At 62.5% G+C, this 112760-nt stretch carries 104 protein-coding genes, 1 tRNA gene and 3 pseudogenes (2 of these 108 running past the window's edge); 35 read left to right on the top strand and 73 right to left on the bottom strand.

Annotation, left to right across the window (positions count from 1 at the left end):
- The 4 genes from J2Z31_RS17730 to J2Z31_RS17715 form a co-directional block, all read right to left on the bottom strand.
- Positions 1-33, bottom strand: partial view of a hypothetical protein gene (locus J2Z31_RS17730; protein ID WP_209602879.1) — the 5' end (the start) only. The gene continues 147 nt to the left of window position 1, outside the view; 33 of the gene's 180 nt are visible here — the first part of the coding sequence; it begins with the start codon at positions 31-33; its stop codon lies beyond the left edge, outside the window.
- A 71-nt stretch (positions 34-104) separates the two neighbouring features.
- A complete protein-coding gene (locus J2Z31_RS17725) occupies positions 105-1100 on the bottom strand; it encodes a DUF5309 domain-containing protein (RefSeq protein WP_209602878.1) in 996 nt (331 codons plus the stop codon).
- 111 nt (positions 1101-1211) lie between these two features.
- Positions 1212-2168: a hypothetical protein gene (locus tag J2Z31_RS17720; protein WP_209602877.1), complete on the bottom strand. Its 957-nt coding sequence runs from the start codon at positions 2166-2168 to the stop codon at positions 1212-1214.
- A 161-nt stretch (positions 2169-2329) separates the two neighbouring features.
- Entirely contained in the window at positions 2330-2566 is a 237-nt protein-coding gene (locus J2Z31_RS17715) for a hypothetical protein (RefSeq protein ID WP_209602876.1), read from the bottom strand.
- Between the two features lie 201 nt (positions 2567-2767).
- On the opposite strand from J2Z31_RS17715, the gene J2Z31_RS17710 reads away from it, so the two are divergent.
- Positions 2768-4555: an ABC transporter ATP-binding protein gene (locus tag J2Z31_RS17710; protein ID WP_209602875.1), complete on the top strand. Its 1788-nt coding sequence runs from the start codon at positions 2768-2770 to the stop codon at positions 4553-4555.
- Positions 4556-5052: 497 nt separating this feature from the next.
- Here the strand turns inward: J2Z31_RS17710 and J2Z31_RS17705 are convergent, their stop codons facing one another.
- Together J2Z31_RS17705 and J2Z31_RS17700 are read right to left on the bottom strand one after the other, a co-directional pair.
- Positions 5053-7158 (bottom strand): portal protein, encoded by a 2106-nt coding sequence (locus J2Z31_RS17705; RefSeq protein ID WP_209602874.1) that lies wholly within the window; start codon positions 7156-7158, stop codon positions 5053-5055.
- The gene (locus tag J2Z31_RS17700; RefSeq protein ID WP_408022045.1) at positions 7158-8561 is read right to left on the bottom strand and encodes a terminase large subunit domain-containing protein; all 1404 of its coding nucleotides are present in this window, start codon (positions 8559-8561) and stop codon (positions 7158-7160) included. Before J2Z31_RS17700 ends, J2Z31_RS17705 begins: the two co-directional genes overlap by 1 nt.
- Positions 8562-8810: 249 nt before the next feature.
- Between J2Z31_RS17700 and J2Z31_RS17695 the strand changes: the two genes are divergently transcribed.
- Both J2Z31_RS17695 and J2Z31_RS17690 read left to right on the top strand, forming a co-directional pair.
- Positions 8811-9152 (top strand): GFA family protein, encoded by a 342-nt coding sequence (locus tag J2Z31_RS17695; protein WP_209602872.1) that lies wholly within the window; start codon positions 8811-8813, stop codon positions 9150-9152.
- 130 nt (positions 9153-9282) lie between these two features.
- Positions 9283-9684, top strand: a complete 402-nt coding sequence (locus J2Z31_RS17690; RefSeq protein WP_209602871.1) for a hypothetical protein — start codon at positions 9283-9285, stop codon at positions 9682-9684.
- Positions 9685-9728: 44 nt separating this feature from the next.
- Here J2Z31_RS17690 and J2Z31_RS17685 read toward each other — a convergent pair whose 3' ends face one another.
- Positions 9729-10127: a hypothetical protein gene (locus tag J2Z31_RS17685; RefSeq protein ID WP_209602870.1), complete on the bottom strand. Its 399-nt coding sequence runs from the start codon at positions 10125-10127 to the stop codon at positions 9729-9731.
- Between the two features lie 812 nt (positions 10128-10939).
- Here J2Z31_RS17685 and J2Z31_RS17680 point away from each other — a divergent pair.
- Entirely contained in the window at positions 10940-11134 is a 195-nt protein-coding gene (locus tag J2Z31_RS17680; protein WP_209602869.1) for a hypothetical protein, read from the top strand.
- A 44-nt stretch (positions 11135-11178) separates the two neighbouring features.
- On the opposite strand, the gene J2Z31_RS29370 is transcribed toward J2Z31_RS17680, so the two are convergent.
- From J2Z31_RS29370 to J2Z31_RS17660, 4 genes are all read right to left on the bottom strand, one after another.
- Complete coding sequence (locus tag J2Z31_RS29370) at positions 11179-11559, bottom strand: BA14K family protein (RefSeq protein ID WP_408022040.1); 381 nt, start codon at positions 11557-11559, stop codon at positions 11179-11181.
- A 265-nt stretch (positions 11560-11824) separates the two neighbouring features.
- Positions 11825-12355, bottom strand: a complete 531-nt coding sequence (locus J2Z31_RS17670; RefSeq protein ID WP_209602867.1) for a BA14K family protein — start codon at positions 12353-12355, stop codon at positions 11825-11827.
- Positions 12356-12650: 295 nt separating this feature from the next.
- Positions 12651-13271: a hypothetical protein gene (locus J2Z31_RS17665; protein WP_209602866.1), complete on the bottom strand. Its 621-nt coding sequence runs from the start codon at positions 13269-13271 to the stop codon at positions 12651-12653.
- A gap of 43 nt (positions 13272-13314) precedes the next feature.
- Positions 13315-13869 (bottom strand): helix-turn-helix domain-containing protein, encoded by a 555-nt coding sequence (locus tag J2Z31_RS17660; protein ID WP_209602865.1) that lies wholly within the window; start codon positions 13867-13869, stop codon positions 13315-13317.
- Positions 13870-14199: 330 nt separating this feature from the next.
- On the opposite strand from J2Z31_RS17660, the gene J2Z31_RS17655 reads away from it, so the two are divergent.
- The 4 genes from J2Z31_RS17655 (at position 14200) to J2Z31_RS17640 (ending at position 16203) form a co-directional block, all read left to right on the top strand.
- Positions 14200-14889: a LexA family transcriptional regulator gene (locus tag J2Z31_RS17655; protein WP_209602864.1), complete on the top strand. Its 690-nt coding sequence runs from the start codon at positions 14200-14202 to the stop codon at positions 14887-14889.
- A gap of 185 nt (positions 14890-15074) precedes the next feature.
- Positions 15075-15401, top strand: a complete 327-nt coding sequence (locus J2Z31_RS17650) for a hypothetical protein (protein WP_209602863.1) — start codon at positions 15075-15077, stop codon at positions 15399-15401.
- Positions 15398-15643, top strand: coding sequence for a hypothetical protein (locus J2Z31_RS17645; RefSeq protein ID WP_234939512.1), 246 nt, complete (start codon positions 15398-15400; stop codon positions 15641-15643). Before J2Z31_RS17650 ends, J2Z31_RS17645 begins: the two co-directional genes overlap by 4 nt.
- Positions 15644-15708: 65 nt before the next feature.
- Positions 15709-16203 carry a hypothetical protein gene (locus J2Z31_RS17640; protein ID WP_209602861.1) on the top strand — a complete coding sequence of 165 codons (495 nt, stop codon included), beginning with the start codon at positions 15709-15711 and terminating at the stop codon, positions 16201-16203.
- 3 nt (positions 16204-16206) lie between these two features.
- On the opposite strand, the gene J2Z31_RS17635 is transcribed toward J2Z31_RS17640, so the two are convergent.
- The 6 genes from J2Z31_RS17635 to J2Z31_RS17610 form a co-directional block, all read right to left on the bottom strand.
- The gene (locus J2Z31_RS17635) at positions 16207-16977 is read right to left on the bottom strand and encodes a pentapeptide repeat-containing protein (RefSeq protein WP_209602860.1); all 771 of its coding nucleotides are present in this window, start codon (positions 16975-16977) and stop codon (positions 16207-16209) included.
- A gap of 163 nt (positions 16978-17140) precedes the next feature.
- Positions 17141-18151, bottom strand: coding sequence for a Tim44 domain-containing protein (locus J2Z31_RS17630; protein WP_209602859.1), 1011 nt, complete (start codon positions 18149-18151; stop codon positions 17141-17143).
- Positions 18152-18341: 190 nt separating this feature from the next.
- Positions 18342-19313, bottom strand: coding sequence for a glycosyltransferase family 2 protein (locus J2Z31_RS17625; RefSeq protein ID WP_209603001.1), 972 nt, complete (start codon positions 19311-19313; stop codon positions 18342-18344).
- Positions 19314-19783: 470 nt separating this feature from the next.
- The gene (locus J2Z31_RS17620; protein WP_209603000.1) at positions 19784-20179 is read right to left on the bottom strand and encodes a YybH family protein; all 396 of its coding nucleotides are present in this window, start codon (positions 20177-20179) and stop codon (positions 19784-19786) included.
- A 200-nt stretch (positions 20180-20379) separates the two neighbouring features.
- Positions 20380-20532: a hypothetical protein gene (locus J2Z31_RS17615; protein WP_209602858.1), complete on the bottom strand. Its 153-nt coding sequence runs from the start codon at positions 20530-20532 to the stop codon at positions 20380-20382.
- Positions 20533-20548: 16 nt separating this feature from the next.
- Positions 20549-21058, bottom strand: coding sequence for a GNAT family N-acetyltransferase (locus J2Z31_RS17610; RefSeq protein WP_209602857.1), 510 nt, complete (start codon positions 21056-21058; stop codon positions 20549-20551).
- A gap of 240 nt (positions 21059-21298) precedes the next feature.
- Between J2Z31_RS17610 and J2Z31_RS17605 the strand changes: the two genes are divergently transcribed.
- Entirely contained in the window at positions 21299-21526 is a 228-nt protein-coding gene (locus J2Z31_RS17605) for a hypothetical protein (protein ID WP_209602856.1), read from the top strand.
- A gap of 266 nt (positions 21527-21792) precedes the next feature.
- On the opposite strand, the gene J2Z31_RS17600 is transcribed toward J2Z31_RS17605, so the two are convergent.
- The 10 genes from J2Z31_RS17600 to J2Z31_RS17555 form a co-directional block, all read right to left on the bottom strand.
- On the bottom strand, positions 21793-22686 hold the full coding sequence (locus tag J2Z31_RS17600) for an amidohydrolase family protein (protein ID WP_209602855.1): 894 nt from the start codon (positions 22684-22686) through the stop codon (positions 21793-21795).
- 65 nt (positions 22687-22751) lie between these two features.
- Entirely contained in the window at positions 22752-23723 is a 972-nt protein-coding gene (locus J2Z31_RS17595) for a substrate-binding domain-containing protein (RefSeq protein ID WP_209602854.1), read from the bottom strand.
- A 39-nt stretch (positions 23724-23762) separates the two neighbouring features.
- Positions 23763-24776, bottom strand: a complete 1014-nt coding sequence (locus J2Z31_RS17590) for an ABC transporter permease (RefSeq protein ID WP_209602853.1) — start codon at positions 24774-24776, stop codon at positions 23763-23765.
- Complete coding sequence (locus J2Z31_RS17585) at positions 24773-26266, bottom strand: sugar ABC transporter ATP-binding protein (RefSeq protein ID WP_209602852.1); 1494 nt, start codon at positions 26264-26266, stop codon at positions 24773-24775. The genes J2Z31_RS17590 and J2Z31_RS17585 overlap by 4 nt, the downstream gene beginning before the upstream one ends.
- A 13-nt stretch (positions 26267-26279) precedes the next feature.
- The gene (locus J2Z31_RS17580; RefSeq protein WP_209602851.1) at positions 26280-27539 is read right to left on the bottom strand and encodes a TRAP transporter large permease subunit; all 1260 of its coding nucleotides are present in this window, start codon (positions 27537-27539) and stop codon (positions 26280-26282) included.
- On the bottom strand, positions 27536-28066 hold the full coding sequence (locus tag J2Z31_RS17575) for a TRAP transporter small permease (RefSeq protein WP_209602850.1): 531 nt from the start codon (positions 28064-28066) through the stop codon (positions 27536-27538). Before J2Z31_RS17575 ends, J2Z31_RS17580 begins: the two co-directional genes overlap by 4 nt.
- Positions 28067-28090: 24 nt before the next feature.
- Entirely contained in the window at positions 28091-29095 is a 1005-nt protein-coding gene (locus J2Z31_RS17570) for a TRAP transporter substrate-binding protein (RefSeq protein ID WP_209602849.1), read from the bottom strand.
- A gap of 64 nt (positions 29096-29159) precedes the next feature.
- Entirely contained in the window at positions 29160-30197 is a 1038-nt protein-coding gene (locus J2Z31_RS17565) for a transketolase family protein (RefSeq protein ID WP_209602848.1), read from the bottom strand.
- Entirely contained in the window at positions 30194-31033 is an 840-nt protein-coding gene (locus tag J2Z31_RS17560) for a transketolase (RefSeq protein WP_209602847.1), read from the bottom strand. Before J2Z31_RS17560 ends, J2Z31_RS17565 begins: the two co-directional genes overlap by 4 nt.
- 44 nt (positions 31034-31077) lie before the next feature.
- The gene (locus J2Z31_RS17555) at positions 31078-31839 is read right to left on the bottom strand and encodes an SDR family NAD(P)-dependent oxidoreductase (protein ID WP_209602846.1); all 762 of its coding nucleotides are present in this window, start codon (positions 31837-31839) and stop codon (positions 31078-31080) included.
- 149 nt (positions 31840-31988) lie between these two features.
- Between J2Z31_RS17555 and J2Z31_RS17550 the strand changes: the two genes are divergently transcribed.
- Positions 31989-32867, top strand: coding sequence for a LysR substrate-binding domain-containing protein (locus tag J2Z31_RS17550; protein ID WP_209602845.1), 879 nt, complete (start codon positions 31989-31991; stop codon positions 32865-32867).
- A gap of 329 nt (positions 32868-33196) precedes the next feature.
- On the top strand, positions 33197-35023 hold the full coding sequence (locus tag J2Z31_RS17545; RefSeq protein WP_209602844.1) for an ABC transporter ATP-binding protein: 1827 nt from the start codon (positions 33197-33199) through the stop codon (positions 35021-35023).
- Positions 35024-35651: 628 nt separating this feature from the next.
- Here the strand turns inward: J2Z31_RS17545 and J2Z31_RS17540 are convergent.
- The 3 genes from J2Z31_RS17540 to J2Z31_RS17530 all read right to left on the bottom strand — a co-directional run bounded on the left by J2Z31_RS17540 (position 35652) and on the right by J2Z31_RS17530 (position 37671).
- Complete coding sequence (locus J2Z31_RS17540) at positions 35652-36089, bottom strand: hypothetical protein (RefSeq protein WP_209602843.1); 438 nt, start codon at positions 36087-36089, stop codon at positions 35652-35654.
- Positions 36090-36965 (bottom strand): hypothetical protein, encoded by an 876-nt coding sequence (locus tag J2Z31_RS17535; protein ID WP_209602842.1) that lies wholly within the window; start codon positions 36963-36965, stop codon positions 36090-36092.
- A gap of 163 nt (positions 36966-37128) precedes the next feature.
- Complete coding sequence (locus tag J2Z31_RS17530) at positions 37129-37671, bottom strand: hypothetical protein (RefSeq protein ID WP_209602841.1); 543 nt, start codon at positions 37669-37671, stop codon at positions 37129-37131.
- 849 nt (positions 37672-38520) lie between these two features.
- Between J2Z31_RS17530 and J2Z31_RS17525 the strand changes: the two genes are divergently transcribed.
- Complete coding sequence (locus tag J2Z31_RS17525) at positions 38521-38667, top strand: hypothetical protein (RefSeq protein WP_209602840.1); 147 nt, start codon at positions 38521-38523, stop codon at positions 38665-38667.
- A 278-nt stretch (positions 38668-38945) separates the two neighbouring features.
- Here the strand turns inward: J2Z31_RS17525 and J2Z31_RS17520 are convergent.
- The 8 genes and pseudogenes from J2Z31_RS17520 to J2Z31_RS17485 form a co-directional block, all read right to left on the bottom strand.
- Positions 38946-39021: transfer RNA gene (locus tag J2Z31_RS17520), tRNA-Lys, on the bottom strand.
- Between the two features lie 156 nt (positions 39022-39177).
- Complete coding sequence (locus J2Z31_RS17515; RefSeq protein WP_209602839.1) at positions 39178-40095, bottom strand: PhzF family phenazine biosynthesis protein; 918 nt, start codon at positions 40093-40095, stop codon at positions 39178-39180.
- 107 nt (positions 40096-40202) lie between these two features.
- Positions 40203-40658, bottom strand: a pseudogene (locus J2Z31_RS17510) (NUDIX hydrolase); the annotation flags it as partial.
- Between the two features lie 111 nt (positions 40659-40769).
- Positions 40770-41051, bottom strand: a pseudogene (locus tag J2Z31_RS17505) (NUDIX hydrolase); the annotation flags it as partial.
- Between the two features lie 2 nt (positions 41052-41053).
- Positions 41054-42160 (bottom strand): endonuclease/exonuclease/phosphatase family protein, encoded by a 1107-nt coding sequence (locus J2Z31_RS17500; RefSeq protein WP_209602838.1) that lies wholly within the window; start codon positions 42158-42160, stop codon positions 41054-41056.
- A gap of 166 nt (positions 42161-42326) precedes the next feature.
- Complete coding sequence (locus J2Z31_RS17495; RefSeq protein ID WP_209602837.1) at positions 42327-42770, bottom strand: TIGR02594 family protein; 444 nt, start codon at positions 42768-42770, stop codon at positions 42327-42329.
- Between the two features lie 588 nt (positions 42771-43358).
- Positions 43359-44696 carry a TadE/TadG family type IV pilus assembly protein gene (locus J2Z31_RS17490; RefSeq protein ID WP_209602836.1) on the bottom strand — a complete coding sequence of 446 codons (1338 nt, stop codon included), beginning with the start codon at positions 44694-44696 and terminating at the stop codon, positions 43359-43361.
- Positions 44697-44840: 144 nt separating this feature from the next.
- The gene (locus J2Z31_RS17485; RefSeq protein WP_209602835.1) at positions 44841-47795 is read right to left on the bottom strand and encodes a calcium-binding protein; all 2955 of its coding nucleotides are present in this window, start codon (positions 47793-47795) and stop codon (positions 44841-44843) included.
- Positions 47796-49310: 1515 nt separating this feature from the next.
- Here J2Z31_RS17485 and J2Z31_RS17480 point away from each other — a divergent pair.
- Positions 49311-51083 carry an adenylate/guanylate cyclase domain-containing protein gene (locus J2Z31_RS17480; RefSeq protein WP_209602834.1) on the top strand — a complete coding sequence of 591 codons (1773 nt, stop codon included), beginning with the start codon at positions 49311-49313 and terminating at the stop codon, positions 51081-51083.
- A gap of 33 nt (positions 51084-51116) precedes the next feature.
- On the opposite strand, the gene ftsZ is transcribed toward J2Z31_RS17480, so the two are convergent.
- Positions 51117-52151, bottom strand: a complete 1035-nt coding sequence (ftsZ, locus tag J2Z31_RS17475; protein ID WP_209602833.1) for a cell division protein FtsZ — start codon at positions 52149-52151, stop codon at positions 51117-51119.
- Positions 52152-52384: 233 nt separating this feature from the next.
- On the opposite strand from ftsZ, the gene J2Z31_RS17470 reads away from it, so the two are divergent.
- Positions 52385-52579 (top strand): hypothetical protein, encoded by a 195-nt coding sequence (locus J2Z31_RS17470; RefSeq protein ID WP_209602998.1) that lies wholly within the window; start codon positions 52385-52387, stop codon positions 52577-52579.
- A gap of 248 nt (positions 52580-52827) precedes the next feature.
- Here the strand turns inward: J2Z31_RS17470 and J2Z31_RS17465 are convergent, their stop codons facing one another.
- The 9 genes from J2Z31_RS17465 to J2Z31_RS17425 form a co-directional block, all read right to left on the bottom strand.
- Positions 52828-54540 carry an HAD family hydrolase gene (locus J2Z31_RS17465; protein ID WP_209602996.1) on the bottom strand — a complete coding sequence of 571 codons (1713 nt, stop codon included), beginning with the start codon at positions 54538-54540 and terminating at the stop codon, positions 52828-52830.
- Between the two features lie 109 nt (positions 54541-54649).
- Positions 54650-55690, bottom strand: a complete 1041-nt coding sequence (locus J2Z31_RS17460) for a fatty acid desaturase (RefSeq protein ID WP_209602832.1) — start codon at positions 55688-55690, stop codon at positions 54650-54652.
- A gap of 88 nt (positions 55691-55778) precedes the next feature.
- Entirely contained in the window at positions 55779-56117 is a 339-nt protein-coding gene (locus tag J2Z31_RS17455; RefSeq protein WP_209602831.1) for a DUF6481 family protein, read from the bottom strand.
- A 186-nt stretch (positions 56118-56303) separates the two neighbouring features.
- Positions 56304-56513: a cold-shock protein gene (locus J2Z31_RS17450; RefSeq protein ID WP_209602830.1), complete on the bottom strand. Its 210-nt coding sequence runs from the start codon at positions 56511-56513 to the stop codon at positions 56304-56306.
- 269 nt (positions 56514-56782) lie between these two features.
- Entirely contained in the window at positions 56783-57037 is a 255-nt protein-coding gene (locus tag J2Z31_RS17445) for a hypothetical protein (protein ID WP_209602829.1), read from the bottom strand.
- A 49-nt stretch (positions 57038-57086) separates the two neighbouring features.
- A complete protein-coding gene (locus J2Z31_RS17440) occupies positions 57087-57227 on the bottom strand; it encodes a hypothetical protein (protein WP_209602828.1) in 141 nt (46 codons plus the stop codon).
- 528 nt (positions 57228-57755) lie between these two features.
- Positions 57756-58646, bottom strand: coding sequence for a dihydrodipicolinate synthase family protein (locus J2Z31_RS17435; protein ID WP_209602827.1), 891 nt, complete (start codon positions 58644-58646; stop codon positions 57756-57758).
- A 12-nt stretch (positions 58647-58658) separates the two neighbouring features.
- Positions 58659-59297 carry a LysE family translocator gene (locus J2Z31_RS17430; RefSeq protein WP_209602826.1) on the bottom strand — a complete coding sequence of 213 codons (639 nt, stop codon included), beginning with the start codon at positions 59295-59297 and terminating at the stop codon, positions 58659-58661.
- A gap of 96 nt (positions 59298-59393) precedes the next feature.
- Positions 59394-60002, bottom strand: coding sequence for a LysE/ArgO family amino acid transporter (locus tag J2Z31_RS17425; RefSeq protein WP_209602825.1), 609 nt, complete (start codon positions 60000-60002; stop codon positions 59394-59396).
- A 104-nt stretch (positions 60003-60106) separates the two neighbouring features.
- Between J2Z31_RS17425 and J2Z31_RS17420 the strand changes: the two genes are divergently transcribed.
- Entirely contained in the window at positions 60107-61006 is a 900-nt protein-coding gene (locus J2Z31_RS17420; protein ID WP_209602824.1) for a LysR family transcriptional regulator ArgP, read from the top strand.
- A gap of 219 nt (positions 61007-61225) precedes the next feature.
- Here the strand turns inward: J2Z31_RS17420 and J2Z31_RS17415 are convergent, their stop codons facing one another.
- From J2Z31_RS17415 to J2Z31_RS17400, 4 genes are all read right to left on the bottom strand, one after another.
- On the bottom strand, positions 61226-61810 hold the full coding sequence (locus J2Z31_RS17415; protein WP_209602823.1) for a methyltransferase domain-containing protein: 585 nt from the start codon (positions 61808-61810) through the stop codon (positions 61226-61228).
- A 230-nt stretch (positions 61811-62040) separates the two neighbouring features.
- A complete protein-coding gene (locus J2Z31_RS17410; RefSeq protein ID WP_209602822.1) occupies positions 62041-65121 on the bottom strand; it encodes an efflux RND transporter permease subunit in 3081 nt (1026 codons plus the stop codon).
- Positions 65118-66188: an efflux RND transporter periplasmic adaptor subunit gene (locus J2Z31_RS17405; RefSeq protein WP_209602821.1), complete on the bottom strand. Its 1071-nt coding sequence runs from the start codon at positions 66186-66188 to the stop codon at positions 65118-65120. Before J2Z31_RS17405 ends, J2Z31_RS17410 begins: the two co-directional genes overlap by 4 nt.
- Before the next feature lie 37 nt (positions 66189-66225).
- The gene (locus J2Z31_RS17400; protein ID WP_209602820.1) at positions 66226-67707 is read right to left on the bottom strand and encodes an efflux transporter outer membrane subunit; all 1482 of its coding nucleotides are present in this window, start codon (positions 67705-67707) and stop codon (positions 66226-66228) included.
- A 146-nt stretch (positions 67708-67853) separates the two neighbouring features.
- On the opposite strand from J2Z31_RS17400, the gene J2Z31_RS17395 reads away from it, so the two are divergent.
- Positions 67854-68543, top strand: a complete 690-nt coding sequence (locus J2Z31_RS17395; protein WP_209602819.1) for a response regulator transcription factor — start codon at positions 67854-67856, stop codon at positions 68541-68543.
- Positions 68544-68563: 20 nt separating this feature from the next.
- Complete coding sequence (locus J2Z31_RS17390; RefSeq protein ID WP_234939479.1) at positions 68564-69862, top strand: HAMP domain-containing sensor histidine kinase; 1299 nt, start codon at positions 68564-68566, stop codon at positions 69860-69862.
- Positions 69863-70366: 504 nt separating this feature from the next.
- Here J2Z31_RS17390 and J2Z31_RS17385 read toward each other — a convergent pair.
- From J2Z31_RS17385 to J2Z31_RS17345, 9 genes are read right to left on the bottom strand one after another with little or no spacing between them, the layout of a single operon-like run.
- Complete coding sequence (locus J2Z31_RS17385) at positions 70367-71260, bottom strand: intradiol ring-cleavage dioxygenase (protein WP_209602817.1); 894 nt, start codon at positions 71258-71260, stop codon at positions 70367-70369.
- An 8-nt stretch (positions 71261-71268) separates the two neighbouring features.
- Positions 71269-73023: an FAD-dependent oxidoreductase gene (locus J2Z31_RS17380; RefSeq protein ID WP_209602816.1), complete on the bottom strand. Its 1755-nt coding sequence runs from the start codon at positions 73021-73023 to the stop codon at positions 71269-71271.
- Positions 73016-74101 carry a branched-chain amino acid ABC transporter permease gene (locus J2Z31_RS17375; protein ID WP_209602815.1) on the bottom strand — a complete coding sequence of 362 codons (1086 nt, stop codon included), beginning with the start codon at positions 74099-74101 and terminating at the stop codon, positions 73016-73018. Before J2Z31_RS17375 ends, J2Z31_RS17380 begins: the two co-directional genes overlap by 8 nt.
- Positions 74102-74110: 9 nt before the next feature.
- Complete coding sequence (locus tag J2Z31_RS17370) at positions 74111-74974, bottom strand: branched-chain amino acid ABC transporter permease (protein ID WP_209602814.1); 864 nt, start codon at positions 74972-74974, stop codon at positions 74111-74113.
- A complete protein-coding gene (locus J2Z31_RS17365) occupies positions 74961-75683 on the bottom strand; it encodes an ABC transporter ATP-binding protein (RefSeq protein ID WP_209602813.1) in 723 nt (240 codons plus the stop codon). Before J2Z31_RS17365 ends, J2Z31_RS17370 begins: the two co-directional genes overlap by 14 nt.
- Positions 75680-76399: an ABC transporter ATP-binding protein gene (locus J2Z31_RS17360; RefSeq protein ID WP_209602812.1), complete on the bottom strand. Its 720-nt coding sequence runs from the start codon at positions 76397-76399 to the stop codon at positions 75680-75682. Before J2Z31_RS17360 ends, J2Z31_RS17365 begins: the two co-directional genes overlap by 4 nt.
- A 55-nt stretch (positions 76400-76454) precedes the next feature.
- Positions 76455-77735 carry an ABC transporter substrate-binding protein gene (locus J2Z31_RS17355; protein ID WP_209602811.1) on the bottom strand — a complete coding sequence of 427 codons (1281 nt, stop codon included), beginning with the start codon at positions 77733-77735 and terminating at the stop codon, positions 76455-76457.
- Between the two features lie 36 nt (positions 77736-77771).
- A complete protein-coding gene (locus tag J2Z31_RS17350; RefSeq protein WP_209602810.1) occupies positions 77772-78833 on the bottom strand; it encodes a maleylacetate reductase in 1062 nt (353 codons plus the stop codon).
- Positions 78830-79696, bottom strand: a complete 867-nt coding sequence (locus tag J2Z31_RS17345) for a dioxygenase family protein (RefSeq protein WP_209602809.1) — start codon at positions 79694-79696, stop codon at positions 78830-78832. Before J2Z31_RS17345 ends, J2Z31_RS17350 begins: the two co-directional genes overlap by 4 nt.
- Positions 79697-79785: 89 nt before the next feature.
- Here J2Z31_RS17345 and J2Z31_RS17340 point away from each other — a divergent pair, with 89 nt between their 5' ends.
- A complete protein-coding gene (locus J2Z31_RS17340; RefSeq protein ID WP_209602808.1) occupies positions 79786-80736 on the top strand; it encodes a LysR family transcriptional regulator in 951 nt (316 codons plus the stop codon).
- 15 nt (positions 80737-80751) lie between these two features.
- On the opposite strand, the gene J2Z31_RS17335 is transcribed toward J2Z31_RS17340, so the two are convergent.
- On the bottom strand, positions 80752-81588 hold the full coding sequence (locus J2Z31_RS17335; protein WP_209602807.1) for a helix-turn-helix domain-containing protein: 837 nt from the start codon (positions 81586-81588) through the stop codon (positions 80752-80754).
- Positions 81589-82062: 474 nt separating this feature from the next.
- On the opposite strand from J2Z31_RS17335, the gene J2Z31_RS17330 reads away from it, so the two are divergent.
- The 3 genes and pseudogenes from J2Z31_RS17330 to J2Z31_RS29365 all read left to right on the top strand — a co-directional run.
- Complete coding sequence (locus J2Z31_RS17330) at positions 82063-83709, top strand: FAD-dependent oxidoreductase (protein ID WP_209602806.1); 1647 nt, start codon at positions 82063-82065, stop codon at positions 83707-83709.
- 32 nt (positions 83710-83741) lie between these two features.
- Positions 83742-84203, top strand: a complete 462-nt coding sequence (locus J2Z31_RS17325; protein WP_209602805.1) for a nuclear transport factor 2 family protein — start codon at positions 83742-83744, stop codon at positions 84201-84203.
- Positions 84204-84638: 435 nt separating this feature from the next.
- A pseudogene (locus tag J2Z31_RS29365) lies at positions 84639-84710 on the top strand (DUF1801 domain-containing protein); the annotation flags it as partial.
- 85 nt (positions 84711-84795) lie between these two features.
- On the opposite strand, the gene J2Z31_RS17320 reads toward J2Z31_RS29365, so the two are convergent.
- From J2Z31_RS17320 to hutC, 4 genes are all read right to left on the bottom strand, one after another.
- A complete protein-coding gene (locus J2Z31_RS17320; protein ID WP_209602804.1) occupies positions 84796-85827 on the bottom strand; it encodes an ABC transporter ATP-binding protein in 1032 nt (343 codons plus the stop codon).
- Entirely contained in the window at positions 85815-87509 is a 1695-nt protein-coding gene (locus J2Z31_RS17315) for an ABC transporter permease (RefSeq protein ID WP_209602993.1), read from the bottom strand. The genes J2Z31_RS17320 and J2Z31_RS17315 overlap by 13 nt, the downstream gene beginning before the upstream one ends.
- A 349-nt stretch (positions 87510-87858) precedes the next feature.
- A complete protein-coding gene (locus J2Z31_RS17310; RefSeq protein ID WP_209602803.1) occupies positions 87859-88839 on the bottom strand; it encodes an ABC transporter substrate-binding protein in 981 nt (326 codons plus the stop codon).
- A gap of 233 nt (positions 88840-89072) precedes the next feature.
- The gene (gene hutC, locus J2Z31_RS17305) at positions 89073-89813 is read right to left on the bottom strand and encodes a histidine utilization repressor (RefSeq protein ID WP_209602802.1); all 741 of its coding nucleotides are present in this window, start codon (positions 89811-89813) and stop codon (positions 89073-89075) included.
- 277 nt (positions 89814-90090) lie between these two features.
- Here hutC and J2Z31_RS17300 point away from each other — a divergent pair, with 277 nt between their 5' ends.
- The 5 genes from J2Z31_RS17300 (at position 90091) to J2Z31_RS17280 (ending at position 95381) form a co-directional block, all read left to right on the top strand.
- Entirely contained in the window at positions 90091-91125 is a 1035-nt protein-coding gene (locus J2Z31_RS17300) for an ABC transporter substrate-binding protein (RefSeq protein WP_209602801.1), read from the top strand.
- Between the two features lie 132 nt (positions 91126-91257).
- The gene (locus J2Z31_RS17295; protein WP_209602800.1) at positions 91258-92115 is read left to right on the top strand and encodes an ABC transporter permease; all 858 of its coding nucleotides are present in this window, start codon (positions 91258-91260) and stop codon (positions 92113-92115) included.
- On the top strand, positions 92108-92926 hold the full coding sequence (locus tag J2Z31_RS17290; RefSeq protein WP_209602799.1) for a quaternary amine ABC transporter ATP-binding protein: 819 nt from the start codon (positions 92108-92110) through the stop codon (positions 92924-92926). The genes J2Z31_RS17295 and J2Z31_RS17290 overlap by 8 nt, the downstream gene beginning before the upstream one ends.
- A complete protein-coding gene (locus J2Z31_RS17285; protein ID WP_209602798.1) occupies positions 92927-94420 on the top strand; it encodes an HAL/PAL/TAL family ammonia-lyase in 1494 nt (497 codons plus the stop codon).
- 463 nt (positions 94421-94883) lie between these two features.
- Positions 94884-95381: a BA14K family protein gene (locus tag J2Z31_RS17280; protein ID WP_209602797.1), complete on the top strand. Its 498-nt coding sequence runs from the start codon at positions 94884-94886 to the stop codon at positions 95379-95381.
- 93 nt (positions 95382-95474) lie between these two features.
- Here the strand turns inward: J2Z31_RS17280 and J2Z31_RS17275 are convergent, their stop codons facing one another.
- Entirely contained in the window at positions 95475-96662 is a 1188-nt protein-coding gene (locus J2Z31_RS17275) for a BCCT family transporter (protein WP_209602796.1), read from the bottom strand.
- 276 nt (positions 96663-96938) lie between these two features.
- Here J2Z31_RS17275 and J2Z31_RS17270 point away from each other — a divergent pair, with 276 nt between their 5' ends.
- From J2Z31_RS17270 to J2Z31_RS17255, 4 genes are all read left to right on the top strand, one after another.
- A complete protein-coding gene (locus J2Z31_RS17270) occupies positions 96939-97409 on the top strand; it encodes a DUF1801 domain-containing protein (RefSeq protein ID WP_209602795.1) in 471 nt (156 codons plus the stop codon).
- 29 nt (positions 97410-97438) lie between these two features.
- Entirely contained in the window at positions 97439-97864 is a 426-nt protein-coding gene (locus J2Z31_RS17265; protein WP_209602794.1) for a DUF1801 domain-containing protein, read from the top strand.
- A gap of 111 nt (positions 97865-97975) precedes the next feature.
- Positions 97976-98650 carry a glutathione S-transferase family protein gene (locus J2Z31_RS17260; RefSeq protein WP_209602793.1) on the top strand — a complete coding sequence of 225 codons (675 nt, stop codon included), beginning with the start codon at positions 97976-97978 and terminating at the stop codon, positions 98648-98650.
- 78 nt (positions 98651-98728) lie between these two features.
- The gene (locus tag J2Z31_RS17255) at positions 98729-99778 is read left to right on the top strand and encodes an aldo/keto reductase (protein ID WP_209602792.1); all 1050 of its coding nucleotides are present in this window, start codon (positions 98729-98731) and stop codon (positions 99776-99778) included.
- Positions 99779-100026: 248 nt separating this feature from the next.
- On the opposite strand, the gene J2Z31_RS17250 is transcribed toward J2Z31_RS17255, so the two are convergent.
- Positions 100027-102000, bottom strand: a complete 1974-nt coding sequence (locus tag J2Z31_RS17250; RefSeq protein ID WP_209602791.1) for an acyltransferase family protein — start codon at positions 101998-102000, stop codon at positions 100027-100029.
- A 576-nt stretch (positions 102001-102576) separates the two neighbouring features.
- Positions 102577-103803 (bottom strand): aminotransferase-like domain-containing protein, encoded by a 1227-nt coding sequence (locus J2Z31_RS17245; protein WP_209602790.1) that lies wholly within the window; start codon positions 103801-103803, stop codon positions 102577-102579.
- Positions 103804-104035: 232 nt separating this feature from the next.
- Here J2Z31_RS17245 and J2Z31_RS17240 point away from each other — a divergent pair, with 232 nt between their 5' ends.
- Positions 104036-104290: a hypothetical protein gene (locus J2Z31_RS17240; protein WP_209602789.1), complete on the top strand. Its 255-nt coding sequence runs from the start codon at positions 104036-104038 to the stop codon at positions 104288-104290.
- A 72-nt stretch (positions 104291-104362) separates the two neighbouring features.
- Here the strand turns inward: J2Z31_RS17240 and ilvC are convergent, their stop codons facing one another.
- Both ilvC and J2Z31_RS17230 read right to left on the bottom strand, forming a co-directional pair.
- A complete protein-coding gene (gene ilvC / locus J2Z31_RS17235; protein ID WP_209602788.1) occupies positions 104363-105382 on the bottom strand; it encodes a ketol-acid reductoisomerase in 1020 nt (339 codons plus the stop codon).
- 159 nt (positions 105383-105541) lie between these two features.
- A complete protein-coding gene (locus tag J2Z31_RS17230) occupies positions 105542-106162 on the bottom strand; it encodes a TetR/AcrR family transcriptional regulator C-terminal domain-containing protein (RefSeq protein WP_209602787.1) in 621 nt (206 codons plus the stop codon).
- A 241-nt stretch (positions 106163-106403) separates the two neighbouring features.
- On the opposite strand from J2Z31_RS17230, the gene J2Z31_RS17225 reads away from it, so the two are divergent.
- Both J2Z31_RS17225 and J2Z31_RS17220 read left to right on the top strand, forming a co-directional pair.
- Positions 106404-107669 (top strand): efflux RND transporter periplasmic adaptor subunit, encoded by a 1266-nt coding sequence (locus J2Z31_RS17225; protein ID WP_209602786.1) that lies wholly within the window; start codon positions 106404-106406, stop codon positions 107667-107669.
- Between the two features lie 8 nt (positions 107670-107677).
- Positions 107678-109621: a MacB family efflux pump subunit gene (locus J2Z31_RS17220; protein WP_209602785.1), complete on the top strand. Its 1944-nt coding sequence runs from the start codon at positions 107678-107680 to the stop codon at positions 109619-109621.
- Positions 109622-109648: 27 nt separating this feature from the next.
- On the opposite strand, the gene J2Z31_RS17215 is transcribed toward J2Z31_RS17220, so the two are convergent.
- Complete coding sequence (locus J2Z31_RS17215; protein ID WP_209602784.1) at positions 109649-110242, bottom strand: transglutaminase-like cysteine peptidase; 594 nt, start codon at positions 110240-110242, stop codon at positions 109649-109651.
- A gap of 195 nt (positions 110243-110437) precedes the next feature.
- Here J2Z31_RS17215 and J2Z31_RS30010 point away from each other — a divergent pair, with 195 nt between their 5' ends.
- Both J2Z31_RS30010 and J2Z31_RS17205 read left to right on the top strand, forming a co-directional pair.
- The gene (locus tag J2Z31_RS30010; RefSeq protein WP_408022039.1) at positions 110438-111652 is read left to right on the top strand and encodes a hypothetical protein; all 1215 of its coding nucleotides are present in this window, start codon (positions 110438-110440) and stop codon (positions 111650-111652) included.
- A 228-nt stretch (positions 111653-111880) separates the two neighbouring features.
- The gene (locus J2Z31_RS17205) at positions 111881-112579 is read left to right on the top strand and encodes a thermonuclease family protein (RefSeq protein ID WP_209602783.1); all 699 of its coding nucleotides are present in this window, start codon (positions 111881-111883) and stop codon (positions 112577-112579) included.
- A 25-nt stretch (positions 112580-112604) separates the two neighbouring features.
- On the opposite strand, the gene J2Z31_RS17200 is transcribed toward J2Z31_RS17205, so the two are convergent.
- Positions 112605-112760 carry the end of a mechanosensitive ion channel family protein gene (locus tag J2Z31_RS17200; RefSeq protein WP_209602782.1) on the bottom strand. It continues 1956 nt past the right edge of the window, so 156 of the gene's 2112 nt are visible here — the last part of the coding sequence; its start codon lies beyond the right edge, outside the window; it ends in the stop codon at positions 112605-112607.

Here is a 112760-nt window from a genome sequence, read left to right as displayed (position 1 = left end):
GAGCGGCACGGTCTTTATCTTCGCTTCTGTCATCGTGTCTTCCCCAAAAACAAAAGGGCGCCTGCAGGCGCCCGCATGAGCCGTCGATGGATCGGCACGAGTTACTAGCTGGCGGCGCTCAGCCCGAAGAGGTCCGCCGCAATGCCAAGCCCCTTCTCATTGTGCACCTTCAGTGTACCTTCGCCGATGATGACCCCTTTATCCGCGTCTCCCGTTTTGGCGATATCGCGGTCTTCCTGAATATTGCGGAGCCACAGGAAGGAGAGCATGTCCGTGTCTATAAAGAAGGCATTGCGGGCGAGCCCGGCGCCGACCGCCTGCACACGATTCGGGTGGATCATCACTGTGCCGAACGGCCCCTCGTAATAATCCGCCGTCGCAACGATCGTGTTTCGCTCTCCGCCCTGCGAGACTGCATAGCGGAAGGGCGCGACATTGCCGTCGGACATGAAGGTGACGAAGACGGATTTGACATAGGGCGAAACCGAGACATGCCGGAAATTCGCGCCGTTTTGGTAACCCTGCTGCATCACATCGTCCAGGATGGTCTTTGAGAATGCTCGTTGGGGGCCGTCGGTCGGTTCCGCCGTCAGGCCGGTGTTCGCATCGAAGCCGCCGTTGATGCCGCCGGGTGCGCGCGAGACATTGGTTTCGATCCAAGTCGGCAATGAGCCGAGCTCGCGCGTTGCGCCGGCCACGGAGGCGTTAGAATTGACGATCGCATATTCGACGTCCTTGCGGATCTCGACGCCCTTTTTCAGCTTCTGATACTTCCGCTTCTGCACGTTTCCGGCCTCGGAAACGACTTCCTGCGTCGCCGAGATGATCCAGTCCTTGCGCATGATCTGCGTATAGTTGCCAAGCCGCTGTGGCGGGGTTATCGCGCCAAACGCATATTCCTCACCCTCCTCGCGGATATTGGCGCCCGGGGCTGCGAGTTCGTCCGTCTCCCATTCCGGGTGGACCGTGACGCACTTGCCCTTTTCGATCAGCGAATAGATCGGAGTGTCTTCCGGTGTAATCCGCGAAACCACGTCGGAAAGCTCCTCGCGATTGCCGACGGCCTGGGTCGTCTGAAACGTGTTGGTGACAACTGCCATGTGTTCGTCCTTCTATGATTATGAATGGGGCCGTCCGCGCCCCCCCAGGCACTCGGAATGCCTTTGTCAATGAGTCGGGGTTGAAGAGGCGATCGATTGCCTCTTGGCGCGCTATTCGAAGTCGACCGCCATCGCGTCGCGGATCGATCCGCTCCGCGTAAGACGCCGCATTGCCTCGCGGCTCTCTCGGTTCTGCCGCTGCGCCTGGCTCTTCGCCTTCACGCGGGGTGTCGGGGCCGGCGCCTCAGTTACCTTCTGCAAGGCCTTTAAGCGCGCCCGCTCGGCATTGAGCCCAAGCCGGGCATAATGCGCGAGCTTGAAGAGGCGGTGGTCGATCACCTCGCGCATTTCCGGTTCGGAGAAGCCGAGTTCCCGGGCCGTCTCGAAAGCTTCGGCGAAGAAAGCCTGCCGCCCCTCGTCATCCCTCGTCTGCGGGAACGCTTCCAATAGTTTGGCGTTTTCCGCCGCGAGCCTCTCCTCGGCTGCTGCAGATTGAAGCTCCGCTACGACGCCTGCCGGTTCGTCGGCGAGTGCCATCATCCGCGCGAGTTGCTCCAGCCCCGCCTGACGCAGCGCCCGTTGACGCTGATAGGCTTCCGGATCGGAGAGCCGCAGCTCTTCCGACGGCTCATCCGGAATCTGCCCGGCGACCAGTTCCGCAACGGCTTTGGCGGTCGCAACCACACGGCTGCTCATACTTTCGAGCGCCCGCCCCCGATTGGCCAAATCCTGCTTCTTGTGGCGGTAGTCGCGCTCGCGCATATAGCCGAGCTTCAGCTCCTCGAGCGGAACCTGCTCGCCACCCTCGAGCGTCACGATCATGTCCTCGGCCTCGTTGGCCGCCTCCTCCTCGTCAGAAAGGGTCGGCTCGTCGCCATCGGCATCAATCCCGTTTGGCTCACCATCGTCGTGTCCGGTCTCTCCGCCGCTCCGCTTCTCCTCATCCTCATTCCGCGGGTTGGCCTCATGCGGCTCCCAGAAATTCAGCTCGTCGTAGCTTGCGGGCTCTGCCGAGCCGTCAACGGTTTTGCTCCCACCGAAAGGCAGGTCGGCACTATCGTTCATCATGGAAGAACCTTTTGGCTGGGCGGAGCGACGGCACGCGCCATCTCCGCATCGAAAAATGCGCTATTTCAATGCGCTGCAGCAGCTTGATGACTTGCTTTCGAAAAGCACGCCGCTTGAAAACGCCAGAACAAGGCGCCTGGCCTCGGCCCGACGCGCACGCTTTATGCAGGCGCGCCTGTTCCCTCGGACTTGGCTTGTTCCGTCAGGAACTTGAGCTTGCCGCGGAAGTTCCGGATCGCTCGCACCTCCGCAGCAAACGCCGCGCGGCTCTCGTGATCGGTAAGTTTGGCATTGACGCAGCCGTTGACCGCAGCAGCCTCCAAATCGTCCATCAGCCGCTCGAATAGCGGATTGTTGAGAAGCGCCCGTGCAGCCGTAATTCTTTCGTCCGAATTCATCCTATGAAACTTTCATTGCAGAGATGTGCCAAATCTACCGTGGGGTAGATGCCTGCCTTTGAGTTGCAACAGAGGGACGGCGCTGGAGAAGCTGACGTTAGGATGGTGGCCAAGACTCGCCAACGAGGCTTCAAACCACTATAGACCCCGACACAGGCGCCGGCATGCGGCAGCCATATCGAGCCAGGGAAGACGGGCTTATTGAACGCCAAGAATAGAAAAGAGCGCACAGTCGATTCCGAGAGCATCAGCGGAATTCTTCGGCGCACCATCGCCGAGAACGGCCGCGACCACATTGGCGGCTATGCTTTTGCGATTCTTTGCCTGGCGGTGGTGGCGACCACGACGGGCTTCACGGCCTGGATCATGGAGATCGTGGTCAACGAGGCCTTCGCCAATAAGCGCGCCGACATCGTCCTCTTGATCTGCGGCGCCATCTTCTTCGCGTTTCTGCTGCGCGGCCTCGCCACCTACGGCCAGGCCGTGGCGCTGTCGAAGATCGGCAACAACATCGTCGCACGCTATCAGCAGCGGCTCCATGATCATCTCATGGCGCTCAGCGTCGGCTATTTCCACGAGCATCGCTCGGCGCAGTTTGCCGCAAAGATCAGCCAGAACATCAGCGGCATCCGCAACCTCTTGAACATGACGGTGACGTCGGTCGCGCGCGATCTCCTGACCTTGATCGGTCTCGTCGGCGTGATGTTCAGCAAGGACTGGCTGCTTTCGCTCCTCGTATTCTTCGTTGCGCCGCCTTTGCTTCTCGGCCTCAGATATGTGTCCAAGCGGCTGCGCGCGGCGACGCGCGAGGCCGTCGAAGTCAACAGCCGCGTTCTCGGCGCGATGCAGGAAACCATCCAGGGCATTTCCATCGTCAAGGCCTTCACGATGGAACACGAGTTGCGCCGCAAGGTCGAGGCGATCATCGACCGGGCCGAGAACCGCGCCAATCGCATCGCGCGATTGAGCGAGCGCACGGCGCCGATGACCGAAACCTTCGCGGGACTGGCGATCTCGAGCGTGCTTGCCTATGCCGCCTTCCGCACGATCTACAGCAACATACCGCCGGGTGCCTTCTTCGCCTTCGTTGCCGCGCTGCTCATGGCCTATGATCCGGCACGGCGCCTGGCGCGCCTGCAGGTCTCTCTGGAGCGCGCCGCCGTCAACGCCCGAATGATCTACGAGATTCTCGATACGGTGCCGCACCAGCGCGATCGGCCGGATGCGACCGAACTGACGATTCACGAAGCCACTGTCGAGCTGCGCGAAGTACGTTTCGCCTACGGCAGTGGTGACGAGATCCTGAAAGGCGTCAGCTTCCGTGCCGAGGGCGGCAAGACGACCGCGCTCGTCGGCCCCTCCGGCGCCGGAAAATCGACCATCATCAGTCTCATTCCGCGCTTCTACGATCCTAAGTCGGGCCAGATCCTCATTGACGGCCAGGACATCGCCACCGTCACCAAGCAGTCTCTGCGCAACGGGCTCGCCTATGTTTCGCAGCAGCCATATCTCTTCGAGGGCTCGATCCGCGACAATATCCGCTACGGCCGACCCGACGCCACGGACGCGGAAATCGAGGAAGCGGCGCGGCTTGCCTATGCGCATGAATTCATCCTGGCCCAGCCGCAGGGCTATGACACGCCGGTCGGCGAGCATGGCGTGACGCTCTCCGGCGGTCAACGCCAGCGCCTGTCGATCGCCCGCGCGCTCGTGCGCAATGCGCCCATCCTTCTCCTCGACGAAGCCACCTCGGCGCTCGACACAGAATCGGAAACCGCGGTCCAGAAGGCGCTTGACCACGCCATGAGCGGCCGCACGGTTATCGTCATCGCCCACCGCCTCTCCACCATCGTCAACGCCGACAAGATCGTCGTCATGAGCGATGGGCGTGTCGCGGAGGAGGGCACGCATGGCGAGCTTGCGCGGCGTCCGGACGGGCTCTACGCTCGCTTGCACAATGACTGCGACGCGAAGTCCGACTTCAGTTGATGCTACGTCTTCACCCCGCCAGCGGTTCGGCCGAAATTATTTGTTTGGCAATCACGAGACCCAGCTGCCATCTCAAGCGTAAGCCTTACCGAGTTGAAGCGTTCGCGGCCTTATTTGGTCGTCACCCCAAGGTGGGGTGGTCCACCTTCATTTGACCAGCAAGAACAGGGCGCTCCAGCGGGGCCGACACCATACGGGCACACCTTCTTTGGTGTGGTGCATTGCCTCGGACCCTGCGAAGGGTGAATGGGCGGCGTAGTCGACCGGGATGCGGCGGAGGCGGACGCGGCCTGTGCGGGTAGGGCCGTCTCGCTGCACGAAGAAGAAAATAGCGTAAGTACAACGACCAAAGATAAACAAACACAATTACTTATGTGCATCAGAATATGCCTTTTTTACCCTGTGCGCCTCCCAGCCTCATTCATACAGCACAAAGAGAGTTAAGTTATGACTAAACAGGAATCAATGCCCTCACCTATTGAGGTGATGTAACCGCGTCAGCCGGCGCGACCTCCCACGTGCGCTGCCGTCAGCGGCCCGCCGCCCACCATCTCCGCGGCGTTCTGCTGCCGCTTCAGGTCCAGCTCCGCATCGATCTGGTAGCGCTTCAGCGCGCCCTTCTGCTGGATTTCGGCAAGCTTCAGCTCGCGGTCGATCTCCAGCTTCCGCCGCTCGTTTTCTGCCGAAAGCCGCGCCTTTTCCGCGTCGGCCTGGGCCCGCATCTGAAGCTTCTGCAACTCCGGGTTCGGCTGGCTGGCTGCCGCCTGCATGCGCCGCTCGATTTCCTCGGGCGTCGGCTTGGTGAAATAGAGCTCCGGCGATTTCAGCCCCGCCGCCTCCACAGATTTGGCAATGCCGTTATAGAGGTTGTCCGGCGAGACATAGGGGTTGTCCGGTCCCAGCGTCGCCAGCAGCTTCTCCTGAAGCCCGAGGATCATCTGGATCATCATCATGTCGCGCTCGCGCGTGCCGGCGCCGAGCCCCGTGTTCACCGTCGCGTCCATCTCGGCGTTCCAGTGGCGCGGGTCGAAAGTCACCCATTGGCCGCGCAGCCGCACGGCCCGCGGCCGGTCCTGGTGCTTGATGACGAGGCGCAGCAAGCCCTTGAAGACGCGCCTCAGGCCTTGCGCAAAGGTGCGGACCATCAGCTCCGTCTGGCCGATCCCCGCCTGCTCTATCAGCGCCGTCGCCCGCGCCGTCATGTTCGTGAGCGCATCCGGCGCAAGCCCGCTCGAGGCATCGGAAATGCCGGTGCGGTCCGTCGCCTCCTGGTCGAGATAGGAGAGCATCGCGAAGGATTCCTTGGCGACGAAGGGCACCATGGAATAGCCCACCGCCGCGCGCGCATCGATCCCCTGGCTCACCCTTATCGGCTGGCCGAATTTCGGGTTGAGCACGGCTTCGGGATTGGCGATCGCCCCTTCCTGGACGATCGGCTGCTGGTTGTTCTGCCAGTAGAGATTGTCCAGCGTCTGGCGCATCAGCACGGTTTTGACCCGCTGGATTTGCGCGAGATCGTCGGTCACCGAGCCGCCCTCCCGCTGATGCGGCCGCCGCTCGACGATCAGGTCGGCAAAGGGCACCTCGTCCCATTCCTCGTTCGAAAGCAGGTTCTCCTCGCCCGTGCCGCCGGCAAAGACGAGCCGGCGCAGTTCCGCGATCCCGTCGTCGTCCGCATCGATCGTCACGTAGAGCTCGTAATAGTCCACCTCCTCCAGCGCCTTCGGCACTTCGTCGCGTGCCTCGAAGGCGTCGCGCCTGCGCGCAAATTCCTCGTCGTCGCGGCCGCTGTCGCCGGTCGAAGCCGGCAGCCGCTCGATCAGGTCGCGGTCGTAACCCATCGCGATCAGGTCCGAGCGGCGCATGCGCATCGCAATGCCGGTGATCGGGCTGTCCTCGATCGAGATCGCATCGGGGTGGATGAGGAATTGTTCGAGCGGCACCGCTGCCAGCCGCGGCGTGCCGCGCTCCGTCAGCCGCCGGATCTTCACGCTGTAGCTCGGCTGCTCCACGACCGGAGCGGGATCAGGAAAAGAGTGAAGCGGTTCTCCGCCTGTAAAGGAATATGCCTCCGCCGTCTCGATCTTCTCGATCGTCTGCGATTGTTCCAGCACCTCGACATCGTCGTCGCCGACGAGCTGCACGAGCGCCGCCTCGTCGAGCCCCGTATGGGTCGAGACGGAAACCGCCTGCTTCTTCTCGTACCACCAGCGGATGACGCCGTTCCTCAGCGTCAACGCGTCATGCGCCGCATCCTGCACGGCGTCATAGCCGTTGCTTTCCGGGAAAACGACGTAATTGATGTAGTCGGTCGCCTGCTCCGCCGCCGCCTCGTCGCCATCGCCGACCGGCTCGTATTCCACCACCTTGTCATTGCCGAGAATGGTGCGGATCAGGGAAGGCAGCACCTTCTTGATCGCCGCGCGCACGTCCCGGGAAACCACCTTCGAGCGGTTGGCATCCGCCGGCACGTCCCGCATCGTGCCGTCATAATATTCCATCGCCTTGATGCGGTCGGTCGCGAGCTCGTCGCGATAGCTTTCGCAGTCCTTCACCAGCTGGCCGACGAGGGCGCACAGGCGTTGATCGGTCATTGCGGCCATCAGAGAACCTTTCGGGCAGTGAAATTCCAGTTTGCTTTGCCGTTGTTCGCCCGCGCATAGCGCTTCATCATCAGCGCGTAGCGCGAGGCCGAGATCAGGTCGTCGCGTTCCTTGACGATCCTGCCGTCCTTGCGGTGATAGAGGCGGAATTCCTCGAACCATTCCGCTGCGGTGGAAAACACCTTCCAGCGTCCGGTCTGCATCCGCTGGAGCATGTCGGAGAGTCCCGCCTCGACGCCGTTCGTGCCGTCGTCGAAGGTCGCGCGTTCGGGCAGCAGGGCCAGCCCCTGCGCGCGGTATTGCGCCGCAAGCTGGTTGCCGCTGCCCTTGTCGTGCTGCAGGCCGTCATGCGGCCAGGCAAAGGGGAGTGAGCCGCCCCAGGGCCTCAGGGCAGCCGCATGGATGATCGGCGTCGCCTCCCGCTCGCGATAGATCTTCGTCACGTAGAAGGTGTCCGCGTCGCGGTCCCAGGCGCAGGCCGCGGCAGCGAAGGGGTGATCCCAGCCGAAATCGAGACCGCCGATCTCAACCCAATGTTTCGGGATCTCGAACGGCTCGACGCGGATGCTCTCCTCGGCCACTGGGAAGATCCGGCCCGAGCCGAGCGACGGCACGCCTTTCGTCCGTGCCTCCCGCTCATGCGCGGGATAGCTGGCGATGATCCTTTGGCGCTCCTCCGGCGTGTAATGCGCCGCATCCTCGATCGTCATGGTGATGATCTCGCGGTCCGGCGATTTCTCCATGAGAAAGCGCGCCACCACGCCGCTCAAGCCCTTGAGCGGCGTGAAGGTCACGGCGATCGAGCCGCCGGTCGCGTTGGTGCGGGTGATGCCCTCGAAATAGACGTCCTCCGGCGGCTCCTCGTCGAACCAGACGTAATCCACCGTGTTCGCCTGCCATTTGCCGCGCCCCTGCTCGTAAGCCTTGAAGAGCAGCGTCGACGTGCCGCCCGAGCCATGCCGCACGGTGACGCTGTCGAGCACGCCGGAAGCGCCGGCGCGCCTGGTCGTCGCCATGATCGCCGCCTTGGGAATGAACCCGGTTCCCCAGTCCTCCTCGCTGAGCGGCGGCCCGACGAGCAGCCGCTGCACGCCGTCGCGCGTCAGCTCGTGGGATTCCGAGCCCGCCAGCATCACGATCGGCTTGTCGAAACGCCTGCCCTGCCACCAGTCGGGATATCGCCCGGTGAGGTGCATCGACGCTTCCGCCGCACCCGCAAGCGTCTTGCCCAGCTGGTTGCCGGCCATGAACAGCCGTTCCCGAAAGTCGGCGCCGGCCGCATGGAAGTCGCGCTGTTTGCTATAGGGCCTGTAGTCGGCGAGCAGGTTCGTCCGCCGCCGCCGGTCGAGCTCCGCCATCAACGTGGCCTGCTCCCGGAGCATGGCGGAAAGCTCCGGCGCCATCGAGCCGCCGGCCGCCTGCGATCGCTTTGCCATCCGCCGCCCGCCCTTGTTGATTTCCGATGCGTTGCCTACCGCCCTCGCCGGGGAGGCGATCGCTCTGTCTTGCGCGATCCGTCAGGAAGGCCGATTGTTGTCGGGTAGGCGATCGCAGCGCCGCGCGCCTTTGAGACGCGAAAGGGCACGTCTTTATCGCTGCATGTCGTCGTCTTGATCGAGAGTCGAGAAGACACGCAGCAGGGAGCCGCAAACATGATCGAAGGCCATTGCCATTGCAGGGCGATCCGCATCACCGTCCCGGTCCGGCCCGAAACGCTCGGCGATTGCAATTGCTCGCTCTGCAGCCGGCTCGGCGCACTTTGGGGCTATTACCCTGCCGAAGAGGTGACGATCAGCGATCCGCAGAAAAAGCTGGTCGGCTATGTCCAGGGCGACAAGACGCTCACCACCCACCATTGCAGCACATGCGGCTGCACCACCCATTGGTCGCCGATCGGTCGCTCATCCTCGCGCATGGCCGTGAACATGCGCATGTTCGACCGCTCGGTCTGGGAGGACATCCCTCACCGGCTGATCGACGGCGCGAGCTGGTGAGATTGCCCTCAAGCAATCTGCAGCCCTGTAACGCCGGTAACTGCCCATCGCCGCCAAAATCTCTTTCTTCGGCACATTCTCATATAGTTGAGGACATGCTAGTTTTTGGCCAAAAATGGGGGACGTCCAAATGCCGCGCATCGCAAATCTCTACTTCAAAACAGCCATCGTCTTTTTGATCCTCGGTATCTCGATCGGCCTGCATATGTCGATTTCGGGAAATCACGCCGCGACCGGCGCCCATGCGCATGCCAATCTTCTCGGCTGGGTGACGATGGCGATCTTCGGCGGCTATCATGCGCTCAATCCGCAGAAGGCCGCGCGCCGCCTGGCGGCGATCCAATACGCCGTCTACACCTTCGGCGTCGCCGTTCTCATTCCGTCGCTCTATCTGCTCTTGTCCGGAAACGCCGCCATGGAGCCGATCGTCGCCGTTTCCTCGCTCATCGCCTTTGCCGGCGTTCTCCTGTTCGCCGTCATCATCTTCTCGCGCGAGGAGACCGCCACGGCAGCGATTGCCCCGGCACGCTGAAAGCTTCGGCAGCCTGCGCAACTGGGTCGGCCGGCTGGCCGCCCTCATTTGGCTGGCTGCCGCTTGACCGAGCGCGAAGAAGGCGCCCGCCGTTGAGAGCGGCGGGCGCCGGCTTTCTTTGGGTCGAGCAATGGCCGGATCGCCACGTCCAGCAGGCGGATCCGTTCGATCAGCTGTTCGTCCGAAAGATCGTCCATCCCGCCCGATGCACCGAGATCCTTCGGCAGGATCGAGGCGACGATTTTCAAATAGCTCTCCGGCTTTTCCTCCCGGATGCGCGCGACCACGGCCGCGCCATGCGCCTCGAAATCCGCCTGAACCGCATCGGCGAAGGCGCCGCCGAGCCGGCCGCGCCCCCTCGCCCGCTTCGCCGCGGCGCCGGCCTTGACCGGTGCGTCGGCCGGCGGACCGGCGGCGCAGTCCGGGCTTTCCTTGTCGAGCATCGAAACGCACCCTTGCCACATAACTCTTGACCCCGGTCCCGGCGGCCGGCGATGCCGCACCCTCGCGAGCCGCGCCGGTTGGCGGCGCCTGCATCTGCGAGAGGATCGACGCGTCGCCCCCCCAACCGCTTATGGTTGGGTCGACGCGAAGACGCATCGCCGGCCGCATACGGCGCCGCAGCATCTGACGTCAGACGCGCCGGTCGCCGTAAGCTCTGATTTTTCGTGAAATGTCGAAAAGGCGGCAGCGGCTTGTTGGCCACTCGATCGCAACGCCACCGGGGAAGCAGAAGAAGGATAAAATTCCTATCGTTGATTTATGGAATAACCGAACCGTTCCATTTGCGCAAGCGCCCGGTGAGATGAGGGCAAGCGGTTTTCGGTTTAGCCACAGAATTTGTGCGGGCGACCCGCTCGTGACCCCGGGCACGCATCTGCTGAGCAAATACAACTGCTATACAACCGTATATCATAAATCGATTGCGCAATGGCTCGGCGCCTGCTTCAATCAGATTGCCGGTGCGAAAGCGCGGCGTAAGTTCGATGGAAGAATACCTCGCAAGAGACATGCGGGGGAATGACGAGATCGGACGAATTGTTGATACTGGACCATCGTTCGCCTGCGGGCAGGCGATGTTATAATTGAACTGTTGGCGCCAGCACAATGAAGCGGCGACCGTATTTAAGCAGATTGTCATAAGCGCTGCCGACTGCAGCAATTTTTAGAACTGAACCATAGCCCGCTTTCCGGCAGCGTGCCGGGAACCAGAAATCCTCTCACGCATTGCCTTCGCGGGAAAAGGAGTTTCGCCATGACCCACCATTGGATCCTTATCGCTTTCGGGTTTCTTGCCGGCGCTACCTTGTTTTTGGCGGCCACCTGGCAGCGAACGCCGCCCGCTGAGCAGGTAACTGTAAAGCTGGACAAGACCGATCGCCTGCACGGCCCCGCCATTCAGACGTCGTTCCTCATGGAGCGCTTCGGACCCGAAATAAAAGCCGAATAGCAGTTCTCCGGACACTCGCCGGCACCGCGTCGCTTGCAGCACGATCAATTATAAGGCGAGTTGCAGGGACGGCGCGGCCCCTCGAAAGGCTGGAAAGTGTTGTCGTAAGCCCGGTAGGAAATATAGCGCTCGCGGCACCAGAGCAGATGAGCCTTGGCGGAGTCCACGATTCTCCGTCGGGGCCTCGGCAGCGGCCCTCCGACGGTGGCGCCGGAACCTATGCTGATGTCGGGCGCCATACCGCGGTAGCGTGAGCCGTAACCCGGATAACGCTGCTGCAGGAAGTCGCGATACTGCCGTTCGATGAACAACTCATGCCGGTTGTCGAATTCACAAGGCGCGGAGGCGCAGGTTTGCGCCTCGAGGGAGTCCACGCCCGTTCCCGCGATTGCCAGTGCCAGCCCGATGATTGCTGGTGTCCTCACGCGACCCGCCTCTCCGTTTTCCAAAACGAATTGAACTTCGACGCCGATCTCCCCTGCACCCTTTCTAAATTGAATTCGACCCAGGTCCAAGGACAAAGACTTGCTGCGACCGTTTCGCGTCTGACAAGACACGCACTTTGGGAAACGGAAGCTGGCTCCACCTGTCCATATTTGGGAGTCGACGCGCGGTGGCCGACGGCAACGCCGAAGCTGCGCGGGGCCATCAACGCCGTTGTGGCCCCGCGCCTCGATCCTGTAAACACGCTCACAAATAGGGCGAGACGCAATGCCTCCGCGGCCCGTAATAGGGCTGGAAGGTATTGTCATAGGCCCTGTAGGAACGGTAACGCGCATAGCACCAGCGGGTATGTGCGCTGCCGCCGACATAATATCTGGGCGGAGCGGCGTATCGCGGCTGCGCCAGCAGCCCGCCTATGATCGCGCCGGCCGCCAACCCGCCGAGGGCGGCGCCCAGATCATTGTCGCGATGGCGGTGGCGATAGCGACGGTGGCGATAATAGTCCTCATCCCACCGATCGCGGTGCCTGTAGCTGTACCGCCGGTCATCCCGATCTCGGCGCCAGCGACGCTCCCCGCAATCCGGCCAGGGGCAGCGATTACGGAATCTCCGATCCTGGCTCTTTCTTTCCTCACCGCGTTCGTAGGTAAACTGAACCTGCTGAACGTCGGCGGTTTGCGTCTTCACGACGGGCATGGTGGGAAACGCCAGGGCGGGCGGCGGAACGCTGCTTACTGCCGTCGCCAGGGACAAGGCGACGATTGCTAACCTGTTCATAGCCTTCACCTTTCGATGTATGTCCCTTCAACACTAAAGAATGGTCGAATCCTGGTTTTGTGCCAGCCTTTAGGCTGCCAATCACGAATTTTTGATCGCCGCTTTCGGTCACAGCCGCTTGACCGGCTTCATTGCGTGGGCCCGACGCATGGAGCCCAACATTGTTGCACCCTGCAGAGCTTGCGGCCGGCGTTCGGTGGTCGAGAGAAACTCTGGTTCTGGCGGAAGCTTTTTCTAGGGTCCCCACCCCTGTAAGTGTCGCAGGGATGAGGTAGCGGCGCGAAGGAGAAAATTCCTATCGTTGATTAACGGAATACTCCATCTCCCCATGGTCGCGCAAGCCCTTGTCGAAGACGAGCGCGTTCAAACCGCGCTTTAGCCACAGCAATTGTGCTTCCGGCATCATGCGCAGCCCTTCATAGTCCATCACGCAGACATTGAAGACCGTCGTCTTCACCTGCCGTCCCTCGGCGCATCTGAGCAGCACGCCCTCGAGCCGCATCATCGTTTCGCTGGCCTTGCCGGCCCGGCGGTGCCGCTCCTCGCTCGTTTCGCCGGGGTGCCCCTGCACACGCCCGATGTCCTGTGCGCGCACGCTCGGCAATGGGATTCCGGTCAGCTGGTAGTAGCGCGTCATCGCCGCAGCATAGTCGTCGCCCGCCTGCCGCTGCGCCTCGGTGATCCGCCCGTCGAGGAAAAGCCGGCCGAGCGTATAACCGGCGAAGGCGCTGCTCGTCGCAAGCCCGTGCATGCGCTTGCGCGCAGCGATCGCCACGGCCATCGCCTCCTTCTCGCTTTCCCGTTTCGACCATTGCGGCTTGATCTTGCCGCAGGCGAAGCGCTCCGCATCGGCCTTGCGCGGCCGGCCGAGTTGCGCCTTGCGCTTCGCACGCAGTTTCTGAGCCTTGCTCATCATCGGTAATAACCCTTTCATGCGGGGGAGATTCGGATGCAGCGTCTCAAAGCCCTTGCGCGTCTGAGAGACGCCCGGCGCCGCCCTGCGTAGAGGCCGGACGCTCCTCCGGCTCGGCTTTCACCGCGGCAAGCACCGTCGAGTGATCCCGACGAAAGATGCGGCCGATGCGCGGCAGCGAGAGGTCCGGACGGCTCTGATAGACGGCTCGCATGCAGGCATGCCTCGGCTTCACCAGCCGGCGCTCGCGGCGCACGCTGATGATGTCGTCCCAGCTCACGCCGGGGAAATCGGCGAGCACCGAAGCGACGATCGCTTCGACGGATCGCCTTTCCTCGCCCGCACCGTCATCGGCACCCGAGCTGCGCCCCGACAGAAGCGCCTTTGCCTGCGCCAGCAGCCGCGCCTCCGCGTCGGCGAGATCTGCCTCCAACGCCGCAATTTGACGCCTGTGCGCTGCATTCTCCTGGGCGAGCTCCGCGGCCTCGGCTTCGAGCCTGGCCAGCACCGCCGACCGGCCGCCCGACGCGGCCGCGCCAACCAGCCTCTCGCGCACCGCCCCGTAGTGGCGGTGCTGTCTTGTCAGTTCCGGATTTGTCATGCCTCTCCTCGCATTTCCCTTGCTCTTCAGTTTCTCTTGCCCTTCGCAAGCGGCTCCGCCGTCGCCTCCCCGCTCGAGAGACGGCGCCGCGCTTCCGCGCCGTATTCGCGGTGCTCGACGGCCGCCTAGGCAGCGGCGTCCTCCGCTTTGGAAATCGGGTATGGTCGGATCAATACGGCCTCCTTTTCCGTCGATCGCTGCAGTTCCCGTCGCTCGCAGCGCCTGCAGCGCCCCGACGTCACTGCAACCTCCGCAATGCGCCAGTCATGACATCATACATGTTGCAATGTCAACATGATTTATGTTATTCATGTTGCTATGTTGCATGTCATGAGCGAAAGAGCTGAACGTTTGCGCCAGGCGCGCATCAAGGCGGGTTACCGCTTTGCCTCCGATGCGGCGAACGCGCTTGGCGTCGTCGCCTCGACCTATCGCGCGCATGAGAACGGCCAGAACGATTTCGAATTGGCCGAGGCCGAGCTTTACGGCCGGAAGTTCAATGTCGACCCGCTCTGGCTGCTGAAGGGTACGGACCGACTGCCGGTTGGCGGCGTGGGATACTCTCTGAAGATGCCAGAGGTCGACTCACCAAACGCAGAGATTGGCGCGAGCGTCACCGGCCGGGGCAGGAAAATCCCTGTCTTCGGTCAAGCCGTCGGCGGTTTGGATGGGGAATTCCTGATGAACGGCGCTGTCTTGTACGAAGTCATGGCGCCGCCCATTCTTTCTGAAATTTCAGGCGCCTATGCGGTCTCGGTCTCCGGCGATTCCATGTCTCCGCGCTACGAAGACGGTGAAGTCTGCTTCGTCGACCCCACCCGCCGCGTCCGCAAAGGCGACTATGTCATCGCGCAGATCCGCCTGGAGGAAGGCGGCGCACCACTTGCCTATGTCAAGAAATTCGTCCGCCACAACAATTCCGAACTCGTGCTCGAGCAGTTCAACCCTCCGAAGGAACTGCATTTCGAAGCCCAAACGGTACAATCCGTTCATTACATCGCCCTCGCCGGAAACGCCTAGCTGGCGCATCTGCGCGAAAATCGATCCGGCCATCGGCAAGCTCGATGCGCCGACCATTTGCGCGTCTGGAAACACGGGCGAAGCGGCGCCTCCAACACAGAAACAACACGTATCGTGTTGACACGCGACATGGCGAGTGCAATGTTGCCTTTCCGGTGAACGACACGAAAGGCATCGAGGCAGAAATGTCCATCCCCCGCATAAGAGTCGACCTCCACGGTCACGTCGATGCGCTGTTCAGCGCCGACCTCCTGCGATCGAGCGACGCGGAAAACCAGGCTGCGCTCAGAAGCTTCCTCTCCTCCACCTATTCAAGCCTGGCCTCCCTCGCCTGGAACCTCGGCGCCGACGGCGACGTCCTGCAGCGGGAAGCCGTCCCCGCCACCGAACTCATCGACGACGTCTTCTTCGAACGCAATCGTGAGCGCGAGATTTCCGATAACGGCGGCGATCAACGGATGCGCCTTCTCGGAACGCACAATCACCGCCAGCAATTCGGAGGGCCGCTCTGATGCGAGCCGAGACTTACGCCGTCGCCAACCTCGCCGCGCTGAACCTGATCGAGGCGGTGAGCGCCGCTTACTACGTCACCGACAAGGACGCGGCCGCCCGCCACGAATTCCGTGCCCGCGAAATGCTGAGGAAGATCGCTTTCGCGTTGGGTTACGAGATTTCGCCCAAGGAGCGGCAAGAGGTGCCTGAGGACCGCCCCTTTCAGGGCCTCAGACTCGTGTCGGAGCGGAATGGCGAATGAGGGCTGCGCCTATGCTATACTTTCGGCGCGGCGCTACGCTGCAGCGCCGCCGGAGCTGTGATCGCATGAGCAACGAAGTGGCAGTCCGCTCCTACGAATTATTGACGTCAGCGGACCTTGAAAGGATCTCATCGGTCGCGATGGAGGCTCTCGCCGGCATCTTTGACCGGGCGCCGGTCGCTGGCCTTTACCGCGATCGGCTGCTCCTGCTGGCGCTCGCCCAGGGAGGCGCGCTCCACTATCTCAACGGCACGAACGGAATTAAGGACTTCGATGTCTGGGCCTTCTTCGAAGCTGGCGCTGCCAAGCCCTTCCCCCACAGGAAACGGTGGAGCACCGACTTTGGCCCATCACGCTTCGGCCGACACCCGGACGATGCCGGCTACAGCGGCCGCCGCCTCGACCTGATGGGGCGTTCGATCACGCTCGGTAACGGCGACCCGCCTCAGGACGCCGTGCGGCGCTGGCTTGGCTCCGGCGCGAGATCCGCAATTGCGCTCCGCCAAAGGCCGATCTACTGCCTGTGGCCAAAGAGCGCCTTCGGCGAACGGGTAAACTGATTTTCAATCGTCGTCCGCCGGGCATGGCCAATGGCTCGGCGCCGAAAGGCCTGCCGGCAATTTCGTTGCCGCGTCGCCGCAGGTGAGATCGACCTGCTCCTGCGTCAGGCCGGAGGCGGCCGAGAGGTCGACCCCCTCTATTCTCGTCTGGAACATGAATGCGCGGCTGAAGTCGATCGGGCCTTCGAAAGCCGAACCGCTCAGCACGGCGCGGGACAGATTGGCCGTGGAAAAGCGCGTGCCTGTCAGCACTGCCCTCGCGAAATTGGCGCGGCCGAGCTCGGCCTTCTCGAAATCGGCCCCGGTCAGCTTCGCCTCGGTAAAGTTGGCGCGTTGCAGCTCGGAACTGACGAAAGAGGCTTTCTCAGCCGAGATCCCCGAGAAATTGCCGCGGTAGGCCTCGACCCTGCTGAAATTCGCCCCGTCCGCTGTCGCTCCGGCGAGCGAGGCGCGCACCAGCGTCGCCTTTTCGAGATTGGCCGAAGTGAGATTGGAACCGCCAAGATCGGTGGCCGAGAAGTCGGTGTTGAAAAGATTGCTGCCTTGAAGATTGCTCCTGCCGAGCATCAGCTGCCGCTTGTTGCAATCGCTCCAGTCCATGCGCGGCCGGGCCAGGCCCTTGCAGTCCCCGGCCGCCGCCTCACCGGCAAAGGCGAAAGAGCCGAAAGTGATGCAGAACGCCGCGATGCCCGCTTCAATGGGCGAGACGAAACCGCTGAGCCTGCCGCTTCTGGCCCGCACGCACCCGTCCGATCTCGCCGCCCTAGTGCTCATCTCATCCCGCCTTGTTGGCATTATTTTATGGCTTGCCGCACCGAGAGGAAAGTCAGCAATCCGGACGTCGCCCACATATGCCGCAGCTTTGGAACCTCACGCGGTTCTCCGGATAGCGGGCATACCATGCGCGCAACTCTCAATCCTTTGCCTCCGCTTGGGATCACGCCTCCACGGCCTGGATCGCGGAGAGCTGCCAATCGGCCCCATGCCTGCGCTGGAAGGTCCAGAGCTCGACAGTTTCCGTCGAGTGGTCGGGATCACCGCTGACGACGCGGCCGGTCGCCCGGTCGCGCATCACGTCGATGCTCTCGTATCGCATGGCAACCGTGGCGTAGTCGGCGCCATTTTCGCGCCAGGCCTCTGCCACGTCGCCCTGGACGAGATGCACGTCCCTTACGTCGTTCTTGAGGCCCTTCGTCGCGTTCTCCCCGAGTTCCTCGGCGAGGTAGGACATGGCCTCAGGCGTCGTCAGCCGGCGCAGCGCCACATAATCTTCCGCCCCATAGGCCGCCTGCACCTCCTTGAGCATTGCCTCGAAGCGATCGAGATCGCCCTGCCCGATGCCGATTTCGTCGCCTGCGTCCCGAGCCTGCGCCGGTCGGGCTTCGGAGGCAGCAAGTCCCGCCCCCTGGCGGCTCGTGCCTTCGCCGATGCGCGGAATGCGGAAGGATGGCGAGGTGCCGTGAGCTGCGTAGGATCCCGTCGCCGCCGCTTGCGCCGAATAGGCGGGTCTTGCCCCGCGGTTGAAGAACCGCATCGCAAGAACAATGGCCGCAATGATCAGGCCAAGCTGCAGCAGGAGACCGAGGAAACCGATGCCGCCGCCGAGCCCATGGCCAAGCAGCATGCCGATGAGGCCTCCCATCATCAGCCCGCCGAGCATCGATCCGCCGAACCCGCCGAAGAGGCCCGGGCGTCTCGCCGCCGTTTGGGTCTGCGCTGCCGGTCTCGTTGCTGCCGAAGGGTCGGCATTCTGCCGCGGTGTCATCGTCCGTTCGATCGGCGCGGCATTAGTCGGAGCCGTTCGGGTGACCGGCGGCGTGGAAAAGGTCCGGCTGCCGCGCGAGCCGAACCCGCCGCCCGCCCGCCGCGCCTCAGCCAGGTCGGCCACCGCCAACGTTGCCGAAAGACCGATGGCGGCCACCGCCAGAACTCGTCCAAAACGCTTCATGTCTTCAATCCTGCTTCTCACTCCCGCCGGAAACCGGCCACAGCAAGCGATATAGAGACAGAGGCATCGCAGTTTAAGAGCGCCGCAGCGAAATTCTCAACCTCAGTCCTCGCTGGCTCACAGCGCCGCGCATCTTATCGCGCGCAAAGGACCAGAAATCGGTTCCGATTTTCTAGGCCCGAAGCGCTGGTCAGCTGAACGAAACGGGCGCGATGAACCCCATTTCTAGGAGCTGCGCCGATCCGCAGAAACGGACGGAATGCTCGCTGGCAAAATCAAGATCGCCGGTTTCCTGCAGGTCTTCCAGCATTTTCCGATAGGCCACGGCCCCGTCGAAATATTGGCCGTCGGCCACCGCCGCTTCGATCTTCTCCTTGTAGTCGGCGAAGAACTTGAAGTGCAACAGCACGCCTGTAACCGGCACAAAGTTCCTTTCGCAGGGCAGCGGCTGATGGATGCTGACGCTGAGGCTGCAGGTTCTGTCCCAGTAAATGACGGGGTATTTCATGAGCTCCAGCACATAGGAGAACTTGCGCTGGCGCGGACCTCCCTTAATGCTGATCGCTCTTTTCGTGTAGCTTATCTCGTAGCCGGCGCCGTCGAAATGGTCGGCGATTTCCCACGGCATGCGGCCGTCATTGCCGTCGAGCATTGCCGAACCGAGGGTCCCGATCGGATACATGTCCAGCATCGGGGCCGCCAGACGCTTTTCGCCCCGGCTCTCGAGGACGCGAATGAGCCTACTCAGCGGTTGGTGCTCGCAATCCTGGTAGATCAGGAACTCGTCGGAGTCGACGTTGAGATACCACCGGTCACCGCCGTAACGCGCAAACAGCGCCTCCCGCCATTCCCGGCCACGGCGAGCGTCGCCATAGCGAAGCGGCGAACGCCAGACATCCACATCCGGCTCAGACAGGAGATATTCGCGCGTGCCGTCGGACGACACGTCATCCACACAGATGAAGCGCGTCACGCCAAGCTTGCGATAGTGCGCCAGGAAGGACGGCATCAGCTTGAGGTCGTTGCGGGTGTTGAAAACGAGCGGAATGTCGTCGTCGCCGAGCGGCCGCGCGCCGCCTTCGGTGAGGCAGGACATCTCGATCTCGCGCTTCCACCGGCGAACCCGCGCCGTCAGCCGCAACGTGTCGTAAAGCGTGCGCACACGATCGAAAAACGGCCGCGGGCGCAACCCGGTCTCGTTCTCGGAAATGCGAAAGGGGTAGTGAAGGTCTTTCAAAATCCGCTCCAGTCGACGCCGCGAAAGGAGCCTTTATCGGCATCATGCGGCGAATTCAACTCTGCGGAACTCGGCAACGCTCCACTTCGGTCGCATGCGCGAGAGCACGCCACAGTGCGTCAACACGTGTCGTGGAAAGCTCCTGCCGCACAACCGCGGTGCCGTCACCGGGGGCGTTTGCGAGGCCAACAGCGCCGGCAGCATTCGCCAATTATGTTTCGAGGAGGCAGTACCCCGTCCACGCGCCGGTGCCCGCTGGTCGAGCTGATGCTGACGATTGCCGGCGAGCGGGCCAAGGACGCCAATGAAGAGGCGCAATAAAGGGCCTTCCTGAGAGTGGGGAGGCCCTTGCGGCGACGATGCCTGAGGACTAGCTACTGGGCAGCATTTTGACCTCAGTTGAACGTATGCAGTTTGATTTTCAGGCTGCCATCGCTTTGCCGCTCGAAGACATGTGTCGAGACTCCGCTCCATGGCTGGTCTTTGCCCTGGGCATCCTTGCCCTTGGCTGACCACTTTGCTGCCGCATATATCAGTTTGCCGTCGCCATCCGCCTTGATCATTTCGAGCTTGTGATCGGTCGCGCCCCTCCCGAAGATGCCGCTGAAGAATTTTTCAACCCCAGCGGGTCCTTCGATTACTTCATGGCTGGGCGGAAGGAGAAGTGCATCCTCGTTGTAGAAAGTCGCAACCGCCTTGGCGTCTCCCTTTTCGAATGCCTCGTCCCAAGCTGTGTAGGCTGTCTTGACATCGTCTTCGAGGGGACCGCCCCGAACCGGCAGGGTCGCCATGAAGATGGAGCATGCTGCGAGCGCAACTGGCCAACCAACGCGTGTCATTGACATGGCTTTTCTCCTCACCATTGTTACAGCTATACTCATGATCCGAAGTATATCACGTCAAATGTACTATATATACAGCCCAGTATTGGCGTAGCCGAGTTGATTGGTGAATGCCTCGAATGGCCGGCTCGGGGGAATGCGCCTATCCACTAGCCGGTGCCGGTGTTGAGGAAATAGCCGACGACGCCTGCCACAACGACAGCAGCCAAACGGCGACAGCCCGGACGATCGAGGATGCCATTTATCCCCTGTTGGACGGGTATCGGCAGGAGAGTTGCAGGGTCGCTGGTTGTCCTCTGCATCGAGGCTGTGCTGCGATCAGGTCTGCAATGGATCGGGTGCGATCTTACAGCGCTCCTGGATGAGCACCGCAAGCCCATGCGGGCCGACGCCTTCCTCGAGGCGGTTCCAACCGAATGCTTCGTAGAAGGAGCGCTTTTCCGGCAAGGCGCACAAATAGGCGATGTCGTACCCCAAGCCGAATGCCGCCTCGGCCGCGCGGCCAACAAGTGCCCGGCCTATTCCCCGCCTGCGGTGCTCTGGGTCGACCCATACGGCAGCGACCCACGGGGCATATTGCGGACGCTCTTCCAGATCGCAGGAAACAATCAGGGTCGATCCCAGATACTGCTTCCCATAATGGGCGACGAGACCGAGGGGCAGCGGCCGATCATCCAGCATTTCCTGCATATGGTCGGACACCTGTTCAAACGGATGACCTGCTCCCTGCCACCAAGCGCGCCAGACGCGGTCCGCGACCGTGGAGCAAAACCCCGGCTGCTCCCGCAGGTCCGAAATTGCGGATGGGCGTGTCTGTGCGCTGGTCATGCTTGTTCTCACGAGGCTTCAGTCGCGGGGAAGGGAAACGGGCAAGCTTAAACTGAACCGCAGTTTACCTGTTGGCCAAAGCACCGCAACGTCTACAACCGAAAAGTGCGCGTATAGAATTCTATCCTCGGTCTGATTGAATGTCGCTCTTGGATGGGGTTGTTGCTGCGATTTTAAAGCTCGCTTCAGGAACCATGGCGGCGGTTGAGGGTTCACTGCCAGGGACCGGGAGGAGCTGCGATGGCGCATTCAACAAAAAAGATCAAGATTTCACCGACGAAAGAGACCGAGGCCGAGCTTGTGGAGCAGGTCGTCTCCGACTGGTGCGAAGTGCACCAGGTGGACCCAATGAGCCATACGGCGGTGATGGAGGGGTTGAGGGTGCTCTACATGATACGCGAGTTTGATATGACGGATCGAGCGGAGCTTCTGAAGGCGCTATTGGCTAGCGACGAAGGGAACCCTTAGTAGACGAGCCCCTACGGATCGTTCACGGTACCCGCTTTATCTAAAATCGGCGAGCCAGCAAACCAAACCACTAATGAGGTCATACCACTGGATCAGGGACTTCAGGGAGTTGCGCGTGCTCATTGTCCTGAATGGCCAGGTGGGACCATAGGCAGCGGACTCGCAAGCCTGATAGGCGGCTGCCGTCGACTTCCTCGTCAATGGCAGCCGCACCCCTGCCGTCCGGTCGTGGGAGGGATGTGAACTCGCTAACCCGAACCTTCCTGCTAAAGCTTGTAGAACGATGCAGCATTGTCATGGAACAGCGCCATGCGCTCGCTCTCCGAGTACGCGCTCGTGATCTCCGTGAAGGAGTTCCAGATCGCGTCGTAGGTGGAGAAGAGCTTGTCGACGGGGAAGTTCGACGCGAACATGCAGCGTCTCACACCGAAGGCGGCGATGGCCTCCTCAACGTAGGGCCGGATGCTCTCGGTCGTCCACGTCCAGTCTCCCATGCCAAGACCGGAAATCTTGCAGGCGACGTTCGGTGCCTGCGCCAGCGTCTTCATGGCCTTGCGCCAGCCGTCGAAACGTTCGGGACCATCAACCTGCATGCCGGTATGGTTCAGGATGATCTGGACCTCCGGAAAGTCACCCGCAAGCTCCAGAAACTCCTCCATCTGCCAATAGTAAAGCTGGAGGTCGAAGCTCAGTCCGCGACGGGCCAATTCCCTGAAGCCGCGCCGCCATTCCGGCGTCCGGCTCACTTCCGGCTCCGTCAGATAGGTCTTTGCCGGGTCCTTGTGAAAATTCATCGACTGACGGATACCGCGGAAGTTCGCGTGTTGCATATGCTCGTCGAGCAGATCGCCGACGTCCGGCTTCCGCAGATCCGCGTAACCGACGATCCCGTGCGGAAATCCGCGGGTGTCTGCGACCCCTTGCAGCCAGCGCGTTTCCCCCGCCGGATACTTCGGATCGTAGCCGACGTCCAGGTGTACCGCCTTGACAAGGTTCTGGTTCCTGGCGTCCGCGAGAAAGTCGTCGATCAGATAGGTCTTGTTGATCGCGCTATAGTCACCGAAGGCCGATGGCTTCACCCCGTCCGAGAGCCAAGGGTAATAGTTGTTCTCGAGATCCCAGAGGTGGAAGTGAGGGTCGATTATCGGAAGATTGTCCATTTTCTGTGTTCCCCTGATTGCGGGGATGCCGGAAAAGATCCGGCATCCCTCTCACTTCTTCGCTCTCAATTTGCGGGCGGGAAGACGCGGTCGATCACCCCCTTGGCTTCGGCGGAATCGACCTTGTCGGCGGTCACGAGCGGCATGACCAGAGCGAGGTCCTTCTCGACGGGGGCGCCGGTGAGCGCGTTATAGACCTGCTGCGTCCCGTCGAGGCCTTGACCCACTGCCTCCTGGAAGAAGATCCCCTGAATGGCGTTGGCCTTCAGAAGGCCGATCGTCGTGGGGCTGCCGTCCGCAACGGCGATTCCAACCTTGCCGGTCAGCCCGCGCGTTTCGAGCACCTTGGCCGCACCGGTGCCCGCTTCGTCATACATGCCGTAGATCCCCTTGATATCGGGGTGCGCTGTGAGCATGTCATTTGCCTGCGTCACCGCCTCATTGACGGTGAGGCCGCGGGTTTCCAGCATCTGCACCAGATCGCAACCATCCGCCTTGAAGGCCTCCTCCGCGCCCTTCAGGTATTTCTGCGCATTCTCGCGGTCTTGCGGCAGCGAGAGCATGCCGACCTTGTTGCCACCGCGCTCCTTGGCGAGTTTGCAAACGAAGCTCCCCTGCGCCTTTCCGGTCTCGTAGTTATTGGCGGTCACGGAAGAGGTGTAGTCGGTCTGGCCAGGCTGCGGCCCGATTCCAGCGAATGCGATCGGGACGTCCTGGGACTTCAAATAGGCAAGCAGCGGCGGCGTGCTCGTTGAGCTGACCGGACCGATGACGATGGCATCGACGCCCTTCGTGACGGCGGTGCGCGCATTGTCCATCTGCTTGGCGGGCGAGTTCTCCGAGGTGAACTCGACATAGTCCATGCCCAGCTCCTCCGCCTTCTTCTTCACGCCGTGACCGACCCACTGCCAATAAGAAATATCCAGCGACGGCGCGAGATAGGCGACCGTTTTCTTCTCCGTGGCTTGCGCAGGAGACGTCAATCCCAGTCCCACCGCAAGCGCCAGGGCAAGCCCTGCCTCCATCCTTTTTGTCATGCGTTCTCCTCCTCCAAAGAAACGGCGATATGCCGAATGTCAGCCGGCCCTGCGCCGGGATTTGCTGAAGCGGTCGATGAGCACGGCGATGAGTATCGCCGCGCCCGTCACCGAGCCCTGCCAGAAACTGTTGATGCCGATGAGATTGACGCCGTTCTGGATGACGGTGATCATCAGAGCGCCAAGCGCGGCTCCAACCGCCGTTCCCGTGCCGCCGAGCAGGCTCGCTCCGCCAATGACGACCGCTGCGATCGCCTGCAGCATCAGGCTTGAACCGGCCGTGGATTCGGCGTTCAGAATATAGGAAATCGTCAAAAGGCCGGAGAAAGACGCCAGAAGCGACGAGGCGACATAGGCCAGGAATTTCGTCCGCTTGACGGGGATGCCGAGCAGGAAGGCGGCCGCCGAGCTGCTGCCAACGGCATAGAACCACCGGCCTGCGACCATTTTCTTAAGAAATATCTCGATGGTTACGAGCAGCACGAGGCAGAACAGGATGTAGTTCGGCATGCCCGGAACAAGGCTGCCGCTGTTGAGCAGCCAGAAATCCGGATCGCCGATCGGCATCGAACGCCCGTTCGTAACTATGAAGGCCAGCGAACCGGCGACGGCGAAAGTGATCAGAGTCACGACGAAGGGCGCCAGTCCCGCGATCGTGACGAGGAACCCATTGATCGAGCCGAACACCAGGCCGACGCCGAGGCCGATGAGGCTCGCCCCCACTCCGCCGAACCCATAGGCCATCGCCTGCGCGGTCACCATTCCCGTGAGCGAGAAGACCGAACCAACCGAAAGGTCGATGCCGCCGGTGATGACGACGAGCAGGACGCCAAGCGACATGATCATCAACGGTGCGCCCGCTTGTGTTATATTCGCGAAGTTGCCCCAGCTCAGCGCCTGCGGCACCTGGGAACCAACCGCCAGCGCCAGCAACACGATCGCAATGGCAATGGCGATTTCCGTGCGATAAGCGCCGATGACGCCTTCCCTTTGCCGGATGGGAAGCGGTGCACTGCCATTCTGGAGTGCCTGCTGCGTGCTTGCCTCTGTCATGCCGCCATTCCTGTCAAGTCTGCGAGCCTGTCCTCGCTCAGTTCCTCACGATCGATGATGCCGGCGCAGCGGCCCTCGGTGTCGAAGGCCACCACCCGGTCGCACACCTCCAGCAACTCGGCATTTTCGGTCGACCACCAGACGATGATGGTTCCGCTCGACGCCATGTCCCGGATGAGCTGATAGATTTCCTTCTTCGTGCCGATATCGACGCCGCGGGTCGGCTCCTCCAGCACCAGAAGCCGCGAGGGCACGCCGAGCCAGCGCGCCAACAGCAGCTTCTGCTGGGTGCCGCCGCTCAGCGTGTCGGGCAAATCCCAGAGCGAGGCTGCCTTGACCTTGAGCGCCTGCAAGATATCGAAGCATTCGGCGTTTTCGCGCCCGCCGGCCAACCGGCTGCCGCGGGTCACCCGGCGCGATGCCATCACATTGTCGATGATCGGCAGACTGCGAAGGACACCCTTCTGAGACCGATCGCCCGTGATGAAGCCGGCCCCGAGGGTTGCCGCCTGGTGCGGCGAGGAGAAGCGTTGAGGCCAGCCTGAGAAGGAGACGCTCCAACGCTTCGATTGTGCCGCGCCGACGAGCGCGGAGATCAAGCTTTCCGGCCCGGCAGGGGCGCCGGCAACACCGAGGATCGTGCCGGGCGGCAGCATCATTTCGAGCCCCTCCTCCCGGATCGTCAACGCCTCACCATCAGGCGCCGACCGGCGTGCCCCGGATACGGTACCCGTTGGCGCATGAGCGGCGAGCTGGCCCATCTTCTCCACGATCGCCGTATCGGAAAGGCTGGATGTCGCGACCCGATTGACCACGGTGCGGCCATCGCGAATGATGGTGCAGATATCGGCGATCTGCCGGATTTCCTTCATCCGGTGCGAGACGAAGACGACTGAGAGGCCGTTTTCGCGGGCGAGCCGCCTCAGGAGCGAGAACAACCGCTCGGTTTCCGCCGCCGTCAAGTTGGCGGTCGGCTCGTCGAGGAGGATCAGTTGCGCGCCGGACGACAGGGCTCGGGCAATCTCGACCATCTGCCCCTCGTGCAGGCTGAGATCGCCGACCGGCCGATGCAGCGAGCATGCGGCGAAATCGCGATCGATCAACCCAAGCGCTTCGTAGGCCTGCTGGACGGAGCGCTTGCCATCGAAGACGGAGAGGCCGGACGAGTAGCGCGGCAGGACGATGTTCTCTGCGACAGTGAGGTGAGGCAGAAGCGCCAACTCCTGGTGCACCACGGTAACAGTCCGCCGCCCCTCCGCCTCCGCCCGCAGGTTCCCGGCCGCATCGCGGAACTCGATCTCGCCGCCATCCTTGGCGGCAGACCCGGTGATGATCCTGATCATCGTGGATTTTCCGGCACCGTTGCCGCCCAGAAGCGCGTGAACCTCCCCTCTTGCCACGGAGAAGTCCACGCCCTTTAGCACGGATGTTGCGCCGTAGGACTTGGTCAATCCCCTCACTGTCACGACGAATGTCTGGCGGTCGTGCATTGACTTGATGTCCTCAATAGATCGTCAGGGCCGGGATGAAGCTGACCGCCAACAGAAGCAGCATTGCCATGGTGAAGAAGGGGAGAAGCTCACGCGTCGTTTCCCCAAGCGGCGCCTTCGCAATCGACGACGAGATGAACAGCGTCGTACCGATCGGCGGCGTGTAGAGGCCGATGCCGAGATTGATGACCATCATCAGACCGAGTTGCACCCTGTCGAGCCCGATGGCATCGGCCAGCGGCACGAAGATCGGACCCAGGAGCAGGATTGCAGGCGGCATGTCGAGCGGCATGCCGACGATCAGCATGATGATGTTCATCATCAGGATGATGACGATCGGACTGGATATATTGGTGGCGACCCATTCCGCCATCTGCTGCGGCGCCTGGTCGAAGGTCAGGATCCAGCCCACGGCGGCGCTGCCCATGATCACCAGCATGACGACCCCGGTTCCGACACCGGCTTCGACCACGTTGTCGCAGAACCTCTTCCAGCTAAGGTCGCGATAGAAGAGCAGGCTGAGGAGCAGCGAATAGACGACCGAGAGAACAGCGACCTCGGTCGGCGTGGCGAGGCCAAAGCGCAGGAACAGGATGATGAGGATCGGAAGCAGGATGGCTGGCAGGCTGTTCAGTGCCAGTTTCGCCAGATCACGCTTGCGGATGCCACCCTTGTGCATCCTGTATTGGCGGCGCACGGAAATGATCCAGCATACGAATATGAAGCTTGCCGCCATGATCAGGCCCGGCAGGATGCCGGCCAGAAAGAGATCGCCCACGCTCACGCCGCTGACCAGCGAATAGAGGATCATCGGGATCGACGGTGGTATGAGAACGTCGATCACGGAAGAGGTGGCGTTGTTGGCTGCGCAAAGGGCGGGCGGATAGCCCTGCTTCTTCTGCCAGGGAATGAGAACCGAACCGAGAGCGCTGGCATTCGCGACGGCCGACCCCGAGACGCCGCCGAAGACCACCGAAGAAACGACGGTCGTCGACAAGGGCCCGCCGCGCCAGCGCTGCATGGCGGTGGAGGCAAGTTCCAGCAGTTGCCGTCCAAGCTCTCCGCCGAGCATCAGCGTGCCGGCAAGCATGAAGAATGGCAGCGCCAGCATCGGGAATGATTGGGTCTGGTCGTAGACCTGCTGGGCAACCACCGAGAGCGGCACATAGCCATTGAACAGAACGGCGACGCCGGCGGAGATGATGAGAGCGTAGCCAACCGGCACCGCCATGACCATGAGGATGCAGAAGGCGGTGATCATGACGATCGTCATAGCGGCGTCTCCCCCGTGTTGAGTTCGACGCGGTACTCCCAGCCAAATCGCAGTACCCTGAGGGCGGCGGCGATCGTCACGATTCCTACGAGCAGCGCTCCGGCCGCCAGCGAATAGTAGCCAAGACTATTCGGCAATTGCAGCACGGGACTGCGTTCGATGCCGGCGATTTCAGCCACAAGAACGGCTTCATAGGAAAGCGTGAGGAAGGAAATCGTGCTGACCGCCGCGGCAATGGCAAACGCCGCATAACGCGCCCGCCCGGCCAGCTTGTCGTAAAGCCATTCGACGGCCATGTGGCCTTGCCTGTGGGCGGCCAGGACAATTCCGGCCAGGACGAACCACGGAAAAATAAGCATCGGCAATTCCTGTGCGAAGGAGAAACCGCCGCTGCTCAGCGCGTAACGGGCGACGACGTTGGAGGTTGTCACGACCGTCAGGGCAATGCCGCTGGCGACGACGACGAATCTCGCGAAGGAGACGATGACACGCGCCACCAGCTCTATGGTGTTCAGTACTGCTGACATTGGTCCTCCCCGACCGGAAGCCGATCAGGCCTTTGCAGCCTCTTCGATTAGACCGACGAAAGCGCCGAAGGGCTTCTGCTTCCAGGTCTCGGCTACGGATGCCGTCGCCTTCACGAAGGCCTCTCGATCCACTTCCGCGACCTCGATGGCGGCGTTGTTGCGGAACGCCTCGAGAACCTCGGTCGCCTTATCGCCGGACAGCTTGCGCTGAAGCTGCCCGGCCTCCTTGGCTGCGGCCTGGACGGCCTCGAGGTCGCCGCCGAGACGCGCTTGCGCGATCTTCGACATCAGGAAGGGCGTCGATTCCCACTTGTGACCCGTGAGACTGATGAAGCGATTGACCTCGAACAGCTTGGAGCTCTCGATGTTGGCGAGCGGGTTCTCCTGCCCGTCGACGACGCCCTGCTGCAGGGCGATGTAGAGCTCGCCGAAGGCAATCTGCTCCGTGCTGGCACCGAGCGACTGAAAAATGTCGATGGTCATCGGATCTGCGGGCGTGCGGATCTTCATGCCGCTGAGGTCGGCGGGCGCGACGACATTCCGTTTCGAATTGGTCAGATGCCGGATGCCGTTGTCCCACCAATCGAGCGGTACGACCCCAACCGCCTCGAAGCGCTTCTGGAGCTCCTGGCCGACGGGGCCGTCGAGCACCTTGATGGCGGCATCCGCGTCCTTGAACAGGAATGGCAAGCCCAGAGCCGCGAGTTCCGGCACGATGGCGGATGTAGCGCCTTGACTGTTGGCGGTGAAATCCAGTGCGCCGGTGCGAAGGCTGGTCAGCATGGCCGCGTCGCTGCCCAGTGTCTCCGCACCCGCGACATTGATCGTCACCCGACCGGACGTCTTCTCGGACACCAGTTCGGCAAACTTGGCGGCAGCGACGGTGCGCGGATTTCCCGGGGCAGCGCCATGGCCGAGCGTCAACGTCGTTCCGGCCCGGGCGGGGCGAATGCTTGTGGCAAGAGCCGGTGCGGCAAGCACGGCCGCAGCCGATCGCAGGAAACCGCGTCTCGTAGATAGCAAGTTCATGTTCTCCTCCTCTTTTTCTGATTTTGCGGGTCTCTCGGCCTCCTCCGGCCAAGCCTTACGGGCCCTATGTGTCCAGCCAGCCTTTGATCGCGTCGACCACCTTCGCCGTTGAAATCCCGTACATGTCGTGCAGCGTCGGCAGGGCGCCGGCTTCAAGGAACTGATCCGGCAGGCCGATCTGGCGGAAACCTTCGGGGCGGACGTCTGAGCGCATCAGGGTTGCTGCCACCGCCTCGCCCAAGCCGCCGATCACGGTGTGATTTTCCGCGACGACGACGAGCCGGTTTTGCTTGCGGCATTCGGCGATGATCGTCGCCTCATCGAGCGGCTTGATCGTCGGAACATGCAGCACCGCGGCATCGACGCCATCCTTCTGAAGGGCTTTTGCCGCTTCGAGCGCCCGCATCGTCATGAGCCCGGAGGAAATGATCAGCGTGTCCTTGCCGTCGCGGATCAGCTTGGCTTTCCCGAGCTCGAAACGGTAGCCGTACTCATCCAGCACGATGGGCACGTTTCCGCGCAAGAGCCGCATGTATACGGGGCCCCTGTGCGCCGCCATTGCGGGCACGGCCTGCTCGATCTCCAGCGCATCGCAGGGATCGATGATCGTAAGGTTCGGCATGCCGCGGAACATCGCGACATCTTCGGTCGCCTGATGGCTCGGGCCATAGCCGGTGGTCAGGCCCGGCAGCGCGCAGACGATCTTGACGTCCAGCATCTCCTCGGCCATCGCGAGACAAACGAAGTCATAGGCGCGGCGCGATGCGAAGACGGCATAGGTGGTGACCCAGGGCTGCAGCCCTTCCCGTGCCATGCCGGCCGCCGACATCATCAGCAGCTGTTCCGCCATACCCATCTGGTAGAACCGTTCCGGATGGGCCGCGCGGAAAATGTGAAGGTCGGTGTATTTCGCGAGATCCGCCGAGAGACCGACGATCCGCTCGTCCTTCTCCGCAAGCCTCGCCAGTGCATGACCAAAGGGTGCGGCCCTGGTCGGCTGGTCCGCTCCGGCGATGGAGGCAATCATCGCGGATGTGGTCAGGCGAGGCCTGTCGCTACCACTCAGCAGGTGCGCGGGGCGTTCATATTTGGAGCGTCTCATGCTTGAACTCCCGCGTCGATGATCCGGATCGCCTCCGCCCATTCATGGGGTTCGACGCGCAGGAAATGGTTGCGCTCGCGGGCCTCGAGAAAAGGAACGCCCTTTGCCATCTTGGTGTCGCAGATGATGATGCGCGGCTGCTCGCCCTGGTGATGACGGGCCGCATCGAAGGCTGTCACCAGCGCATCGATGTCATTGCCGTTGACCCGCTGGACGAACCAGCCGAAGGCTTCGAACTTCGGACCGAGCGGCTCGAAATTCAGGACCCCAAGCGACGGGCCGTCCGCCTGCATCTGGTTGACGTCGACGATGCCGATCAGATTGTCGAGCTTGTAGGACCCGGCCGACATCGCGGCCTCCCAGGTCGATCCTTCATCGAGCTCGCCATCCGAGAACAGGTTGTAGACGAAGGCCTTGGAGTTCTTCCGCTTGAGCGCCAGGCACATGCCGACCGCAATGCCCAAACCATGGCCGAGAGAGCCGCCGGTGATCTCCATGCCGGGCGTATAGGCCGCCATGCCCGACATGGGCAGGCGGCTGTCGTCCGTACCATAGGTTTCCAGTTCGTCTTCCGGAATGATCTTGGCCTCGATCAGCGCCGCATAGAGCGCGATGGCGTAATGACCGATCGAGAGCAGGAAACGGTCGCGGCTCTCCCATTCCGGGTCGTCCGGCCGGTATGTCGTCGCATGGAAGTAGGATACCGCCAGCACGTCCGCAATGCCGAGTGCCTGGGCGATATAGCCCTGCCCCTGCACTTCGCCCATGCGCAAGGCATGGCGGCGGATGCGCCGCGCTCGCTCCGGCAGACTGACGTTATGACCGATCTGGGTCATTCTTCTCGTTCTCCTTGAAGATGGGCTAGCTTTTGGCGCTCACGTCAGTGGATGAGCATGCCGCCATTGACGTCGATGACCGCGCCGGTGACATAGGCGGAGAGGTCGGAGGCGAGGAACAGGTAGATATTCGCCACGTCGCGCGCATCGCCGAGACGATTGAGCGGGATGCCCTTCAGGATGTCCGTGCGCATCTCGGGGGTCAGCTTGTCTCCGGTGATGTCGGTCTGGATGAGGCCCGGCGTTACCGAATTGACGCGTATCCCGGCGGGGCCGAACTCGCGCGCCATGGCCTTGGCGAGGCCGAGGACGCCGGCCTTGGCGGCGGAATAGTGCGGGCCCCCGAAAATGCCGCCGCCGCGCTGGGCGGAGACCGACGACATGCACGCGATCGAGCCGCCGCCATGGTCCCGCATATTGGGGATGAACGCCTGGCTGAGGTTAAGGACGCCGGTCATATTGACGGCAATGATGCGCTGCCAGTCCGCATCGGAAATCTCGAGCGTCCTGACCGGCTGGGTGATGCCGGCATTGTTGACCAGCACGTCCACCGAACCGAAAACCTCGATTGCCGCGGTCGCGGCCGATTGGCAAGACTGCCGATCGGCGACATCGCAACGCAAGCCGATATGCGCCCCTTCCGCAACGGGCTTCAAGGTGCCGGCGGCTTCGCTGGCTGCATCGTCATCGAGATCAAGAATAGCGACGCGAGCGCCGTGCTCGGCAAAAAGCTCCGCCGTGGCGCGGCCAATGCCGCGCCTGCTCGCCGCGCCTGAAATGACCGCGGTCTTTCCTCTCAGCAACATCTATGGCTCCTCCCGACGCCCTCCTCCGGGCATCTGGTCATGGTATAAGCAACGGTAATGCCGTGATCGCGTCGGGAGTGTTGACCAGGAGAGATGGTTTCGACAAACGCAAAGTTTACATCTACTGATGACTGTGATTCACTAATCGCATGCTCCACATGCTACCGCTCTCCGCCATCCGCATCTTCGAATCGGCCGCGCGCCTAGGATCCTTCCGTGCCGCGGCGGAAGAACTCAACCTTTCCCCGAGCGCCATCAGCCATGCGATCGTGAGACTGGAAAGGGACTTGGGAGTGTCCCTGTTCGAGCGAACGACCCGCAGCGTGAGCTTGACGCTCGCCGGCCAAACCCTGCTCAACCACGCTTCGAATGCATTCGAGGAACTGCGGCGAGGTGTTGAACTCGTTTCATCCAAGAGCGCCCAACTGCTGCGGCTGCACTGTGCGCCGAGTTTTGCGGCGCAGGTTCTCTCGCCGCGCCTTCCGAGCTTCCTGAACGAAAATCCAGGCGTCGAGGTGAAGGTCGCCGCCAGCACGACTTATGCCCGTTTCGTTGATGGCCTTTACGACGCGGATGTCGTATATGGCGAGCCGCTCAATCGAGAGGACCTTATCGTCGTGCCGCTTGGCGAGGAGGTCGTTTCGCCAATGTGCTCACCGGAGATGGCAAGCCGAATTCGCTCGCCACGCGATCTCTTGCGCCTTCCGCTCATTCGAAGCGATCTCAAGCGAATCCAGTGGATCGACTGGTTCGAGGCGAACAGCCTTGGGCCGCCGCCTCCGCCGTCGATGAGCTTCGATCGCAGCTTCCTCGCCGTAGACGCCGCGGTCAACGGCCTCGGAATTGCCCTCGAGTCGGACCTGCTGGCGCGCAGGGAGTTGCAGAGCGGAAAGTTGGTCCGCCCCTTCCAGGGCATATGTCGCGATAACCGCTATATCGGCCACTACGTCGCCTATCCGAAATCCGGCAGCCAAAGACGTCTCGCCCGCGTCTTCGCCGACTGGCTGACCCGGCAATACGCGCTTTAGGCAGCCCTTCGCGCTGAGGGGATTCGAACCGCGGATTTGCTACGCCACACAACTCAATCTTGCTGACCGGAAGATTTTGATATGCTAATTTAGGCATCATCAAAACACCGGTCCAATCTTGGTGGAGTTATGGATCGTAAGCTTACCGCCATCTTCGCCGCCGATGCCGTCGTACCCCCACGAAGTGGGTAGCGCGGAAAGACCCTTCGCCGGTCGGAGAGACAATTCTGGCCGCAAAAAGTCCGTCATCGCGAGCGCTTTTTCATCCCCGGCGTGTCGGCCGCGAGCGGGGAATCTCGTGTTGATGGCCGAGCGACTCGAGGGGTGTCATGCTCTCGTGCCGGTACTCCGATGTCGATGTATTCCGACGGCTGCTGTCGCAGGCCGCGCCTCACCGCCTGCATCTGCTCGGGCTGCTCCTCATCGGTCTGCTCTGGTCGCCGATGGCCCTCCTGGCGCCCCTGCCTCTCAAAATCGCGGTGGACAGCGCCGTTGGCGCGGAGCCATTGCCAAGTTTCCTGGGGGCGCTGGTATCCAACTCCTCTGAGCGACCGCTTGCCGCACTAGCGGTCGCGTTCGGTCTCGCCGTCGCGCTGGCGGTCGTCGGTCAAGTGCGGAGCTTCGCCGAGTTGCTTTTGCGGACCTACACCGGCGAGCAGCTGACGCTCGCGTTCCGTGCCCGTCTCTTCCGCCACGCTCAGCGCCTCTCGCTGGCCTATCACGACCGGAACGGCTCATTCGATGCCACCCACCGTATCCTCAGCGACGCGCCCTGCGTCCAGTGGGTCACCATCTACGGAATTATCCCGGTGCTCGCCGCGTCTGTCACGCTCATCGGCATGATCTATGTAACAGCCGTGATCGACTGGCAGCTGGCGGCCGTCGCGCTGGCCGTCTCGCCGATCATCTTCCTCCTCTCGCGAATCCACTCCCGCTGCGTCCGCCCGTGCTGGGACCAGAGCCGCCGGCTGGAAGGTGCCACACTATCCATTGTCCAAGAGGTCCTGTCAGTCCTTAGGGTCGTCAAAGCCTTCGGTCGGGAGGGCCACGAAACGGAGCGGTTCGCGCGCCGCTCGCGCCGGGTGATCGCCACCAACCTGTGGATCGCGGCGATCAACGGCTGGTTCGATCTGCTAAAAGGCTTGGTTATCGCACTCGCTGCCGCGACGGTGCTGGCCATCGGTGTCCTGCACGTCCGGGCTGGAATCCTGAGCCTCGGGGAATTGTTGCTGGTAATCGGCTACGTCTGGCAAATCCTGGGGCCGGTGCACACGATCACCAACAGCCTATCCTCGCTTCAGGTCGCCTTCGCCGCCGGGCGACGCGCCTTCGGGCTCCTGGACCAGTCGGCGGATGCCGACGATCGCCCGGATGCTCGCCCGCTCGGGCGCGCGGCCGGCGCCGTGGAGTTCCGGGAAGTCTATTTCAGGTATGATGAGGGCCGCTCGGCGCTGCACGACGTGTCGTTCCGGGTCACCCCAGGGACCCGTGTCGGGATCGTGGGACCGACCGGGTCCGGCAAGACCACACTGGTCAACCTGCTGATCCGGTTCTACGACCCGACCCATGGGGCAATCTTGTTGGATGGCGTGGACCTGCGCGCCTACCGCCTGGCCGACCTCCGTAACCAGTTCGCCATCGTCCTGCAGGAGCCGGTGTTGTTTTCGGCGAGCATCGCCGACAACATCGCCTATGGGCGGCCGGACGCCACCCACCGGGAGATCGCCGAGGCCGCTCAGGCCGCCCAGGTCCACGAGTTCATCGCCGGCCTGCCGGAAGGCTACGACACGCAGGTCGGCGAGCGCGGCATGATCCTCTCCGGCGGCGAGCGCCAGCGCATCTCGCTTGCCCGCGCTTTCCTGAGAAATGCGCCGATCCTGATTCTCGACGAACCGACCAGTTCGGTGGACGCACGGACGGAGGGCGCCATCGTCGAGGTCCTCGGGCGACTTATGGAGGGCCGTACCACGTTCATCATCGCTCACCGCCTGAGCACGCTGATACACTGCGACGTGCGGATCCGGATCGACCACGGGCGGCTCGGTCCCGCCGAGCGCGAGGCGCCGATCAACACCCGTCCTGGCGTGCTGACTCTCAAGGGAGGGTTTTTTGAGGCTTTCGGTGGGTGGTCACGGGCTCGAACCGTGGACCGCTGATTAAGAGTCTGTAGGCCCGCCATTTTTTTCAACGGCCCCCAAGTACGTGACGCTGACGCAAGTCGCGATAGGGAAGGCTGATGGCGGTGGGTTGTCGCGAACGCTGAGCGGATCACCAACGATCTACAGCAATTGAGGGACGACACGCCGGCGAATTGCGGACCGCACTCGAACGCGAGCTGTCCAGTGTCCAAGGAGGCCTTCGAAGACGGGCCTAGCTTCGCCGCATTGGATGCCCGGCTCGCCGGGATCGAAGCCAAGCTCGCCGACTTCTTGGGGCGGGTATCGGCAGCCCGGGGGGCGGGGCAACAGGATTGACAGGCCGGCGGGGCCCGTCGGGGGCAGTCGCGCGTTTGTTTCCGCGCTGGAAATTTGAGGGGTATCTCCATACCACACGCGAGCACGGCCGGGTTTCAAACCCAGCAGCCGAAGCTGGAAACGCGCGAGGGCTGGAATACGCTGGGAACTGAATTCCAGGCGATCCTCGACTTCGGCTGCGGGGTTACCGGGTGGCTGGGCGCCTGTTTGAATGAGGGCGGGTAAGCGTTAGATTTGGGCAAATTGTGTAGCATGCTGGACGTTTGCCCCGACCCGCTTATCGCCCGTCGCTGGCTGCTTGCGGATCGGTTCAATCCTGCGCTGGTTCAGTTTGGTCATCTCCCGAGCTGTTGAACTGGTATAGGATCGCAAATACGACCGTCACAATCACCAGCACCAAAAAAATAGAGCTCGAGACATCATAGACTCGATACAGGATGATTGCAGTTCTGCGCGGGATAGCGCCATCGAGAAAGGCGCGAATAACAAAGATCGCGATCAGAACTAATGCCGCAGCGCTTCCCGCCCAGAGCGCTCGCCGTTTTAGAGTTGCTGGTGCCGCATTGAAATGGATGGCAGTGACGAAGATTGTTAGAATCGTGCCAACTGCAGCAGCAGTATTGGGCAAGATCTCCGGCGAATTCGGTCTAATAACAAAGGTTCTGTCAAACACCTGTAAGACATCCCCGGCCCATACGGCGATTGGTCCTGGCGCGACAGCAGTAATCGCTTTAAATAGTTTGCCCATTTACAGTCCCGGCGCCAGAACGGTAACCTGTAGCACCGCTAGGATTTGATTTTCCTTTCCCAGGAATTCGAGGAGCATCGGAGCGGGCCGATACTTTTCTGCACGGCTGATGGTGAACGCACTTTCTCCTTTAAAGCCAAGGACACGTGGTTCCGCAGCAACCTGCGCAGCATAGAGTTCCTGTAAGTAGGGGATAGCGTCCGGGAAAATTGCCCTAAATCGTACGGCCTCAGGATCGCCACCTTTCCTTCCGTCGTAGGGGGCAACGCTGTAGACAAAATATGTACGGTAGGCACCGTCGTCGGTTTCTTTTATAGAGACCGTCGCGCTGAGCTTGAGCATTGTCTCGCGGACATCCTCGATATCAGACGGAAAAAAGATGGTGTAATCCTCAGTCCAGCCGAACTTAGGTGGATCAATCTCTTTTTTCCCGCCCGGTAGGACCTGAAGTCCTGCCTGCTGCCGGCAGGCTTGCTCATTTGGTTCCGCTGTGAGCGCTTCTTCAGCTTTATCTCCAAGGAATTCGGCTATTGTCACATCGCCAAGGTGCCCGTACTCAATACAGCCTTTGAGCGGCCGGGCATCAGGGTCGATGGAGCGCCGCGAAAAGTCGATGCGCTCGTGCGGTGGCAACCAAGTTAGATGCGGTCCGGGAATGTACCAACTTACCTTTAGATCGTTCTGAGGGTCTTCGTTCAGGACGCAGGTCCTGTAGATATGTAGCGAATTGCCTTCCTCGAACGAGGAGGCCGTCTTGAATCGAAAATCACCTTTCTCGTGTGGCTGATATTCCCCCGTGCATCCGCCGGCGTATGCAGTTGCTATTGGCAACAATAAAAACCCGAGCGTGATTGCAATTCTTTGATGGTAGTCCATTGGAGTCCTTCCACTACCTTGGAGCGCATAATGCAAAAATAAATAGTTAATGGCTAGGGGCGAAAATCGGCTGCCACAGTGGTGAAACCTTTCGCTTTAGTCGGACGACGGGAGCTGGATGTGCACGATGGGCGAGCACCAGCGAGCTACTGCCCCGTCAGCGTTAGACTTGCACACGTCGCCTTCTACGAGGCGTAGCTTCTTTCAGTTTCGGTTTTCCAAGAACCCGGATCGCCGCATTAGCATCCAGGGTGGCGCGCAGCTCGTCCAGCGTTCTGCGGGTGGTAGTGCGGAGCCGATAGTCACCAATCCAGCAGATAGCGAAATCGTAATAGAGGACATCAATTGGCCAGGTCGGTAGCGCCCACAGATCCCGATTACTTGAGGTTATAATGGCATTAGCCGATAGCACAGTCACCCCGGTCCTGCTGTAGATGAACACGAAACTTGCGGCCGTTACATTTAGCATATTTTGACATTGCTTTCGCAGGCCGTTGTAGTCGGCTGTGCTGAGTTTCTTGCCGTATTCCAGCCGCTTCGCCTGTGCGAGAAAACCTTTCTTCATCTCGAAATCGGGTCCGCGCGCCTCGATGGCCATGACGATATCGGCACCGTAAATGGGCTCTTCGCTCACTTTACTCAGAGTGCGAGCTCTAAGACGGCCGTGCGGTTTATCAGTTTCTGCAGTTTCGACTTGCCAAACCATGTTCTCAGTCTCGTATGACTTGAGAGTCTCCTTGAGCCTACCACAAAGCTGACTGGAGAAGTCCTCTTCACCGCCGACATCCTCCTCATCATAGTCTCTTGAGACATCTAGCGTGGCTTCGGCCAGCTTGGCGGCCAGTTGTAGAGCATCCGTCTCAAAAATTATTTTTTCTCCTGAGGTGCTCCCCGAAATTTGAGCCAGCGGGAGCTCGAATTTTCCGGGGCTGAGGGGAGCGGAGCCGGGTGGTTTCCGGTTAATACCCCGCGTGGCAGGTGTCTGATCTAATCAATGTACAACGTCATTTTGGGCGACTACGTTTGTCGCAATGATCTGCTGGTCGCTCTGATTGGCCGGTTCGCAAACGGACGTCCTCGCCGAGTTTACGAACATGAAGTCCAGCTTGATCTTGCCCTGATTCTCAAGAGCGACATCTGGATAGGCTTCGCGGTACACAGCGTCGGCCTTGCCATCTCTGTGGACTAGGATATGCCTTGCATCGAGATCGGGCATGGCCCCGGTGATGGAGGCCCGGGACCTGCAAACCCAGACGTTGGTTTAACTTTTGCACCAAGGTAATCGTGCTTCGTTCGTTCTCGAGCGATCGGAAGATAACAGCCAACCCTGTAAATGTTGCAGCGCAGCATAGGCCCCCTGCCCCGGTTTCCCCTAAGGGACTTTGATTTTAATGGCGACCGAGCGGACGACCCACCACGGACCATGGCTATTCTGGTAAAACTACAACTATAGGTAGCGAAATCCGACTAAACGCTTATGTCCTACAGGACTTTAGGCCGTTGTCCGGTTTAGGCTTCTCGCCTTACGCTCTGAGCGATAAGGAGGGAACTCCGAATGGAAATGCTGAGCAACGCGATACCCGTCATACTCAACGTTCTCCGGATTATCCTCCTCGGCTCTCTCGGCATTGCTGGCGTCGTCCTTGGCATCGAGCTGTTATGGTTCGTCGATGTTGGAGGCGGTGGGGATTACGTCTACTGATCCGCTGTCCCGTCCACTTTCCCTTCATTAGCAATTCTGGCTCTGTATTACGAACGAACCGGCACCGACAGGCGAACAAAGGTGCCACAACCACACCCGGACGGATGACCACGGGTGAGGAACAAAGGGTAACCGACAGTCCACGCCCCTGTCGCTGGTCTCGCCCCCTGCATCGCCACCACTAAGCGTTGCCTTCCTCTTCGATCTCGGATTTTATCGCCCAGCGTGGGGCGCTAGGAGAGGGGATGAAGTGCTGAGGACAGTTGCGGGGAGATAACTGGTGGGTGATCACGGGCTCGAACCGTGGACCCGCTGATTAAGAGTCAGCTGCTCTACCAACTGAGCTAATCACCCGTCCAGGACCGCGTCGCAGCGGTATGGAGGGGCGTATAATGGCCTTCGTTCGCCTTGTCCAGCACCCTTTCAAAAATCTCGGGAAAAAATTTCGGCCTTCTCGGCGCGCCCATTGGAGCTCGGGAACCGTCGTCATGCGGCCCGCGCGGCGCGACCTCAGAGCATCAGCTCGCCTCCGGCGATCTTCACCGCGTGGCCGCCGATCCGGGCGTTGGAGATCCGGCCGCCGGTGACGTCGAGATGCAGGTGAATGAAGGAGGGTCGGCCCATCTCCACCCCCTGCTCGATCAGGATCGGGTGGTGTCCGTCGACCAGTTTGTCGAAGAGATTGATGGCGCCCGACAGCGCCGCTGCCGCGGCACCTGTGGCAGGGTCCTCGGCAATGCCCATCTCAGGCGCGAACATGCGGGCATGGAAGCGGGCCGTGTGATTGATGCCGCCCCGGCAATAGAGATAGGCGGCCGCCAGCCTGCCTTCGGCAAGCGGCGTCAGCCGCTCCCAGCGCTCCGGGTTGAATTCGACGGCGGCGACCGCCGCTATGTCGTGCAGCGGCACCATGACGAAGGGAACACCTGCACTCCAGAAGGAAACGACGTGGTTCTCGAAGCCCAGCTGCGTCACCTTGAGGCTCAAGGCATCGGCGATCGCCTGCTTGTCGAAATGGGCTTCGAGCCGGCTTGGCTTTCGCGGCAGGTCGAATTCGGCAAAGCTCGCCTCCCCCGGCTTCAGCCGCACGGCCGCGCGCACCGGTCCGACCTGCTCTTCGAGCAATTGCATGAGGTCGAGCCTGCGATCGGAGTTGCCGTGGAGGTCCTCCGCGATCGCCACCGCCGCCCCGACCGTCGGATGGCCGGCAAAAGGCAGCTCATGTGCGGGCGTAAAGATCCTTAGGCGTGCCGAGTGGGCCGCGCTCGCTGGCTGGTGGATGAAAACGGTCTCCGAGAGGTTGAATTCCTGGGCTATCGCCTGCATGGCCGCATCGCTCAAGCCGTCGGCGCCGAACACCACTGCGAGCGGGTTTCCCTCGAGACGCCTGCTGGTAAAGACGTCGTAGATCGCATAGCGACGTGGCATCCGATGTCCCCCATTCCTATCCGCAGCACACTTCCAAACGACATGCCTTCCGAGATTGCCACGAAACTTGCACCGGACTCGCCCCGACCGGCAAGGCAAAAAAAACGCTATCGCCCATCTCGCGAAAACAACCATTCGAGGATCGGCGGAATGCATTCCGGATAGTTGTGCGCCGTCCGATCCCTTGAGCGGATCGCAACCGCCTCCTCGACTTCCGGATGCGGGTCGGAGGCGATATGGGCGGCAACCCGCGCGACGATCTCGTCCGCCGCGGATGCCAGCCGGAAAACTCGGAAGACCGTCACGGTGCTGTCCATGTGGATCGCGTGCCAGCCCGGTTCGGCAATTGCGTCAGAGAGCACAATGCCGGTCTCCTCCTGGACCTCGCGCGCGATGTTGCGGGCGACGTCGCAGCGTCCATCGATGATATCTTCCGGCTCGAGCGAGCCGCCGGGGCTGTAGACACGCCCCGCATTGGCGGTGTGCGCGCCCATCCGGATCGCGATCATCGCTCCATCCGAGGACATGAGCATCGGCATGCCGAACAGATGGCAGGCGCTAGATCACGATGATTTTAGGTCGTATCGACCTAAATCATAAACGTGATCGATTCTATGAAGCTAGCGCGCGATGCGGGCGGAAAACCGCGCGCACTTTTCCTCATCGCGCGCTAGCCCCCTCGTCTTCCGCCACCACAAGAAGGTCGAATAGGGAACGATATGCGCCCGCGCGGCGATTCGTCCGCCCTCGATTTGAATCGTCCGCTGCAGCAGCATCCTGCCGTCGAAGAGATCGGGCTTCGCCGCGATCTCCCACCGCCAGTTCTCCCGCGCCTGCTCCCTCTCCGCTAGGTGAAACGGATGCGGTTCGGCGGCGACCCTGACGTCGATCTCCGAGATCGGAAAGATCGTGCCCTCCGCCGGCCAATGCGCCCGGTTGCTCTCGAAAAGAACCATCGTCAGATATCCAGCGTCATGACGAGCGGACAATGGTCGGACGCCTTGGGCCGGTCCCAGCCCGTGCGCGGATAGCGCTCCACCTCCTGGCCAACGGGAAAGATCGTGCGGAAAGGCTGCCCGGCGCGAATGATCTCCGGGACGCGGGCGGCATTGCGGCGGGCGAGCGCGGGGGAGAGCCAGATGTAGTCGAGTTGGCAGAGATGCCGCTCTTGCGGACCTCGGCTGTGGAACAAGGTCCAGCGGTCGAGCACCGGCCGCTTGTCGACCGGATTTTCGACGAAGCCGTCACGGGTAAAGACGTCGAGTGCGCTCCTCGCCTCCTCACGCGGTACGAATTCGTAGCCATTGCGCCGATCGCCCAGAACTTCCACCCTTTCCTGATAGTCGTTCATGTCGCCGCAGATCGCGAACATCTTCTCAGCCGCTTGGGTTCGGCCGAAGCGGCTTTCGATGATGTGCCGTACCGCCTTGGCCTCGGCAAGGCGCAGCGCCATCGTTGCCTCGCGGCCGTCAAGCCCCTCGCGCGCCGGCCCCATCGACTTGAAGTGCACGACATAGAGCGTCAGCGGACGGCCGCCGATCCTCAAATCGACTTCAAGGCAGTCCCGCTTGAATATCCGGTCGCCCGGCCGGTTGGTCTGCGCCAGCTCGTCGTCGAAGAGATCGAGGTCCTTGTAAGTGAGCGCCGCGTGGCTTTTCACCTCCAGGCACTCGATCTTCTGTCCGTCGCGCGTCTCTTCCCGCATCAGGACCGCCACGTCTATGCCGCGGGAATCATTGCCCTCGGCCAGGTATTTCTGGCGGTAGCCGTTGCCGACCATGCGGAAGAGATAGCCGTATTCGAAGGCCTGCAGCGCCGCCATGCTGTCCACCTCCTGCAGGCAGAGGATATCGGCGTCACAGTCGGCGATCGCCAGGGCCGACAGTTGCCGCGTGTCGTCCGTATGCGCGATGGTGCGCGCCTCCTCGAGCCGCTGATACTCGGCCTCGCTGCGCACTTCGAAGAGCCGCAGGACGCGATCCTGTTTCAGCTGGTTGCGAAAGCCGGAAAAATCGAAGCGGCTCAAGAGGTTTTCGACATTGAAGGTGGCAAGGCGAAGCGACATCAGACAAACCCGCAAATGAATCGCGCGCAGATTAATTCATGTCGCCCAGAAGTGTGTAGCGGTTTTGGGATAAAAACATGGGTAGCATCCCCGGCCTTGAGCGGCTCGAGGCCGGGGATGACGGCGCAAGAGGAATGCCGGCGTCAGACGCGCGTCGGGACGACGCTTACCGTCTGACGGCGACAACCTGTCCGCGGCTGAAATAAGACAGTTGCACGCGGCCCGATTGGTTGCCGCCGATGACCTGCGCACGCGACTTCGACAGCGCGGCGAGGATGCCGACATGGTAGCTTCGGCCCGCCCTGACGACGATAACGTCTCCCGGCTTCGCGTAGGCGAGCCGCACTGGAGCGCCGAAGCGCAGCCAGGAGCGCGCGATACCGTAGCTTTCCGGTGGCTTTCGGCCGACAGTCCGGGCGATCAGCCCCATGAAATGGCCGCACCAGGGCGTGCGCGCGGGGTTAATGCCGAGCGCCGCGCGTAGCTTCTTATTGTGTTTGACCTCGTGCAGCCCCGTATATTTCTGTGCCTGGGAGAGCATCTCCGCAAAACTGGTATCCGGGGCCGCAAGCGTGACAAATGCTGCAGTCAGAAACGCCACAACCTTCATGATCTGGGTCTCCTTCATGGCCAGCCGGCCTCATGCCGGCATGCGCCCGCTTCACATCCGTCCATTGCGATGAAGTTGACCACCAGAGCGTGATTTGACGGCGCGCACGAAACCGCCCCGCTTTCAGCGAACTCATCCTGAAAGCGGTTGAACTGCTCTAAAAATCAAAGGGCTAGAGCGTCCTTGAAATTAACTTGGCGCCACCCTCTTCGGGCATCACACATTTACGAAAAATACGCAAACGAAAGACTCTCTAGCGCTTTGTGACCGCCTACATTCTCACCGAAAACCGATCACCGATTTTCGATTGCCCTGTTGCAGTCGGCCGCGACCCGCAATGGCCGTGCCCCAACCTGATGGCGTTCGCTACGCGCGACCTGGAAAATCCCCTGCCAGCCGTTGGACGGCGGGCGCAACTTTTGCAGGTCAGGTGGAGCGAAATTGTGGCAAGAGACGCAACACCTGCGTCGAAAGGCGCATTTCACGCGCGAAATGTCTGCTGAAACCGGCGATAAGCGCGGTTTCGACGGCTGCGCGGCTCTTTGATCGCCGTTTTGGCGGCTGCGTCGCCCGCAGCCGCCGAATTGCTCAGCGCACCAGCCGGATCGCGCCCGGATAGTTGAGCTTCTTGTCGGCGAGCTCGGCGCTGCAGTCCATCTTGAAGGTGCTGTTGCCGGTGAGCGTGATTTCCTGCGCGATGATCCGGATGCACTCGCCGCCGGTCAAACCATTGCCTGAATATTGCAGTTCGGCCGCATCGGGGAGATAGACGATCCCGGTGAGCGAGGAACTGCTGTTGCCGTTGATCACCGCCTGCTCGGTATTTCCATGCTCGGCCACGATCGAGAATCCCGCCCAGTCACCATCGAGCGACGGCGAGATGTCGAAGGTGGCGCCGCCCCGGATCAGGAGATCGGCACCGTTCAGCAGAAAGAATGTGACGCCCCTGCCGGTCACCACCGACTGTGCGGCCAGTTCGAGACGCCCGCCATCGATGATGTAATATCCGGGCTCGAGCTTGACGGTTCCCTTGACCTCGAACGTTCGATAGGTTCCAGGCTTCAGCGTCACCACATAGCCATCGGTGTTCTTCGGCGTCTTGCCGGTGCCGTTGCAATTGCCGTTGCCGCCGCCGCCGCTGACATAATTCACGCCGCAGCCGGAGAGATCGACCCAGGTGGACGCCTTCGGCAGCGCTTTGCTGGCGAAGGGATCGGGAACGCGCGGCGATCCTTCGACGGCATGCTCGCAAGCGAGGGTAACAGCCTGCGGCGAGCCGTAGATGCCACCCGCCGCATAGAGGCACTCGGCCTTCAGCTTGCCCGTCCCCCCGGCGTAGATCGACTCGCCGTGGTTCGAATTGGAAACGATCACGCATCCGGTCATGTCCGCGATCGCACTGCCGCTGACTTCGAAGCCGCGCTGGGCCGTATGGTGAAGCGCCAAGATGCAGGCTTCGGCGCTCGGCGTGCGCGCGGCAACGGCCTGGCGGCGGATCTGAAACGGCTGGCGTTCGAGAAAGAGGGGCTTGTATTCGTATGCGAACTCCGCGGTGGCCGTGTCTTCGTCGACGCCGCGCGCAAAGGTCAAGGTCAGCGCTTCCTGCACCTCAATGTCCGTCGGCTGAGCCAGAGCCTCGGCGACATTCTCCCTCGGCAGCGAATAGTTGCTCCAGAAGAACTTCTCGCCTTCCTCGGAGGCCGCCGCCTCCGTCGCGCCCTCGCCATAGACCCGGACCGAGCCGAGTGCCGCGGAGTCCAGCGCATTCTGGATCTTCTCCGATTCGAGATAGGCTCCGGCAAAATCGATCGCCAGTCCCGCCACCGCGATTATAGGCACGAAAGCAATGGCGCCGAGCACCGCAAAATTGCCGTCCCTGCTCTCCGCCAGTCGCCTGAATTGCCCACGGAACTTCCCGGCCCTCATAGCCTTCCCCTCTCCGAAACAGGACGTCAGGCAATTTAGGTGAGGCTAATTTATAATTCGTTAGGAAAGATTCTTGTATTTTACAAAACTTTTATGCGTTCGCCGAATGCCCGGCCAAGCGAGCCGGGCATTCGTGAAGCGACCTCAGGCGAGGAGGAAGTCGCCGGTCGTAAGCGTCGTGACGTTCTTGAGGATCGCCACCAGTTCGAGGTCCGCCTCGCTGCCCTTGCCGTCGGCATCGAACCACAGCCGGCCGTTGTCCGATTCGAACAGGAAGGTGCCCTTCGTGCCGGTCGCCACCGGATTGGCGCCGACGACGAGCGTCACCGTCGCGTCGGCCGCGGCAATGCCGTAGTCGCTCCGGTCGATCGAGAGCTTGTCCTGGCCGCGGGTGAAGTCGGTGATGACGTCACCCTCGCCGTCGCGGCCGGAGCGGTCGAAGACGAAGACGTCGTTACCGGCGCCGCCGGTCAGCCAGTCGTCGCCGGCGCCGCCGTTCAGCCGGTCGATGCCGCCGCGGCCGTCGAGCACGTCGTCGGCGCCGCCGCCGTTGAGCGTGTTTGCGGCCGCATCGCCGCGGATGACGTCGTCATTGGCGCTGCCATTGATGATCTCGAAGTTCTTGACCGTCAGCCCCTGCGCCATGCCCCGGTTCAGGGCCTGGTTCTGAAGGTCGAGCACGACCGAGCTGTCGCTGGCGCGCCCGAAGGAGAGCGTGTCGGTGCCGGTGCCGCCGTCGAAGACATCGGTGCCGCTGAACACGGTCCTGGTCAGCGTATCGTTGCCGGCATCGCCGAACAGATTGTCGCTGCCGGCGCCGTCGGTAAGCACGTCATTGCCGGCGCCGCCCTTCAGCGTGTCGTTGCCGCCGTTGCCCTCGAGCCGGTCGTTGAGGCTGCCGCCGGTGACCGTGTCCTTGCCAGCGCTGCCGAAGTAGTTCAGCACTTCGAAGGCCGTAAACGAGGTCGTCGTGTCGACGGTGGCGCTGCCGGTCGCGAAGCTGAAGGAAATGTCCTTCGTCTGGTTGCGCGCGTCGAGGCTCAGCGTATCGGTGCCGCTGCCGCCATCGGCAAGATCGCCGATGCCGGCATGGACGCGGTCGTTGCCGTCCTCGCCATAGATCTTGTCGCGGCCGCCATACTCGCTTGCGCTGTCACCATGGAGCGTGTCGTCGCCGAGGCCGCCCCTCAGCGTATCGTTGCCGAGATTGCCGACGAGGACGTCGTTGCCGGCGCCGCCGGTCAGGCTGTCGTGGCCGCCGCGGCCATGCAGCGCGTCGTTCAGCCCGCCGCCGACGAAGACGTCATTGCCGCTGCCGCCGAAAAGCTCGACGCGCTCGACGTTCTTGACCGTCACCGGCGCACTGGTGGCGGTGACCGACGCCGCCAGCTTGAAGGTGATCCCGGCCGTGTACTTGCCGAAGTCGATCGAGGCGAAGTCGGTGCCGGTGCCGCCGTCGAGCGAAAGCTTGCCGGTCGACGCCGTCCGCTTGAACGAGTCGTTGCCAGTGCCGAGCGCGACGGTGTTGTTGCTGTTTCCGACGGATACGCTGTCGTTGCCGTCGCCGGCATTGATGACATTGGTGCCGCCGACATCGACAATGCTGTCGTTGCCGGCGCCGGAGGACAGGTTGTCGTTGCCGAGGCCGCCGTCGAGCGTGTCGCCGCCAGCCGTGCCGATCAGCGTGTCATTGCCGGCATAGCCATAGAAGGCGACCCCCTGGGCAGTTCCAACCGACTTGACGATGTCGCTGCCGGAGCCGAAATGCACCGTGTAGCGCTCGAAGTTCTTGAGCGTGGTCCCTTCCGAAAGCGTCGCGCTCGCCCCGGTTGCCGAGAAGGTCAAGCCGGCCGTCGTCGACCGCCGGTCGACGCTGACGATGTCGCTACCAAGGCCGCCATCTGCCTTGTCGGCGCCGCCTTCGCCGAGTTCCACCCGATCGTTGCCGTCGCCGGCAAGGACGCTGTCCTTACCCGTGCCGGTCTTCACATGATCGTCGCCGGCACCGGCATTGACGCTGTCGTCGCCGGCGCCGCTGTCGATGACATCGGTGCCCGAGAGAGTGGTGATGCTGTTGGCGCCCGTTCCGGTCGCGGAGATGGTGTAGTTCTCGATGCCAATAAAGGTCGTGCCGTCGGCAAGCGTATTGGTGAGGGTCGCGGCCTTGGCGGCGAAATTGCCGGTGAGGTCGACGAGTTCGAGGCGATCGTTGCCGCTCGCATCGGTGATCGTGTCCTTGCCCTCGCCGAGCCGGTGTCTGATCGTGTCGTTGCCGGCGCCGCCTTCGACCCTGTCATCGCCGGCACCGCCGTCGAGATAGTCGTTGCCATTGCCGCCGTTCAGGCTGTCGACGCCAGCATCGCCGGCGAGCCTGTCGTCGCCATCCTCGCCGAGGAGCGAGTCGTTGCCGATGCCGCCTGCAACCCAGTCCGAGCCACTGCCGCCGCGTGCCTCGTCGTCACCGCTGCCGCCATCGAGGAAGTCGCTTCCGGCATCGCCATAAAGGAGATCGTTGCCGTCATCGCCGTTGATGAAATCCATGCCGTAGCCACCCCTCAGGGTGTCGAAGCCGAGACCGCCGGCCAGAACGTCGGCGCCGCGACCGCCGGTCAGCTTGTCGTCGCCGGAGCCGCCCGTCAGCATGTCGGCGTAGTTGCCGCCGGTGATCGTGTCGGCAAGCTCGGTGCCGGTGATGCTGAAGGCTTCGACATTGGTCGCCTGGATGTTGCCGGTGAGCGTCTGCGGCGTGATCCAGTCGCGGATCGTGATGGTGACGCCCGCCGAGAGATCGGAATAGTTGACCATTAGCCGATCGGTCCCCGAACCGCCGTCGGCGCTGTCGCCGGCACCGGAGAACGGCACTTCCGACATGATCGTATCCTGGCCGGAGCCGCCATTGATGTCGTCGCTGCCCTCGCCGCCATCGAGGAAGTCGTTGCCGCTGTCGCCGTTCAGCGTGTCTTCACCGGTATCGCCGAAGAGGACGTCGCCCTGAAAGGAACCGTTGAGCGTGTCGTTTCCACCGAGGCCGAAGATGTTGTCGGCGCCAAAATCGCCATTTATCGTCTCGGCGGCGTCCGTACCCATTTTGAGTGCCATTCTTATCTCCTGAGTGATCTGTTGGCATGGAGGCTTCGTTCGCCGGCACGCGAAGGCACGGCGTCGAAGCGGATCGAATTTTTTGGAATTGCTGCCGCGGCTGAAGGGAGCGCCGCCAGCTAAAGGTTAGGAAGGCATTGTCTTTAATGAACTTCGGTTATGCTCTCGTCTCCTCACTGCCGGACGACATACGTCCATGTCCGCCATATTGTTCAGAAAAATCCCGTCCGATGTTCCCGCAGGAACAGTCGGATGACACCCACACCCTTGTTGCTGCCGACACATGCCGGACATGCCGCCCGCCGCCTCTTCGACGCCCGCGTCAGCCTTCTCCGCCGAGATGTCCGCGTGCTGTTTCGAAGGTCCGTGGCTGTCGACCGCGACGCGAAGAACGTGCGAAAAAATTCGTCCCGAGCGGCGACAATGCGCTACGCCAACGCGGGCTATCAGTCCAACCGCTTGTTCAGATACAAGATATCGTGAAAACCAATTCGCACCCAACGACATGAACTGGCGCGTGTTCTTCGACGCCATTTGCGCGAGCATTCGACTGTACGGGCGGGCAAGCGACTGACATCTCCGGCGGCTGTCGGGCGCCGGCCCTCGCTGCTCCCTTCGCACCGCTCGCCACTGTCGAGGAAGCGATACGACACTCTGTCCCTCGCCACTGCCGCGCGCAAGAATCGGTCGTGCTTCGTAACAAATCGCCCTCAAATGTTACTGGACCGAACGCCGTGGCCCGGCAATATATTCAGGCAAATCGCCGAACGGGATTTCAGTAGCAATTTAGATCAGAGCTCGCCTCATGCGGGCTCTGATTGAGATGCGGCCCAGGTCGAGCTGGCGGCGGCTCCCCGGGGGAATTGGCTTATGGCATGCCGAGGACTTACTGAGGGGGTATTGACTCTACCAAAGGAATTGCGCCCACACATTGGTAGCATTTCACCGCCAGCCTTCCGGCCCGCCCCTAGGCGGGCCTTCCTTTAAGCCCCGTTCGAGTCTGCCGCTCTTCCTATTTCGCCTCTTGGTTGCGGTTTCGGCAAGGCTTCACCTCGCGCCTCATTCCTGTGCTTGTCACAGGAATCCAGCCAGCCCAAGTCCTTGGGCTGAATAAACTCTTCCGCGCCGCAGACGCGGCGCTGCTCTCATCCCTGTGCCAAGCACAGGGATGACGGCAAAAAAGCATCAGCCAAAGTCAATTGTTCTGCTGTCGTGTACTGTGGCCTCTGATCAGGCGCACGGCGCTGTAGGCGTAAAAAACGCACCGGGTGCTTGCGCGCTGACTGCGAATATAAAAGTAAATTATGCCGCTCTAATGGACACCCACCTCGACGATTGCTACCCTCCGCACCCGGGAAGAAGCGACGGTTGGGTTCCCCCTCTCTTTGGATTCTGCTACGCGCTCGCCCCTGGGTTGTTCGGCAAAAAGACAAGCGTGAGTTGAAAGCATGTCGGCCCGAAGTGGGCAGCGGGTTCGGGCCGAAGACATGCTGCGGGATCAGGAGCTCGGGGTGCATGAGGCGGCTGGCAGCGATCCTGGATGCGGATGTCGTCGGCTACAGCCGATTGATGGGGCGTGACGAGGCCGGCACATTCAATGCCCTGAAGGAATGCCGCAATGCGCTCATCCGGCCGGCGGTCGCCGAGCATGGCGGGCGGATCGTGAAACAGACCGGTGACGGCACGCTAGCCGAATTCTCGAGCGTGGTCGCTGCCGTCACCTGCGCGATGGAGATCCAGAGGAAGATGCTCCAGCAGGGTGGAAGCGGCGGAGCCGAGCCCCTGCAACTGCGCATCGGTATCCATCTCGGCGATGTCATCGTCGAAGACGACGACATCCATGGCGACGGCGTCTCGCTTGCCGAGCGCCTGCAGAAGATCGCTCCGCCGGGCGGCGTCTGCGTTTCCCAGCAGGTCTACGACCAGGTCGCGTCGAAACTCGAGTTTCCGGTTGTCGACCTCGGCCTCCGCGCCTTCAGCGAGATCCAGGCGCCGGTGCGCGTCTGGCAGTGGCAACCTGCGGCCACCGGCGGGCCGGCTACGATCACCGCCGTCTCCGAAGTCCGGACCGTTCCCGATCACAAGCGCCCGTCCATCGCCGTGCTGCCCTTCGTCAACCTGTCGAGCGTCGACGAGCAGGAACATTTCTCGGACGGTTTCACCGAGGAACTCATCGCCACCCTTGCCCGCTGCCGGTGGCTGCGGGTGGTCGCCCGCAATTCCTCCTTCGCCTACAAGGGCGCCGCCATCGATGTCAGGAAAGTCGCGGAAGATCTCGGCGTCAAATACGTGATCGAAGGCAGCATTCGCCGTTCTGGCGATCGGATTCGCATAACTGCCCAGTTATTGAGGGGAGAGACCGGCATGCTGCTCTGGGCGGAGCGTTACGACCGCATGCTCGGCGACATCTTCGTGCTCCAGGACGAGATCGCCGGGCAGATCACCGGCACCGTCGAGCCGGAGCTCGGCATCATCGAGTTCGCCGCGCTGCGCGGCCAGACCGCCGCCGACATGGATGCCTGGAACGTGTATCTGAAGGGCCTCTGGCACCTCTACAAGTTCACCCTCGACGATCTGAAGACCGCAAAAGGGCTGTTCGAACGGGCGATCGAGCTCGAACCCGGCTTCGCCCAGGCCCATGCGCGGCTCGCCTATGTGCACATTCAGCTCGGCTGGTATGGCCCGCTCGACGAACGCGCGGATCGCATCGACGATGCGGTCACGCTTGCCGAGCGGGCGATCATGCTCGACAGCCGCGAGCCCGCAGCCCAGCTTGCGCTCGGACGGGCACTCGCGCTCCGAGGCGAACCGGAGCGCGGCATCGATCATCTTCGTGCGGCGCTGCGGCTCAGCGCGAGCTTCGCGCAGGGTCATTTCGCGCTGGGGCAGGCCCTTTGCTACGTCGAGCGCCCGGAAGAAGGCATAGCCGAAATCAAGGAGGCCTGCCGGCTCAGCCCGCGCGACCCGCATCTCTGGACGTTCCACAACATGCTGGCGATCGCCCATTACCAATCCGGCCGCTACGCGGAAGCCGTCGCGGCGGCACGCACGTCGCTGCGCCAGGAAAACGTGACCTTTTGGCCGGCCATGGTGCTGGCTGCGGCGCTCGGCGCCGAAGGGCTGGCGGCGGAAGCACGCGAGGCGGTCGCCGAGCTCCTCCGCTGGCGGCCGGACATGACCACGTCGAGGGCGCGCGCCGAATTCTACTTCGGCAGCCGCCCGGCCATGTCCGAAGCTTTCGTCGACCGCTTCGCCAACGACTTACGCCGTGCGGGGCTGAGCGAGTAAGTGCGGGCGGACCAGATCGGCTCAGCCAGCACCCTATTGCAGCGTCCGCCCCGGCACCGACGCGTGGCCGTTCACCGACTCGGATGTCGCCGCCTCGCCCGCCCGGGCGCTGTCGAGGCCCGTCGCCACGACCGAGACGCGGAAGGTGCCGTCGAGGGTGCGGTCGAAGATCGCGCCGACGACGATGTCGGCCTCGTCATAGACCTCCTCGCGGATGCGGGTCGCCGCCTCGTCCACCTCGAAGAGGGTCATGTCCATGCCGCCGGAGATGGAGACGAGCACGCCTTTGGCGCCGCGCATCGAAACCTCGTCGAGCAACGGGTTGGCGATCGCCGCCTCCGCCGCCTGCATCGCCCGGCCCTCGCCCGCCGCTTCGCCGGTGCCCATCATCGCCCGACCCATGCCCTTCATCACCGTCTTCACGTCGGCGAAGTCGAGGTTCATCAAGCCTTCCTTGACGATCAGGTCGGTGATGCAGCTGACGCCGGAATAGAGCACCCGGTCGGCGATCATGAAGGCGTCGGCGAAGGTGGTCTTGGCGTCGGCGATGCGGAAGAGGTTCTGGTTGGGGATGACGATCACCGTGTCGGCCCTCTCGCGCAGCCGCTCTATGCCCATCTCCGCCGTCTGCATGCGGCGCTTGCCCTCGAAGCTGAACGGCTTGGTGACGACGCCGACCGTCAGGATGCCCGCGCGCCGCGCGGCTTCCGCGATGACCGGTGCCGCCCCCGTGCCGGTTCCGCCGCCCATGCCGGCGGTAACGAAGCACATATGCGTGCCGCCGAGGTGATCCATGATCTCGTCGATCGATTCCTGTGCCGCCGCATTGCCGATATCCGGCAGCGAGCCGGCGCCGAGGCCCTCGGTGACGGCGGCGCCGAGCTGGATCCGCCGTTCCGCCTTCGACATCGACAGCGCCTGCGCATCCGTATTGGCGGCGATGAAATCGACCCCCTGCAGGTTTTCCGCGATCATGTTGTTGATCGCATTGCCGCCGCCGCCGCCGACGCCAATGACGGTGATTTTCGGGCGCATCTCCGTGATGATCGGCTTCTTGTACTCAGTCATTGGTTCTCTCCTAGGGCAGTTTCCCGGCCATCGAAAGCTCGCCCGTCCCGGGAAACGGCGTTCGAACGCGGTGCGGCGCGAATCAGCCGCCTTCATTTTAGGAATTCAAAAAGGCCAGGGAGAAGGCAAGAGGGGCAAAATCAAGGCGCGTCCACAGCTACATGCCGGGGTTGAGGAACCTCGGCCAGTTCCCGACGTTCATGGTGGACATCATCACGTCAGGAGTGACGGCAATGGGCGTCGACAAAGCCCCGACGGAAAAGGGCAAGCAAGCGGCTCGCGGCCTGCATGAGAGCGCTGCGAAGGAAGAAAAAAAGGTCGAAGCGCAAAAGGGCTCCGATCTCGCCAAGGGCGCCGAGCGCTTCGAGGAGCGCTCGAGGAGTTCCGACGGCAAGGGCGCGGGAGCGAAGCAGAAGCCGAAGCGCTAGCGCGGGGACTGGCCTGCTCGCAGCGGCGAAAAATCGGGCCGCTGATACCCCCCTCTGCCCTGCCGGGCATCTCCCCCACAAGGGTGGGAGATTGGCTGGGAGCGCGCCTTCGCCCCAAGCTATCGCCGCGTCGGCCGCGACCCGTGACTCGTCGCCGCTGTCCGATCTCCCCCCTTGTGGGGGAGATCGCCGGCAGACCAGAAGGGGTGCTTCGCTGCACCGCTTGACAATACAACGTGACCTCCCCCTCAGTCTTTCTCCGAAGCGGGCGCTGTGTAGCGCCGGCGCACGGCTTCGGCCACCCTCTTGCGGCTTTCGGCCGGCACGAGCGAGCGGTCCTCCTCGATGCCCGCGGCCTCCTCGGCGAGTTCCGGATCGCCGATGCGTTCCGCAAACCATTTCGAGTAGTCGCCTGCCCTTAAGTGATGTTCCCAGGTCTCGTCGTCGATCCCCTCGGCAATCTGCAGGAACATGATGAGATTGTGCGCGCGCAGGTTCAGCTTGTTTTCCGGGCCGCGGAAATAGAAGCTCGCATCCTCTCCGAGATGCCCTTCGGCATATTTCCGGGTGTGCCGCTTGCGCACCTGCTTCGGCTTTTCGACCCGGATGCGCTGCACCTGATCCTCGGTCGAGCGCCGCCAGAAGAGGACCTCGTCCTCGGCCCGGACTTCATCCAGGCCGTCCGGCGGATCTTCGCCGATCGCCGCGCAAAACGTCTCGATCGCCTCACGCCCCTTGGGCCCGAGCGCGGCGACTGCCGTCACCGCCGAGAGCGCCGTGGGCGAGACCGAATCCGGATGCACGGTGATCATGATCGTTCCCGAGCGATCGTCGGAAAGCGCGAGCGAGGCGCTGTCGCGGGGCGCGGGCATGAGGTGATGGGCCTCGTCGATGATCAGCCAGTGCGGCCTGCCCGTTCGCGCGCGCAGCGCCGAAATGTCCGACATCAGTTCGGCGAAGAAGGCGGGCCGCTCCTTGAGCTCGTAACCGAGCGCGCTGACGACGACGTTTTCATCCGGATTTGCCAGAAGTTCCAGCACCTGGCGCTCCGTCGGCGTGACGGAACCGCTGCCGACGGTGACGGCGCCTTCGAGATCCTCGTAATCGCCTTCCGGGTCGAACACGCAGAACTGGAAGCGCTTTTCCCGCAGCCGCTCCGACAGCGCGGTCGCCAAGGTCGATTTGCCGATCCCGGAACTCCCGGCAATGAGCAGCACGTCGGGCGGCGCGATCGAGACGGGTCCGTCGTCTCCCTCGCCGATCTGCACCTGGTGGAGGGAATTGGCGCAGAACCCGTAGTCCTCCGCAATGATCCGCTCGATCAATTCCTCGACACCCGCACCGCGTTCTCCCTTAAGCGCGAAGTCGGCCGTATCCTTGACTGCCGGCAGCGCATTCGCGACCGCAGCGCCGCAACCGCAAGATCGCAACAGCGCGTGGTCGTTTTCCGCGTCTCCGACGGCGACCACGTTCAGCAACGAGAGCTGCATCTCCTTGAGCGCAGCCTTGAGGCCGGTCGCCTTGTTGACCCCGGTCGGCAGGATCATCACGGCGCCCTTGTTGAAGATGATCTCGAGTTCGAGGCCAAGCTCGTTGATCGCCTCGAGCGCGGCTTTCTGGTGCGGTTCCCAGGTGGCGACGATCGACCGCCCGACCGACAGGTTGTCGACGCCCTTTGCTCTCAGCCGTTCGACGAATTCCGGCGGCGGCGCCGGCGCAACCGGTTTCTCCTCTTCGGTGTCCGGCGAATAGAGCAACGCCCCATTCTCGGCGACGATCTTGTCGAACAGGTCCGTGTGCGGGAAGACGCGTTTCAGGTCGGGCAGTTCACGCCCGGTGACGAGCAGAAGCTTGCGGCCGGTATCCCTGAACCTTTTCAACGCTTCCAGGCTCTCAGGGCTGACGGTGCCATGGTCCGCCAGGGTGCCGTCATAATCTGTCGCAAGGGCCATGAAATACATGCGCGCTGCCTCTCTTGCCGGTCGGACTTGCTGCAGAGGGGAACGTGAAAGGCCGATGCTGGTTCCCGCGGCGCGGGCGGCAGGCTTGGTAAGAAGCGGTGGCTGGCCGTTATGGGTGAACTGCCGCACCGGCAGCATCTTGGAATGAAACGAGTTTCTGGCGGCTGTCATCCCAAAGGACGAGCCTGACGCATTGCAAGCTTTCCCAAAGAGTGATGCGGCCGATATGCGCCAGCTGTGGATGGTCGCGCAGAACTTCCGGCAGTCTGTAGTAAGGGATCCTGCTCGACAGGTGATGCACGTGATGAATGCCGATATTGCCGGTCACCCATCTCAAAACCAGCGGCAGGTCATAGTGGGAGGCACCGTGTAGGGCTGCCTGGGGAAAGCGCCAATCCTCGCCGGCCGACCAGTGCGTATCTTCAAACTGGTGCTGCACATAGAAGAGCCAGATGCCGGCGGCGCCCGACAGGAGCACGATCGGCAGATGGATCAAGAGGAAAGGCAGGAGTCCAATCGCCCAAGCCATCAAGGCGGCGCACACCACGATCGCAGCATTCGTCCCCATCGTCGAGGCCCAGGGCAGCGTCCCTCCGTTCATCATCCCGACCGGCACGCGCTGCTTTAGGAGAAAAAGCCATGCAGGGCCGAGGCCGAACATCACCAGCGGGTGCCGGTACAGGCGATAGCCGAGGCGCTTCATGGGCGAAAGTGCCCGGTATTCCGAGACGGTGAGAGTGGTGATATCGCCGACACCCCGCTCGTCCAGATTGCCGGCCGAGGCGTGATGAGCGGCGTGCGCCCGGCGCCAATAATCGTAAGGCGTCAGCGTAAGGACGCCGATGACACGTCCTGTGCAATCGTCAAGCCTGCGACGAGCAAAGAACGAGCCGTGGCCGCAATCGTGCTGGATCATGAAAAGCCGCAGGAGGAAGGCTGCGGCCGGAATGATTGCGATCAGCCCGTACCAGAAGCTGTGAGCGAGCGAAAAATAGGCGATGGCCCAAAAGCCGGCGAACGGAACGGCTGTGACAAGGAGCTCCAGGACGCTGCGCCCTACGCGTGGCTGGCGGTATTTCGCAAGGGTCTTCAACCATGCTCCGGCATTATCTTCAGCAAGTGATGCCGGTGGACAGACATGTGCGTTCATCAAAAACTGGTCCGCGTTTCCTTGCCTCGCAAACGATCCGCCAAGCTTGTGACCGGCGGTTGAGTTTCCGGCGCAGTGGTTGAAAGTCTCAGGCCTGGCGAGCCTTGCGTGCGGCATAACGCCGGTCGCGCTCGACTTTGCGCGCAGCTTCGTCGGCCGCGACGCGTGCTTCGGCTTCTTTCCTCTTCTCGATTTCCGCTGCTGCGGCCTCCGCCAGCAGGCGCTGGTTTTCGATCGTCTTCAAAGCGTCGCGCTCGGCCCGACGGGCCTTTCGGGCAACCGCAACGGCTTCGCGGGCGGCAAGCCGCTCCTGCATCTCGGGATCAGTCGCCTTCGGCGCGGAAGCGAATTTTTCCAGAAGCTGACGCTTGGCCTCGGCCGCAGCAGCGCGGCGTTCCGCAAAGCCATTAGTGTTGAGGTGTCTCAATAGATGTTCCCTTAATCCTCGTGGTCACCAGCTTTCCAACGTCAAAGTCTTTTCGGAAAGGGGATGCGGACGTTGTGCCCCGCTAATGGAGCCTCAGAACAGCAAAAAAGGCCAGGCATCCGCCTGACCTTTTCGAACTTCTTGCCGCCGTGCCAGTACATCCGTGGTCATCGGCGGCCAAAAGCGTTAGGCAGCGCGGAGCTGGCCTGCAGACATTTTGCCCGACCTGTTGTCGCGCTCGAGCTCGAAGCCGAGCTTCTGACCTTCCACAATCGAGTTCATCCCTGCGCGCTCGACGGCAGAAATATGAACGAACACGTCGGCGCCGCCGTCGTCAGGCTGGATGAAGCCGAAGCCTTTGGTGGAATTGAACCATTTAACTGTGCCAGTGGTCATGACGAACCCCTTTCTTAGCAACATTGATCACCGCTGAGCGACGCGCAGCGGGCATTTTTCGACTTTTGAAAGGAGAAGTTCGTCAAGGCGCGCGAGGCGCAGCAGCAACAAATATCGGCAGACAAAGTATCGATGTGAGCTGGATACAGGCCTTTGACGGCGCGGTCAACTTTTTGTTTTTTGGAAATTCTTGTTTGCTACCTTTGATAGTCATTGGCGAATGAAGTCGCCCACGCGACGCACACGCGGGTCTGGTTTTCGAAACCAGCTCACAAGTCCGGGCGTTCCCGGCGCGGCAGAGGGTATGCGTCGGCTTCGTAAAGCTCGCGCATCTGCTGACCGTCGTAGCGGTCCTCCTCGACCTCCAGAACAGAGCCGCGAAGCAGCGAGGCTGGCATGTCCTCAATTGCAAAGCGAAGTGCTTCAGCGACCGAATCAAACCGCTTGTAACGAAGCCGGCTCGTTCTTCTCACGGTCTTGCAGGGATAAAGCCCCGCGCTGGCACTGTAATCAACCGTCTTCACGGGTGCGGTCCCTGGGGCAAAGAGAGCAATGCCTCTGCTCCCCTTGCAGCTATTTCGGCTTCTTGCCGAAGCCGAGCCCGCTGTTGGCGAACTTGACCTGGTTGCCCTGCACGGCTGCGACCGGTGCCACAGCCTTGTCTTTTTTTGGCTTTCTGACTTCGCGATTGCTTCTTGCTTGGCCCTTGGCCATCTGGTCCTCCTGGAGAACTCGGTTGTTTTTTGGGCCTTCAATTCTGCGGCATCGACTTAAGTAGCTAACCTCGGCATGGACGCATTTTTCCGCCGAAAAGGCAGGAACGGCTGGCCCTCGGCGCTGCCGAGTTGAATCGCCTGATGCACGGTGCGGCCGCCGCTTCGGCTTCACGAATTTGCTGAAGCCGAACGTTTTCGCCGTATCCAAATCCGGTGACGCTGACGAGATTGCGAGCGGTGGTCTGAGACTGGAGGTCGGAAGACATGCTGTCCTCCCTTCGTTGGGGCCAGGACGCCGAGGCCCCGAACCAGCAGCGCCCTGGAAATGGCCGCTGACGTTCACAGCATGCGCTCTTTAAAGGGCACACGCAATGGGTCATTATCATCAATCCGAACTCGCGCGCTGATTTCAGACTCGCAGACAGGCGCGGCCGCGGCGGCAGTTGTGCACATGATTGGACCACGTCCGGCATGCTTTCGTCGCGTGCTGAGCCTTTTGCCCGACCTCCGAGGTGCAATGCATCGGTCACGCAAAGATTTTATCGAGTGCACTCTTGACCCGTGCAACTTCGCTTTCCGGCAACGGCAGGATCGGGCGCGGCGGGTCGACCCGGCAGAGGTCGAGCGCTTCGGCGATCGCATACATCACGCGGAAGCTGCCGAACGCCTTGAACAGGCTCCATAAAGGCTGGAAAGCCTGGTCAAGCCTCGCGACCTCCGCCGCGTCGCCGGCCTGGGCCGCCCGCGTGAGCGCCAGGGCTTCTGATGGCAAAAGCCCAGCGATCACGCTGTACCAGGCGTCGCAGCCGGAAAGCAGCGCCGTGGCCGCTCCCCAGTCGCCGCTGTAGCCGATGGAGAACCCCCCTGGCGTTTGCGCGCGCAGCTGTGCCATCTCGCCATCGACGTCGCCATCCGACGGCAATGGCATTTTTACAGCTGCAATGTTTGCCACCTTTGCAAGTCGCGCAATCAACGCGTTGCTGAACGTGAATTTGGTCGTGCCGGGATTGTTGTAGATGCAGAGCGGCAGGTCGCCAGCCACCGCGACCGCAGCGAAATGCGCGTAGACCTCTTCTTCCAGGAGCGGCGTATAGGACATCGGCGCAAGCAACAGCCCGTCGGCGCCGGCAGCTTTCGCATCACGAGCCAGTGCCTCCGCCTCGTCGGTTCGAAGCGTCCCGACACCGACGATGACCGGTATCCTGCCGCCAACGCAGTCGATAGCCGCCTCGACGGCGCGGCGCCGCTCGTCCCTCGATAGAAAGGCATAGCCCCCCGTGCTGCCAAGCAGCCCGATTGAATCGGCACCGGCTGCATGGATGCGTTCGAGCAACCGCGCGAGCGCGGCCGTGTCGACACGGCCGCTAGCATCGGCGGGCGTGATGGGAAAGGCCGAAAGCCCGGTAAAGAGGGTCACGGTTGCTCTCCGTCAAGCGCGCGACAGCAGCAGCCGCAAACCGGCCACGCCGAAAAACAGGGCCAAAGTGCTCTCGATCCCGCGTCGCGCGCGGCGATAAATGCGCACCATTGGCGCGGTCGAGAAGATGAGAGCGTAGCCACAGAAGATGGTCACGCTCAGCACCGCGCAGCCCCCGAGGATTGCGGCAAGCGTGTGCCATGATGCGTCCGACCCGAGCCCAAGCGTGACCAGGGCGATCCATCCGAGTACGGCTTTCGGATTGCTAAGGTGCATCAGCAAGCCGCGCCGGTAGAGGGCCGAGCCGGAGAGCCGTTGATCAGCCGGCGCCGTGCCCATGGCCTGATCGTCGGAGGTGAGAGCGGCCTTGCCGGCCTTGAAAGCGAGATAGAGGAGGTAGAGGCCGCCGAAGATCTTGAGAAGAATCAGTGCCTCCGCATATCGGGTCAGGACAGCCGAGATGCCGGTCGCGGCCATCAGCCCCCAGAAAATCGAACCGCTGACGACGCCGGCCGCAAGCAGTAGTGCCGCCCGTCTTCCATGGTTCATCGCAACACCCATGATCTGCATATTGCTGGGGCCCGGGCTGCCGGCAGCAATCACATAGGCCGCATAGACGAGCAGCAGTTGGTGGAGGTTGGCGGACGACATCTTGGGAGCCCTCATGAATTAATAGCCGAGGTCAACCGAGGAGAGCTGCCAAGTCAAGATCCTCATGTAACGACTGCCACCGATGTCCCCGCGAGATCAGATCCCGCTCAAAAGTTTGGAAGCGATTATCCACATCGTAAGAGCAATCAGCGTTTCCAGGATGCGCCAGGCTGACGGTCTTGCGAAGATCGGCCTGAGCCAAGTCGCGCCATAGCCGAGCGAAAAGAAGAACAGCATCGACGCCGTCACCGCACCTGCCGTGAACGCGACCTCGCCTCCCGGAAACCGGGTCGAGATCGTGCCGAGCAGCACGACAGTGTCGAGATAGACATGCGGATTGAGCCAGGTGAGCGCGAGGCATGTCGCAAGCGTCTTGCCCAGGCTCGACGATTTCGCCTCCCCGGCCGCGAGCGCTCCGCTCGACCGCAGGGCGGAATAGAGGCTTTTGGCGCCATACCAGAAGAGGAAACCCGCCCCGCCGTAGCGCATGACCGGATCGAGCCAGGGCAACAGGGCGGCGATCTGCCGAAGACTCGTCACTCCGAGCACGATCAGCAGCGTATCGGAGAGGCCGCATGCGAGACAGACGGCGAACACATGCTCGTTGCGCAGTCCCTGGCGCAGGACGAAAGCATTCTGCGCGCCGATCGCGACGATCAGGCTGAGCCCCATCATGAGGCCCGTCAGGTAAACCGAAAAATCCATGCCTGGAAACACGCTCCCGAATAACGAGTGAGCATTTCCAGTATCGCCGCAAGCCGATTCAGGCTAGTTAATGCTACTTACCCAGATTACGAGAAACTAATCCGATGCTTGACTATCCCGCCCTTCGCGCCGTCTCGGCAGTCGTCCAGACAGGCAGCTTCGAAAAGGCCGCGGGCATGCTGAACGTCACGCCTTCGGCTGTCTCGCAACGGGTGAAACAGCTCGAGGAGCGCCTCGGCATCGTGCTGATCGCGAGAGGCAATCCCTGTACGGCGACGGAAAAGGGGGCATGGCTCTGCCGGCATATGGAGAATGTCGGCATGCTCGAAGGCGAGTTGTTGAAGCAGCTGCCGGGCCTCGTCGATCCGGGTGAATCGAGGCAAAGGGTGACGCTTCACATCGCGACGAATGCCGACAGCCTCGGGACATGGTTCGTCTCGGCCGTGTCGAACTTCGCCAGAGGCTCCGAGTATCTGCTGAACATCGCGGTCGACGACCAGGACCATACCGCCGAGTGGCTGCAGCGCGGGCGGGTGATCGCGGCCGTCACCAGCCTGGAAAAGCCGATCCAGGGATGCCGGCGCACGTCTCTCGGCGCGCTCCGCTATCATGCGACGGCGAGCCCCGATTTCGTCGCGCGCCATTTTTCCAAGGGCGTCACCCCGGAGGCGATCATCGATGCACCGGCCTTGACCTTCAACCAGAAGGACAGGCTTCAAAGCCGGTGGATAGGCCAGACGCTTGGAGAAGACCTCACTTTTCCGACCCACTGGCTGCCTTCGACCCAAGGCTTTGTCGACGCCAGCCTTTCGGGGATGGGATGGGCAATGAATCCAATCCAACTGGTGCGGGAGCATTTGGCCTCCGGACGGCTGGTCGAGCTGATCCCCGACACGCCGCTGGACGTCCCATTATATTGGCAGATCAACCGCCTTGCCGCCGACCGGCTGAGCGAGCTCACGCGGGAGGTGAGCACGACGGCGGAGCAGCATCTGTTGCGTTGAAGATCACAAGTACTACAGCCGCCAGCCCCGCTGACGACGAAAGGCGCCAGCGTACCCTCCGCCATCGCCACGCTGCTGTAGGCCTTGAAGCGCTGGCCGTCGGGAAAGCGCGAGCTGTTCATGGATTGTCTTTTTACGGCAGTTGATGACGACTACCAAGACCGTCTTTATTGTTCGCGGCAACAAGATCGCATGACCGCTTCGAGCCCGAAGCGGACTTCACTTCATGGCCGTGATAGCCACCCATTCCGTTGCCTTCCGGTCGTAAGCGCCGCCCAGCCACGCTTCCGCTTCAATCGCCCGCCAAGGTGCCGCTGCTCGCCAGAGCCATATCAACTCATCTCGCGACAGGTAGTTATAGTGACGACCAAGCGCGTCCGAACCCTCCTCGGCTCCTGCTTTGAAGCTTGCCCAAACGACCCCGTTTTCGATCATCGCCCGATAAACTCTCTCGATCACACCAGGAAGGTCGGACCGAGGTACATGGGTCAGTGAAGCGCAAGCATATACGCCGTCATAAATCCCGATCGCATCCAACTCGTTGAAGAGCATTGTCTTGACTGGCCGTCCGATGCGGCTTGAGGCAATAGCGGCGAGTTCGGACGAGCCGTCAGTGGCGTCCAGATCAAAGCCTCTTCCGATGATGGCGGCAGCATCGACACCGCTACCGGTCCCCAGTTCCAAGACTTTACCCTTTGGCCTGCAACGGTCGAGGAAGGTGAACAATCTCGGATTGGGAGCACCCTCATTGGCAGCATATTTGTCGGCGTTCGTATCGTAGTAGCGTAGTGTCTCGTCAATCATCAAAAGTCACTCGCCCGAAATCGTAACGGCTTTCATGCACGGCTATCATGAAGGCGGGATGGCCGCAAAGTCGCTCTTCGGCCGTGCAGTTTGCCCGCAGCGATCGGCACGCTTGAGCCCAATCCGGTCCTTCCAGGTGTTGCCGTCAGCGGCCCAGGTGGATGGTGAGCGGGGGGTCGTGGCAACAGCGCTGTAGGGCAACATTCCGCCAACGACCCGGCTGTGCCGAGTTAAGGTTTTGCCAGTGTTTGTGCATCAGCGGCGATGGATACGAAGTGCCGCTTGAAAGCGAGATGTAGATCGTCGATCAGCGTGAAGATTGTCGGGATGACGAATAGGCTGAGGAAGGTTGACGTAAGCAGCCCGCCGATCACAACGATCGCCATTGGCTGTCGGAAGCTTGGATCGCCGCCGGTCAGGCTCAACGCCACAGGGATCATTCCTGCACCCATCGCAATCGTCGTCATGATAATCGGCCTTGCGCGCTTGTGACATGCATCGACGAGAGCATCGAACCGCGGCACACCTTGACGCCTTGACATGATCGCGTACTCGACGAGCAAGATCGAATTCTTGGTCACGATACCCATTAGCAGAATCAGGCCGATCACCGCCGGCATGGAGAAGCTCATGCCCGTGACGAGCAGTGGAACGAGTGCGCCTCCCAGTGCCAATGGAAGCGCCATCAGGATAGTGACGGGCTGAAGGAAATCGTGGAATAGAAGGACAAGGACCGCGTAGACGCAGAACACACCGATTGCCATTGCTGTCGCAAAGCTCGCAAAGAGTTCCGAGCTTCGTTGCAACTCCCCCTGCTGGACTTGATAAACCCCCGGAGGCAGCTGACGAAGTGCGGGAAGCGCTTGTGCCTCCTTGTTCACGTCCCCGAGAATGCGGCCGTTAAGTTCGACGGAGAGAGTGACATTGCGCGCGCGATCGATGCGGTTGATCTCCGAAGGGCTACCGCCAATCGATATGTCGGCGATGGTCCCTAAAGATACTTTTCCTTTGGCACCCGCGACTTGAATTCGGGAGATAGCGTCGATGTTAGTTCGTGCCTTTGGATCAAGACGAACGCGCACGTCGATCTGGCGCTGCGGCAGATTGAGCTTGGCCATTGAGTTCGAATAGTCGCCGTTTGTCGACACACGAACGGCTTGTGCGATGGCCTCAGACGTAACCCCGAGGGCAGCAGCCTTGGTGAAATCGGGCTTGATCTGAATCTCCGGACTCTGCAATGACGCGCTGGAGGTCACCGCACCCACACCCTTCAGCATCCTCAACTGATCCTCCAACGAACTCGCAGCACGATCCAGAGCGTCGGCGTCATCGCTCGCGATGGTGATCTCGAGCTTCGTGCCATTGCCGCCGCTTCCGACTTCGACCCGGGCACCGGGCAGGACAGAAAGGGCATTGCGTATGTCCTGCTCGATCGCTGACTGCTTGCGGTCTCGATCGCCCCTGTCGGTCAGATTGACCACAAGCGTCGCCTTGGTGACGTCGCTCGAGGTCGAGGCGTCAGGGCCGCTTCCCGACGAGGACGACCCGACGGAAACGTACACGCCGGTGACATCCGGCAATTTCGATATGATCTCGGCAGCGTGTTTGGATGTGGCCTCAGTCGCTTCCAGGCTGCTGCCCGGTGCAAGCGTCAGATTCACCTGGGTCTGAGAATCGTCTGAGGCTGGAAGGAACCCTGTCTTGAGAAAGGGTATGGCCGACAGCGACGCGACCAACAGGGCACTCGTCACGAGCATGGTGATGAGCCGGTGCCTGAGGCACGCCTTGACGACGGACAGATAGGTTCTCATCACCCAGCCGTCCTTTTCCTCTTTCGGATGCGCCTTCATGAGGTATGCCGCCATCATGGGGGTGATGAAGCGCGCAACGAGGAGGGAGGCGAGCACGGCCGCAGCCGCCGTCACACCGAACTGCCGGAATACGAGACCGGGAACGCCACCCATGAACGCTGTCGGAAGAAAGACGGCGACGAGGGTGAAGGTTGTCGCGATCACGGCAAGACCAATTTCGTCCGCCGCCTCCATGGCGGCATCTCTGGCGGTCTTGCCCATTTTGAGATGGCGCTCGATGTTTTCGATCTCAACGATCGCATCGTCCACCAGAATGCCAACGACGAGCGACAATGCAAGCAGCGTCACCGTGTTCAGGCTGAAGTCCGCAAGATACATCACGAGGAATGTCGGAATTACCGACAGCGGCAGCGCGACGGCCGAGAGGAAAGTTGCCCGCCAGTTCCGAAGAAACGCCCAGACGACGACGACCGCGAGGAAAGCGCCTTCATAGAGCATGTGCATCGAACCGTCGTAGTTCTCGATGATCGGCTTGACGGTCGTGTAGGCGTCAACGATCTGGACCTCAGGGTTGGCCGCGGCAAATTCCTTTATCTTCGCCTGGATATCCTCCGCTACGGCGGTGTCCGAGAAACCGTTCGAACGGTAGATCTGGACGGCTATGGCCGGCTTTCCGTCGAGATAGGCAAGGGACGAGCGGTCCGCATAGCTATCGGTGACCGTCGCTATGTCGTCCAGCCTCACGTTCTGCCCGTTGGAGAGCGGGATAGCGAGGGACGCGAGATCATCGACCGACGGCACGGCGCCCAGCACGCGGACGGTCTGCCGCAGGGCGCCGATATCGCCGCGGCCTCCCGATATGTCGGACTGAACCGACTTGATCCTGGACGAGATGTCGGCGGCCGTGATCCCGAGGCTTGCGAGCACGTCCGGCTTCAAATCGACATGGGCCTCGCGGTCGACGCCGCCGATGCGCGTGACCTGTCCGACGCCTCCAACCGACAACAACGCCTTAGTCATGTCGTTGTCGACGAACCACGACAGCTCCGCCTCGTCGAGCTTGTCCGACCGCACCGCGACGGCGAGAAGAACGGACGACTGCACCGTCACCTTGGAGACGGTCGGCGTGTCCATCTCGGACGGGAGCTCGCTTTTGGCGCTGTCCACCGCGTTGCGGACCTCGTTGAGGGCCGCCTCACTGTCCTTCTCGAGTTTGAACGACACGCTGATCGCGACGTTGCCGTCGGTGATCGTTGTCGTGATGTGGTCGAGCAGGCTCAGCGACGCGAGCTTGTCCTCGATCTTCCGCGCGACCTCCGTTTCAAGCTGCGTCGGAGCTGCGCCTTCGAGGGTGCCGACGATTTTTATGGTCGGCAGATCCATGTCGGGAAAGTCCTGCACCTGAAGGCGCAAGAAAGCGAGCAGTCCGCAGACAGTCAGGAGAGCAAACAGAAGGACGACTGGAACGGGATTTCGGATCGACCAAGTAGAGATATTCATCGCGCAGCCTCCTCGATCTTGACCAGCGCGTTCTCAGAGAGAAAGGCGCCGCCCGCCTGCACAACCCTCTCCCCACCTGCCAGGCCCTCGGATACTTCCACCCGGTCGGACCTGCGTCGGCCGACCTTCACCCGCACGCGGTGCGCCCTGCTTTCCTCGTCGATCACGAACACGTAAGCGAGGCCGTCGCGGTAAACGATGGACGATTCCGGAACCGTAAGGGCTTTGCTCGCCGTGATGTCAATGCGTCCGGACACGTAGAGGCCGGCGCGAGGCTTCGGTTCCTCTGGGAGCTGCACGTAGACGATCGCTCTCCCCGTCTCGTCGCTGATCGTCGGCGCGACAAGCCGCACCATACCCTTGAACGTGCGTCCGTCCGGCGCGTCGATCTCGGCCGCTTGCCCCGGTTCGACCCTCAGAAGGCTCAGCGCCGGGACTTCGGCCTGCCATTCAATGCGCTGCTGGCGCGTCAGCCGGAAGAGTTCGGTACCAGTCGACACGACCGCGCCGAGAGATGCCGACCGTGACGTGATGATCCCGTCATCCACGGCGGTGATAGTTGTCTGCGAGACCTTGATCCGCTGGCCTTCGAGAGCTGCCTCTTCGGACGCGAGGGCGGCTTGCGCCGTCCTCTCGGTGTTGAAGTACTCGACCCTTTTTTGGTCGGACAACACTCCGGAGGCAATGTCGCGCGCACGCTTAGCCTCGGACGTTGCCTTCTCAAGATTTGCCTTCCCGGTTTCCACCGCCGCCTCCTGCTTTTTCAGGTCAGCAAGGACGGAAGCCTGATCAAGCCGCACGAGGACGTCTCCCTTTTTCACGACAGATCCCACATCGACCAGAACCTCCTTGATGCGCAATCCACTGGTTTCGGAGGCGATGGTGGCCTCGTGCCAAGGCTTCAGCCACCCACTGACCGGAATCGTTTCGGGCCACTGCTCCTTTGCCGGCTCCACCAGGGACACGGTAAGCGCAGGCGCCTGTGTTTCCTCCTGTGCCGCCGCCGGCCCGCGGGCGAGAAGAAGGCACGTCGCGAGGGTGCCTGCGAATATTGCAATGTTCTTCATTCTTGGTTCCCTCGATAGGTTGGGCCGGGAGGTCGGCTCATCGTCCAGTCTTCCGCATTGCGAGATGCGGGCCGACGAAGCCGTCTTCGACCCTGGGCACGGTCACGTCGATGGGGCCGCTCCAGCCGCCGCCAAGGGCCTTGTTGAGGAACACGTAGCTTGTCGCGATGTCCGCATTCGCCTGGATCAACTGCTCCTGGGCGGAGTAGAGAGAGCGGTCGGCATCGAGGACGTCGAAGAGGTCGCTCTCACCGGCGGCTAACAGGTCGCGCGAATACTTCGCCGCCTCTCTATAATCGGATACGGATTCTGCGAGCGAGGCGGCTCGGGCTCGCGACTTGTTGAGCGAGACGATCGCATTCTGCACGTCCTCGAGCGCGGTCAGGACGGTCGACTGATAGGTGAAGAAGTGCTGGTCTCGTTCCGCCTTGGCGACATCTACCGCCGCCTTCAACTGTCCGCCCTGAAAGATCGGAACGGTCACGCTGGGCCCGAAAGACCAGCCGATGGTCGACTTCTTGCCGAGATCGCTGATGCTCGCCGCTGAGGTGTCGATGGAGCCCGTCAGGCTGACCGAAGGGTATCGGTTCGCTTCTGCCTGTCCGACTTTCGCGGTTGCCTGGGCAAGCTGACGCTCAGCCGATCTGATATCCGGCCGGGTGTTCAAGATGTCCGCCGGAATTCCCACCTTCATCTTGCGCGGCGGCGACGGGATCGGCTCTGCGCTACGGAACTGCGCATCGAGATCAAGTGCCGATCGGCCAAGCAGGACAGCAAGGCGGTTTATGGCCTTGGCATAGCTGATCTGATAGGACGGCACGTCGGCCTGGGTCGACGCCGCCTGCGCCTCCGCCTTGGAGACATCGAGCCGCGACGCCAGTCCGACTGCGACTTGCTGCGTCGTGAGAACGGCGGTTTCGCGCTGTGATTTTGCCGAACGTTGGGCGAGTGCCACAAGCTGCTGGTACTCGCGAGCCTGGACGTAATAGGTGGCGACGTCGCCTATCAGAGTCACGAGCGTGTCGCGCAATTCTTCTTCCGAAGATTGCTCGGCGTAGACAGCCGCCTCCACTGCGCGCCTTGCTCCGCCGAAAAGATCGATCTCCCAGCTTGCGTCGAAGCCAGCCTGGTACTGCGAATAGACCGTGGGCTCCGTACCTGTCGTGGTCCCCTTGTTGCGGGTTGCCGACGACGCCTCGGAAAGCGAGGGAAACAGTGTACCCCTTTCCTGCTGGAGCGATGCCCGGGCCTGCCGGATCTTTGCCTTCGCCGTCGCGACATCCAGGTTCGAGTGGACGGCCCCCGTCACGAGTCCGTTGAGGACCGGGTCATGGAACTGCTTCCACCACTCCGCCAGCTCGGGAGGAGCTTCGTGGACGTGCTTTCCTTTTGTTTTCCAGGAGGCCGGCATCGCGATCGACGGTTTCACGTAGTCCGGCCCGACGACGCAACCGCTCAAACTCCCAGCAAGGCAGACAAGGCTGACCAGTTTCAATTTGCGCTTGATATGGCTCTTCAACGTGTGCTCCGCCGTCTCCAATGTCAGAGCCGTTGATAGAGGTCGGGGTGTTAAGTGCCGTTAAGGAAGCGTAAAGTTATGTAAAAATTGCCCCGATCTGCTGCTGCCGTTGTATTGCTCACGGGAATGGCGAACCGGGATTGCCCATGCCGAAAGTACTTCTGATCGACGATGACACGGAACTGACGACGCTGCTGAGCGAATACCTCACCGAGGAGGGCTTCGACGTCGAAACGACGGACGACGCACGGCAGGGCATCGCAAGCGCCGCTGCCGGTCAGGGAGTCGACATCATCGTCTTGGACGTAATGATGCAGCGGATGAACGGCATCGACGCGCTGCAGCGCATCCGCCGTCTGGGCGACATCCCGGTGCTGATGCTGACAGCGAAGGGCGACGATGTCGACCGCATCTCCGGGCTCAATCTCGGGGCTGATGACTATGTCTCGAAGCCCTGCTCGCCGGGCGAGCTGGTCGCGAGAATCCGGGCGATACTCCGGCGGACGACCGGCAAGACGACGGACGAGAGCGAGACACTGCAGGCGGGCGGGCTTACCCTCAACCCCGCGACGCGTGCGGCGATCTGGAAAGGTCGGCGTCTGGAGGTGACCGGCACGGAGTTCTCGATCCTCGAAGTCCTCGCGCGCAGCGCTGGGCAGCTCGTTCCAAAGGAAGAGATATCCCGGCGGGCTTTCGGGCGCGGCTTGACGCCATTCGACCGGCGGATCGACGTCCACATAAGCAGCGTCCGGCAAAAACTCGGGTTGCGGGATGACGGCTCCTCCTGGATCCAGTCGGTCCGCGGTCAGGGCTACCAGTTGCTGCGGGACGGCTGATGCAGAGGCTTCGGAGAAAGATGTTCGTGATGGTGTGGCTGTGCGTGGCTGGATCCATCGCGCTGGTCTTCGCCATACTCAGCTTCCTGCCGCTCACGCCGTTTGCCGAAGAGGTCCAGGAGCGAACCACAAGCTTTGCCCTGGACACGGCTTCGGACCTGCTCGCTCGCCAAGGCATGCTTGCCGTGCAAGACGTCATATCGGCGTTCGCAAATGCGGATCCTTCGATCCGCCTGGGCGTGAAGGCGGTCGGCGCACCGATCGAATGCGCGGTATCCGTCAGCGACACGCTTGTCCGGCGCGTCGTGAACTCGGGCAAATGCTATGAAGTGACGGCAGTCCCGGACGATGCCTACATTTGGCGACAGTGGCCCAAACTCATGCCGTGGGCTTCCGCCCTTTTGGCCGCGGCCGGCGCCGCGTTCTGGCTGGCGACCTACTTCACAGGGCCGGTCGAACAGCTTCGGCAAGGACTGGGGGAACTCGCTCGCGGCAACTTCGGTGCGCGGATCGGTGAAGAGGTCGACCGCAAGCGTGACGAGGTGGCTGCCCTTGCTCATGACTTTGATGCCACGGCTTCTCGTTTGCAGGAGTTTCAGGAGGTTCAGCAGCGCTTGTTTCACGACGTCTCCCATGAACTCCGGTCGCCCCTCTCGCGTCTGCAGGCTGGTCTAGGGGTGCTTCGCCAGAACCCAGCCCGGCTCAACGACATGCTGGAACGGCTGGAGCGGGAAATTCAACGTATGGACGATCTTGTCGGCGAGATCCTGACGCTTGCCAAGCTTGCGGCGGCGGCGGACCAGCCTTTGAACCGACAGAGACTTGATCTGATCGACCTCGTTCGCGAGATAGTGGACGACAGCTCCTTCGAGGGAGCGTCGAACCAGGTCGCGGTCGAATACGACGGAGAAGAGTCATTCGTGACGTCAGTAGATGGCGAGCTGATTTATCGAGCGGTGGAGAATGTCGTGCGGAACGCAGTGAAATACTCCCCGCCCGGATCGGTGGTCCGCGTGTCGAGCCGAAGAACGTCGTATAGTTTCGAGCTTATCGTCGAAGACGAAGGCCCCGGAGTTCCAGACAGCGCGCTCGAATCCATCTTTCATCCCTTCCGGAGGTTTGCCGATACCCCGGCCGACGCTGCCGGGTTCGGTCTGGGTCTGTCGATCACCAAACAGGCATTCGAGCGGCATGGGGGCAGGATTGACGCATCGCGGATCTCCGGTAGCGGTTTGCGTATGAAGATGATTCTGCCGATCACAGAGGCAGATGCTGTTCTCCGCACGATGCCGGCAAACCGCCGGCCTTCCGCTGAATAATTACTGTCCGATGGGGAGCGGTCGCTCGCGCGTCACACGGTGATGGTTGCTTTGCGCGGCAAAACCGGAAATTCCGAGTGCTATCGACGGATATCGGCTTAGGGTCGAAGCGTCGGTTGAATGAACGTCTCAAAAGTCCGCATCTCGGCCATTCGTGCTAACCGCAGCAGACGACCGGACACCACCCGCCACCGCCGTCGAGAGCCGCGGAGCTAACGATCGTCTTGGCACCAATTTCAGACCTTGGCATCGGGCGGCCATGTGTCCGGTTTTCGTGTTGCACCTCCTAGCAGGGACAGTCCGCTTACGGCCCCAATGCTGCCGCTCGCAAATGACGCAGCGGGATTTCTGGTGCCTGCCCCTAAGCTGTCATTCCCCATGCTAGTCGTCCGCCAGATTGCCTTGGGAGATCGGGCGCATGCCTTGTCACACACCGACCAACTTGCGGCGGCTCGGCGGGCCGTTTCAGCCGGCCCCCGCTGTTTAGTTTAGCGGGTTACGCTGTTACGAACTTCTTTCTGCGACCCGCGCTAACACGAAATCGTGCTCAACATCCCAGAAATCGGTTTTGAAGCCGTAGTCCATTGCACGCGCAGGATCGTGCGTGTGTTTGAACTCAGCCAGCAAGCTTTCCTTTACGCCGAAGACCGCATCCGAGTAGATGTAGGGATCATCGGGGTCGAAGATGTGGGTAATCAGCGTTTCAAACCCCTCGGCCTTGATGATGTAGTGGAGATGCGCCGGACGATAGGGATGGCGCCCGAGGTGCTCCAACATCTGGCCAACCGGACCGTCGTTCGGGATCGGGTAGTATTTTGGCTTGACCGCCCGAAACCAGAAGCGCCCGTCGCCGACCGTCCGGAAAACGCCGCGAAGGTTGAATGCGGGCTGGATGCCGAGCTGCTGGACGTCATAGAAACCCTCGTCATTCGCCTGCCAGACGTCGAGCACCGCGCCCTCGATCGGCTTGCCGTCGGTGTCGAGGATCCGCCCCGAGATCACCATGTCTTCGCCCTTCTGGTCGAGGCAGATATTCGCGCCCATTTCGAGTTCCGGCGCGTCCTTGACGTGGAACGGCCCGAGCACCGTGCTTTCCGACGCTCCCGATGGCTTCCGGTTGTTGATGGCATCGACCAACATCGACACGCCGAGCGTGTCGGAAAGCAGGATGAACTCTTGCCGCCATTCGTTGCACATCTGGCCGGTGCGCGTCAGGAAAAGGATCGCGTCCATCCATTCCTCCTGCGTCGGTTCGATTTCCTTCACCGCCTCGTGCAGCTTGCGCGTCACCACCTCCATGATCTGCTTCAGCCGCTCGTTCTTGGCATTCCTGTTGCGACCAGTCACGACCTCGACCGAATTCTCCTCGGTGAAGAAACCCTTTTCATGCGCTTCCATCGGCACCCTCACTTTCCAAGAATGGTCGTCATAACCCGGCGGAGTTCCGCAACCGGATCGTCCGAGATCGTCTCGCGCCGCCAGCATACGTGATGATCGGGGCGCACGAGCACGATGCCGCTGTCGCGCACCTCGCTGAGATTGGACCAATTGCCGGTGAGGTCTTGCCAGTGCTGGCGCGGTCCAATGACATGCGCCGCGATATCAATCCCGAGTTCCCGGCCGACGACCTTCGCCGCCTCGCTCCATCCCTGCCCGCCGATACCGGTCAGGACGGTGAATCTGCCGTGCCCTGCAAGATCGAGCGTCGAAGCTTTGCTGCCGTCCTGGGAGAAGATCCAGGCATGCGGCAGGCGCGCGCCCGGCCAGGTGGTCTGCTGGAAATGCAGTTCCGGATCTCTGGTAAAGGCCGGCTCGGGCTGGCCGTCCGTGACGATGGCGTCCGAGCGGTAGCGCTGGTTCATCTCGACGCCGTGGGCGTCGAATTCGTAGATCTTGGCCGCGATCGCCTTTCGGATCGCCGCGCGCTGCTCCTCGGCCGCCGGCGTGTTGTTGCAACGCGCGTCCATGTTCTGCTGCATCTTCACGGGGTCAATGGAATCGAGCAGGCCAAGGGCCTTGAAGATCGGACCGAATTCCTCGATCGACTTGTTGGCGCGGGTGACGATCTGCTTGGCGACCGGAGCGCGCTCGGCGCTGTAGCTGTCGAGCAGCTTCTCCCCAGCCTGGCCTTTGAGCACGTAGGCGAGCTTCCAGGCGAGATTGAATGCATCCTGGATCGAGGTGTTGGAACCAAGCCCATTCGAGGGTGGATGGCGGTGCGTAGCGTCGCCCATGCAGAAGACGCGTCCGTTCGACACGGTCGTCGCATACATGTTGTTGACCGTCCAGGTGGAGACCGACTTGATCGTCACCTCCAGATCGGAAACCCCGACGAGGTCGCGAACGATCTTTTTCGCGTGGGCCTCGTCCACGTCCGGGACCGGCTGGTTGATGTCGTAACCCCAGACGATCAGCCATTCGCTCCAGGGCCGCACCATCCGCACGAGCCCCATGCCGATGCCGCCGACGTCGGCGCCGGGTTGCAGCACCCAGTAGAGCACCGAGAGGCGATGGGCGACGTAGCGCGATAGATCCGCCTCGAACAGGATGTTCATCGAGCCGGCGACGCCCATCCGCCCTTCGAAGGTCAGGCCCGCATGCTCGGCAACCTTGGAATTGCCGCCGTCGGCGCCGATCAGATATTTCGAGCGGACAGTAAACTCCTTGCCGGTCAGCCTGTCGACACAGGTGGTGATGACACCGTTTTCGTCCTGCTCATGGCCGACGTACTCGGTCGACATTCGCGCCTGCGTGCCGCGCGAGCAGGCCGTCTTGAACAGAAGCGGCTCCATGAAGGTCTGCGGCAAGTCGTTCATCAAGCTGGGCGAGGAAAGCTGGTGCTCGGCGCGCGAGAGCGGATGCTTGCCCCAGCTCTTCATGCGGCCGATCTCCTCGCCGGCTAGCGAGGTGCAGAAGACATTCTCGCCCATCAGGTCCTGCTCGGCGGCGAACATGTAGGCCTCGTCCTCCACGTCACGGCCGAGGTCGCGCAAGACCTCCATGGTGCGCTGATTGGTAATGTGGGCGCGCGGCGTGTTCGCGAGCCAGCGGTAACGATTGATCACCATGTTTTCGACACCGTAGGTCGAAAGCAGCGCTGCGGTGGCGGAGCCTGCGGGTCCGGTGCCGATGATGAGTACGTCGGTGGTAATGTCAGCCATGTGGCCCTCCCTTAGGCGTATGAGCGAGCGGGTCGCCGACGAGCATGCGGCGGACCGGAAAGAGTTGGATACCGGTTCGGTCGGAGAAGGCGCCCCAAAGACCACGCGGCGCGAAAAGCATGATGAGAATGCCGACGAGGCCTAGCATCAGCAGATACCAGGAGCCGTAATCGGACAGCAGGTTCTGCAAGAGAAAGAAGAGTATGACACCGACAATCGGCCCTTCGATCGTGCCGATTCCGCCGATGACAACGATGAAGATCACATAGGCCGTCCAGTCGGTGACGGAGAAGGCCGCGTCCGGCGAGATCCGGGCCTTTTGCACGTAGATCAGCGCGCCGGCGAGCCCGGTCAGAAAGGCCGTCGTCAGATAGACCAGTGCCTTCATCCGCCGCGCGTCGACGCCGACCGCGCGCGCCGCCTGCTCGTTGTCGCGCACGGCCGCGAGCCCCAGCCCCTGCTTACTGCGAAGCAGGCGATAGATAAGGCCTATGGTGGCGGCGGCGAGAACGAGTGCCAGCCAATAGGTAAGCGCATCGCTCGCCTCCGCCGCCTTCATGCCGAAATGGTCGCGCAGCAGGCCGACACCGGCCATGTCTCGTGTTGCTTCGCGCGGCAGCGAGGTTCCGGTGCCGCCGCCGAGCGCCTTCCATTGGGCAAGAAGGAGCCGCACGACTTCGGCCACCACCCACGTGCCGATTGCAAAATAAGGTCCATAGAGCCTGAAGGTGAAGAGGGCCGTCGGGACGGCGAGAAGCGCCGCGAAGAGACCCGCGATCAGGGTTGCGACGATCGGATCAATCCCAAACAGGATGACCGCGCCGAACATGGTGTAGGCGCCGAAGCCGACGAAGACCTGCTGGCCGACGGAGATGAGACCGGCATAGCCCGCCAGCAGGTTCCAGCTCTGCGCCAGCACCAGCATTGTGAGAATGAAGAAGAGGTCCTGGACCGCGCCGCGGGGGACGAGGAAGGGGACTGCAACGGCGAGAACCAGAACGGCAGCACCGATCAGCGCCGAGAAGGACGAGGCTCTCGTGCCGGTTTCGACCTTGAACGAAGGGATCGCGATTGACATGGAGGCACCTCAGTCGACCGCGCGCGGAAAGAGGCCACGCGGCTTGATCAGGAGAACGGCGAGGAAGGCTAGATGTCCGGCGAGAATCTGCCATTCGGGATTGACGGCGGCGCCGAGGCTCTGGGCGACGCCGAGGATCACGCCGCCGGCGAGCGTGCCCCAGAGCGAGCCGAGCCCGCCGATGATCACCGCCTCGAAAGCGTAGATCAGCCGTGCGGGCCCTGCGGTCGGATCGAAATTCGCGCGCGTGCCGAGATAGAGGGCGGCGATCGTCACCACCACCATCGCAATGCCGGTCGCCATCGCGAAGATCCGCTGCGGCCGGATACCCATCAGTCCCGCCGTCACCGTGTCGTCTGATGTCGCCCGGAAGGCACGGCCGATTGCTGACCGGTAAATCAGCAGATTCAGGCCGACGATAACGGCGACCGCCGACAGGAAACCCATCAGGGGCATGAAACCGACGGTGACAGGCCCGAAGCCGATCGAGGCTGTTTCGAGCACGCCGGCGGAAATACGGCGGCTGTCAGCCGAAAAGCCCTCGAGCAGGCTGTTCTGGATGACGATCGACAGGCCGAAGGTGACGAGCAGCGGCGGCAGGACGTCCTTCCCCAGCGTCCGGTTAAGGAGGACGTATTGCAGGGACCAGCCCGCGCCGAACATCAGCGGTGCTGCAACCACGGCTGCGAGGAAGGGGTGAACCCCGAGTCCCGTCACCAGGACGAGAAGCAAGAAGGCGGCAAGGACGATCAGGTCGCCATGGGCGAGATTGACAAGCCGCATGATGCCGAAGACGAGGCTCAGGCCTGCAGCAAAAAGCGCATAGAGGCCGCCGAGCAGCACGCCCTGGACAATGGTGTCAATGAAGCCCATGGCGTTCCGCTCCGAAGTAGGCTGCGTGGATCTGGTCGCGGTTGAGTTCGCTGGAGCGGCCGCAGAGCGTGATGCGCCCCTCCATCATGCAATAGACACGGCTCGCGACCTTCAGCGCCTGGCCGATGTCCTGCTCGACGATGACGATGGACGCGCCGGAAGCACGAATGCGCGGAAAGGCGGCGTAGATGTCGCGCACGACAACCGGCGCGAGGCCAAGACTGATCTCATCGCAGAGCAAGAGGTCCGGATTGGACAATAGCGCCCGGCCGATCGCCACCATCTGCTGCTGGCCGCCGGACAGTGCTGTCGCCGGATTGCTGCGGCGTTCTCTGAGGACCGGGAAGAGCTCGTATACGCTCTCCAGCGTCCAGGTGGGACCGACCTTGCGGCTGTAGGCGCCGATCAGCAGGTTTTCCTCCACGGTCAGCGACGGGAACAGCCGCCGGCCCTCCGGGACCATCGCAATGCCGCTGGCAAGGACATCGGGCGCCGCCAGGGCGCCGATCGGCTCGCCGCGGCAGAGGATCGCGTCCGGATCGCTTGCGAGCACGCCGGAAATCGCGCGCATCAGGGTCGTCTTGCCGGCGCCGTTCGCGCCGATGATGGCGATCGTTTCACCCTCGGCGACCGAAATATCGACGCCGAACAGTGCCTGGAAATCGCCGTAGAAGGCTTTAAGCCCTCTGGTCTCAAGGAGCGCCGTCATACTTCGATCCCCAGATAAATCTCTCGAACGGCGCGAGAAGCCATGATGTCCGCAGGCGCCCCCATGCCGATGACCCGGCCGAAATTGAGGACGAGAAGCCGCTCCACGATCGATGTCAGCGCATGTAGTACATGCTCGATCCAGATGACGGCGACGCCCTTCGCATGAATGGCGCGGATGGTCGCGACCAGCGCGTGGCATTCCGCCTCCGTCAGCCCACCGGCGATCTCGTCGAGAAGCAGGAGCCGCGGTTCGGTCGCGAGCGCTCGGGCAAGCTCCAGTCGCTTGCGCTGCAAGAGAGTCAGACCGCCGGCCGGCACGTTCGCCTTGTCGAGCAAGCCCGTGTCGGCAAGGATCCCGGCGCAGCGGACGTAGGCGCCGGACTCGCTCCGCTGCGCCCCGAAGCTACCCGCCACGAGAACGTTCTCGAAGACGGTCAGCTTCTCGAAGGGCTGCGGGATCTGGAAGGTCCGCCCCATGCCTGAGAGGCAGCGCGCCATCGGTGGCACGCGCGTTAAGTCGGCACCACCAAAGCGGATGGTGCCGGTATCGGCGGCGATGTTGCCGGTTATCAGGTTGAAGAGGGTCGACTTGCCGGCGCCGTTCGGGCCGATGATGCCGAGCGCTTCGCCCTCGCCGACGGAAAAGCTGATCTCGTCGGCGACCGTCAAGGCGCCGAACCGCTTCGAGACGCACTCGAGTTGCAACAGGGACATGGTTGTTCCTCCGAGCCGGTGGGGCCGCGGGCACGGCGCCGCCGACGCTCCACACTCAGGCGATCGCTTCCATCTTGCCGGCGACCGGAATGTTCGGCGCCGTCTTGTTGTCGGTGATGACGAGATCGTAGCCGCCGTCCTCTTTCAGCCGCCATTGGCCGCCGACGAGCGGCGTCTTGGCGACGTTCTTAGCGGCGAAGGGCGGGAGGTTCTTGCCGTCCCAGGCGATCGGGCCCACGAGCGTGTCGAGACGCGTGGCCGCGATCGCCTGGGCGACCGCGTCGCCGTCCGCCGGGTCCTCCGCCCGCGACAGCGCGTCGACGGCGAGTTCGAAAAGCGCGTGGGCAAAGCCGATCGGCTGCGTCCAAGGTCGCCCCGTGGCCTTTGTGAAGGCCTCGGCCACTTGAGCGGACGTTTCGCCGGTCAACGACGATGTGAACGGATGGCTGGGCGACCACCAGACCTCCGAGGAGAGATTGTGCCCGGCCTTGCCGAGCGCCTCGACAGCTTGCGGGAAGAGAAGCGCCTTGCCGATCGACGCGACCTTCGGCACGAAGCCCTGTTGCTTGGCCTGGTTCCAGAACGTGGTGAAATCCGGCGGGATGACGACGCCGGTGATGATCTCGCACTGGCCAGATTTGAACGCATTGATCTGCGCCGAGAAGTCGTCGGTCATGTTCTGATAGCGGCCGGGATCGCTCAGCGCGTAGCCCATTTTTTCGAGCACCGGCGGGAAGCCGACCGTCTCGTCGCCCCAGGCATTGCCATCGCCGTCGTTTGGAAACAGGCCGCCGACCTTCCTGTTGGTCTCCACCTGCGACCACATATTGGTAAAGACCGCGATGACGTCTTCGAGTCCCCAGAAGAAATGATAGGCGTAGTCGAACGGCTTCCACGAGGCGGGATCAGCGGCATTGCCCTGCTGCCCGATGAACCAGGGCTGCCACGGCGCCACCGTCGAAATGCAGGGCATTCCCTCGCCCTCACAGGTGGTCGCGACAGGATTGGTCGTTTCCGGGGTCGAGGCGACGAGGACCAGATTGACCTCGTCGTCGACGATCAGTTCTTTGGCGACTTCCGCTGCCCGATTCGGGTTCGACTGGCTGTCCTTGACGATGACCTCGTAGTTCGCCCCCCTCGCCTTGGCCGTGGCCAGAAATCCCTCGATCACGAATTTGTCCGCTTCGCCGAAGGCGGCCAGTGGCCCGGTCTGCGGGCTGACATAGCCGAGCTTCACCGGCGCATCCTGTGCAATCGCCGGCATCGGCAATCCGGCTGTCACCGCGACGGCGCTCCCGGCAGCCGTCGTCTTCAGAAAGTTACGTCTCGTCAGCATGGTTCCTCCTCCCATTTCCCCTCCCGAAGGGCGTCATCAATCTGCCGGCCGCTTGCCCTCCCAGGCATCCTGCAGGAGCGCCCGAATGGATTGCCGGTCGATCGGCCGCGGATTCCAGTAAGGGCGTTCGGTCGCGATCTCGGCCGCACGGTCGAGATCGGCCTCGGACAATCCGAGTCCCTTCAGCGCCAGCGGCGCACCGATATTCTTGGCGAAATCCCAGAGGCTGCCACCGACCGGGCCCTGGAAAATATCGGCAACAGGCGCGAGCAGATCGGGCACGGCGAGTGCATTGAACGCCGCCGTATGCGGCAGCATGATCGCGTGGGTTTCGGCGTGCGGCGTGTCGAAGCTGCCACCGAGCGTGTGGCAAATCTTGTGATGCAGCGCCATGCCGACGGTGCCGAGGACCGTGCCGCAGAGCCAGGCGCCGTAAAGCGCCTCCGAGCGCCGTTCCAGATCCTGGGGCGTCTGGACGATCTGTGGCAGGCTGGTCTTAAAAGCACGCAGCCCCTCGACCGCCATCAGCGACGAAATCGGGTTGCGGTCCTTCGCGTAGAGCGCCTCGACCGCATGCGCCATCGCGTTGAGACCGCTGGTGACGCTCATTGCGACCGGAAGACCGGTCGTCAACGACGGGTCGTAGATCACGACCTCGGGAAGGATGCTGGCACCGCGGACCGTCGTCTTCACGCCTCGCTCCGTCTGACCGAGGATCGGCGTCACCTCCGAGCCGGCATAGGTGGTGGGGATCACGATCTGCGGCAAGTCGGTGCGGTAGGCGATCGCCTTGCCAAGCCCGGTTGTCGAACCTCCTCCGAGCGAGACGACGCAGTCCGCGACGGTCTGCCGGACGGTCTCCATTGCCTGCTCGGTCACGTCCACGGGCGTATGCATCACGGCGCGGGCGAACACGCCGGCGGCACGGTGGCCGAGCAGCGCCGCGAGCTCTTCGGCGTCCGCCTGCTGCTGCGGAGTCGAGAGAACGAGAGCGCGGCGGCAGCCGATGTTCTCTATCCATTCGCCGGTGGTGGCGCTTTTGCCCTCGCCGAAGACGATGTGGGCCGGGCTGGTGCTGTAGACGAATTCGTGCTTCACGACTGCGCTCCCTGTTTCGACCGCGCCATGACGAAGGTGAAATCGAGCCACCAGGACGGCTTTTCCGCCGCACGCTCGAAGTGACACACAAGCTCCGGTTTGACGCCGAAGATCGCATCTTCGTGAAGATGCGGGTCGCTGCCATCATAGAGATGGGTGACGATCGTCTCGAAGCCGGCCGCCCTGATCATGAAATGCAGGTGAGCCGGACGGCGAAGCGGCAGGCCCGCTTTCCTGAGGAGCCCCCCGACCGGACCGTCGTCCGGCACGCTGTATCCCGCAGGCCTAACAGTCAGGTAATGGAAGCGGCCCTCGTCGTCCGTTCTGAATGTCCCACGCAGATTGAACTCCGGCTGGAGATCCGGCTGCTGGTTCTCGTAGAGGCCCGCGGAGTTCGCCTGCCAGGTCATGATCTCGGCACCGGCGATCGCCTCACCGTCGAGATCCTGCACGCGGCCCGCGACGGCGAGCCGTTCGCCGATGCCATCCAGCGAAATGTCGCTGCCGAGGGGGAGCTCCGGCGCATCGGCACGGAAAAACGGGCCGTGGACAGTGTTCGGCGTCGCCAGTTTCGGGCGCCGCGTGTTGACCTCCTCGACAAGCGCCGAAGCGCCTAACAGGTCCGACAACAACACCCATTCCTGCCGGCGCCCATCGCAGGCATGGCCCACTTCGGTCAGGAACGAGATGAAGCTGCGCCACTCCAACGAGGTGGGCTTCAGTTCCCTCACGAGCGTGTGAAGATGGGCCACGGCTGCCACCAGCGCCTGCCGCAGCCGTTCGTCGCCGGATGCCGCAAGCCGCCGCGCAAAGATCTCCGACGAGTCCGATGCGCTGAAACTTGATGCCATCCGATCCGGCATGCTCTCTCCTCCAACCTGACTTGGAGGAAGGTAGCAGACACGGTGATCGCGATTGATGATTTTGTTCGAAGATTGTATAACACATCGTTATGAAGATAGATGAGCGCCATTTGATCCAGCTCGCGGCCGTCGTAAAGACAGGTGGCGTGACCGAGGGCGCCGCCCTGCTCGGCCTTGCACAGCCGGCGGTGTCGCGCACGCTATCGATGCTGGAAAAGCGCTTGGGCGAGCCATTGTTCATCAAAGGCCGTCGTCCTCTCCAGCCGACCCCGCTCGGCCGCGCGCTTGCAGATCACGGCCAGGTGATGCTGGCCGCTTCACGCAAGGCCACTGACACGATCGAAAGCTTTAGGGTCGGCAAGGGCGGCACTGTGCGCGTGGGCGGCACGCCTTTCTTCATGGATGCGCTCATCGCCGGGATGATCGCGGAGTTCCAGAACCTGCATCCGAATGTGCGCGTCGATCAGAGTTATGGTTATTTTTCCGACCTGCGGGCCGCCTTAAAGGCGGACCAGGTCGATCTTGCAATCTGCCCGATCGACATCCTGGATGAAGGGTCAGGATTAGAGTTCCAGCAGATTTTGCCGGGTCGCAATGTGATTGCCTGCCGCGTTACCCACCCACTACTCATGAAGCATCGGCCGCAGCCAAGCGACCTCCTAAATTACCCGTGGATCGCTCCACCGCCGGGCAGCCCCTTGCTCGCCGATCTTCGCAGCATGTTGTTGTCGTTCGGAGCAACCGAGATCAGGATCCGCTATACGGGTGGATCGCTGATGGGCGCCGTGAATTACATGAAGGGGACCGACGCACTGACTATCCTGCCGCACAGTGTTGTCTTCGCGCTTCGCAAGGACAAGTCGATCACCGCGCTTCCGGTCGCTGTGCCTCACCCCGAACGGGCGCTCGGATTGTTGAAGCGCGCGGATGCGCCGCGAATGCCGGCCGTCGATCACTTCGCCCGGCACATCCGCAGCGGCTTTGAGAACCTAAAGCACCTCATCAAGCGGCACGAGCAGTCGGTTGTCTGGGGCGTCTAGCCCAATGCACTAGACTCAATGCGACGTCGACTTGCGGGCACGGGTCGCGCGACGGATCTGGCCGGGGGTATGGCCAAGCTGCCGCTTCAAGACCGATGTCATGTGTTGCTGCGATGCGAAGCCGCACCGGAAGGCAATTTCAGCGATTGAAAAATCAGATCGCATAAGAAGCTTTTGCGCTTGTTCAACGCGCCTTCTTAAAACGAACTGGTACGGCGGCAAACCGGTACGTGTCTTAATGCCTTCGAACACCACTCTCAGCGGCAGGTCGACACATCCGGTCAGGCGGGCGCAGCTAATGTCGCCCTCAAGCTCAGCGTCGATGAAGGCCGAAAGGCGGTCAAACTCCGCATCCGAAAGTGTGGAGGCATTAGCGGGCTTTACAGCATGAAGACCTCGTAGGGTCTCGATATAGACCATGCCGCCGAGATACTGGATCTCCAGCGGATCGAGTGGCCGGCCAAAGCGGAGGCGCTCGCGGGCATAGCAGGCAAGATGGCGGAGCGATTTCAGCCGAATGTTATTGACGCTTCCGCCGCTTCGCACCCTGTCAAGGCCGCGGTCGCTTATGCACCCTTGGAAATCATCGGAATACGAGAAGGCGATGAATCCGTGACGAACAGTGCTTGCCGCGACACGGACACTGCCGTGGCGCGGGTGGAACGCGGCCGTTTCGCCGCGAAACAGCAGTGTTTCCTCGCCATCGTCCTCGAATCCAGCTTCCGAGAAGATGTCTCCGAGCAACAAGCATATGACATCGGACTCGTTGGCGAATTCAAGCGCATAAGGCCTTGCGCCCGCAATGCAGTGGTCGACACCCCCGTAGCTCCCACGCGCCGGAAATTGCTCCAACCCAGTATAGCGTAGCTCTCGCCCTCCCCTAAGTATCGCTGCCATGATGATCCTCCCCAGCCAGCGTGTCGTCTGTTTCTTCTCGCACCATCAGCTCGCTGCAGGATCCATCTTCCAAGGGACGATGGCACCCGGCATCCTCAATAGCGTCCGTGCAGTGGCGGACATGGTTCCCTCCCGAACCACGACCAGCGAGACTAACACACGCGCAAAAGCCCGGTGATGACATCGTCGCCGGTTGGAATAACGGATTGTTATGGACTGGACGCGATGGCTGAACGCGCTGATCCGGCCAAGCCGCCCGGACTCAAAGACTGCTGAGCCCCACCCCGCCCGAGTTAGAGACAATGCTGCTTCGCCGCAGCCAACCCCTCCGCAGGAATTTGTAAGCGCAAAGATTTGAAAGACCCGCACAGCCGGAATTGGCAGCCTTGGCACGGATTACCGGTGTGCAGAAGGTCGGGAGGGAAGCACATGTCGATTGCCAGGAAATCGGGTCTGCCGGTCAAACGGTCTCGCTTCGATGTGGAGGCAGATATCGTGGTTGTGGGTGGCGGCGCGGCGGGGCTTGCTTCTGCGCTGTTCGCCCACTGGCAGGGAAACGAGGTCGTGCTGCTTGAGAAGGCCGACGAGCTCGGCGGCACGACCAGGAAGGCCGCCTTCTGGTACTGGGTGCCGAACAACAGGCACATGCAGGAGATCGGAATCGAGGACAGGAAGGAGGACTGCATCCGCTACATGGCCCGCCTTTCGCGCCCGGAAGCCTATGATCCTGAGCACCCGACGTTCGGTATGTCGCAGTGGGAGTATGATTCCTTCGCTGCGATCTATGACAACGCCTCGCCGGCAACCGAGCTGCTCGCCGAAAAAGGCGCGCTCGAATATCGCCACTGTGACTTCGTGCCCGACTACTGGGCAGAGCTGCCGGAGGACAAGGCGCCGAAAGGCCGCGTGCTCGTGCCCAAAGGTGCCCGCGAGTCCATGTCGGACGGCGGCGAGGTGGCGATCCGCACCATGAGCGCCAAGGCGCGTGCCGACGGGGTCGATATCCGCACCGGGCATCGCGTGCAGCGCACGAATGTCGACGAGAGCGGCGCGATCGTCGGCGTCGAGGCCGATACGGCCCTCGGCACGACCGTCACGTTCAAGGCGCGCAAGGCGGTGATCTTCGCCTCCGGCGGCTTCAGCCACGACGTCGACATGCGCAAGAACTTCCTGAGCGTACCGGTTTTCGGCGGCTGCGCCGTGCGCACCAACGAGGGCGACTTCGTCAACATCGGTGCGGCTGCGGGCGCCCAGCTCCGCAATATGAACTACGCCTGGATGTGTCCGATCGTGCTTGAGAAAGCGCTGAACGACGATCCGTCGCTGATCGGCACCTTTTCCCCATCCGGCGACTCCATGATCTACGTCGACAGGAACGGTCGCCGCGTTACCAACGAGAAGCTTGCCTACAACGAATCCGCGCAGGCTTTCTTCACTTGGGATCCGACGAAATCCGAGTACCCCAACCTCGTGCTGGTCGCGATCTGGGACGCGCGCAGCCAGCAATACTCGGCAAGCGACGAGTACGGCCGCTTCATCGTGCCGGAGGGCAAGGACGATGGTCACGTCATCAAGGGCGATACGCTCGCCGAACTGACGAGCAACATCCGTGCGCGTTTCAAAAAGTATGCGAACCGCACTGGCAATCTGACGATCGCCGATGACTTCGAAGAGGCCCTAAAGTCGACGATCTCGCGCTTCAATAAATTTGCCAGGGAAGGCAAGGATCCGGATTTCAAACGCGGTGAGCGGCAGGTGCAGCTTCTGTTCAACGGACCGGCAGCCGAAAGCCCAGCCGCGCCGAATCCGACTATGTATCCGATCAGCGACGAGGGTCCGTACTATGCCGCGCTCCTGACCGGCGGCAGTCTCGATACCAAGGGCGGGCCGGTCACTAACGCCAACGGCCAAGTCCTCAATCATACTGGTCGGCCGATCCGCGGCCTCTACGGCGTCGGCAACTGCGTGGCCTCGGCCTCGGCTCGTGCCTATTGGGCGGGCGGGGCGACCCTCGGTCCTATCCTCGCATTCGCCTATCTAGCGGCCAACGCCGCCAGCGGAGAGCCGCGACGCTGATCTTTTCGCGGTTGCTTTCCAGGGAGGAAAACGTGGCAGTCACGAAGCAGACAATGACAGACGAGCAGCGTAAATCGGTTGCGCTCGAATACCTGAAGGCCTTCGACAATGGCGGAGTGACGTCCACCGGCAGCTCGATCCTCGAGCTCTTCGCCGACGACGCGCAGGTGTACTTCCCCAAATGGGGTTTGGCGAACGGCAGGGACCAGATCGGCAAGCTGTTCGCCGACGTCGGCGCGACCCTCAAGTCGATCGTCCACCACTACTCGCAGTTCAACTGGGTCTTCTCCGGCTCCGATCTGGTGGTTTGCGAAGGCACAAGCCATGGCGAGCACCGCGACGGCCCATGGCGCGCCGGCGTTCCCGATTGGCAGGCGGGGCGTTGGTGCGACGTGTTCGAAATCCGCGACTGGAAAATACAGCGCTGCTTCATCTATCTCGACCCAGACTACGCCGGTAAGGACACCGCCCGCTACCCGTGGCTCGAAAGCTAACCTGCGAGGCAACAACGCCTTTGCTCGTTGTTCTTCTTGCTGCTGACGTGATCCGAAGGCGCCATTGGCAATCAGATTGGTCACTGGCGTTCGTTTGAGCAGCGGAGCCGGTCGGCTCTCGCGGTCGGGTTGGGGTAAGACCGATCTGAAACACACCGCGGTCGATGCACGGCCGATCGTGGTGGGCCATGTGTCGCTCAATCGAGCTCCTCGAAGAGGCGACAAATAACAGAGCGCCGCTTGAGGGTCCGCCATCGGGGCGAACCCGACTTACGCCGAAGAGCGGCGAACTTCCGCTGACCACCCATTCCGACGCTCGCGAAGAGAGCCATATATCACGCCGGTGCAGGAGGCTCCTTCAAGCCGCCTCCATCGCTTATCTTTGCTGTTTGTGCCTTGTAGGCGATGCTCATCTGCGAATGACCGACAAGACCAGGCTGCAACCCTCAGATCGCGAAGGCCTATGGCGACGCGCCCGTGCAGGCCTATACCGCGGCCATGCCGGGCTGAAGAAGCGAGGTCGGCGACCTATCGAAGGCGTTCTTCTCCGCATGCGCGTAAGCATGAGGACGCCCCCGCGAGCCCCTACAGCCTACAGCCGCCAGCCGCCGCTGACGACGAAAGGTGCCAGCGTGCCCTCCGCCATCGCCACGCTGCTGTAGGCCTTGAGCCGCTGGCCGTCGGAAAGCGTGAGGTCGAGCGCGAAACGCTCCCCTTCGAAGACGCAGGAGACCGTCCGCATCGCGATCCCGTCGGCAGCACGGTGGACGTGTTCCGGCCGGATCAGCACGTCCGCAAGCGGTCCCGCGCGGACCTGCCCGCCATCCCCGAGCGCCTGGCGGAGCAACGGCCAGTCCAGCTGCCGCCCGGCATTCTCGGGCAGTCTCAGGCGCAGGATGCTGCCGCGGCCGATCAGGCCGCCGACCACCCTACCCTCAGGCCGCGCATAGATCTCGGCCGGCGGCGCCACTTGCAGGATCCGGCCCTCCGCCATCACCGCGACGTCGGTCGCAAGCGCCATCGCTTCCGCCTGGTCGTGCGTCACATAGATCATCGTCGCGCCGGAGCGTTCGTGAAAGACGCGGAAGGTCTCTTCCATGGCCTTGCGCAAATGCTGGTCGAGATTGGCGAGCGGCTCGTCGAGCAGCACGACGTCCGGCTCGGTGACGAGGCAGCGCGCCAGCGCCACCCTCTGCCGCTGGCCGCCGGAAAGTGCGGTCGGCCGCCGCTCGGCGAAGTCCTGAAGCTTGACGAGCGCCAGCGCTTCGGTGACGCGCCGGCGGCAAGCCTCGCCGGAAACGCCGCGCACCTTCAGCGGATAACCGACATTCTCCGCCACGCTCATATGCGGCCAGAGCGCATAGGACTGGAACACCATCGCCATGTTGCGCTTTTCGGGCGGCAGCGAAAAGACGGCATCCGCAAGCCGCCGCTCACCGAATTCGATCGAGCCATCCGTCGGCTGCTCGAAACCGGCGACCATCCGGAGCACCGTCGTCTTGCCGCAGCCAGAGGGGCCAAGGAGTGCAAGAAAGCCCTGCTTGCGCACCGTGAGCGTGACATCCGACACCGCCGGCCGCCCGCCGAAGTTCTTCGTCACATGATTGAGGATCAGTTGCGCCATGGCAGCACGCCCTCCGGCAGGTATTTCGCGAAGACTTCGAGCGCCGCCATCAACGCCAGGACCATGAGCACGACGAGCACAGAGAGCGCCGAAGCGAGATCGGAGGAACCGCTGTCGTCGAGATTGAAGATCGCGACGCCGAGCGTCTGCGTCCCGGCCGACCAGAGCAGCGCCGAGACGGTCAGCTCGTTGGCCGAGATCAGGAAGACGAGGATGACGGATGCTCCCGCGGCGGGTGCTAGGAGCGGCAGTACGACGTCGCGCATGCGGCGGAGGAACCCGGCCCCGGCGAGGCGCGCCGCCTCCTCGAGCGACGGGTCCATCTGCAGCATGGCGCTCATCACCGGCTTCAGGCTGACCGCGAGGAAGGACGAGAGATAGGCGGCCAGAATGATCCAGATCGTGCCGTAGAGCGTGAGGCCGATCGCCGGCAGCGGCGCGGCAAAGGCGAGGACGAAGGCGACGGCGAGCACGATGCCCGGCAGTGCGTAAGGTATCTCGATCAGGACCGCCAGGAGATTGGCAAGCGCGCCCTGACGCCGCGCCAGCAGATAGGCGGCGGGCACCGTGACGAAAAGGAGCCCTACCGCCGCGGCGGAGGCGAGGAAGAGCGGATTGCGAAACGCCGTCAGCGTCAGGGACTGGCGAAGGAGGATTTCGCCGTAGGCGCGGAACGAAACGGTCTCAAGCGTGAGCGGCACGCCATAGGCCGGCACCAGCGAGCTCGCGACGAGCGCCAGGAGCGGCGCGACCAGGACGAGCGCCAGCGCGCCCCAGAGCAGGCATTCGCCCCAAAGCCTGAAGCGCCCGAGGGAGAAGGCCGCACTCGCCCCGCCAAGCCCGACCAGGCGGTAATCCCGGCCGGCCAACGCCCGCTGCTGCAGCAGGAGTCCTGCGGCGGAGATGACGGCGATCAGCGTCGAGAGCACGGCGATCTCGCCGAAGGTGGAAGCGCCGAAGCTCGCAAGCCGGCTATAGATCAGCGTCGGCAGCGTTTCGATCGAGGCGGGAATGCCGAGGATTGCCGGAATGCCGAAATTGCCGATGCCGGAGACGAAGGCGATCGCCGCCCCTGCGACGAGGCCCGGGCTCCCGAGCGGCAGCACGATATCGCGGAAGACCCGCCAGGGCGAGGCGCCCGCAAGCCGCGCCGCTTCGACCGCGTCGCGCGGGATGGCGGCAAGCCCGGCCTTCACGGCCAGGAACACGAGCGGCGCATGCTGCACGCCGAGGAGCAGCACCATGCCGGAAAGCGAGTAGAGCGGCTGCGGGCTGCCGAGCGGCGGCGCGAGCCCCAGCGTCTTCAGGAGCGGGCTCGATGGCCCGGACATCTCCACCCAGGCGAGCGCCGTCACCTGCGGTGGGATCATCATCGGCAGCATGAAGGCGAAGCTCAAAACGAGTTTGCCGCGGATGTCGGTGAGCGCCAGAGTGAAGGCGAAGAGCGCGCCGAGCACCAGTGAAACGACCATGCCGCCCGTGGCCGTGATCAGCGTATTGCGAAGTGCGGCGAAGGTCGCGGGATCGAGGAGGACTCTCGCTGCCTCCCCTCCCTTTATCCCGCCAAGTCCCGCCCAGCCGAGGCGGATGAGCGGCAGCGCCGAAAGCAGAAAGACGGCGGCAAGCACGAAAGGCAAAAGCCAGGCCGGCTCGCTGGACGCCCGCCGACTGCCCCCGGGCAGCGCCGGCTGCCGCCCTGCCCCTGCTCGCTCGCGCTTCCGGCTGCGTGAGCTGACTTCCCCAACGTAAGGCGATGCCGGCAGGTCGAAACCGTACAGGGTCCGCGCCAGTTCCGGCGGCAGCTTGGCCGGGGGCCGCAGTGGCCCGCCCTGCCGTTCGGCGCCCCTCGCTTCTCCGCCACCAAAGGGAAACCGCAGCCGGCCGGGACGGCGGCTGTGGGCGATCTCGTCCGTTTCCAAACAGGCATTCGTGGGTTTCTCCACGAATGCCTGCTTGGATCCCTGTGTTTGCCGCAGGTTCCGATCGCAAAACCGTGGCACACTTTTGCGGAACCTGCTTAGCATCGGCCGATCAGTTGGTGCCGAAAATGCCGGAGAAGGTCTGCAGGTCCGCTTCGGCATTCTTCACCGCCGCGGCCGCATCGACCGGAAGTACCTTGATCGTCTCGCGCGCGGGAAAGCCTTCCGGCAGCGCCACGCCGTGGCGGGCAGGCACATAGCCCATCTTCGCTGCCAGTTCCTGGCCTTCCTCGGAAAGCAGGAAATCGACGAATTTCCTTGCGGCTTCGGCGTTCTTCGCGGTCTTCAGGATCGCGACCGGCTCGGTGACGGCGGAAACGCCCTTGGCCGGGAAGACGAATTCCACCGGCGCGCCCTTCGCCTTCTCGCGGATGGCCATGAAATCGACGACCATGCCATAGGCCTTCTCGCCGGTGGCCACCGCCTTCAACACGCCGCCATTGCCGCCGGCGGCCGTTGCGCCGTTTTCGGCGAGCGCCTTGTAGTAGTCCCAGCCGAGGCCATCGATTCCGGCGAGCGTCTGCGCATGGATCAGCGCCGCCCCGGAGGTGAGCGGGCTCGGCATGGTGACGAGGCCCTTTGCTTTCGGCTTCGCCAGATCCTGCCAGCCCCTGGGCGTCATCGCGGCACCGGTGTTGTAGATGATGCCGGTGGTGATCATCTTCGTCGAATGATAGGCGCCATCGGCATCATGGAGCGTGGCATCGTAAGCCGCCGCTTCCTCGGACTTGTAGGGCATCAGATGCCCCGCCTCCTTCAGCCGCTGCATCGTCACCACGTCGGCGATCAGGAGCACATCCGCGACCGGATTGCCCGCCTCGATCTCGGCCATCAGCTTGGCCAGGATCTTCGTCGTCCCCTCGCGCACCCACTCGACCTCGATGCCGGGATTGGCCGCCTCGAACGCATCCACGGTCGCCTGCGCATCTTCATTCGGCTGGCTGGTGTAGAGGATCAGGTTCTCGGCGAGAGCCCCGGTGGAGAGGAGACCGGCGATGGCCGCTGCGGCAACGGCGGAGAGAAGCGTTTTCATGACGTAGCCCTCGGTGTGTGGAAGATGGAGCCGAGGGATAGAGGGGGTGTTTTACAGGGATGTGACAGGGGGGTTGGAGAGGCCGGCATCGAGTGAGCGTTACGCCCAGAAGTGCACATTGGCGCCACCGGCGTCGCCGGCCGGCGGATATCGGGACTTCCGGTGTTTGCCGAATTACATGTTGGGACGTGAGAGCGACAACTCTGTTGCGACGACACAAAGCGCGATGTTCGTTACGAAATGCCCTCAAGGCGATATCGCGTTCCTGGATAAAGGAGACGTGCTGTCGTCACGTTCGCCGTATCGGACCATGTGCGGCGCCTGATCATGAGACAGGGCTCATTTCGGCCGATGCCGAGGAGCTTGCGTTCCCAGGGCTGCGGCGAGACTGCCTCGACGATCTGTTCGGTCCGGGTGATTGGCGCCGTCGCCGTGAGGTAGGCGTTCGGCGTCATGACGCGGAAGTCCTGTTCCATGTAGCGGGGGCAGATGGCCGGATTGACGAAACGATCCTCGATCTGGATCGGCAGACCGTTTTCCAGGTGAACCATGATCGAATGGAAAACGCGCGCACCTGTGGTGAGCCCCAAGGCATAACCGATTTCCGGCGTAGCCTCCTCTTGCTTCATCAGCGTGATGTGGGACGTGTGCTCATGTCCGCGCTCGCGGATCTCGTCGGCGATATTGCGGACCTCGAGCAACGCCGTGCTGCCTTTTTGCGGAGCAACGAAGGACCCGACCCCCTGCACTCGCGTGATCGCCCCCTCATTGGCGAGTTCCCGCAGGGCCCGGTTGGCGGTCATACGGCTGACGCCTAAATCGGTGACGATCTCGTTCTCTGAAGGGATGCGATGGTGCGCCGGCCATTCACCATTTTCGATGCGGCTACGGATAAAGTGCTTGACTGCCTCGTAGCGCGGCACCGGTCCGGCTTCAAATGCGGTCCTGTCGTTCTTACGCTCCACTGCCGTCATAAGACTTAGCCTCCTTCCACTCTGCTGTGTCGACCGAATGCCGCGCATCCGGCCACTAAACTTTTTCGTTTATTTCGTTCTTGCGCACCAGCGTAAAATACCTATAGTTCCATATACAACATTGTACAGGCGGCGAGAACTTAATTTTGGAATGCGTCCATCACAACAGGTGTGGCGCAGCATGAAACACGCCACGACCGAGGAGAGGTACCGATCGCGCCGTAGCACGCAGACACATCATTGCAATCGAAGCGAACATCAAAAAAGGGGAATGCGCATGTCGATCAGCACAATGAAACTCACCTTCGCGGCCGCCGGACTTATTCTGGCGGCATCCACCGGCAGCGCCAGCGCCTCCTATTGCAGCGACGGCAAAACCGTGACCTTCGCCGGTATCGACTGGGAAAGCGGCGCCTTCATTACCGAAGTCATGAAGACGATCCTCTCCAAGGGCTATGATTGCCAGGTGGACTCCATTCCCGGCAATTCCGTGACGCTGGAGCAGGCGACCGCCAACAACGACGTCCAGATTTTTGCCGAGGAATGGCTGGGCCGTTCGGACATCTGGAACAAGGCGGTAGAGGAAAAGAAGGTAGTCGCCGTCGGCAAGACATTCGTCGGCGCCAGCGAAGGCTGGTTCGTGCCGGACTACGTCATTCATGGCGATCCGGCGCGCAATATCGAGGCGAAGGCGCCGGATCTGAAGAGCGTCTCCCAGCTTTCCGACCCGAAGATCGTCGAACTCTTTGCCGATCCCGAAGAACCGTCCAAGGGCCGGTTCCTGAACTGCCCGTCCGGCTGGACCTGCGAAGGCATCAGCACCGCCAAGCTCGACGCCTACAAGCTCGGAGAAGCCTACGTCAACTTCCGTCCGGGTACGGGCACTGCGCTCGATTCAGCGATCACCTCCGCCTATCTCCAGGGCGAGCCGATCCTCTTCTACTACTGGTCGCCGACCGCGATCATGGGTAAATTCAAGCTGGTCCAGCTTGAAGAGCCCGCCTATAACGAAGCCTGCTGGAAAGAACTGAGCAGCGCCAACGGCAAGCGCGACCAGGCTTGCGCCTTCCCCTCCGTCGACGTCGCCTATGGCGTGAACAGTACCTTCGCTTCGGAGGCTCCGGAAATCATCGAGATCCTCGAAAAAGCGACCTTCCCGCTCGAGGACGTCAACGGCAGCCTCGCTTACATGGTCGACAACAAGGTCGATGCAGCCGCCGCGGCAGCCGAGTTCCTGAAGACAAAGGCCGATGTCTGGGGCAAGTGGGTCTCCGACGAGGCACGCGGCAAGATCGAGGCAAGCCTCAAGTAGCGGCAAGCCGCCCTGCACCGCCGCCTCGACCTCCGACAACGGAGGCACGCGGCGGCCCGCCGGCTGCCGAAGCTGCCCCGCGACCAGGCGGCGATGACCGCCGGCGGCCTCCCCGAGCAAGGAACGGTTCCGATGTTTCCGGACTCTCTCAATCTTTCGATCCGCGCGCCGGTGAACGACTTCATTCAGGCGCTCGTCACCAACCACGGCTGGGTGTTCAAGGCGATCAGTGGCGTCATCCTGAAAGCCGTGCTGTTCATTGAATGGATCCTGCGTGGCTTGCCCTGGTGGCTCGTGATACTCGCCTTCATGGCGCTTGCCTGGCAGAGCTCGAAGCGATGGTCGCTGACGATCGCCGTCGGCGCGCTGCTTCTCGCCGTCGGCGTGCTCGGCCTCTGGGACCTTACCATGCAGACACTCGCCCTGATGCTGATGGCGACCCTCGTCTCGGTGGTAATCGGCGTGCCGATCGGCATTCTTGTCGCCAAGAGCCGCGTCGTGCGCAACGTCACCCTGCCGGTTCTCGACGTCATGCAAACCATGCCGAGCTTTGTCTACCTGATCCCGGCGCTGATGCTCTTCGGCCTCGGCAAAGTGCCGGCAATCCTTGCGACAATCATCTATGCGGTTCCGCCGCTGATCCGTCTGACCGATCTCGGCATCCGCCAGGTAGACGGCGAGGTTGTCGAGGCAGCAACCGCTTTCGGCGGCAGCCCGGCGCAGATCCTGTTCGGCGTGGAGCTGCCGCTCGCCACCCCGACAATCATGGCCGGTCTCAACCAGACGATCATGATGGCGCTGTCGATGGTCGTCGTCGCCTCGATGATCGGCGCACGCGGCCTCGGCGAGCAGGTGCTGAACGGCATCCAGACACTCGACGTCGGCAAGGGGCTGGAGGCGGGCATCGGCATCGTCATTCTCGCAATCGTGCTCGATCGCATCACTCAGGGCTTCGGCAAGCCCCGGACGGAGGACGCCCGCAATGGCTGACATCGAGATCCGCAACGTCTACAAGATCTTCGGGCATGATTCGAAGAAGGCGCTCGCCATGGCCAGGAACGGTCTGGCCAAGGCTGAGATCCTTGCCCGATCCGGCTGCAGCGTCGGCCTCAACGATGTCAGCCTGAAGATCGGCGCCGGCAAAATCTTCGTAATCATGGGGCTCTCCGGGTCCGGCAAGTCAACGCTGGTGCGGCACATCAACCGGCTGATCGAGCCGACAAGCGGCGAGGTCCTCTTCGATGGCAGCAACATCCTCGACCTCGACGCAAAGGCGTTGCGCGCCTTCCGCATGCGGCGCGTGAGCATGGTGTTCCAGAGCTTTGCCCTGATGCCGCACCGAACGGTGCTTCAGAATGTCGTCTACGGCCAACGGGTCCGCGGCATCTCGAAGGCTGACGCTCGCGCGATCGGCATGAAGTGGATCGAGACGGTCGGTCTTTCGGGCTATGATGCAAAATACCCGCATCAGCTTTCCGGCGGCATGAAGCAGCGTGTGGGCCTTGCCCGGGCGCTCGCCGCGGACACCGATGTGATCCTGATGGACGAAGCCTTCAGCGCACTCGACCCGCTGATCCGGGCCGACATGCAGGACCAGCTTCTGCAATTGCAGCAGAATCTGTCCAAGACCATTGTCTTCATCACCCACGACCTCGACGAGGCCCTGCGCATCGGGTCGGAGATTGCAATTCTGAAGGACGGTCAGGTCGTGCAGGTCGGCTCGCCGAACGATATTCTCGACAATCCGGCAAACGACTATGTCGCGCGCTTCGTTCAGCGCAGGCAGGCAAGACCCGAGTAGATGACTGAAACGATCACCATCCATGGGCCGTTGAAATGGCCTGAGATTGCCGCCATCGCCGACGGCGCTCGCCTCACCTTGTCCGAGCGGGCGCGTCAGCGGATCGTGGACGCCCGTCGCATCGTCGATGCATTGGTGGAGCGCGGCGTCCGCGGCTACGGCATCAACACCGGCGTCGGGGCGCTTTGCGATGTCGTCATCAGCCGTGAGAACCAGCAGGCTCTTTCGCGCAACATCATCCTGAGCCACGCCTGCGGCGTCGGCGAACGGCTCGGGCGTAGCGAAGCGCGTGCCGTGATGGCAGCGCAGATCGCCAATTTCGCGCACGGCTACTCCGGCGTTCGGATCGAGGCCGTCGAGGCGCTGCTGGCACTGCTCAATGCCGACCTTATTCCTCACATCCCGTCGCGCGGTTCCGTGGGCTACCTCACCCACGCCGCCGCAATCGGTCTAGTACTGATCGGCCATGGTAGCGTTGACAATGGCAAGGGCGAGATTAGCGGCTTTGAGGCGCTCTCACGGCTCGGGATTTCGCCCTTACGGCTCGAGGCGAAGGAGGGTTTGAGCCTCGTCAACGGCACGCCCTGTGCCACCGGTCTTGCCGCGCTTGCCCTTTCGCGTGCCGAAAGACTCTTCGACTGGGCAGATGCGGCCGCAGCCATGAGCTATGAGAACCTCGGTAGCCAAGCAAATGCCTTTGCCGCCGGTCCGCTGTCGCTTCGAGTTTCGACGGGCTTGCAGAGCGTCGGGGCCAAGTTGCGCGAATACCTCCAGGACAGCCCAATGCTGGCCGCTGCCGCCGGAAATCGCACGCAGGATCCGCTGAGCCTGCGTGCCGTGCCGCATCTTCATGGGGCCGCGCGCGACGTGCTCGCGCATGCGGGCGACGTCGTAAATCGCGAACTTGAAAGCCTCACTGATAACCCTGCGGTCTCGGGATCGCCCGAGGCGCCCGAGGTTCATTCGCAGGCCCACGCCGTCGGTGCCGCGCTGGGCCTCACGATGGACGCGTTGGCCATTGCGGTTGCGGAGGTCGCGGCCATTTCCGAACGCCGCATCGATCGGCTGGTAAATCCGCTGGTTAGCGGTCTCCCACCGTTCCTTGCGCGCGACAGCGGCGTCACGTCGGGTTTTATGATTGCCCAGTACACGGCCGCCTCGCTTGCTGCCGAAAACCGCCGGCTCGCTGCACCCGCAAGCCTCGACGGTGGCATCACCTCTGCCCTGCAGGAGGACATTCTCACCCATGCAACGCCGGCTGCCTCGAAGGCGCTGGCGGTCGTCGACAATCTCAAGACGATGCTCGCCATTGAGCTTTTGGCGGCAGCCCAAGCCTACGACCTGCAGCCGCATGCCATCGGTCGGGCGCAACGTACAAACGCGCTCTACGAGCGAATCCGCGCCGGTATTCCGACCTATGCCGACGATCGGCCGATGAGCAGAGACATCGAGCAGATGCGAGTGATCCTCACGGATGAGTGCGCACCCTCCTGATGCGGTTCGACTGGTGAGATCGGCTCTTCTCGCGACAGGGCGACGCGGCTCCTGTCCGCTGATCAGGCTGGCGATAGAATGGCACCGATTGGAACTTCCACTTTTCCACCCATTGCGACCTCTGAGAAATGGGAGGAGGACTATCGGCTCGCGAAGAGAGCCATGTACGACGCCGGTGCGCGCTTTGTAGGCGATGCACATCTGCGAACTCATGCAGAGGCGCCCAGACCTCTTCGGCACGATGAGGTGCCACCCGTCTGCGGACGCCACCGACACCGCAGCGCATGTCCGATGCTGCCGTATTTGAGCCTAGCGGGTCCTAAAGGGAATGCTTTCCTGCTACTGGAAATTCCTTGAACCGACGGCCGTTTGGGGACAAAATTATGCAGCAAGTCCAAAGTGCTACAGCGTTCTTCTTGCGTCATGTTCCAAGTGCGGGCGCTGTAGCGGAAAGGTGAAGCCAATGAAGAGGTTAGCAATCGTTGCCTTGTCGCTGGCGACGGCGTTGACGAGCGTTGCACCGGCTATGGCGTTTCCCACCCCTGTTCCGTTGAAGGTCGAGGCACCGCAGGCGGAGCCGGTCTCGCACAGGCGCCATGGTGGCTGGCGTCGCCACCGTCGCGGTGGCGATGATGATTGGGCCTGGGCGCTCGGCGGGCTTGCCGTCGGCGCGATCCTCGGCGGGGCGCTGGCGCAGCCGAGGTATTATCACCCGGGCTATTACGACGACTACGCGCCGACATACTACGCCCCGCGGTACCACGCGCCGACCTACTACTACACGCCGCGCTACTACGCGCCGCGCTATCACGCGCCGCGCTATTACCGCCAAACCTATTACAGTGGCGGCAATGCGCACACGCGCTGGTGCTATGCGCGCTACCGTTCGTACAGGGCTTACGACAACACGTTCCAGCCCTATTACGGTCCGCGGCAGCCGTGCGTCTCGCCCTATCGGTGACGCAGCGGGTTTAGCGGTTCACCGCCTTGCGTCGTTGCGGACGCCATGATCTTGCGCGTCTTTCAGACGCGCAAGCTCCACCGCCAGCCAGCGCTACCGCGATACCGCGGGCACGACTGTTTCGGCAGAGCTCCGCGCTTCTGTGACCGCCGCCCGGACGAGAGCATGATGGCGCAGCATCAGTGCATAGACCGCCGCATAGAGGCCGATCACAACCACGCCGACCCACTCGATCTTGAACGGCGTGAACTGGTAGGCCATCACGAGAGCCAGCTGAAGAAAAAAGTGCAACGGATAGTAGGCCGAGCCTAACCGCGTCTTCGTCCAGCCAAGATTGAGACCGTAGAGACGGATCAATGAATCAAGCGAATTCACGACGAAGACGATTCCGACCGTCACCATGAACCAGTTCAACCATGCGGGAATGGTGATCTGCTGTTCGAAATAGATGTAAAGCACCGCGAACCAGACAGCCAACGGAATTGAAGGCAGAAGGATCATGGCGACGGCCAGCCGCCATGTTCGCAATCCGCCAACGAACATTGAGACGAACTGGCCGATCATGATGCTCCACGAGAACCACCAGAAAAGGTAGAATTCGTGATAGGCAGTGATCGGGCTTACGAAGTGCTGCAGATTGGCAAAATAGTCGGAGAGCAGGCCGAGGTTCGACGCGAGGCCGCCTAGTCCAACGGCGCTATAGTAATAGGCAGCCGCCAGCACGGCGACGATGGCGAGGATTACGAACATCCATGTCGAAGTGACGGCCAGCCATTTCATGAAATTGAGATTGCCGCTGGAATAGACCGACATCGCGATGACGCAAACGACTATCCCCCACTGCGCCGTCGCTGAAATATCCCCGATGTAACTCGGCAAAGCCGTAAGGAAGAGATAGCAGGTGAAGGCGCAGGTCGCGATGACCGTCAGATTGTAGACCCATCTGACGATCGGAATCTCGAAAATCTGAAGCCGCGGTTCGAGCACGACGAAGTAGAAGGCCGAAAGAAAATACATCATCCAGACCAGCGGTCCCCACATGCCGAACTCGATCGCGAGTGGGTTGGTGAAGCGGTAAGCGTCATCGGCGGCGTAGGCCGGAAATTCAGTCAGCGGCAGCATTACGAGGCCCATATCCAGGCCAGCCGTGAACAACAGCGCTACGAAGGTGAATGTGCCGACCGGAGTTTGCCCGCAACAGCGGACATTGCTCCAGCGGAGGATGACGAAGACAGCGCTGAGTAGAACCGCCAGATAGGCGGTGCTGATGATGTAACTCACTGATGACCTCCCTTGCGGCAGTTCCGCCACGTTGACCGGGACGGGATGCGCGCCCGTAGGACGCCACAGGAACTGCCGATATCTACGTCGGATCACGACGCCGCGATAATCAAAAGCGACGGGAGCGGATTGCATTCGCATGACTCCCTTATTAATTGATCCGGGTAACGGAACGCGATCTCTGGTCGCGTCCCCTCTTCGGTCGATTTGCGGAGACATGCAGTAGAAATCGCACCGCCCTCACCTACTTCTCCGCCTTTCAACGGAGCGAACGCCATGGCCGACAGGGCGTCCACCAAGCCAACGAAGCTCGCAAAGAAATCCGAGGCGAAGAAGACGCCGGGGGCAACGAAGCTGCTTTCAGGGGGCAATCCCCAGATCGCGAAGGGCTATGGCGACGCGCCGGTGCAGGCCTATATCGCGGCCATGCCGGGCTGGAAAAGCGAGATCGGACGACGCCTCGACGCGCTCATCACGCAGACTGTGCCCGGCGTGCAAAAGGCGGTCAAATGGAACTCGCCCTTCTATGGCATGGAGGGCCAGGGCTGGTTTCTCAACTTCCATTGCTTCACCAGATACGTCAAAGTGGCCTTCTTTCGCGGCGCGTCGCTAAAGCCTGTCCCTCCAGGCGAGTCGAAGCATAAGGAAGTGCGCTACCTCGATGTCTACGAGAAAGATGAATTCGACGAAACCCAGTTCACGGATTGGGTGACGCAAGCAAGCCGATTGCCAGGCGAGCGAATGTGAGAGCGAGCGACGACGTAACGGGAGGCGACATGCGGAAGAACACCCTGACGGCCGGAGAGGCAGGCAATACTCCCTCCCAGCTGATCGATGCGAGGATCGGCGAGCTCGGTGATTGGCGGGGCGAGACGCTCGCGCGAATCCGGCGTCTCATCAGGGAGGCGGATCCGGACGTTGTCGAGGAGTGGAAGTGGAGAGGAGTTCCGGTGTGGGAGCACGATGGCATCATCTGCACCGGCGAGACTTACAAGAACGTCGTGAAGATGACCTTTGCCAAAGGCGCTTCGCTGGAGGACCCTGCAAGCCTCTTCAACTCCAGTCTCGAAGGCAGCACAAGGCGCGCCATCGATATCCATGAGGGCGGCGAGGTCGACGAAGAGGCGCTGAAGGCGCTCATTCGCGCCGCCGTGGCACTGAACGCCTCGGCGCGCGCTCGGAAGAAGCAGAAGCGCGCTTGAGGACTTCCGCGATGCCGGGTGACGGCGGAAAGGCCGTCGCGTGGTCCGTCCCCTTTTCCTTCCGCGTGCACGCCCTATAGTTATGGCGCCCCATCAGCCAAGGAGCCGTTCATGGCGCTGACCCTCTACCTGCACCCGCTCGCCTCCTTCTGCCACAAGGTGATGATCGCGCTTTACGAAACCGGGACCCCGTTCGAGGCAAAGATCGTCGATCTGATGGACCCGCGGGAGCATGCCCGGTATCTCGAGGTCTGGCCGGCCGGCAAGATTCCGGTGCTTCATGACGGGGCGCGCGACCGGACGGTGCCCGAGACATCGATCATTATCGAATATCTCGACCGGCTCTATCCCGGCGGGGAGCCGCTGATCCCGCAAGAAGAGGAGCAAGCGCTCGAGGCGAGGCTCTGGGACAGGTTCTTCGATCTCTACGTCCAGGTGCCGATGCAGAAGATCGTCACCGATACGCTGCGGGCTGCAGGCGAGAACGACAGCCGCGGCGTCGCCGACGCGCGCGCGGTGCTGAAGACCGCCTATGACATGGCCGAGCGGCAGCTGGCCGGCAAGACATTCGCAATCGGCGAGCGCTTCTCGATCGCCGATTGCGCCGCCGCGCCTGCCCTTTTCTATGCCGGCATCGTCGAACCTTTCGGCGCCGGCCATGTCAATCTCTCCGCCTATTTCGAACGCCTCGTCGAACGACCGTCCTTCGCGCGCGTGCTCGCCGAGGCTCGCCCCTATTTCGACATGTTCCCCTATCGCGAGGCGATTCCGCCGCGCTTCCTGTGAGCGGCCCGCCGCTTGCCGCTTGCTTTCGGGCCTTCGCCCGCTACCCTGTTCGCCATCCACCCCACGAGGAGCACGACCATGGAATATCGTCTGCTCGGCCGCTCCGGCCTCAAGATCTCCACCATCACTATGGGCACGATGACGATCGGTGGCGGCGGCAAGTTTGCCGAGGTCGGCAATGTCGACGTCGCCGACGCCCGCCGCTATGTCGACCTCTGCCTCGATGCCGGCGTCAACCTCATCGACACGGCTGACATCTACTCGACCGGCAGCTGCGAGGAGATCATCGGCGAGGTGCTCGGCGGAAAGCGCAAGAACGGCGTGCTGATCGCCACCAAGGCGCGCTTTTCCATGGGGCCAGGCCCGAACGACGGAGGCCTCTCGCGCCAGCACTTGATCAGCGCCTGCGAGGCAAGCCTGAAGAGGCTGAAGACCGACGTGATCGATCTTTACCAGGTGCATGAATGGGACGGCCAGACCCCGCTCGAGGAGACGATGGAAGCGCTCGACACCCTCGTGCGCCAGGGCAAGGTGCGCTATATCGGCTGCTCCAACTATTCCGGCTGGCACATCATGAAGGCGCTCGGGATCAGCGCGCTCGAACACCGCCAGCGTTTCGTTAGCCAGCAGATCCACTACACGCTGGAAGCCCGCGAGGCCGAATATGAATTGATCCCGATCTCGATCGACCAGGGTCTCGGCATTCTCGTCTGGAGCCCGCTTGCGGGCGGACTGCTTTCCGGCAAGCACCGGCGCGGCGTGACGCCGGAGGGCACACGCCAGCTTGCCGGCTGGAACGAACCGCCGATCCGCGACGAGGAACGGCTATGGAAGATCGTCGATATGCTGGTGACGATCGCGGCCGAACGCAACGTCTCGGCCGCGCAAGTGGCGCTCGCCTGGCTGATCGGCCGCAAGGCAGTAACCTCGGTCGTCATCGGCGGCCGCACGGAAGCGCAGTTCCGCGACAACCTCGCCGCAGCAAACCTCAGGCTCAACGACGAGGAGCGCCAACTGCTCGACGCAGTCAGCCTGCCGCCGGTCATCTACCCCTATTGGCACCAGCTCTGGACCGCCAAGGACCGGCTCGGCAATGCCGATTTGTCGCTGCTGGGACCGCATATGTGAGGCGAACGAGGCACACTCCATCTCGTCTGCCGCCCTCCCCAGCCCCTCCCCACAAGGGCCGACAAGGGGGAGGGACTTAACCTGCCGGACCCTGCTCGCTCACATCTCAGCTGCACCGGAAAGCTAAGCCTTTGAAACGCCCGGCAGCTGCCGCAAGCGCCAAGCCCCTCCCCTTGTGGGGAGGGGTTGAAGAGGCGTTTTCGCCGGCCGCGAACTGTCGGCATCTCCGTAAGACCGTTACTTTCCCGCTACCTGACGCGCTCGCCGCCAAACACCGCCCGCTGCAATTGCGACGCCAGCGATTCCGCATAAGCCGTGGCGATATGATGGCGGTCGCGGAAGGTCAGTTTGCCGCCGATCACCGCCGGGCAGACCGTCTCGTTGCAAAAGAGATCGACGAGATCGACATAGTCCGCCTTCAACGACTCCGCGGCCTCTCGCTCGGCGGCCGGGATCGTCTCTTCCACGGCTTGCCGGCGTGGCGTGTCGCAGACGCTCGGGCTGCGGTCCTGCCAGAGCGCGCGTGCGACGCATTTGTCGAGATAGGTCTTGTGCACCGGCACATCGCGAAGCAGCACGACTTCGCTGCCGGCGCCTTCGAGCCTTTCTATCGTCCGCTTGATTCCCGCCGTCCACTCCTTGAGCCCGATCGGTCTCGACGTGTGGTTCATGTCGTTCCTGACGTAGCTCGAGGAATATTGCGAGAGCACAACCATGTCCGGTTTCAGCGAAGCGATCTCGCGGAAGGCCCGCTCCTTCCATTCCTCGCACTCGTCATACATCCGCATCAGCACGCCGTTCCAGACCGGGACGCTTGCCGCCGGGCAGGAGGACTTCAGATAGGTGATCAGCCGCCACCCCTTCTCCTCGGCGATCCTCTTGAACGGCGTCGACCAATGATCGGCATGGGAATCGCCGAAAAGAACGATCGTCTTCTTCGGATCGGCGGCGCCGAATGAGCAGGCCTTCGGCTGCACGCCTTCGCGAGCGACGACGCAAGCCGTGTCGAATTCCCGCGCCGCGGAATGCCGTTCGGCGCTTCGAAGAACCTGCCTTTGCTCGGCATCGAGGCTGCGACCCGCAAGCGCCGCGCTACCATAGGCAAGCGTCGTCCCGGTCCCGGTGAGCAGGACCGCGAGGGCCAGCGAGCGGCTCGTCTTCGCCGCAAGCCAGCCATTGTGGCGGACCGGGTTTTCGATGAAGCGATAGCTGAAGACGGAAAGCGCAAGCGTCACGACGCCGCATAGCAGCCGGTCGGCAATGGTCAATTCGGGCTTGAGGATCCCCGCATAGACGATGACCGGCCAATGCCAGAGATAAAGCGAATAGGAGAGCTTGCCGATCTGTTGCAGCGGCTGCAGCGCGAGAATGGTCTTCGGCCCGGCGCCGCTCGCATGCGCGCCGCTCAGCAACACCATCACCGTTCCGACGACCGGCAGCAGCGCGATCGATCCCGGGAACGGAACCGCCTCGGTGACGGTCAGATAGGCGACGGCAATCAGCAGGAGGCCGATCCAGCCGAGGACGGGCGAGAAGCGAAAGCGCCTTGCCCACTCCTGCGGCAACGCCATGGAGGCAAGGCCGCCAAGGGCAAATTCCCAGGCCCGAAACGGCGAGAAATAGAAGGCCCAAGGCTGCGATACGGCCGTCATGCGCCAGCAGAAGGCGAAGGAAACGGCGGCGACGGCCGCAAGCAACACAACCAGGCCCCCCTTCCCCGGCCGAAGCTTTGTGAAGAGCAGCAGGAGCGCGGGCCAGACGAGGTAGAACTGCTCCTCGACCGACAGCGACCAGAAATGAATGAAGGGATTGTTCGAGGCATCCGTGGCGAAATAGTCGACGGTCCAGCGGATGAGCCAGAGATTGATCATATAGGCGGAGGCGAACAGCGATCCTTTGGAGTAGAACTGCTGTTCGGACGGTGCGAGTATGAAATAGCCGACGAGCAGCGTGGCCAGGATGACGAAGAGCGAGGCCGGGAGCAGGCGGCGGGCCCGCCGGGCGTAGAAGCGCCAGAGGTCGACCGTGCCGCTCCTTGCAATCTCCTGCTGCAGGTGGCGGGTGATGAGATAGCCGGAGATGACGAAGAAGATGTCGACGCCGACGAAGCCGCCGGGCAATCCGCTCATGCCGAAATGAAAGGCGATGACACCGGATACCGCCAGGGCCCTGAGCCCTTCTATATCCGGTCGAAACTCTCCCGAGGCTGCTGGTGAACGCATGTGACCGGTGCCCTGTCGTTGGAGCATCTTGCAGTCAGGTGGAATCACCTGGCCCTGCAGAAATGCGGCAAAACATTCGGATGGAGCGGTATGGCGAAGCTAGGCGAGCGCATCCCACTCCAGCGCCCTGCCCGCCGCATCGGCCGACCCGGACGCGAAGTTCCATCACACATTGCAGCAAATTTGCTGCAGTGCAACGCAACGGTGAGGTGATACTGCCTGACAATATGGCGTCAAAAGGGCGCCGGCCATTTGTCCCCGGCAAGCACCCCTCTGCTTGGGCATCTCGAAGGGGCCGGCAGACCCCTCCCCAATCCCTCCCCACAAGGGGGAGGGACTAGCCTGCCGCACCCTCCTCGCCCATGTCTCGGCCTCGGAGGGAGGAATTAAGCCATTGAAATACTACATCGCCGCGCGTCTTATCAGACCGCAAAGGTCGCCGTTTGAAATCGACATCGACTTAAAGGAACATGCAGTGGCGATGACCGCAAGCACCAAGCCCCTCCCCCTTGTGGGGAGGGGTTGGAGAGGGGTTCCTTGCACCTGTAGCGCCCGATCGCCGACACGTCTGATCCCTCAAGCCGCCTCGGCCACCTCGCCGCGAATCAATGCGCCGAGCCGGCGGATGCCTTCGTCGATCATCTCATCATTGGCGCAGGAGAAGCTCAGCCGCAGCGTGTTTTCCCCCGATCCGTCGGCGAAGAAGGCGCGCCCCGGAACGAAAGCAACCTTGGCGGTCTCGATCGACTTCGCGAGCAGCGCGGCACCGTCCGTGCCCTTCGGCAATGTCACCCAGACGAACATGCCGCCTTCGGGCTTCGTCCAGGTGACATCCGCGGGCATGTACCTTTCGAGCGCCGAAAGCATGGCGTCGCGGCGTTGCTTGTAGGCGCCGTGGATCTTCGCCACCTGCCTTTCGAAGCCGCGGTCGGCGACGGTCCAGATCGCCATCTGGTTCATGGTCGAGGAATGGAGGTCCGCAGCCTGTTTCATCAGCACCAGCTTGCGGATGACCTGGTCGGCAGCGCAAACCCAGCCGACCCTGAGGCCCGGCGCCAGCGTCTTGGAAAAGCTGCCGCAATAGATCGTGCGGGTCATGTTGATGTCGCCCTTGCGGGCGATTTCGAGCGCCAGGATCGGCGGGATCGCCTCGCCGTCATAGCGCAGCGCCTGATAGGCCGCGTCCTCGATCACGGCGATGCCGAGCTCCTCGGCAAGGTCGAGCACCCGCTCGCGGCCGGCGCGGTCCACCGTCTCGCCCGTCGGATTGGCGAAGTCGGCCGAAAGATAGGCGAACTTGACGCGACCGCCGGCCTCCGCCGCAGCCTGGGTATAAGCTTCCGGCGTGCGGTTGCCGGCCGGGTTCAACTGGTCATAGGTCGGCTCATAGGCGTTGAAGGCCTGCAACGCGCCGAGATAGGTCGGCCAGGTGACGAGCGCCGTGTCCTTCGGCGAAAGGAACAGCTTGCCGAGATAGTCGAGTGCCTGCTGCGAGCCGGAGGTGATGAAGATATTTTCGGCCGTTGCCGGAATGCCGAGGCCCCGCATCTCATCGGCAAGCCACTCGCGCAGCGGCCGGTAGCCTTCGCTCACCGAATATTGCAGCGCCGCGCTGACGGCCGGCCCGTCGAAGATTTCGGCATAGGCCGCTTTGAATTCCGCATCGGGGAAAAGCTCGGGATCCGGAATGCCGCCGGCAAACGAGATGATGTCCGGACGGTCCAGGAGCTTCAGAAGCTCGCGGATTTCCGAGGCCTTCATCCGGCTCGAGCGCGTGGCGAAAATGCTTTCCCAATTCAGCATGGGGCCCTCCCGATTGGCGAATGCCGGAACTGAGCACAGCGTGAAATTTAAGTCAATATTGCTGACCTATTCGTGGCGGCATTTCGGCTGCCCGGATCTGCCCTGTAGCACCGGTCAGCGACCACATCCCGTGCTGGCAACCACCGCCGCGACTCGCGCCATGGAACTGAAACGGCAGTTCGAGGTTTGAGCATCGCGTAACGGGCAAACACCAGACTCTGGAGGTCATACAATGTTGACAAGAATCCTCATCGCCGGCGCCCTGTCTGTGACTTTTGCGGCCCCCGTTCTCGCACAGGCCGATCTCGTCTGTGACCAGGCTGCCATGACAAAACTGGAAGCCGACATCAGCCAGTTCACCGATACCACGAGGAAGGACAATGCCGCGAAGGAGCTCGCCATGGCGAAAGAGGCATTGGCGGCGAACGATACCGAAAAATGCAAAACCCACATGGCTAACGCCTTGAAAGACGCATCCCCGGATTGATGCGGCGAGTCTTAGAATCAAGAAAGCCGGGGCTGGCGCCCCGGCTTTCTTCTTGATCCTGGCAGCTAAGGCTTAGTTCTTGCTCTTGTCGACCAGCTTGTTCTTGCCGATCCAGGGCATCATCCCACGCAGCTTCGCGCCGACTTCCTCGATCTGATGGGCGTCGTTGACACGGCGGATGCCCTTGAAGCGGGCGGCGCCGGAACGATACTCCTGCATCCATTCCGAGGTGAACTTGCCGGTCTGGATGTCTTTCAGAACACGCTTCATCTCGGCCTTGGTTTCTTCCGTGATGATGCGCGGGCCGGTGACGTATTCGCCCCACTCGGCCGTGTTCGAGATCGAGTAGTTCATGTTGGCGATGCCGCCTTCGTAGATCAGGTCTACGATCAGCTTTACTTCGTGCAGGCACTCGAAATAGGCCATTTCCGGCGCGTAGCCGGCCTCGACCAGCGTTTCGAAACCGGCGCGGATCAGTTCGACCAGACCGCCGCAGAGAACGACCTGTTCGCCGAAGAGGTCGGTTTCGCACTCTTCCTTGAAGTTGGTTTCGATGATGCCGGAGCGGCCGCCGCCGACGCCGCAGGCGTAGGAGAGCGCGAGGTCGAGCGCGTTGCCGGAAGCATCCTGATGCACGGCGACGAGGCAGGGAACGCCGCCGCCCTTCTGGTATTCGCCGCGCACCGTGTGACCCGGGCCCTTCGGCGCGATCATCACCACGTCAACCGAAGCCTTCGGCTCGATCAGGCCGAAATGGACGTTGAGGCCGTGCGCGAAGGCGATTGCCGCGCCGTCACGGATGTTGCCGGCAATCTCGTTCTTGTAGATGTCGGCCTGCAGCTCGTCCGGCGTTGCCATCATGATGAGGTCTGCCCACTTGGCGGCTTCCGCGACAGAGAGAACCGAAAGACCGTCAGCCTCGACCTTGGCAGCCGTCGCCGAGCCAGGCTTCAGCGCAATGCGGATTTCCTTGGCGCCGGAATCCTTGAGGTTCAGCGCGTGTGCGCGACCCTGGCTGCCATAGCCGACGATAGCGACCTTCTTGGACTTGATGAGGTTGAGATCGGCATCACGATCGTAATAGACGCGCATCGAATTTTCCTTCCCTTTGCTTGTCTTTGCTACTGCATGTCTCCTTAAATCGACCTCGATTTAAGGACAAAGACATGCAGCGATTCAAAGTGCTACAGCGACCTTTGCGCGCCTGATAAGACGCGGGGCGCTGTAGTGGCAGCCCGTCTCGGGCCACCGTCACCCTTTTCTGCCATGGAGCGCGAGGAAGGCGTCGACCGCCCGCTCCGCCCTGCGGCTGAAATCCATCTTCATTGCGGCCGCATCCTCGCCGAGCAGCATGCGCAGATGCCAGTCGGAGACCACGAGCCCGTATAGCGCGCCATAGGCCTCGTCCGCGTCGTCAAAGGCAAGCAACCCCGCCTTGCGGCCCGCCTCGAGCAGCGCCCCTGCCCTGCGTCCGATCGGCCGGCGTCCCCTCTCCTGCAACAGCCGCCCGAGCTTGGAGCCCTCGCGGCTCGCCTGGCCGATCGCCAGCCGGTTGAGCGCCAGCGAAACGTCACCCGAGAGAACGTCGAGCAGATCCTTTGCGAAGGCGACAAGATGCGCCCTGAGGCCCGCCGCGTCCAGCGCTTCCGCCGAAACTTCGAGCGTCCTGACCTTGCTCGCCTGGTAGGCGATCATCGCCGAGAGCAAACCGTCGCGATCGCCGAACCACTTGTAGAGGCTTTCCTTCGAGCAATTGGCCGCGCGCGCCACCCCCGCCGTGGTCAGCGCCTTCTCGCCGCCCTCGACCAGCAGGCGCAACGCCTCTTCCAGGACGGCGCCCTGACGCTCCGTCAGACCGGTCACGGTACCCATTTGTCTTGTTGCTTCGGCGCGCTGCACTCACTTGCCCTCAGTACCGTACGGTACGGTTCGTGTCTTTTAGTCACAAGTGGGAAGGACGTCAAGTCGGGTCGTGGCAGGGATGCGAATTTTGGAGATAGCTTCCGGATCGGCGCAATTGCCCAACATTACGAAAATATAATGGTCTCAATGCTGTTCGCCGGCCGCCTTCGTCTCTATCCTGCTTCGAAGATCGTCCCATCGAGTTACGCCCATGAGCGAGATGGCCAAGGCGGCGCAGCAGGATGCGACCGCCCATAGTCCAACAGCAAAGGTCACCGTGATCCCGGCAGCGCCGCCACCGCCGCGCCGGAAGCGACGGTCGCGTTTTTGGATCGCCGCCCCCGTTCTCGTCGCCACCCTCGGTGCCGGTTATTACGCCTGGAGTCGATATGGCTCCGAGCCGGCCGCAACAATGATTACCGAGACGGTGACGCGCGGCGACATCGAAAGCGCGGTCACCGCCGTCGGGACACTCGATGCCGTCAAGTCCGTCGACGCCGGCGCGCAAGTCTCCGGCCAGTTGAAATCGCTGCATGTCGGGATCGGCGACAGGGTCGGCGAGAACCAGCTCATCGCCGAGATCGACCCGGCCTCGATCGAAAACAGAATCGAGATCGACCGGGCGGAACTCGCCTTTCTCGAGGCGCAACTCGTCTCGAAAAAGGCCCAGCTCGTGTTGAAACAGGCCAATGTCGAGCGCCAGCGCAGCCTGGTCGCGGCCAAGAGTGCGCCGCAAGCGATGCTCGATCAGGCGATTGCCGATTACACAGCCGCCCAGGCCGACGTGCGGGCGATAGAAGCGCAGATCCGTAAGCAGAAGGCGACCCTGGCCGGAGATCAGGTCGCTCTCGGCTATACGAAGATCTACGCGCCGATGGCCGGAACGATCGTCGACAATCCCGCCAAGGAAGGCCAGACGCTGAACGCCAACCAGACGGCGCCGACGATCGTCACCATTGCCGATCTTTCCACAATGACAGTGAAGGCGCAGGTCTCCGAGGCGGACGTCGGCAAGCTGAAGATCGGCATCGACGCCTATTTCACGCTGCTCGGCCAGCCGAACAAGCGCTTCACCGGCAAGCTCCGGCAGATCCAGCCGAAACCGGACACCGAAAACAACGTCGTCCTCTATTACGCGCTCTTCGACGTACCGAACCCTGCCGGCGAACTGATGATGTCGATGAGCGCCCAGGTCTTTTTCGTCGAAGCGGCCGCCACGGACGTGCTTATCGTGCCGAGTGGCGCGCTCCACACGCGCCGCGGCGCCGATAAGCCGATGCAAGTAACCGTCGTCGCGCCCTCCGGTACCACCGAGACCCGCGAGGTGAAGGTCGGCATCCGCAACCGTGTAAGTGCCGAGATCCTGAACGGCCTCGAGGAAGGCGAGAAGGTCGTCGTCGGCACTGAATCCGCGGGCACCCGCACTCGCGAAGGCCGCAACACGCTGCGCGGCTTGCGCATACCCTCCATGTTCTGAGGCCGCGGATGGCCCCGCTCATCTCGCTCAGGAAGGTCGGCAAGACCTATTTCAACGGCGATCTCGCCGTCGACGTGCTTCATGACGTCACGCTCGACATCGAGGCCGGCGAATTCGTTGCGATCGTCGGTGAATCCGGCTCCGGCAAGTCGACGCTGATGAACATTCTCGGCTGCCTCGATCAGCCTACTTCGGGCGACTATCTGATCGAAGGCGAGAATGTCGGCGGTTTCGATGGCGACGAGCTCGCGGCCTTGCGCCGCCGTACCTTCGGCTTCGTCTTCCAGGCCTATAATCTCATCCCGACGGCAACCGCGCAGGAGAATGTGGAGGTGCCGGCGATCTATGCCGGCGTACCCGCAAGGGATCGGCGCGAGCGCGCCGAGGCGCTGCTCAAATCCTTCAAGCTCGGCGACCGGCTCGACCATCGTCCGAGCCAGCTTTCCGGCGGCCAGCAACAACGCGTCTCGATCGCGCGTGCGCTGATGAACGGCGGCCGCGTCGTGCTCGCGGACGAGCCGACCGGCGCGCTCGACAGCCGGAGTGGCGCCGAGGTTTTGGCGCTCCTGCGCGTGATGAACGAGAACGGCCATACGGTGATCGTCATTACCCACTCGCGCGAAGTCGCCGAAAAGGCGGACAGGCTGATCGAGATCCGAGACGGCCGCATCATCACCGATCGCATGCGGAACTTCCGCGCGAATTCCGACGCGGCGATTGGCCTTGCCCAGCGTGCGCGAGAAGGCTTCGCCGCGATCGCCGACGTCCCGGAGGCGATCCGGATGGCGCTGCGGGCGCTCAGAGCCAATCTTTTCCGCACGATCCTGACGCTGCTCGGCATCGTCATCGGCGTTGGTTCGGTGGTTGCGATGTTGGCGATCGGCACCGGCGCGCAGGATTCGGTGTTGAACCGCATCTCCTCCATGGGTTCCGATCTTCTGCTTGTGCGCCCGAGCATGGCGAATTTCCGCGGAAGTGCGGGCGGCAGCAACGTCACACTTGTGCCCGCCGACGCCGAAGCCATTCGTGAACTGCCGAACGTCGCCTTCGCCGTGCCGGAGATGACGAGCAATGTGACGCTCCGTCGCGGCAATGTCGATTACCAGACAACGGCCAACGGCACCGTGCCGCAATTCACCGAGGCGAAATCCTGGACGGTGGAGCGAGGCGAGTTCATCAACCGCAACGATCTGGAAGGCTACGCGCCCGTCGCCGTGCTCGGCCAGACCGTCGTAAAGACGCTCTTCCCGGACGACTCAAACCCGGTCGGCCAATACGTCCTCGTCAACCGCATCCCCTTCCAGGTGATCGGCGTCATGAATGAAATGGGCGCCAGCGGCAGCGGTAACGATCGCGACGACGTGGTGCTCGTGCCGCTCACCACCGGTAGCATGCGCATTTTCGGGCAGCGCAATATCCGCACCATTACCGTCAAGGTGGAAGATGCTTACGCCATAGACCTGACCCAGGAGCGGATCCAGGCCCTGCTCAACGAACGGCACAAGCGCGAGGACACGCAGATCACCAACATGTCGTCGGTACGCGAGGCCTTCACCGAGACTTCGAATACGTTGAAACTCTTCCTCGCCTCTGTGGCGGCGATTTCCCTCGTCGTCGGCGGCATCGGCGTCATGAACATCATGCTCGTCAGCGTCACCGAACGCACACGCGAGATCGGCGTCCGCATGGCGACCGGCGCGCGGCAACGCGACATCCTCGTGCAGTTCATCATCGAGGCGCTGGTGGTGTCCGCGATCGGCGGCGTGATTGGAATTTTCGCCGGCCTTGGGACCGGCTACGTCGCGCAACTCTTCGGCATGCCGGTGGCCTTCACCGCGGGTCCGGTGGCGCTCGCCTTTGCCTGCTCCTTCGTGACCGGCCTGCTCTTCGGCTATCTGCCCGCCCGCAATGCCTCACGCCTGCAGCCGGCCACGGCGCTCAGTGCGGACTGACCACCCGGACGAGGGGCACGATCGATATCACGCTTCCGGCCGATGCCGCGCCTGCGCTACCCGTTCCGTTCCGCCGATCAATTCCCAACGACGGCCGTCCTTCTGCGACTGACGGGCGAAATAGTTATAGGGCGTGCGCGACCAATCCCGGATCGAATTCGTGAGATTGTCGAGCACCAGGTCGCCACCACTGGTGCGAACGGTGAGCACGGTGTGGCCCTGTCCGCGGTATCGGGCAACCGTCAACAGCAGGGCCGAGGCTGGCCAGCCGCGCTTCAGCAACTCATGCTTCTTGAGGATCGCGAAGTCCTCGCAATCTCCGTAGGCCGTCGGCAGGCGCCAATCGTCGTTCCTGCCGTTGGTCGAAGGATCGCTGCGTTCCCTGATGCGCGCATTGACGGCCCTGTTGACCTGAGTGAGCTCCGCTGCCCTGGTCTGGGTCAGCGCGACCGTTTCGGCACCACCACCGGTTTTACACAGCCTTGGCTCGCGCGCGCAAAATGGGGCAAAGGCCGGCGGAGCGAAAGCCTTGCCGGCGGTCCTCATGATCGTCCCGGCGTCAGCTGCCGCGGGGGCAAAAATCAGCAATAGGAATGCGGTGTGCGCGATGAAGCGTTTCATGGGGTCCTCTCCACGACGGGCCGACAATCCCCAGCCCAGCGTGGAGATATAGATCGAAATGATTAATTCCCGGTTGATTAGCCCGAAATGAGGCAACGATGTGGCGGGATACTAACAATTCGTAAATTGACCGCCGCAGCCTTTAAGTAAATCATCTACTTATTTTACAAGTTTTATTACTGTTGGAGTAGAGTAATGAAAGAGTTTCATAAATCGATTCTTAGAACTTTTTTCATACTTTCCACGGCCTCCATAACAGCCGTAATCGTTACGGACGACGCGGAAGCAGTACAGCGTAAGCGCTTGACTGCCGCGCAATGCAGCCCCCTCACGGAAAAAAACTTCGCGGCGTGCTGCGTTGCACTAAATCGAGCAAAAATACTCACGCCCGCGCAGATCAAAATGTGCCCGCCTCTCTCGACGGCGACGATCGGCAACACGCAAAGCGCGAATGATCGCAGCGACCGTACTCCGACGCGGGATACGAGCGGCACAAACAAGCCTCCGAGCGGCGGCGGCAGTGGCGGCAGCGGCGGCGGCGGCAGCGGCGGCAGCGGCGGCAGTGGCGGCGACGGTGGTGGCGGTAGCGGCGGTAGCGGCGGCGGCGGCGGAAGCGGTGGCGGCGGCGGCAGCGGTGGCGACGGCGGCGGCAGCGGCGGCGGCGGCGGCGGCGGCAGCAGCGGCGGCGATGGCGACGGCGGCGGCAGCGGCGGCAGCGGCGGCGGCGGTAGCGGCGGCGGCAGCGGTGGCGGCGGCGGTAGCGGCGGCGGCGGCGGCAGCGGTGGCGGCGGCAGTGGCGGCGGCGGCAGTGGCGGCGGCGGCGGCGGTGGCGGCGGCGGCAGCGGTGGCGGCGGCAGTGGCGGCGGCGGCAGTGGCGGCGGCGGCGGCGGTGGCGGCGGCGGCAGCGGTGGCGACGGCGGTGGCGGCACCGGCGGCGGCGGCGGCAGCGGTGGCAGTGGCGGCGGCGGCAGTGGCGGTGGCGGCGGCGGCAGTGGCGGCGGCGGCGGCGGCAGTGGCGGCGGCAGCGGCGGCGGCAGCGGTGGCGGCGGCGGTAGCGGCGGCGGCGGCGGCGGTGGCGGCGGCGGCAGTGGCGGCGGCGGCAGTGGCGGCGGCGGCGGCAGCGGCGGCGGCAGCGGTGGCGGCGGCGGTAGCGGCAGCGGCGGCGGCAGCGGTGGCGGCGGCGGTAGCGGCGGCGGCAGCGGCGGCGGCGGCAGCGGTGGCGGCGGCGGTAGCGGCGGCGGCAGCGGCGGCGGTGGCGGTGGCGGCAGCGGCGGCGGTGGCAGCGGCGGCGGCGGCAGCGGCGGCGGCGGCGGTAGTGGCGGCGGCAGTGGCGGCGGAAATAACGGCCATGGCAATGGCGGCAGCGACGGAACGCCGGGCAATTCAGGCAAAAGCGACGACAACCGTTGACGCTGCCATCGCAGCCGGACCCGGGCCGCGACACCCCCGCGTTTCCGGAGTGGCGTAGTGCCGCGCGAGCGCAGGCATGAACGTCAAGAGGGCGGGATCCGGCCGGACCCGCCCTCGACATCGTCCTGCTCCACCTGACGCAACATACGCGTCGATCGCGGCATCTTCGCGCAACCTTTCAGAAACTCCTCGCCTCGATAATGCCCGCGCAATCGAGGACCGAATCGGATGGCCAAGGCAAGTACCAGGAAACGTAGGGGCAGCACCAAGCGGAAGAACAGCCGGGGCGGCATTGCGCCGTGGTATCTTGCTGGAATCGCTCTCGTCGGCGGCATCGTTGCCCATGACCATTGGGATCAGCTCGCTGAACTGCCGGAACGAGAGCTAGCGGCGCTGTTTTCCGAACCTGAACCGAAGGCAAAGCCTGCGAGACCCCGTACGCGGTCGCAGGAGCATACCGGCGCGATTGCACCAAAGCCCGCATTGCCCATACCGGCCCCGATCGAAAGACCCGTGGATCAACCGGCACAGCTGGCGACTACCCGGGCCGCCGACAGGACCACCTTCTATTTTTGCGGCATACGCCACGACAATTGCGTGATCGATGGCGATACCTTCCTCTTCAACGGCGAGAGAATTCTGATCGCCGATATCGACGCGCCGGAGACGAAGCTTGCCAAATGTGACGAGGAGCGCTCGCGCGGCGCGCATGCCAAGGCGCGGCTTCGCGAACTCTTGAATGCCGGCAGCTTCACGGTGGTGGACGCTGCTGCCGACTTTGCGGACCGCGAAGCCGGCAAGCGGCGGCTGGTGATGAGAAACGGGACGTCACTTGGGGGCATTCTGCTGGCCGAAGGCCTGGTCGTGAAACGGGCCGGTCAACCGATTACATGGTGTGGGAGGACGACAGCCCGGGTCTCGGGCTGATCCTCTTTTCGATTTAAAAGGGCAACTACTCGGCGGCTGCCTCGCCACCCTGTGCCGCGGCCATGTTCTTCCTGGCGATTGCATCGCGCGTCGCGGCGGCAGCCGCCGTCGATTGCGCGTCGTCGCCGGCGACCTGGACCGTCGGCGAGGCGAACTGGATGTTGTTTTCCTTGAACGCCTC

The sequence above is a fragment of the Sinorhizobium kostiense genome (assembly GCF_017874595.1).
In the GTDB taxonomy this organism is placed as follows: Bacteria; Pseudomonadota; Alphaproteobacteria; order Rhizobiales; family Rhizobiaceae; genus Sinorhizobium; species Sinorhizobium kostiense.
Note: the sequence above shows the minus strand (reverse complement) of the source record. Positions and strands in the feature narration are given on the sequence as shown.

Excerpts from the sequence above, each read along its gene's own strand:
- J2Z31_RS17725 (WP_209602878.1), bottom strand. The coding sequence starts at position 1,100 with ATGGCAGTTGTCACCAACACGTTTCAGACGACCCAGGCCGTCGGCAAT.
- J2Z31_RS17720 (WP_209602877.1), bottom strand. The coding sequence starts at position 2,168 with ATGATGAACGATAGTGCCGACCTGCCTTTCGGTGGGAGCAAAACCGTT.
- J2Z31_RS17715 (WP_209602876.1), bottom strand. The coding sequence starts at position 2,566 with ATGAATTCGGACGAAAGAATTACGGCTGCACGGGCGCTTCTCAACAAT.
- J2Z31_RS17705 (WP_209602874.1), bottom strand. The coding sequence starts at position 7,158 with ATGGCCGCAATGACCGATCAACGCCTGTGCGCCCTCGTCGGCCAGCTG.
- J2Z31_RS17700 (WP_408022045.1), bottom strand. The coding sequence starts at position 8,561 with ATGGCGCCGGAGCTTTCCGCCATGCTCCGGGAGCAGGCCACGTTGATG.
- J2Z31_RS17695 (WP_209602872.1), top strand. The coding sequence starts at position 8,811 with ATGATCGAAGGCCATTGCCATTGCAGGGCGATCCGCATCACCGTCCCG.
- J2Z31_RS17690 (WP_209602871.1), top strand. The coding sequence starts at position 9,283 with ATGCCGCGCATCGCAAATCTCTACTTCAAAACAGCCATCGTCTTTTTG.
- J2Z31_RS17685 (WP_209602870.1), bottom strand. The coding sequence starts at position 10,127 with ATGCTCGACAAGGAAAGCCCGGACTGCGCCGCCGGTCCGCCGGCCGAC.
- J2Z31_RS17680 (WP_209602869.1), top strand. The coding sequence starts at position 10,940 with ATGACCCACCATTGGATCCTTATCGCTTTCGGGTTTCTTGCCGGCGCT.
- J2Z31_RS17670 (WP_209602867.1), bottom strand. The coding sequence starts at position 12,355 with ATGAACAGGTTAGCAATCGTCGCCTTGTCCCTGGCGACGGCAGTAAGC.
- J2Z31_RS17665 (WP_209602866.1), bottom strand. The coding sequence starts at position 13,271 with ATGATGAGCAAGGCTCAGAAACTGCGTGCGAAGCGCAAGGCGCAACTC.
- J2Z31_RS17660 (WP_209602865.1), bottom strand. The coding sequence starts at position 13,869 with ATGACAAATCCGGAACTGACAAGACAGCACCGCCACTACGGGGCGGTG.
- J2Z31_RS17655 (WP_209602864.1), top strand. The coding sequence starts at position 14,200 with ATGAGCGAAAGAGCTGAACGTTTGCGCCAGGCGCGCATCAAGGCGGGT.
- J2Z31_RS17650 (WP_209602863.1), top strand. The coding sequence starts at position 15,075 with ATGTCCATCCCCCGCATAAGAGTCGACCTCCACGGTCACGTCGATGCG.
- J2Z31_RS17640 (WP_209602861.1), top strand. The coding sequence starts at position 15,709 with ATGAGCAACGAAGTGGCAGTCCGCTCCTACGAATTATTGACGTCAGCG.
- J2Z31_RS17635 (WP_209602860.1), bottom strand. The coding sequence starts at position 16,977 with ATGAGCACTAGGGCGGCGAGATCGGACGGGTGCGTGCGGGCCAGAAGC.
- J2Z31_RS17630 (WP_209602859.1), bottom strand. The coding sequence starts at position 18,151 with ATGAAGCGTTTTGGACGAGTTCTGGCGGTGGCCGCCATCGGTCTTTCG.
- J2Z31_RS17620 (WP_209603000.1), bottom strand. The coding sequence starts at position 20,179 with ATGGCGACCCTGCCGGTTCGGGGCGGTCCCCTCGAAGACGATGTCAAG.
- J2Z31_RS17615 (WP_209602858.1), bottom strand. The coding sequence starts at position 20,532 with ATGCAGAGGACAACCAGCGACCCTGCAACTCTCCTGCCGATACCCGTC.
- J2Z31_RS17610 (WP_209602857.1), bottom strand. The coding sequence starts at position 21,058 with ATGACCAGCGCACAGACACGCCCATCCGCAATTTCGGACCTGCGGGAG.
- J2Z31_RS17605 (WP_209602856.1), top strand. The coding sequence starts at position 21,299 with ATGGCGCATTCAACAAAAAAGATCAAGATTTCACCGACGAAAGAGACC.
- J2Z31_RS17600 (WP_209602855.1), bottom strand. The coding sequence starts at position 22,686 with ATGGACAATCTTCCGATAATCGACCCTCACTTCCACCTCTGGGATCTC.
- J2Z31_RS17595 (WP_209602854.1), bottom strand. The coding sequence starts at position 23,723 with ATGACAAAAAGGATGGAGGCAGGGCTTGCCCTGGCGCTTGCGGTGGGA.
- J2Z31_RS17590 (WP_209602853.1), bottom strand. The coding sequence starts at position 24,776 with ATGACAGAGGCAAGCACGCAGCAGGCACTCCAGAATGGCAGTGCACCG.
- J2Z31_RS17585 (WP_209602852.1), bottom strand. The coding sequence starts at position 26,266 with ATGCACGACCGCCAGACATTCGTCGTGACAGTGAGGGGATTGACCAAG.
- J2Z31_RS17580 (WP_209602851.1), bottom strand. The coding sequence starts at position 27,539 with ATGACGATCGTCATGATCACCGCCTTCTGCATCCTCATGGTCATGGCG.
- J2Z31_RS17575 (WP_209602850.1), bottom strand. The coding sequence starts at position 28,066 with ATGTCAGCAGTACTGAACACCATAGAGCTGGTGGCGCGTGTCATCGTC.
- J2Z31_RS17570 (WP_209602849.1), bottom strand. The coding sequence starts at position 29,095 with ATGAACTTGCTATCTACGAGACGCGGTTTCCTGCGATCGGCTGCGGCC.
- J2Z31_RS17565 (WP_209602848.1), bottom strand. The coding sequence starts at position 30,197 with ATGAGACGCTCCAAATATGAACGCCCCGCGCACCTGCTGAGTGGTAGC.
- J2Z31_RS17560 (WP_209602847.1), bottom strand. The coding sequence starts at position 31,033 with ATGACCCAGATCGGTCATAACGTCAGTCTGCCGGAGCGAGCGCGGCGC.
- J2Z31_RS17555 (WP_209602846.1), bottom strand. The coding sequence starts at position 31,839 with ATGTTGCTGAGAGGAAAGACCGCGGTCATTTCAGGCGCGGCGAGCAGG.
- J2Z31_RS17550 (WP_209602845.1), top strand. The coding sequence starts at position 31,989 with ATGCTCCACATGCTACCGCTCTCCGCCATCCGCATCTTCGAATCGGCC.
- J2Z31_RS17545 (WP_209602844.1), top strand. The coding sequence starts at position 33,197 with ATGCTCTCGTGCCGGTACTCCGATGTCGATGTATTCCGACGGCTGCTG.
- J2Z31_RS17540 (WP_209602843.1), bottom strand. The coding sequence starts at position 36,089 with ATGGGCAAACTATTTAAAGCGATTACTGCTGTCGCGCCAGGACCAATC.
- J2Z31_RS17535 (WP_209602842.1), bottom strand. The coding sequence starts at position 36,965 with ATGGACTACCATCAAAGAATTGCAATCACGCTCGGGTTTTTATTGTTG.
- J2Z31_RS17530 (WP_209602841.1), bottom strand. The coding sequence starts at position 37,671 with ATGGTTTGGCAAGTCGAAACTGCAGAAACTGATAAACCGCACGGCCGT.
- J2Z31_RS17525 (WP_209602840.1), top strand. The coding sequence starts at position 38,521 with ATGGAAATGCTGAGCAACGCGATACCCGTCATACTCAACGTTCTCCGG.
- J2Z31_RS17515 (WP_209602839.1), bottom strand. The coding sequence starts at position 40,095 with ATGCCACGTCGCTATGCGATCTACGACGTCTTTACCAGCAGGCGTCTC.
- J2Z31_RS17500 (WP_209602838.1), bottom strand. The coding sequence starts at position 42,160 with ATGTCGCTTCGCCTTGCCACCTTCAATGTCGAAAACCTCTTGAGCCGC.
- J2Z31_RS17495 (WP_209602837.1), bottom strand. The coding sequence starts at position 42,770 with ATGAAGGTTGTGGCGTTTCTGACTGCAGCATTTGTCACGCTTGCGGCC.
- J2Z31_RS17490 (WP_209602836.1), bottom strand. The coding sequence starts at position 44,696 with ATGAGGGCCGGGAAGTTCCGTGGGCAATTCAGGCGACTGGCGGAGAGC.
- J2Z31_RS17485 (WP_209602835.1), bottom strand. The coding sequence starts at position 47,795 with ATGGCACTCAAAATGGGTACGGACGCCGCCGAGACGATAAATGGCGAT.
- J2Z31_RS17480 (WP_209602834.1), top strand. The coding sequence starts at position 49,311 with ATGAGGCGGCTGGCAGCGATCCTGGATGCGGATGTCGTCGGCTACAGC.
- ftsZ (WP_209602833.1), bottom strand. The coding sequence starts at position 52,151 with ATGACTGAGTACAAGAAGCCGATCATCACGGAGATGCGCCCGAAAATC.
- J2Z31_RS17470 (WP_209602998.1), top strand. The coding sequence starts at position 52,385 with ATGGGCGTCGACAAAGCCCCGACGGAAAAGGGCAAGCAAGCGGCTCGC.
- J2Z31_RS17465 (WP_209602996.1), bottom strand. The coding sequence starts at position 54,540 with ATGTATTTCATGGCCCTTGCGACAGATTATGACGGCACCCTGGCGGAC.
- J2Z31_RS17460 (WP_209602832.1), bottom strand. The coding sequence starts at position 55,690 with ATGAACGCACATGTCTGTCCACCGGCATCACTTGCTGAAGATAATGCC.
- J2Z31_RS17450 (WP_209602830.1), bottom strand. The coding sequence starts at position 56,513 with ATGACCACTGGCACAGTTAAATGGTTCAATTCCACCAAAGGCTTCGGC.
- J2Z31_RS17440 (WP_209602828.1), bottom strand. The coding sequence starts at position 57,227 with ATGGCCAAGGGCCAAGCAAGAAGCAATCGCGAAGTCAGAAAGCCAAAA.
- J2Z31_RS17430 (WP_209602826.1), bottom strand. The coding sequence starts at position 59,297 with ATGTCGTCCGCCAACCTCCACCAACTGCTGCTCGTCTATGCGGCCTAT.
- J2Z31_RS17425 (WP_209602825.1), bottom strand. The coding sequence starts at position 60,002 with ATGGATTTTTCGGTTTACCTGACGGGCCTCATGATGGGGCTCAGCCTG.
- J2Z31_RS17420 (WP_209602824.1), top strand. The coding sequence starts at position 60,107 with ATGCTTGACTATCCCGCCCTTCGCGCCGTCTCGGCAGTCGTCCAGACA.
- J2Z31_RS17415 (WP_209602823.1), bottom strand. The coding sequence starts at position 61,810 with ATGATTGACGAGACACTACGCTACTACGATACGAACGCCGACAAATAT.
- J2Z31_RS17410 (WP_209602822.1), bottom strand. The coding sequence starts at position 65,121 with ATGAATATCTCTACTTGGTCGATCCGAAATCCCGTTCCAGTCGTCCTT.
- J2Z31_RS17405 (WP_209602821.1), bottom strand. The coding sequence starts at position 66,188 with ATGAAGAACATTGCAATATTCGCAGGCACCCTCGCGACGTGCCTTCTT.
- J2Z31_RS17395 (WP_209602819.1), top strand. The coding sequence starts at position 67,854 with ATGCCGAAAGTACTTCTGATCGACGATGACACGGAACTGACGACGCTG.
- J2Z31_RS17390 (WP_234939479.1), top strand. The coding sequence starts at position 68,564 with ATGTTCGTGATGGTGTGGCTGTGCGTGGCTGGATCCATCGCGCTGGTC.
- J2Z31_RS17385 (WP_209602817.1), bottom strand. The coding sequence starts at position 71,260 with ATGGAAGCGCATGAAAAGGGTTTCTTCACCGAGGAGAATTCGGTCGAG.
- J2Z31_RS17380 (WP_209602816.1), bottom strand. The coding sequence starts at position 73,023 with ATGGCTGACATTACCACCGACGTACTCATCATCGGCACCGGACCCGCA.
- J2Z31_RS17375 (WP_209602815.1), bottom strand. The coding sequence starts at position 74,101 with ATGTCAATCGCGATCCCTTCGTTCAAGGTCGAAACCGGCACGAGAGCC.
- J2Z31_RS17370 (WP_209602814.1), bottom strand. The coding sequence starts at position 74,974 with ATGGGCTTCATTGACACCATTGTCCAGGGCGTGCTGCTCGGCGGCCTC.
- J2Z31_RS17365 (WP_209602813.1), bottom strand. The coding sequence starts at position 75,683 with ATGACGGCGCTCCTTGAGACCAGAGGGCTTAAAGCCTTCTACGGCGAT.
- J2Z31_RS17360 (WP_209602812.1), bottom strand. The coding sequence starts at position 76,399 with ATGTCCCTGTTGCAACTCGAGTGCGTCTCGAAGCGGTTCGGCGCCTTG.
- J2Z31_RS17355 (WP_209602811.1), bottom strand. The coding sequence starts at position 77,735 with ATGCTGACGAGACGTAACTTTCTGAAGACGACGGCTGCCGGGAGCGCC.
- J2Z31_RS17345 (WP_209602809.1), bottom strand. The coding sequence starts at position 79,696 with ATGCCGGATCGGATGGCATCAAGTTTCAGCGCATCGGACTCGTCGGAG.
- J2Z31_RS17340 (WP_209602808.1), top strand. The coding sequence starts at position 79,786 with ATGAAGATAGATGAGCGCCATTTGATCCAGCTCGCGGCCGTCGTAAAG.
- J2Z31_RS17330 (WP_209602806.1), top strand. The coding sequence starts at position 82,063 with ATGTCGATTGCCAGGAAATCGGGTCTGCCGGTCAAACGGTCTCGCTTC.
- J2Z31_RS17320 (WP_209602804.1), bottom strand. The coding sequence starts at position 85,827 with ATGGCGCAACTGATCCTCAATCATGTGACGAAGAACTTCGGCGGGCGG.
- J2Z31_RS17310 (WP_209602803.1), bottom strand. The coding sequence starts at position 88,839 with ATGAAAACGCTTCTCTCCGCCGTTGCCGCAGCGGCCATCGCCGGTCTC.
- hutC (WP_209602802.1), bottom strand. The coding sequence starts at position 89,813 with ATGACGGCAGTGGAGCGTAAGAACGACAGGACCGCATTTGAAGCCGGA.
- J2Z31_RS17300 (WP_209602801.1), top strand. The coding sequence starts at position 90,091 with ATGTCGATCAGCACAATGAAACTCACCTTCGCGGCCGCCGGACTTATT.
- J2Z31_RS17295 (WP_209602800.1), top strand. The coding sequence starts at position 91,258 with ATGTTTCCGGACTCTCTCAATCTTTCGATCCGCGCGCCGGTGAACGAC.
- J2Z31_RS17290 (WP_209602799.1), top strand. The coding sequence starts at position 92,108 with ATGGCTGACATCGAGATCCGCAACGTCTACAAGATCTTCGGGCATGAT.
- J2Z31_RS17285 (WP_209602798.1), top strand. The coding sequence starts at position 92,927 with ATGACTGAAACGATCACCATCCATGGGCCGTTGAAATGGCCTGAGATT.
- J2Z31_RS17280 (WP_209602797.1), top strand. The coding sequence starts at position 94,884 with ATGAAGAGGTTAGCAATCGTTGCCTTGTCGCTGGCGACGGCGTTGACG.
- J2Z31_RS17270 (WP_209602795.1), top strand. The coding sequence starts at position 96,939 with ATGGCCGACAGGGCGTCCACCAAGCCAACGAAGCTCGCAAAGAAATCC.
- J2Z31_RS17265 (WP_209602794.1), top strand. The coding sequence starts at position 97,439 with ATGCGGAAGAACACCCTGACGGCCGGAGAGGCAGGCAATACTCCCTCC.
- J2Z31_RS17260 (WP_209602793.1), top strand. The coding sequence starts at position 97,976 with ATGGCGCTGACCCTCTACCTGCACCCGCTCGCCTCCTTCTGCCACAAG.
- J2Z31_RS17255 (WP_209602792.1), top strand. The coding sequence starts at position 98,729 with ATGGAATATCGTCTGCTCGGCCGCTCCGGCCTCAAGATCTCCACCATC.
- J2Z31_RS17250 (WP_209602791.1), bottom strand. The coding sequence starts at position 102,000 with ATGCGTTCACCAGCAGCCTCGGGAGAGTTTCGACCGGATATAGAAGGG.
- J2Z31_RS17245 (WP_209602790.1), bottom strand. The coding sequence starts at position 103,803 with ATGCTGAATTGGGAAAGCATTTTCGCCACGCGCTCGAGCCGGATGAAG.
- J2Z31_RS17240 (WP_209602789.1), top strand. The coding sequence starts at position 104,036 with ATGTTGACAAGAATCCTCATCGCCGGCGCCCTGTCTGTGACTTTTGCG.
- ilvC (WP_209602788.1), bottom strand. The coding sequence starts at position 105,382 with ATGCGCGTCTATTACGATCGTGATGCCGATCTCAACCTCATCAAGTCC.
- J2Z31_RS17230 (WP_209602787.1), bottom strand. The coding sequence starts at position 106,162 with ATGGGTACCGTGACCGGTCTGACGGAGCGTCAGGGCGCCGTCCTGGAA.
- J2Z31_RS17225 (WP_209602786.1), top strand. The coding sequence starts at position 106,404 with ATGAGCGAGATGGCCAAGGCGGCGCAGCAGGATGCGACCGCCCATAGT.
- J2Z31_RS17220 (WP_209602785.1), top strand. The coding sequence starts at position 107,678 with ATGGCCCCGCTCATCTCGCTCAGGAAGGTCGGCAAGACCTATTTCAAC.
- J2Z31_RS17215 (WP_209602784.1), bottom strand. The coding sequence starts at position 110,242 with ATGAAACGCTTCATCGCGCACACCGCATTCCTATTGCTGATTTTTGCC.
- J2Z31_RS30010 (WP_408022039.1), top strand. The coding sequence starts at position 110,438 with ATGAAAGAGTTTCATAAATCGATTCTTAGAACTTTTTTCATACTTTCC.
- J2Z31_RS17205 (WP_209602783.1), top strand. The coding sequence starts at position 111,881 with ATGGCCAAGGCAAGTACCAGGAAACGTAGGGGCAGCACCAAGCGGAAG.